This is a genomic window from Streptomyces toyocaensis (assembly GCF_000725125.1).
Classification (GTDB): domain Bacteria; phylum Actinomycetota; class Actinomycetes; order Streptomycetales; family Streptomycetaceae; genus Streptomyces; species Streptomyces toyocaensis.
Window position 1 is genome coordinate 55,771 of the sequence record NZ_JFCB01000006.1, and the last position, 114,580, is coordinate 170,350.

The 114,580-nt window shown below is 71.2% G+C and carries 102 protein-coding genes, 4 pseudogenes and 1 riboswitch (2 of these 107 running past the window's edge); of the genes and pseudogenes, 53 read left to right on the forward strand and 53 right to left on the reverse strand.

Going from position 1 to position 114,580, the window contains the following annotated elements:
• From BU52_RS09430 to ctaE, 6 genes are all read right to left on the reverse strand, one after another.
• A protein-coding gene (locus BU52_RS09430; RefSeq protein ID WP_051858070.1) for an aminotransferase class V-fold PLP-dependent enzyme crosses the window boundary here: on the reverse strand, positions 1–205 show its start. 1,121 nt of this gene lie to the left of the window's left edge; 205 of the gene's 1,326 nt are visible here — the first part of the coding sequence; its start codon is at positions 203–205; its stop codon lies off the left edge, out of view.
• Between the two features lie 160 nt (positions 206–365).
• Positions 366–482, reverse strand: a riboswitch (SAM riboswitch).
• Between the two features lie 80 nt (positions 483–562).
• Positions 563–1,627, reverse strand: coding sequence for an anthranilate phosphoribosyltransferase (gene trpD / locus BU52_RS09435; RefSeq protein ID WP_037931203.1), 1,065 nt, complete (start codon positions 1,625–1,627; stop codon positions 563–565).
• A gap of 152 nt (positions 1,628–1,779) precedes the next feature.
• Positions 1,780–3,417 carry a cytochrome bc1 complex cytochrome b subunit gene (qcrB, locus tag BU52_RS09440; RefSeq protein ID WP_037931204.1) on the reverse strand — a complete coding sequence of 546 codons (1,638 nt, stop codon included), beginning with the start codon at positions 3,415–3,417 and terminating at the stop codon, positions 1,780–1,782.
• Complete coding sequence (qcrA, locus tag BU52_RS09445; protein ID WP_037931206.1) at positions 3,414–4,472, reverse strand: cytochrome bc1 complex Rieske iron-sulfur subunit; 1,059 nt, start codon at positions 4,470–4,472, stop codon at positions 3,414–3,416. Before qcrA ends, qcrB begins: the two co-directional genes overlap by 4 nt.
• A complete protein-coding gene (gene qcrC, locus BU52_RS09450; RefSeq protein ID WP_037931208.1) occupies positions 4,469–5,281 on the reverse strand; it encodes a cytochrome bc1 complex diheme cytochrome c subunit in 813 nt (270 codons plus the stop codon). The genes qcrA and qcrC overlap by 4 nt, the downstream gene beginning before the upstream one ends.
• A gap of 78 nt (positions 5,282–5,359) precedes the next feature.
• Positions 5,360–5,971, reverse strand: coding sequence for an aa3-type cytochrome oxidase subunit III (gene ctaE / locus BU52_RS09455; protein ID WP_037931210.1), 612 nt, complete (start codon positions 5,969–5,971; stop codon positions 5,360–5,362).
• Positions 5,972–6,186: 215 nt separating this feature from the next.
• Here ctaE and BU52_RS09460 point away from each other — a divergent pair, with 215 nt between their 5' ends.
• Positions 6,187–6,588, forward strand: a complete 402-nt coding sequence (locus BU52_RS09460) for a response regulator (RefSeq protein WP_037931212.1) — start codon at positions 6,187–6,189, stop codon at positions 6,586–6,588.
• A gap of 80 nt (positions 6,589–6,668) precedes the next feature.
• On the opposite strand, the gene BU52_RS09465 is transcribed toward BU52_RS09460, so the two are convergent.
• The 4 genes from BU52_RS09465 to ctaC all read right to left on the reverse strand — a co-directional run bounded on the left by BU52_RS09465 (position 6,669) and on the right by ctaC (position 11,160).
• Positions 6,669–7,943 (reverse strand): L,D-transpeptidase, encoded by a 1,275-nt coding sequence (locus tag BU52_RS09465; protein WP_037931214.1) that lies wholly within the window; start codon positions 7,941–7,943, stop codon positions 6,669–6,671.
• Positions 7,944–8,072: 129 nt separating this feature from the next.
• Positions 8,073–8,471 (reverse strand): cytochrome c oxidase subunit 4, encoded by a 399-nt coding sequence (locus BU52_RS09470; protein ID WP_037931216.1) that lies wholly within the window; start codon positions 8,469–8,471, stop codon positions 8,073–8,075.
• Complete coding sequence (gene ctaD / locus BU52_RS09475) at positions 8,468–10,204, reverse strand: aa3-type cytochrome oxidase subunit I (RefSeq protein WP_037931219.1); 1,737 nt, start codon at positions 10,202–10,204, stop codon at positions 8,468–8,470. Before ctaD (BU52_RS09475) ends, BU52_RS09470 begins: the two co-directional genes overlap by 4 nt.
• On the reverse strand, positions 10,201–11,160 hold the full coding sequence (ctaC, locus tag BU52_RS09480) for an aa3-type cytochrome oxidase subunit II (RefSeq protein ID WP_037931221.1): 960 nt from the start codon (positions 11,158–11,160) through the stop codon (positions 10,201–10,203). The genes ctaD (BU52_RS09475) and ctaC overlap by 4 nt, the downstream gene beginning before the upstream one ends.
• Positions 11,161–11,436: 276 nt before the next feature.
• On the opposite strand from ctaC, the gene BU52_RS09485 reads away from it, so the two are divergent.
• Complete coding sequence (locus tag BU52_RS09485; protein WP_037931223.1) at positions 11,437–12,825, forward strand: cysteine desulfurase/sulfurtransferase TusA family protein; 1,389 nt, start codon at positions 11,437–11,439, stop codon at positions 12,823–12,825.
• An 83-nt stretch (positions 12,826–12,908) separates the two neighbouring features.
• Here BU52_RS09485 and BU52_RS09490 read toward each other — a convergent pair whose 3' ends face one another.
• Positions 12,909–13,883 (reverse strand): carbohydrate kinase family protein, encoded by a 975-nt coding sequence (locus BU52_RS09490; protein WP_037931225.1) that lies wholly within the window; start codon positions 13,881–13,883, stop codon positions 12,909–12,911.
• Positions 13,884–14,012: 129 nt separating this feature from the next.
• Here BU52_RS09490 and BU52_RS09495 point away from each other — a divergent pair, with 129 nt between their 5' ends.
• Together BU52_RS09495 and BU52_RS09500 are read left to right on the forward strand one after the other, a co-directional pair.
• A complete protein-coding gene (locus tag BU52_RS09495) occupies positions 14,013–14,222 on the forward strand; it encodes a hypothetical protein (protein ID WP_037931227.1) in 210 nt (69 codons plus the stop codon).
• Between the two features lie 143 nt (positions 14,223–14,365).
• Positions 14,366–16,195 carry an ICP22 family protein gene (locus tag BU52_RS09500; RefSeq protein ID WP_037931229.1) on the forward strand — a complete coding sequence of 610 codons (1,830 nt, stop codon included), beginning with the start codon at positions 14,366–14,368 and terminating at the stop codon, positions 16,193–16,195.
• Positions 16,196–16,279: 84 nt separating this feature from the next.
• On the opposite strand, the gene erpA is transcribed toward BU52_RS09500, so the two are convergent.
• Complete coding sequence (gene erpA / locus BU52_RS09505; protein WP_020939558.1) at positions 16,280–16,636, reverse strand: iron-sulfur cluster insertion protein ErpA; 357 nt, start codon at positions 16,634–16,636, stop codon at positions 16,280–16,282.
• Between the two features lie 285 nt (positions 16,637–16,921).
• Here erpA and nadA point away from each other — a divergent pair, with 285 nt between their 5' ends.
• The gene (gene nadA / locus BU52_RS09510; RefSeq protein ID WP_037931231.1) at positions 16,922–18,106 is read left to right on the forward strand and encodes a quinolinate synthase NadA; all 1,185 of its coding nucleotides are present in this window, start codon (positions 16,922–16,924) and stop codon (positions 18,104–18,106) included.
• A 78-nt stretch (positions 18,107–18,184) separates the two neighbouring features.
• Here the strand turns inward: nadA and BU52_RS09515 are convergent, their stop codons facing one another.
• The 5 genes from BU52_RS09515 to BU52_RS09535 form a co-directional block, all read right to left on the reverse strand.
• Positions 18,185–21,301 (reverse strand): efflux RND transporter permease subunit, encoded by a 3,117-nt coding sequence (locus BU52_RS09515; RefSeq protein ID WP_037931234.1) that lies wholly within the window; start codon positions 21,299–21,301, stop codon positions 18,185–18,187.
• 160 nt (positions 21,302–21,461) lie between these two features.
• Positions 21,462–22,148, reverse strand: coding sequence for a response regulator (locus BU52_RS09520; RefSeq protein WP_037931237.1), 687 nt, complete (start codon positions 22,146–22,148; stop codon positions 21,462–21,464).
• A 22-nt stretch (positions 22,149–22,170) separates the two neighbouring features.
• Entirely contained in the window at positions 22,171–23,397 is a 1,227-nt protein-coding gene (locus BU52_RS09525) for a sensor histidine kinase (protein ID WP_037931239.1), read from the reverse strand.
• 84 nt (positions 23,398–23,481) lie between these two features.
• Complete coding sequence (pspAA, locus tag BU52_RS09530; RefSeq protein ID WP_037931242.1) at positions 23,482–23,763, reverse strand: PspA-associated protein PspAA; 282 nt, start codon at positions 23,761–23,763, stop codon at positions 23,482–23,484.
• Between the two features lie 20 nt (positions 23,764–23,783).
• Complete coding sequence (locus BU52_RS09535; RefSeq protein ID WP_268747602.1) at positions 23,784–24,569, reverse strand: PspA/IM30 family protein; 786 nt, start codon at positions 24,567–24,569, stop codon at positions 23,784–23,786.
• Positions 24,570–24,797: 228 nt separating this feature from the next.
• Here BU52_RS09535 and BU52_RS09540 point away from each other — a divergent pair, with 228 nt between their 5' ends.
• Positions 24,798–25,475 carry a DUF3043 domain-containing protein gene (locus BU52_RS09540; protein WP_078903175.1) on the forward strand — a complete coding sequence of 226 codons (678 nt, stop codon included), beginning with the start codon at positions 24,798–24,800 and terminating at the stop codon, positions 25,473–25,475.
• A 74-nt stretch (positions 25,476–25,549) separates the two neighbouring features.
• Positions 25,550–26,218, forward strand: coding sequence for a methyltransferase domain-containing protein (locus tag BU52_RS09545; protein WP_037931248.1), 669 nt, complete (start codon positions 25,550–25,552; stop codon positions 26,216–26,218).
• Positions 26,219–26,275: 57 nt separating this feature from the next.
• On the opposite strand, the gene BU52_RS09550 is transcribed toward BU52_RS09545, so the two are convergent.
• Positions 26,276–26,503 carry a hypothetical protein gene (locus tag BU52_RS09550; RefSeq protein ID WP_037931251.1) on the reverse strand — a complete coding sequence of 76 codons (228 nt, stop codon included), beginning with the start codon at positions 26,501–26,503 and terminating at the stop codon, positions 26,276–26,278.
• Between the two features lie 116 nt (positions 26,504–26,619).
• Between BU52_RS09550 and BU52_RS09555 the strand changes: the two genes are divergently transcribed.
• Entirely contained in the window at positions 26,620–27,819 is a 1,200-nt protein-coding gene (locus BU52_RS09555) for a bifunctional adenosylcobinamide kinase/adenosylcobinamide-phosphate guanylyltransferase (RefSeq protein ID WP_037931255.1), read from the forward strand.
• A gap of 12 nt (positions 27,820–27,831) precedes the next feature.
• On the opposite strand, the gene BU52_RS09560 is transcribed toward BU52_RS09555, so the two are convergent.
• A complete protein-coding gene (locus BU52_RS09560; RefSeq protein ID WP_037931258.1) occupies positions 27,832–28,875 on the reverse strand; it encodes a class I SAM-dependent methyltransferase in 1,044 nt (347 codons plus the stop codon).
• Between the two features lie 223 nt (positions 28,876–29,098).
• Here BU52_RS09560 and cobT point away from each other — a divergent pair, with 223 nt between their 5' ends.
• Positions 29,099–30,166, forward strand: coding sequence for a nicotinate-nucleotide--dimethylbenzimidazole phosphoribosyltransferase (gene cobT, locus BU52_RS09565; protein ID WP_037931260.1), 1,068 nt, complete (start codon positions 29,099–29,101; stop codon positions 30,164–30,166).
• 163 nt (positions 30,167–30,329) lie between these two features.
• On the opposite strand, the gene BU52_RS09570 is transcribed toward cobT, so the two are convergent.
• Positions 30,330–31,088, reverse strand: coding sequence for a hypothetical protein (locus BU52_RS09570; protein WP_037931263.1), 759 nt, complete (start codon positions 31,086–31,088; stop codon positions 30,330–30,332).
• A gap of 162 nt (positions 31,089–31,250) precedes the next feature.
• Here BU52_RS09570 and BU52_RS09575 point away from each other — a divergent pair, with 162 nt between their 5' ends.
• A complete protein-coding gene (locus BU52_RS09575) occupies positions 31,251–32,006 on the forward strand; it encodes an adenosylcobinamide-GDP ribazoletransferase (RefSeq protein WP_037931563.1) in 756 nt (251 codons plus the stop codon).
• Positions 32,007–32,028: 22 nt separating this feature from the next.
• On the opposite strand, the gene BU52_RS09580 is transcribed toward BU52_RS09575, so the two are convergent.
• The 3 genes from BU52_RS09580 to BU52_RS09590 form a co-directional block, all read right to left on the reverse strand.
• Positions 32,029–32,370 carry a hypothetical protein gene (locus tag BU52_RS09580; protein ID WP_037931266.1) on the reverse strand — a complete coding sequence of 114 codons (342 nt, stop codon included), beginning with the start codon at positions 32,368–32,370 and terminating at the stop codon, positions 32,029–32,031.
• A 28-nt stretch (positions 32,371–32,398) separates the two neighbouring features.
• Positions 32,399–34,126, reverse strand: a complete 1,728-nt coding sequence (gene ctaD, locus BU52_RS09585; RefSeq protein ID WP_037931269.1) for an aa3-type cytochrome oxidase subunit I — start codon at positions 34,124–34,126, stop codon at positions 32,399–32,401.
• A 189-nt stretch (positions 34,127–34,315) separates the two neighbouring features.
• Complete coding sequence (locus tag BU52_RS09590; RefSeq protein WP_037931272.1) at positions 34,316–35,116, reverse strand: endo alpha-1,4 polygalactosaminidase; 801 nt, start codon at positions 35,114–35,116, stop codon at positions 34,316–34,318.
• Between the two features lie 303 nt (positions 35,117–35,419).
• Between BU52_RS09590 and BU52_RS09595 the strand changes: the two genes are divergently transcribed.
• The 7 genes and pseudogenes from BU52_RS09595 (at position 35,420) to BU52_RS09625 (ending at position 46,011) form a co-directional block, all read left to right on the forward strand.
• On the forward strand, positions 35,420–36,961 hold the full coding sequence (locus BU52_RS09595) for a leucyl aminopeptidase (RefSeq protein ID WP_037931275.1): 1,542 nt from the start codon (positions 35,420–35,422) through the stop codon (positions 36,959–36,961).
• A 228-nt stretch (positions 36,962–37,189) separates the two neighbouring features.
• Entirely contained in the window at positions 37,190–38,578 is a 1,389-nt protein-coding gene (gene lpdA, locus BU52_RS09600) for a dihydrolipoyl dehydrogenase (protein ID WP_037931278.1), read from the forward strand.
• 60 nt (positions 38,579–38,638) lie between these two features.
• A pseudogene (gene sucB, locus BU52_RS09605) lies at positions 38,639–40,467 on the forward strand (2-oxoglutarate dehydrogenase, E2 component, dihydrolipoamide succinyltransferase).
• 193 nt (positions 40,468–40,660) lie between these two features.
• On the forward strand, positions 40,661–41,284 hold the full coding sequence (locus BU52_RS09610) for a GntR family transcriptional regulator (RefSeq protein WP_037931281.1): 624 nt from the start codon (positions 40,661–40,663) through the stop codon (positions 41,282–41,284).
• 390 nt (positions 41,285–41,674) lie between these two features.
• Positions 41,675–44,377 carry a pyruvate dehydrogenase (acetyl-transferring), homodimeric type gene (gene aceE / locus BU52_RS09615; RefSeq protein ID WP_037931284.1) on the forward strand — a complete coding sequence of 901 codons (2,703 nt, stop codon included), beginning with the start codon at positions 41,675–41,677 and terminating at the stop codon, positions 44,375–44,377.
• 60 nt (positions 44,378–44,437) lie between these two features.
• Positions 44,438–45,412 (forward strand): helix-turn-helix transcriptional regulator, encoded by a 975-nt coding sequence (locus BU52_RS09620; RefSeq protein ID WP_037931287.1) that lies wholly within the window; start codon positions 44,438–44,440, stop codon positions 45,410–45,412.
• Between the two features lie 80 nt (positions 45,413–45,492).
• Positions 45,493–46,011: a DUF4240 domain-containing protein gene (locus tag BU52_RS09625; protein ID WP_037931566.1), complete on the forward strand. Its 519-nt coding sequence runs from the start codon at positions 45,493–45,495 to the stop codon at positions 46,009–46,011.
• Between the two features lie 27 nt (positions 46,012–46,038).
• On the opposite strand, the gene BU52_RS35605 is transcribed toward BU52_RS09625, so the two are convergent.
• Together BU52_RS35605 and BU52_RS09630 are read right to left on the reverse strand one after the other, a co-directional pair.
• Positions 46,039–46,215: a hypothetical protein gene (locus BU52_RS35605; protein WP_167343510.1), complete on the reverse strand. Its 177-nt coding sequence runs from the start codon at positions 46,213–46,215 to the stop codon at positions 46,039–46,041.
• Positions 46,212–47,132, reverse strand: a complete 921-nt coding sequence (locus tag BU52_RS09630; protein WP_235216296.1) for a peptidoglycan recognition protein family protein — start codon at positions 47,130–47,132, stop codon at positions 46,212–46,214. The genes BU52_RS35605 and BU52_RS09630 overlap by 4 nt, the downstream gene beginning before the upstream one ends.
• Before the next feature lie 197 nt (positions 47,133–47,329).
• Between BU52_RS09630 and BU52_RS09635 the strand changes: the two genes are divergently transcribed.
• On the forward strand, positions 47,330–48,514 hold the full coding sequence (locus tag BU52_RS09635) for a MarP family serine protease (RefSeq protein ID WP_037931290.1): 1,185 nt from the start codon (positions 47,330–47,332) through the stop codon (positions 48,512–48,514).
• 11 nt (positions 48,515–48,525) lie between these two features.
• Here the strand turns inward: BU52_RS09635 and BU52_RS09640 are convergent, their stop codons facing one another.
• Positions 48,526–49,017, reverse strand: a complete 492-nt coding sequence (locus BU52_RS09640; protein WP_037931293.1) for a GNAT family N-acetyltransferase — start codon at positions 49,015–49,017, stop codon at positions 48,526–48,528.
• A gap of 72 nt (positions 49,018–49,089) precedes the next feature.
• Here BU52_RS09640 and BU52_RS09645 point away from each other — a divergent pair, with 72 nt between their 5' ends.
• Both BU52_RS09645 and BU52_RS09650 read left to right on the forward strand, forming a co-directional pair.
• Positions 49,090–49,992: a TIGR01777 family oxidoreductase gene (locus tag BU52_RS09645; RefSeq protein ID WP_037931296.1), complete on the forward strand. Its 903-nt coding sequence runs from the start codon at positions 49,090–49,092 to the stop codon at positions 49,990–49,992.
• A gap of 230 nt (positions 49,993–50,222) precedes the next feature.
• Complete coding sequence (locus tag BU52_RS09650) at positions 50,223–51,635, forward strand: NAD(P)/FAD-dependent oxidoreductase (RefSeq protein WP_037931300.1); 1,413 nt, start codon at positions 50,223–50,225, stop codon at positions 51,633–51,635.
• A 328-nt stretch (positions 51,636–51,963) separates the two neighbouring features.
• Here the strand turns inward: BU52_RS09650 and BU52_RS09655 are convergent, their stop codons facing one another.
• Positions 51,964–53,427: a hypothetical protein gene (locus BU52_RS09655; RefSeq protein ID WP_037931304.1), complete on the reverse strand. Its 1,464-nt coding sequence runs from the start codon at positions 53,425–53,427 to the stop codon at positions 51,964–51,966.
• Positions 53,428–53,702: 275 nt separating this feature from the next.
• Here BU52_RS09655 and lipB point away from each other — a divergent pair, with 275 nt between their 5' ends.
• The 4 genes from lipB to BU52_RS09675 all read left to right on the forward strand — a co-directional run bounded on the left by lipB (position 53,703) and on the right by BU52_RS09675 (position 56,831).
• Positions 53,703–54,500 (forward strand): lipoyl(octanoyl) transferase LipB, encoded by a 798-nt coding sequence (lipB, locus tag BU52_RS09660; protein WP_037931306.1) that lies wholly within the window; start codon positions 53,703–53,705, stop codon positions 54,498–54,500.
• Positions 54,501–54,619: 119 nt separating this feature from the next.
• Positions 54,620–55,585 (forward strand): lipoyl synthase, encoded by a 966-nt coding sequence (gene lipA, locus BU52_RS09665; RefSeq protein WP_037931310.1) that lies wholly within the window; start codon positions 54,620–54,622, stop codon positions 55,583–55,585.
• Positions 55,586–55,865: 280 nt separating this feature from the next.
• Complete coding sequence (locus tag BU52_RS09670; RefSeq protein WP_037931313.1) at positions 55,866–56,066, forward strand: SCO2195 family GlnR-regulated protein; 201 nt, start codon at positions 55,866–55,868, stop codon at positions 56,064–56,066.
• A gap of 60 nt (positions 56,067–56,126) precedes the next feature.
• Positions 56,127–56,831, forward strand: a complete 705-nt coding sequence (locus BU52_RS09675; protein WP_037931316.1) for a DUF4191 domain-containing protein — start codon at positions 56,127–56,129, stop codon at positions 56,829–56,831.
• 132 nt (positions 56,832–56,963) lie between these two features.
• Here BU52_RS09675 and BU52_RS09680 read toward each other — a convergent pair whose 3' ends face one another.
• Positions 56,964–57,434 (reverse strand): RDD family protein, encoded by a 471-nt coding sequence (locus tag BU52_RS09680; RefSeq protein WP_037931319.1) that lies wholly within the window; start codon positions 57,432–57,434, stop codon positions 56,964–56,966.
• Positions 57,435–57,644: 210 nt separating this feature from the next.
• Between BU52_RS09680 and glnA the strand changes: the two genes are divergently transcribed.
• Positions 57,645–59,054, forward strand: a complete 1,410-nt coding sequence (glnA, locus tag BU52_RS09685) for a type I glutamate--ammonia ligase (protein ID WP_037931322.1) — start codon at positions 57,645–57,647, stop codon at positions 59,052–59,054.
• Between the two features lie 39 nt (positions 59,055–59,093).
• Here the strand turns inward: glnA and BU52_RS09690 are convergent, their stop codons facing one another.
• On the reverse strand, positions 59,094–60,176 hold the full coding sequence (locus BU52_RS09690; protein WP_051858073.1) for a tyrosine-type recombinase/integrase: 1,083 nt from the start codon (positions 60,174–60,176) through the stop codon (positions 59,094–59,096).
• On the reverse strand, positions 60,166–60,666 hold the full coding sequence (locus BU52_RS33380; protein ID WP_157847847.1) for a helix-turn-helix domain-containing protein: 501 nt from the start codon (positions 60,664–60,666) through the stop codon (positions 60,166–60,168). The genes BU52_RS09690 and BU52_RS33380 overlap by 11 nt, the downstream gene beginning before the upstream one ends.
• A gap of 108 nt (positions 60,667–60,774) precedes the next feature.
• Between BU52_RS33380 and BU52_RS33385 the strand changes: the two genes are divergently transcribed.
• Genes BU52_RS33385 through BU52_RS09720 form a run of 7 tightly spaced genes read left to right on the forward strand, consistent with a single transcriptional unit; the run spans position 60,775 to position 68,160 of the window.
• Positions 60,775–60,978, forward strand: a complete 204-nt coding sequence (locus BU52_RS33385; RefSeq protein WP_078903187.1) for a helix-turn-helix domain-containing protein — start codon at positions 60,775–60,777, stop codon at positions 60,976–60,978.
• Positions 60,975–61,973 carry a bifunctional DNA primase/polymerase gene (locus BU52_RS09695; RefSeq protein ID WP_235216297.1) on the forward strand — a complete coding sequence of 333 codons (999 nt, stop codon included), beginning with the start codon at positions 60,975–60,977 and terminating at the stop codon, positions 61,971–61,973. Before BU52_RS33385 ends, BU52_RS09695 begins: the two co-directional genes overlap by 4 nt.
• Complete coding sequence (locus BU52_RS09700; RefSeq protein ID WP_051858077.1) at positions 61,970–63,793, forward strand: hypothetical protein; 1,824 nt, start codon at positions 61,970–61,972, stop codon at positions 63,791–63,793. The genes BU52_RS09695 and BU52_RS09700 overlap by 4 nt, the downstream gene beginning before the upstream one ends.
• 8 nt (positions 63,794–63,801) lie before the next feature.
• Positions 63,802–64,104 (forward strand): hypothetical protein, encoded by a 303-nt coding sequence (locus BU52_RS09705; protein WP_037931328.1) that lies wholly within the window; start codon positions 63,802–63,804, stop codon positions 64,102–64,104.
• Complete coding sequence (locus BU52_RS09710; protein ID WP_051858079.1) at positions 64,097–66,874, forward strand: AAA family ATPase; 2,778 nt, start codon at positions 64,097–64,099, stop codon at positions 66,872–66,874. Before BU52_RS09705 ends, BU52_RS09710 begins: the two co-directional genes overlap by 8 nt.
• A gap of 26 nt (positions 66,875–66,900) precedes the next feature.
• On the forward strand, positions 66,901–67,179 hold the full coding sequence (locus BU52_RS34685) for a hypothetical protein (RefSeq protein ID WP_157847849.1): 279 nt from the start codon (positions 66,901–66,903) through the stop codon (positions 67,177–67,179).
• A 15-nt stretch (positions 67,180–67,194) separates the two neighbouring features.
• A complete protein-coding gene (locus tag BU52_RS09720) occupies positions 67,195–68,160 on the forward strand; it encodes a hypothetical protein (protein WP_037931333.1) in 966 nt (321 codons plus the stop codon).
• A gap of 328 nt (positions 68,161–68,488) precedes the next feature.
• On the opposite strand, the gene BU52_RS09725 is transcribed toward BU52_RS09720, so the two are convergent.
• Positions 68,489–68,722: a GntR family transcriptional regulator gene (locus tag BU52_RS09725; RefSeq protein WP_037931335.1), complete on the reverse strand. Its 234-nt coding sequence runs from the start codon at positions 68,720–68,722 to the stop codon at positions 68,489–68,491.
• Positions 68,723–68,892: 170 nt separating this feature from the next.
• On the opposite strand from BU52_RS09725, the gene BU52_RS09730 reads away from it, so the two are divergent.
• Positions 68,893–69,087: a hypothetical protein gene (locus BU52_RS09730; RefSeq protein ID WP_037931337.1), complete on the forward strand. Its 195-nt coding sequence runs from the start codon at positions 68,893–68,895 to the stop codon at positions 69,085–69,087.
• Positions 69,088–69,411: 324 nt separating this feature from the next.
• Here BU52_RS09730 and BU52_RS09735 read toward each other — a convergent pair whose 3' ends face one another.
• From BU52_RS09735 to BU52_RS36225, 8 genes are all read right to left on the reverse strand, one after another.
• On the reverse strand, positions 69,412–71,607 hold the full coding sequence (locus BU52_RS09735; protein WP_037931339.1) for an FtsK/SpoIIIE domain-containing protein: 2,196 nt from the start codon (positions 71,605–71,607) through the stop codon (positions 69,412–69,414).
• An 86-nt stretch (positions 71,608–71,693) separates the two neighbouring features.
• Complete coding sequence (locus BU52_RS09740) at positions 71,694–71,876, reverse strand: DUF6257 family protein (RefSeq protein WP_037931340.1); 183 nt, start codon at positions 71,874–71,876, stop codon at positions 71,694–71,696.
• Between the two features lie 2 nt (positions 71,877–71,878).
• On the reverse strand, positions 71,879–72,040 hold the full coding sequence (locus BU52_RS35230; RefSeq protein ID WP_157847851.1) for a hypothetical protein: 162 nt from the start codon (positions 72,038–72,040) through the stop codon (positions 71,879–71,881).
• A gap of 75 nt (positions 72,041–72,115) precedes the next feature.
• The gene (locus BU52_RS09745) at positions 72,116–72,448 is read right to left on the reverse strand and encodes a hypothetical protein (protein WP_157847853.1); all 333 of its coding nucleotides are present in this window, start codon (positions 72,446–72,448) and stop codon (positions 72,116–72,118) included.
• A gap of 117 nt (positions 72,449–72,565) precedes the next feature.
• The gene (locus tag BU52_RS09750) at positions 72,566–72,880 is read right to left on the reverse strand and encodes a hypothetical protein (RefSeq protein ID WP_037931343.1); all 315 of its coding nucleotides are present in this window, start codon (positions 72,878–72,880) and stop codon (positions 72,566–72,568) included.
• Positions 72,877–73,554: a hypothetical protein gene (locus BU52_RS32730; RefSeq protein ID WP_051858081.1), complete on the reverse strand. Its 678-nt coding sequence runs from the start codon at positions 73,552–73,554 to the stop codon at positions 72,877–72,879. Before BU52_RS32730 ends, BU52_RS09750 begins: the two co-directional genes overlap by 4 nt.
• Positions 73,551–73,955 (reverse strand): DUF6907 domain-containing protein, encoded by a 405-nt coding sequence (locus tag BU52_RS09760; protein WP_037931345.1) that lies wholly within the window; start codon positions 73,953–73,955, stop codon positions 73,551–73,553. The genes BU52_RS32730 and BU52_RS09760 overlap by 4 nt, the downstream gene beginning before the upstream one ends.
• Complete coding sequence (locus BU52_RS36225) at positions 73,952–74,725, reverse strand: hypothetical protein (RefSeq protein WP_235216298.1); 774 nt, start codon at positions 74,723–74,725, stop codon at positions 73,952–73,954. The genes BU52_RS09760 and BU52_RS36225 overlap by 4 nt, the downstream gene beginning before the upstream one ends.
• A gap of 199 nt (positions 74,726–74,924) precedes the next feature.
• On the opposite strand from BU52_RS36225, the gene BU52_RS09770 reads away from it, so the two are divergent.
• Both BU52_RS09770 and BU52_RS09775 read left to right on the forward strand, forming a co-directional pair.
• Positions 74,925–75,158, forward strand: coding sequence for a helix-turn-helix domain-containing protein (locus tag BU52_RS09770; protein WP_037931346.1), 234 nt, complete (start codon positions 74,925–74,927; stop codon positions 75,156–75,158).
• A 276-nt stretch (positions 75,159–75,434) separates the two neighbouring features.
• Positions 75,435–75,692 carry an SCO2583/SCO2584 N-terminal domain-containing protein gene (locus tag BU52_RS09775; protein WP_037931351.1) on the forward strand — a complete coding sequence of 86 codons (258 nt, stop codon included), beginning with the start codon at positions 75,435–75,437 and terminating at the stop codon, positions 75,690–75,692.
• Positions 75,693–75,767: 75 nt separating this feature from the next.
• Here the strand turns inward: BU52_RS09775 and BU52_RS09780 are convergent, their stop codons facing one another.
• Positions 75,768–76,082, reverse strand: a complete 315-nt coding sequence (locus tag BU52_RS09780) for a hypothetical protein (protein WP_037931582.1) — start codon at positions 76,080–76,082, stop codon at positions 75,768–75,770.
• A 231-nt stretch (positions 76,083–76,313) separates the two neighbouring features.
• On the opposite strand from BU52_RS09780, the gene BU52_RS09785 reads away from it, so the two are divergent.
• From BU52_RS09785 to BU52_RS09815, 7 genes are all read left to right on the forward strand, one after another.
• A complete protein-coding gene (locus tag BU52_RS09785; RefSeq protein WP_037931354.1) occupies positions 76,314–76,673 on the forward strand; it encodes an arsenate reductase family protein in 360 nt (119 codons plus the stop codon).
• Between the two features lie 119 nt (positions 76,674–76,792).
• Positions 76,793–77,473, forward strand: a complete 681-nt coding sequence (locus BU52_RS09790) for an RlpA-like double-psi beta-barrel domain-containing protein (protein ID WP_037931357.1) — start codon at positions 76,793–76,795, stop codon at positions 77,471–77,473.
• A gap of 268 nt (positions 77,474–77,741) precedes the next feature.
• Positions 77,742–78,770 carry a glutamine synthetase gene (gene glnII / locus BU52_RS09795; RefSeq protein ID WP_037931360.1) on the forward strand — a complete coding sequence of 343 codons (1,029 nt, stop codon included), beginning with the start codon at positions 77,742–77,744 and terminating at the stop codon, positions 78,768–78,770.
• Positions 78,771–78,971: 201 nt separating this feature from the next.
• Positions 78,972–79,979, forward strand: a complete 1,008-nt coding sequence (locus tag BU52_RS09800) for an NAD-dependent epimerase/dehydratase family protein (protein WP_037931363.1) — start codon at positions 78,972–78,974, stop codon at positions 79,977–79,979.
• A 70-nt stretch (positions 79,980–80,049) separates the two neighbouring features.
• Positions 80,050–81,336 (forward strand): sensor histidine kinase, encoded by a 1,287-nt coding sequence (locus tag BU52_RS09805; RefSeq protein ID WP_037931367.1) that lies wholly within the window; start codon positions 80,050–80,052, stop codon positions 81,334–81,336.
• Positions 81,321–81,974, forward strand: coding sequence for a response regulator (locus BU52_RS09810; RefSeq protein ID WP_037931370.1), 654 nt, complete (start codon positions 81,321–81,323; stop codon positions 81,972–81,974). The genes BU52_RS09805 and BU52_RS09810 overlap by 16 nt, the downstream gene beginning before the upstream one ends.
• 218 nt (positions 81,975–82,192) lie before the next feature.
• Positions 82,193–83,722, forward strand: coding sequence for a DUF1996 domain-containing protein (locus BU52_RS09815; protein WP_037931374.1), 1,530 nt, complete (start codon positions 82,193–82,195; stop codon positions 83,720–83,722).
• 67 nt (positions 83,723–83,789) lie between these two features.
• On the opposite strand, the gene BU52_RS09820 is transcribed toward BU52_RS09815, so the two are convergent.
• Positions 83,790–84,221 (reverse strand): hypothetical protein, encoded by a 432-nt coding sequence (locus tag BU52_RS09820; RefSeq protein WP_037931376.1) that lies wholly within the window; start codon positions 84,219–84,221, stop codon positions 83,790–83,792.
• 221 nt (positions 84,222–84,442) lie between these two features.
• Between BU52_RS09820 and BU52_RS09825 the strand changes: the two genes are divergently transcribed.
• A complete protein-coding gene (locus tag BU52_RS09825) occupies positions 84,443–86,407 on the forward strand; it encodes a hypothetical protein (RefSeq protein ID WP_037931380.1) in 1,965 nt (654 codons plus the stop codon).
• Positions 86,408–86,470: 63 nt separating this feature from the next.
• Positions 86,471–87,169 (forward strand): TetR/AcrR family transcriptional regulator, encoded by a 699-nt coding sequence (locus BU52_RS09830; protein WP_078903179.1) that lies wholly within the window; start codon positions 86,471–86,473, stop codon positions 87,167–87,169.
• On the opposite strand, the gene BU52_RS09835 is transcribed toward BU52_RS09830, so the two are convergent.
• The 7 genes from BU52_RS09835 to BU52_RS09865 form a co-directional block, all read right to left on the reverse strand.
• Positions 87,166–87,516, reverse strand: a complete 351-nt coding sequence (locus BU52_RS09835; protein WP_037931385.1) for a 5-carboxymethyl-2-hydroxymuconate Delta-isomerase — start codon at positions 87,514–87,516, stop codon at positions 87,166–87,168. The genes BU52_RS09830 and BU52_RS09835 overlap by 4 nt on opposite strands.
• A gap of 55 nt (positions 87,517–87,571) precedes the next feature.
• On the reverse strand, positions 87,572–92,983 hold the full coding sequence (gene pulA, locus BU52_RS09840; RefSeq protein WP_037931388.1) for a pullulanase-type alpha-1,6-glucosidase: 5,412 nt from the start codon (positions 92,981–92,983) through the stop codon (positions 87,572–87,574).
• Between the two features lie 203 nt (positions 92,984–93,186).
• Positions 93,187–94,560, reverse strand: coding sequence for an alpha-amylase (locus BU52_RS09845; protein ID WP_051858083.1), 1,374 nt, complete (start codon positions 94,558–94,560; stop codon positions 93,187–93,189).
• 165 nt (positions 94,561–94,725) lie between these two features.
• Positions 94,726–96,420 carry a glycoside hydrolase family 13 protein gene (locus BU52_RS09850; RefSeq protein WP_037931391.1) on the reverse strand — a complete coding sequence of 565 codons (1,695 nt, stop codon included), beginning with the start codon at positions 96,418–96,420 and terminating at the stop codon, positions 94,726–94,728.
• A gap of 145 nt (positions 96,421–96,565) precedes the next feature.
• Positions 96,566–97,483 (reverse strand): sugar ABC transporter permease, encoded by a 918-nt coding sequence (locus BU52_RS09855; RefSeq protein WP_037931394.1) that lies wholly within the window; start codon positions 97,481–97,483, stop codon positions 96,566–96,568.
• 13 nt (positions 97,484–97,496) lie between these two features.
• Positions 97,497–98,501, reverse strand: coding sequence for a carbohydrate ABC transporter permease (locus tag BU52_RS09860; RefSeq protein ID WP_037931397.1), 1,005 nt, complete (start codon positions 98,499–98,501; stop codon positions 97,497–97,499).
• Between the two features lie 97 nt (positions 98,502–98,598).
• On the reverse strand, positions 98,599–99,870 hold the full coding sequence (locus BU52_RS09865; protein ID WP_037931400.1) for an extracellular solute-binding protein: 1,272 nt from the start codon (positions 99,868–99,870) through the stop codon (positions 98,599–98,601).
• A gap of 420 nt (positions 99,871–100,290) precedes the next feature.
• Here BU52_RS09865 and BU52_RS09870 point away from each other — a divergent pair, with 420 nt between their 5' ends.
• Positions 100,291–101,325 carry a LacI family DNA-binding transcriptional regulator gene (locus BU52_RS09870; protein WP_037931402.1) on the forward strand — a complete coding sequence of 345 codons (1,035 nt, stop codon included), beginning with the start codon at positions 100,291–100,293 and terminating at the stop codon, positions 101,323–101,325.
• A gap of 131 nt (positions 101,326–101,456) precedes the next feature.
• The gene (locus BU52_RS09875; protein WP_037931405.1) at positions 101,457–102,350 is read left to right on the forward strand and encodes a phosphatase PAP2 family protein; all 894 of its coding nucleotides are present in this window, start codon (positions 101,457–101,459) and stop codon (positions 102,348–102,350) included.
• 2 nt (positions 102,351–102,352) lie between these two features.
• Here the strand turns inward: BU52_RS09875 and BU52_RS09880 are convergent, their stop codons facing one another.
• A complete protein-coding gene (locus tag BU52_RS09880; protein WP_037931408.1) occupies positions 102,353–105,355 on the reverse strand; it encodes a bifunctional [glutamine synthetase] adenylyltransferase/[glutamine synthetase]-adenylyl-L-tyrosine phosphorylase in 3,003 nt (1,000 codons plus the stop codon).
• Positions 105,356–105,511: 156 nt separating this feature from the next.
• Here BU52_RS09880 and BU52_RS09885 point away from each other — a divergent pair, with 156 nt between their 5' ends.
• The 4 genes from BU52_RS09885 to BU52_RS33395 all read left to right on the forward strand — a co-directional run bounded on the left by BU52_RS09885 (position 105,512) and on the right by BU52_RS33395 (position 107,761).
• Positions 105,512–106,021, forward strand: a complete 510-nt coding sequence (locus tag BU52_RS09885; protein ID WP_037931409.1) for a pyridoxamine 5'-phosphate oxidase family protein — start codon at positions 105,512–105,514, stop codon at positions 106,019–106,021.
• Positions 106,022–106,091: 70 nt separating this feature from the next.
• Positions 106,092–106,532 (forward strand): VOC family protein, encoded by a 441-nt coding sequence (locus BU52_RS09890; protein WP_037931412.1) that lies wholly within the window; start codon positions 106,092–106,094, stop codon positions 106,530–106,532.
• Between the two features lie 147 nt (positions 106,533–106,679).
• On the forward strand, positions 106,680–107,561 hold the full coding sequence (locus BU52_RS09895) for a helix-turn-helix domain-containing protein (RefSeq protein ID WP_037931415.1): 882 nt from the start codon (positions 106,680–106,682) through the stop codon (positions 107,559–107,561).
• Entirely contained in the window at positions 107,558–107,761 is a 204-nt protein-coding gene (locus tag BU52_RS33395; RefSeq protein ID WP_078903180.1) for a DUF397 domain-containing protein, read from the forward strand. Before BU52_RS09895 ends, BU52_RS33395 begins: the two co-directional genes overlap by 4 nt.
• A gap of 43 nt (positions 107,762–107,804) precedes the next feature.
• On the opposite strand, the gene BU52_RS09900 is transcribed toward BU52_RS33395, so the two are convergent.
• Positions 107,805–109,358, reverse strand: coding sequence for a pectate lyase family protein (locus BU52_RS09900; protein ID WP_037931419.1), 1,554 nt, complete (start codon positions 109,356–109,358; stop codon positions 107,805–107,807).
• Between the two features lie 305 nt (positions 109,359–109,663).
• Here BU52_RS09900 and BU52_RS09905 point away from each other — a divergent pair, with 305 nt between their 5' ends.
• Entirely contained in the window at positions 109,664–110,221 is a 558-nt protein-coding gene (locus BU52_RS09905) for a DinB family protein (protein WP_037931422.1), read from the forward strand.
• A gap of 247 nt (positions 110,222–110,468) precedes the next feature.
• Positions 110,469–111,227, forward strand: a complete 759-nt coding sequence (locus tag BU52_RS09910) for a hypothetical protein (protein ID WP_037931424.1) — start codon at positions 110,469–110,471, stop codon at positions 111,225–111,227.
• A gap of 21 nt (positions 111,228–111,248) precedes the next feature.
• On the opposite strand, the pseudogene BU52_RS37125 reads toward BU52_RS09910, so the two are convergent.
• The 3 genes and pseudogenes from BU52_RS37125 to BU52_RS09925 form a co-directional block, all read right to left on the reverse strand.
• Positions 111,249–111,335, reverse strand: a pseudogene (locus BU52_RS37125) (glutamine synthetase); the annotation flags it as partial.
• Positions 111,336–111,744: 409 nt separating this feature from the next.
• Positions 111,745–113,168: pseudogene (locus tag BU52_RS33400) on the reverse strand (IS1380 family transposase).
• A 183-nt stretch (positions 113,169–113,351) separates the two neighbouring features.
• Entirely contained in the window at positions 113,352–113,993 is a 642-nt protein-coding gene (locus BU52_RS09925) for a TMEM175 family protein (protein ID WP_078903181.1), read from the reverse strand.
• A 575-nt stretch (positions 113,994–114,568) separates the two neighbouring features.
• On the opposite strand from BU52_RS09925, the pseudogene BU52_RS09930 reads away from it, so the two are divergent.
• Positions 114,569–114,580, forward strand: a pseudogene (locus tag BU52_RS09930) (tyrosine-type recombinase/integrase); its annotated part runs 393 nt beyond the window's last position; the annotation flags it as partial.

Consider the following 114,580-nt stretch of genomic DNA (forward strand, 5'->3'; position numbering starts at 1 on the left):
CGGCACCCCGGTGGACGCTGCCGTAGTAGGGCGCGTAGGCCGCCACGTCGTCCCAGACGCGCTGGAGCGCGGGCGCGCTGGCGGCGTAGTCGAGGGCGGCGTAGGTGACCTCGCCCCCGGTGACGAGGGGGACGGTGACGTTCTGGCCCAGCACGGGCAGCGGGGCACGGACGGACAGGTCGGCGGCAACGGTGGAGACGGACATGGCGGAACTCCCGTGGGCAGGCGTGATCCTCGCGCGAGCGGACGGCGCTCAAGCGCGGAAGGAGAGGAAGAGGGGTGTGCGGAGGCGGGGCTCGGCAGCCCTAGCGCATTCGCTTGCTCACAGAAGGCTCCTCGACGACCAGGACCCCTGGCGTGCGAGGGGTCCGCGCTTGCCGTGCGCCTTGCTGCGCACGGCCTGGTCCTCACCCGGGGCACCCCGCCACGGACGGAGGGTTGCCGGACAGCCGGCCGGGGCCTGATGGCTGTCACTCATGACCTGAACAGAGAAAGTACGTGAAGTGATCGATGTCCCGCAACCCGTGTCCGGATCGCGGGACATCGCACCTGAGGCGGCCGGCTAGGCGTTGCTGACGGCCACCCAGCGCTCCAGGGCCCGCTTGGCGGCCCCCGAGTCGATCGCCTCCGCCGCCTTCGCCATCCCGGTACCGATCTGCTCGGTGAGCGGGCCGGAGCCCGGCTCCAGGGCCACCAGCGCCGCCGCCGAGTTCAGCAGCACCGCGTCCCGGACGGGGCCCCGTTCGCCGTCCAGCAGCCGCCGGGCGACCTCCGCGTTGTAGGAGGCGTCGGCGCCGCGCAGGGCCTCCACGGGCACCAGCTCGATGCCGACGTCGCGCGGGTCGAAGGTCTCCTCGTCGACCTTGCCGTCGCGGACCACCCACACCCTGGAGGTGGCGGTGGTCGTCAGCTCGTCCAGGCCGTCGTCGCCGCGGAACACCAGCGAGGAGTGACCGCGTGCGGCGAAGACCCCGGCCATGATGGGGGCCATCCGGGGGTCGGCGACCCCGACCGCCTGCGCCTTGACCCGTGCCGGGTTGGCCAGCGGGCCGAGGAAGTTGAACACCGTGCGGATGCCCAGCTGGCCGCGCGCGGCGGCGACGTGGCGCAGCGCCGGGTGGAACTTCACCGCGAAGCAGAAGGTGATCCCGGCCTCCTCGGCGACCTCGGCGACCCGTCGCGGGGTCAGCTCCAGATTGACGCCGAGCTTCTCCAGCACGTCGGAGGCACCGGACGCGGAGGAGGCGGCACGGTTGCCGTGCTTGACGACCTTCGCGCCGGTCCCGGCGACCACGATCGAGGACATCGTGGAGATGTTCACCGTCTTGGCGCCGTCGCCGCCGGTGCCGACGATGTCGACCGTCGCGCCCGGCACCTCGATCACATGGGCGTGGTCGTACAGCGCCCGGACGCAGCCGGTGATCTCCTCGACGGTCTCGCCCTTGGCCCGCAGGGAGACGGCGAACCCGGCGATCTGCGCGTCGGTCGCCTCGCCGCGCATGATCAGGTCCATCGCCCAGGCGGTGTCGTCGGCGGACAGGTCACGGCCGTCCAGCAGTCCGTTCAGCAGGGCGGGCCAGGAGCGGCCCGCCGCGATGTCGCCTCCAGCGGGGGTCACAGCGCTCATGGCCGCTCCTGATGGTCGTAGAAGAGTCCCGGGAGCCGGAAGGGTCCCGGGACTCACCCTATCCAGCTCCGGGGACGGCGAAGGGCCCCCGTCCGCAGAACGGACGGGGGCCCTTCGCCGTCGTGTGGCGACTGAGGTGAGGCGCTGGAGGATCAGTGGTGGCCGTGGCCGCTCGTGATCTCCTTGTACTCCTCGACGGTCGGCTTCGGAATCTGGGACTCCCCGCCGTAGTAACCCTTGCTGAGCTTGGCGCGCAGCTTCTCGGACATCTTCACCTTGCGCCGGACACCGTTCTCGTCGACCGCCGGGCCGATCTCGAACGGCTTGTACTGCTCGTGCGCGGTGAGGGTGTACAGCTGCTCCTGGCTGAGCGGCTCGTGGACCTCGACGAACTCACCGTGCGGCAGGCGCTTGATGATGCCCGCCTCACGGCCGTGCAGCACCTTGTCCCGGTCCCGGCGCTGAAGGCCGAGGCAGATCCGCTTGGTGACGATGAACGCCACGACCGGCGCGACGAAGAACGCGATCCGCACGAACCAGGTGATGGCGTTGATCGACAGGTGGAAGTGGGTGGCCCACAGGTCGTTGCCACCACCGACGAGGAGCACGAAGTACAGCGTGATCCAGGCGACGCCGAAGGCGGTGCGCGTCGGGGCGTTGCGCGGGCGGTCCAGGATGTGGTGCTCGCGCTTGTCGCCGGTGACCCAGGACTCGATGAACGGGTACACCGCGATGGCCACCAGGACCAGCGGGAAGATCAGCAGCGGGATGAACACGCCCAGGACGAGCGTGTGACCCCAGAAGTTGATCTCCCAGCCCGGCATGACACGGATCAGGCCCTCGGAGAAGCCCATGTACCAGTCGGGCTGGGCGCCGGTGGAGACCATGTCCGGCCGGTACGGGCCGAGCGCCCAGATCGGGTTGATCGTGGCGATCGCCGAGAGGGCCGCGAGCGCACCGAAGACCAGGAAGAAGAAGCCTCCGGCCTTGGCCATGTACACCGGCAGCAGCGGCATGCCCACGACGTTGTTGTTGGTCTTGCCGGGGCCCGCGAACTGCGTGTGCTTGTGGTAGAAGACCAGGATCAGGTGCGCCACCACGAGGCCGAGCATGATGCCCGGCAGCAGCAGGACGTGGATCGAGAAGAACCGGGCCACGAAGTCGTCGCCGGGGAACTCCCCGCCGAAGAGGAAGAACGAGATGTACGTGCCGACGATCGGCACGGACAGGATCGCGCCCTCCATGAAGCGGATACCGGTGCCGGAGAGCAGGTCGTCCGGGAGCGAGTAGCCGGTGAAACCGGTGAACATGCCCAGGACGAACAGCAGGAAGCCGAACAGCCAGTTGATCTCACGCGGCTTGCGGAACGCGCCGGTGAAGAACACGCGCATCATGTGCACGAACATGCCGGCCAGGAAGACCAGCGCGGCCCAGTGGTGGATCTGCCGGATCAGCAGACCGCCACGGACGTCGAAGCTGATGTCCAGCGTCGACTTGTAGGCCTCGCTCATCAGCTGGCCCTGCAGCGGCACGTACGAGCCGTGGTACTCCACCTCGTTCATCGACGGGTGGAAGAACAGCGTCAGGTACACACCCGTGAGGATGATGATGAGGAAGCTGTAGAGGCAGATCTCACCCAGCATGAACGACCAGTGGTCGGGGAAGATCTTGCGCATGTTGGCCTTGGCCAGGGAGTAGATCCCCAGCCGCCCGTCAGCCCAGTCGGCGACGCGCTCGCCGGCCGGTGCCTTCCCGCGTGAGCGGGACTCGGGGGTCGTTGTGGTACTCATCCGCGCTCCCAGAAGGCAGGACCGACGGGCTCGTCGAAGTCGCCGAGCGCTTCGAGGTAGCCCTCGTCGTTCACGCCGATGCGCAGCTGCGGCAGGGCGTGACCGGCGGGACCGAAGATGACCCGGGCACCGTCGGCGAGGTCGAAGGTGGACTGGTGACAGGGGCACAGCGCGTGATGCGTCTGCTGCTCGTACAGGGAGATCGGGCAGCCGACGTGGGTGCAGATCTTCGAGTACGCGAGGATGCCCTCGTGCGACCACTCGAGCGACTGCTTGTCCTTGATGTCGTCCGGCTGGATACGGACCAGCATCAGCGCGGCCTTGGCGATCTCCGTCTGGAAGCCGTGGTCGTGCTCCTCCAGGCCCTCGGGCTTGGCGAAGGTCAGCGAGCCCACGATGATGTCGGACGGCCGCATCGGCTCGTTCGTGTTCATGTTGACGAGCAGCTTGCCCTTGGACCACAGGGTGTGGCGCAGCTTGGTCCCGGGCAGCGGCCCGAGGTCGCGCAGCAGCACCACGCCGGAGAGCGGGAACAGGGCGAGCGCGCCGAACATCGTGTTGCGGATCAGCTTGCGACGGCCGAGCGCGGACTCCTTGGCACCCTGGCGGAAGTCGTCCATGACCTTCGCCCTGACCTCGGGGGAGGCCTCGATCGGGTGACGCTCGTCGGTGAGCTCGTGGTCCGACATCAGCGTGCGGGCCCAGTGGACCGCGCCGGCGCCGATGGCGAACAGGGCGACACCGAGGGTCATGCCGAGCGCGAAGTTCAGCGCGCTGATGTGACCGAGCGTGAAGATGTAGACCGACTTGTCGACCGGGATCGTCACGTACGAGACGATGAAGCCGACGGTGGCCAGCATCGACAGCGTGAACAGCAGGGCGACCGTGCGCTCGGACCGCTTGGCGGCCCGCTCGTCGATGTCCTGGATCCGGTGCTCGTGGGGCGGCAGGCCCGGGTCGGCGAACGGGTTCTTCTCGTCCGCCAGCTTCACGGCGCCGTGCGCGGTGTCCTGCGCTGCGGGCAGGTTCTCTTCGGGAATGTCTTGGCTACTCATGACTTCTTGGCCTTTGCGGTCCGAGCGGCGACCCAGACGGCGACCGCGACCAGCGCGCCCAGTCCGAAGACCCAGGCGAACAGACCCTCCGCGACCGGGCCGAGTCCGCCGAGCTCGAGGCCACCGGGGCTCTCGGTGTCGTCGCTGTTGACCGCGTTCAGGTACGCGATGACGTCCTTCTTGTTCTGCTCCGACAGCGTGCTGTCGGGGAACGAAGGCATGTTCTGCGGGCCGGTGAGCATGGCCTCGTAGATGTACTTGGGCGCGACGTCCTCGAGACTCGGGGCGTACTTGCCGTGGGTGAGCGCGCCGCCCTTGCCGGTGAAGTTGTGGCACTGCGCGCAGTTGTTGCGGAACAGTTCACCGCCCTTGGCGATGTCGGCGCCCTCGGGGCCGTACTGCTCCTCGGTGGGAATGGCCGGGCCGGCGCCCAGGGAGGCGATGTACGCCGCCAGCTGGTCGATCTCGGCCTGGGTGTAGACGGCCGGCTTCTTCGGGATCTGCGCGCCCTGCGAGGTGGCGGCCGGCATACGGCCGGTGCTCACCTGGAAGTCGACGGCGGCGGCGCCCACGCCGACCAGGCTCGGACCGTCGGAGGTGCCCTGACCGCCGGTGCCGTGGCAGCTGGCGCAGCCGACCGCGTAGAGCTTCTTGCCCTCCTCGATGGTGAGGGACTGGGCGGTTTCGTCGGCCTGCGCCTTGTCCGCGGGTGCGAACACGGCGTAGAGCCCCCCGGTGCATGCCAGCGCGAGGAGTAGGACGACGAGCGCCGCCAGCGGGTGGCGTCGTCGTGCGGAGAGCTTTTTCACGGATTACCCCGGTGTCAGGATCTTCTGCGTCGATGCTTCTGGTTGGTGCGCTGCTTCGAGCGCGCGGATGCGGTCCCGCTACTTGATCATGTAGATCGTTGCGAAGAGGCCGATCCAGACGACATCGACGAAGTGCCAGTAGTAGGACACGACGATGGCCGCGGTCGCCTGGTCATGGGTGAACCTCCGGGCCGCGTAGGTCCGGCCCAGGACCAGCAGGAAGGCGATGAGGCCGCCCGTCACGTGCAGGCCGTGGAAGCCGGTGGTCAGGTAGAACGCCGAGCCGTATGCGTCGGAGGAGAGGGACAGGCCCTCGTGCTTGACCAGCTCGGTGTACTCGAAGACCTGACCGCCGATGAAGACGGCGCCCATGATGAAGGTGACGATGAACCACATCCGGAGCTTCTTCACGTCACCGCGCTCGGCGGCGAAAACGCCGAGCTGGCAGGTGAGGGAGGAGAGCACCAGGATCGTGGTGTTCGTCGCCGAGAACGGGAAGTTCAGGGTGTCGGCCTTCTCCGACCAGAAGTCGGGTCCGGTCACCGATCGCAGGGTGAAGTACATCGCGAAGAGGGCCGCGAAGAACATCAGCTCGGAACTCAGCCAGATGATGGTTCCGACGCTGGTGAGGTTCGGCCGGTTGACCGACGGGTGCGCGTGCCCGGTATCTACTGTCGTTGCTGTCGCCACGCCGACATTATGTCGGTCGCTTATCCCGCCCTCACTCCCGGGGGTGCCGTTCGGTGTGTTCCCCCCTCCTGGACTGCCCGGATGGCCCACCGGACGCCTCTTCGAAGCCGTGTCCGAATCAGTGTTGACGGGCGGCCCGAGGGGGTAGCATCCGCGCCATCGGTACCCGAAGTTCCCGACTGAGCCGTGCCCTCTCTCTTACGCGTGGAGGAACAATGCAGGCGACCGCCACGGTGCTGGTCTACAGCGACGACGCCAACACCCGGGAGCAGGTGCGCCTCGCCACCGGGCGGCGGCCGGCCCCGGACGTGCCCGTAGTGGAGTTCGTGGAGTGCGCGACCCCCGCGGCCGTGATCACGGAGCTGGACCGGGGTGGCATCGACGTGTGCGTGCTGGACGGTGAGGCCGTGCCGATGGGGGGCATGGGGCTGTGCCGCCAGATCAAGGACGAGGTGTTCCGCTGCCCGCCGGTGCTGTTGCTGATCGGGCGGCCGCAGGACGCGTGGCTGGCGACGTGGAGCCGGGCCGAGTCCGCGGTGACCCTGCCGGTGGAGCCGGTCGAGTTCGCGGGGGCGCTGGCCGCCCTGCTGCGGCAGAAGCGTCTGCAGAGCGCCTAGCGGTCCGGTTCCTCCTGCCGCACGGCGGCTGCGGGGCCGTCGTGCCTGGTCGCGCAGTTCCCCGCGTCCCTTCCGGGGCGCTACACAGCCGTCGGCCGGAGGCGTGCCGTTTCCTGAGGGCTACGGGCGGCGTTGGTCGTCAGCGCGCTGCCCGCTCGCCACTTGTCCCAGTCCAGGTTCCAGTCGCCGAAGCCGTTGCCGAAGGGTTCCATCGTCTCACCGGCCGAGTTGACCACCTCGACGACGTCGCCCTGGCGGACGGTGTCGAAGAACCACTCGGCGTTGTCGGTGCTCATGCCCACACAGCCGTGGCTGACGTTGGCGTAGCCCTGGGAGCCGACCGACCACGGGGCGGCGTGCACGTACTCGCCGCTCCAGGTCACCCGGGTGGCGAACTGGACGTCCATGTCGTACGACTCCGCCGAGCCCTCGGCGATGCCGACGGTGCTGCTGCGCATGCGTACGAGGGGTTCCTTGGCCAGGACCACCTTGACGCCGTTGCGGGTCTCGAAGCCGGGCTTGCCGGTGGTGACGGGGATCTGCTTGATCTCCTCACCGTTCTTGAAGACGGTCAGCCGGTGCGTGGCCGCGTCGGTGAGGGCTATGACGCGGTCACCGGTGCGGATCGTCAGCGGCTTGGACGGACCGCCCCGGAGCCTGTCGTTCACCCTGACGCCCTCCAGGGCGCTGCGCACCCGGACGGTCGCGTGCGCGGGCCAGTAGTCCTTCGGGCGGTAGTGCAGCTTCTTGTCGTCCACCCAGTGCCAGGCGCCGCTCACGGCGGGCGTGGCGTCGACCTCGAGGGCGCGTTCCACGACGGCTCGCTGGGCCCGGTCCCTGACGGGTTCGTTGAGCTCGGCGGTGAGGGGCTGGCCGACGCCGTACGTGCCGGCCTCGGGGCCGAAGGTGACGGCCAGGCGCTTGGTGGTGGTGGGCCGGCCGGTGGTGAAGGTGAGGACCTTGCGGCCCGGGGCCCCGTCCTCGTTCTCGGTGCTCACCCGGACCGTGTACCGGGCGCCGGCGGCCAGCGGGGAGGTGCTGTGCCAGCGGCTGCCGTCGGCGGCCAGTTCGCCCGTCACGTGGCGCCCCGCGGCGTCGACGGCGGTGACGTCGGTGATCCGTCCGTCGGAGTCCTCGGCGACGACCTCCAGGGGCTTGTCGGGGTCGGCCTCCTTGCCCGCCTCGACGGCTCCGCCGAAGGAGATCTGGTCGCCCGCGTCGTACGGCTCGGCGGACAGCGGGTCGCCGTTGGAGCTGCAGCCGCCGACGCCCGCACCGAGGGCGACCACCAGCAGCGTGCAGCCGACGGCCCGGCTCCGGCGGCCGCCCGCGCCACGCAACTCTGTGTGTCTCATGGCCTCACGCTAGGAAGCCACGCCGCTACCGGCTCACTGGACGGTCCGAACGGGTGAAGGACCGGCGCAAAAGCGGGGGCCCGGACGCTCCTGACGGAGTGTCCGGGCCCCTGCGTGCCGTACCGCGTGCTACTGGGTGCGGTTCTCACCGCGGTAGTACTCGAAGACCCAGCCCCAGATGCCGATCAGGAGCAGCGGCGCCGAGAAGTACATCAGCCACCAGCCGACCGCGACGCCCAGGAAGGCCAGGGCACCACCCACGGCGAGGGACAGCGGCTGCCAGCTGTGCGGGCTGAAGAACCCGACCTCGCCGGCGTCGTCGGCGACGTCCGCCTCCTTGTTGTCCTGCGCGCCCACGTCGACCCGCCGGGCCGTGAAGCCCAGGTAGAAGCCGATCATGATGCTCAGGCCGAAGGCCAGGAAGAGGGCGGTGGTGCCGACCGGCTCCTTCGACCAGACGCCGTACACGACGGCGACGAGGAGGAAGAAGATGCTCAGCCACATGAACATCTTGCCCTGGATCTTCACTTGCCGGCCTCCTTGCCACCGGAGAGGGCCTTCTCACCGTGACCGGCGTTCTCGAGCTCGTCGAGTGCGGCGATCTCCGGGTGGTGAAGGTCGAACGCCGGGGATTCACTGCGGATCCGCGGCAGGGTGAGGAAGTTGTGCCGCGGGGGCGGGCAGGAGGTCGCCCACTCCAGGGAGCGGCCGTAGCCCCACGGGTCGTCGACGCGGACGGGCTTGCCGTACTTGGCGGTCTTCCAGATGTTGTAGAAGAACGGCAGGAGCGACATGCCGAGCAGGAACGAGGCGATCGTCGACACCGTGTTCAGGGCGGTGAAGCCGTCGGCCGCCAGGTAGTCCGCGTACCGGCGCGGCATGCCCTCGACACCCAGCCAGTGCTGGACGAGGAAGGTGCCGTGGAAGCCCACGAACAGCGTCCAGAAGGTGATCTTGCCGAGACGCTCGTCGAGCATCTTGCCGGTGAACTTCGGCCACCAGAAGTGGAAGCCGGCGAACATCGCGAACACCACCGTGCCGAAGACGACGTAGTGGAAGTGCGCCACCACGAAGTAGCTGTCGGAGACGTGGAAGTCCAGCGGCGGCGAGGCCAGGATGACGCCGGTCAGACCACCGAAGGTGAAGGTGATCAGGAAGCCCAGCGTCCAGAGCATCGGTGTCTCGAAGGAGAGACTGCCCTTCCACATGGTGCCGATCCAGTTGAAGAACTTCACACCGGTCGGTACCGCGATCAGGAAGGTCATGAAGGAGAAGAACGGCAGCAGCACGCCGCCCGTGACGTACATGTGGTGCGCCCACACCGTCACCGAGAGACCCGCGATCGCGATGGTCGCGCCGATCAGGCCCATGTAGCCGAACATCGGCTTGCGGGAGAAGACCGGGATGATCTCGGAGACGATGCCGAAGAACGGCAGCGCGATGATGTACACCTCGGGATGACCGAAGAACCAGAACAGGTGCTGCCACAGCAGCGCCCCGCCGTTGGCCGAGTCGAAGATGTGCGCCCCGAACTTGCGGTCCGCCTCCAGGGCGAACAGCGCCGCCGCCAGCACCGGGAAGGCGAGCAGGACCAGCACACCGGTCAGCAGCACGTTCCAGGTGAAGATCGGCATGCGGAACATCGTCATGCCCGGAGCGCGCATGCAGATGATCGTGGTGATGAAGTTGACCGAGCCGAGGATCGTGCCGAAGCCGGAGAACGCCAGGCCCATGATCCACATGTCGGCGCCGATGCCCGGCGAGCGGACCGCGTCCGACAGCGGGGAGTAGGCGAACCAGCCGAAGCCGGCGGCGCCGTCCGGGGTGAGGAAGCCGGCGACCGCGATCAGCGAGCCGAACAGGTAGAGCCAGTAGGCGAACATGTTCAGCCGCGGGAACGCCACGTCGGGCGCGCCGATCTGCAGTGGCATGATCCAGTTCGCGAAACCGGCGAACAGCGGCGTCGCGAACATCAGCAGCATGATCGTGCCGTGCATCGTGAACGCCTGGTTGAACTGCTCGTTCGACACGATCTGCAGACCCGGCCGGGCCAGCTCGGCGCGCATGACGAGCGCCATCACGCCACCGATGACGAAGAACACGAACGACGTCACCAGATACATGGTGCCGATCGTCTTGTGGTCCGTGGTCGTCAGCCACTTGACCACGACGCCGCCACGGTTCTGGCGCCGCACGGGCAGCTCGTCCTCGTAGTGGGACCCGGCTGCCTCGGCACCCTGAGGTTGATTGAGGATGCTCACAGGATGTTCGACTCCCGGTTCTTCTCAGGGCCCGTCTGTCCGATGCCGGCGGGCACGTAACCGGTCTGCCCCTTCTTCACGAGGTCCTTCAGGTGCTGCTCGTAGCGCTCGGGGGAGACGACCTTCACGTTGAACAGCATCCGGGAGTGGTCGACGCCGCAGAGCTCGGCGCACTTGCCGAGGAAGGTGCCCTCACGGTTGGGGGTCACCTCGAAGGCGTTGGTGTGGCCCGGGATGACGTCCTGCTTCATCAGGAACGGCACCACCCAGAAGGAGTGGATGACATCACGCGAGGTCAGCACGAAGCGGACCCGCTTGCCCTCGGGCAGCCACAGGGTGGGGCCCGGGTTGTTGGTCTGCGGGTTCCGGGTGCCCGGGACACCGCAGTCGTAGGCACCGCCGGCGTTCGCCGGGAAGGCGTCCTTGTAGCGGTCCGGAATCGCTTCCAGTTCCTTGGACTTCTTGGCGTCGCCCGTGGAACCGTCGACGTTCTCGACGTAGTTGAAGCACCAGCTCCACTGGAAGCCGACCACGTTGACCGTGACGTCGGGACTCTTCTCGAGCTTCAGCAGCTCGGATTCGTCGCGGGCGGTGAAATAGAAGAACACCGAGACGATGATGAGCGGAACCACCGTGTACAGCGCCTCGATGGGCATGTTGTACCGGGTCTGCGGAGGTACCTCCACCTTGGTGCGGCTGCGCCGGTGGAAGAATGCACTCCACAGGATCAGGCCCCACACCAGCACGCCGACGACGAGCGCGGCGGCCCAGGATCCCTGCCACAGGGAGAGGATCCGCGGAGCCTCTTCCGTGGTGGGGGTGGGCATACCAAGGCGGGGGAAGTCCTCCCATGTGCAACCGGTGGCGGTCGCCAGGACCAGGCCCGCGGTCAGTGCCTGCAGCAGCTTCCGCCGCATCGGGCGCCGCGGCGAGCGGTCGGAGCCGTTGGGACTCACGTAGCGCCTTCCCGAGAGTCTCGCCCGCGCGGATTGGCTGCGGCCTGCCTTCTCGCTGGTCGGTCGCCGCCCTGCGTCGGGCAGGGGTTTGGATGTTTATGCGGACCAAACCCTAGCCGACGCCCTCCGGGGGGTTGCGGGGAGGGGGGCCATACGCGCCGCGGGTTACACCGAGCGCCTCATGGGCCGGGGGGTAGGGGTCGTTCCGCGGCCGCGGCGGCGTCGTGCCTGGCCGTGCGGTTCCCCGCGCCCCTCGGGGGCGCTTAGCGTGGGGGTGTGTCCTACTTCGATGCCGCTTCCGCCGCTCCCCTTCATCCCGTTGCCCGTCAGGCGTTGACGGCCTCGCTCGACGAGGGATGGGCGGATCCCGCCCGCCTCTACCGGGAGGGGCGGCGGGCGCGGCTGCTGCTGGACGCGGCGCGGGAGGCCGCGGCGGAGGCGGTGGGGTGCCGGCCGGACGAGCTGGTGTTCACGCCCTCCGGCACCCGGGCGGTGCACTCCGGGATCGCGGGGGCGCTGGCCGGACGGCGGCGCGCCGGGCACCACCTGATCGTGTCAGCGGTCGAACACTCTTCTGTGCTCCATGCGGCGGAGGCTCACCACGCCGGCGGCGGGGCGGTCACCGAGGTCGCGGTGGACCGCACGGGCGCCGTGAGCCCGTCCGCGTACGCCGAGGCGCTGCGGCCGGACACCGCGCTGGCGTGTCTGCAGTCGGCCAACCACGAGGTGGGGACCGTGCAGCCGGTGGCCGAGGTGGCCGAGGCGTGCCGGGCGGCGGGGGTGCCGCTGCTGGTGGACGCGGCCCAGTCGCTGGGCTGGGGGCCGGTGGAGGGCGACTGGTCGCTGCTCGCGGCGAGCGCGCACAAGTGGGGCGGGCCGTCCGGCGCGGGACTGCTCGTCGTGCGCAAGGGGGTGCGGTTCGCGCCCCAGGGGCCGCGGGACGAACGGGAGTCGGGGCGGGCGGCCGGGTTCGAGAACCTGCCGGCGATCGTGGCCGCGGCGGCGTCCCTGCGGGCGGTGCGGGCGGAGGCTGCTCAGGAGTCGGTACGGCTGCGGGAGCTGACGGAGCGGATCCGTGCGCGGGTGCCGCGGCTGGTGCCGGACGTGGAGGTGGTCGGCGACCCGCGGCGGCGGCTGCCGGGGATCGTCACCTTCTCCTGTCTCTATGTCGACGGGGAGACCCTGCTGCACGAGCTGGACCGCACCGGATTCTCCGTGTCGTCCGGGTCGTCCTGCACGAGCAGCACGCTGACGCCGAGCCATGTGCTCAGGGCGATGGGGGTGCTCAGCGAGGGCAACATCCGGGTCTCGCTGCCGCCCGGCACGCGGGAGGAGGACGTCGAGCGCTTCCTGGCCGTCCTGCCGGAGGTGGTGGCCGGGGTGCGGGAGAAGCTCGGGGCGCCGGTGCCCGTCCGTGAGGTGGTGACACGGGAGCGGGACGAGGCCCTGGTCGTGGACGCGCTGGGCCGGCGCTGCCCGATCCCGGTGATCGAGCTGGCCAAGGTCATCGAGGACGTCCCGGTGGGCGGCACGGTCCGTGTCCTGGCCGACGACGAGGCGGCCCGCCTGGACATCCCGGCGTGGTGCGAGATGCGCGGCCAGGAGTACGTGGGCGAGGAACCGGCGGACCGGGGCTCGGTCTACGTGGTCCGCCGGACCGGCTGATCCGCTCGGGGGCGCGGGGCTGTGTCGATGTGCGACTCCGCCGCGTGGGCGCCACCAGCCCCCACGCACCCGAGGCGCGCCGCTCAGCTCAGGTGCGCGCGGACCTCTTCCGCCGCCTCGTCCCCGTACGCCTTGGTGAAGCGCTCCATGAAGTGGCCCCGGCGCAGCTGGTACTCCTGCGTGCCGACCGTCTCGATGACGAGCGTCGCCAGCATGCAGCCGACCTGCGCCGCCCGCTCCAGCGGAACGCCCCACGCCAGTCCCGAGAGGAAGCCCGCGCGGAAGGCGTCGCCCACGCCGGTCGGGTCGGCCTTGGTCTCCTCGTCGGGGCACCCGACCTCGATCGTCTCCTCGCCGGCCCGCTCGATGCGGACGCCGCGGGCGCCGAGGGTGGTGATGCGGTGGCCGACCCGGTCGAGGATCTCCGCGTCGCTCCAGCCGGTCTTCGTCTCGATGAGCCCCTTCTCGTACTCGTTGGAGAAGAGGTAGGTCGCCCCTTCCAGCAGTATCCGGATCTCCTCGCCGTTCATCCGGGCGATCTGCTGGGAGAAGTCGGCGGCGAACGGGATGCCGCGGGTGCGGCACTCCTCGGTGTGCCGGAGCATCGCCTCGGGGTCGTCGGCCCCGATGGAGACCAGGTCGAGGCCGCCCACGCGGTCGGCCACGGTCTTCAGCTCGATCAGGCGGGCCTCGCTCATCGCGCCCGTGTAGAAGGAGCCGATCTGGTTGTGGTCGGAGTCCGTGGTGCACACGAAACGGGCGGTGTGCAGCGTGTCGGAGATGCGGACGGAGTCGGTGTCGACGCCGTGCCGGTCCAGCCAGGCCCGGTACTCGTCGAAGTCGAAGCCGGCGGCCCCGACCAGGATCGGGCGGGTGCCGAGCTGGCCCATCCCGAAGGCGATGTTCGCCCCCACGCCACCCCGGCGCACGTCGAGATTGTCGACCAGGAAGGACAGCGAGACCGTGTGCAGCTGGTCCGCGACGAACTGGTCGGCGAAGCGACCGGGGAAGGTCATGAGGTGGTCGGTGGCGATGGAGCCGGTGACTGCGATGCGCACGGCGTGGATTCTCCTGAGGGAGGCGGGTTGACACTTCACGCTACCGGGTGGCAGCGGCCCGTAGAAGCAGCCAAAACTACCCGATAGTAGCTCTTTCTTCGTGACCTTCGTCGTGCATACGGTGCCGACATGATGAACATCAAGGTCCACTCCTCCGCCCCGGCCGACCTCGAGGGCGACCTGGCGTCGCTGCGCGGCGACTGCGCCCGGATGGTGCCCCACTGGACGGTCCCGGACCGGGCCGCCGCCCGGCCGGTCTCCCCGTCCCTGATCCACGGCGTGAAGGTGCCCGTGGCGTCCGCCCGGCTGCTGGACGCGATGTCCGACTACGGCGACTGAGCCGCCCCGGGGAACCGTGCGCTCCCCCGCTGCGTCCCATCGCCGTCCCCCGTCGGGGGGATGCGGGATACGACCCGTCAGCGGCCCCGGTGCGGCCGGGCATGGGTCTCCCGGGACAGTTGTGCGGCCGAAGGAGCGATGCGGTGACCACCGAGCGACCCGACAACGACGACGCCGAGGCGCGCGCCGCCGACGGCAGTACGCGCGACACGGGGGGCGCTTCGGACAGCGACGGAGAGACGGGCGCCCCGGGACGGCGGGACGGGGAGTCCCCGACTCCGGCGGCGGAGAAGCGGGAGCCCGCCACCCCGGAACAGCGGAAGCAGGAATCCGGCACTGCGGAACCGCGGGACCGGGAGCCCGCAGGACGGCAACCGCAGGACCGGGAGTCCGCCGGCGCGGAGCCGGACACGACGGAACCGGACGCCGGTGCCGAGGGGCCCGGGGAAGACGGGCCGGAGCCCGGCGGGGACGAGACCCTGGTCGCCGGACACCCGGCCGGCGGCCCCCGCTCCGGCGAGGAGCCCGCCGGGGGCCAGGCGCGGCGGCGTTCGCCCGCGCTGATCGCCTCCGTCGCCGCCGCGGTGCTGCTCGTCGGCGGTGGCGGGGCCTATCTGGCCGCCAGTACCGCCGGCGGCTCGGGGGGCGGCGGTACGGCACCGGGGGCGAACGGGGACGCCACTCCCCCGCCGCTCGTCCTCGACGGCCACTCGGAGGACGCCACGAACGGCATCGCCCCCGGCGAACCCAACCCCTACGGCGCCACCTACCGTGCCGACGGCCCCCTCCCGGGCGGTCCCGGCTCCGCGCCGGTGCACCGCTTCCGGGGCCAGGTCACCCGGCAGCAGGTGGTCACGCTGGCGGAGGCGCTGGGGCTGGAGGGGAAACCGGTCGCGGAGGGCGGGTCCTGGCGGATCGGCGGCCAGGACGGCTCCGGGCCCACCCTGCGGGTGGACCGGGAGGCTCCCGGCTCGTGGACGTACAGCCGGAGCACCCCGGGCACCGACAACTGCAAGGGCGCCACCTGCAAGCCCCCGTCCGGCGGCGGGGGTCCCGCGGTGAGCGAGGCCGCCGCGAAGAAGGCCGCGGCGCCCGTCCTGAAGGCCGCGGGGCAGGACGACGCGAAGCTCGACGCGAGCCAGATCATGGGCGGCAACCGCGTGGTGAACGCCGACCCGGAGGTCGGCGGGCTGCCGACGTACGGCTGGACGACCGGCGTGGTCGTCGGGGCCGGGGGCGAGGTGGTCGGCGGCAACGGCCGGCTCGCCGAGCCGGTGAAGGGGGACGTGTACCCCACGGTGAGCGCCGGCAGGGCGCTGGCCCTGATGAACGCGGCACCGGGAGCCGGGCGTGACGTCGGAATCGGCGGCTGCGCCAGTCCCGTACCCCTGGACGAGGAGCAGGGGGGCACCTCCTGCGGGACGCCGGGCATCTCTCCCGAGCAGGACACCCTGACGGTGCAGAAGGCGGTGTTCGGGCTGGCGGCGCACTCCGTGGACGGCCGGCCGGCGCTGGTGCCGTCCTGGCTGTTCGAGGTGGTGCCGCCGAACGCGCGGGGCACGCTCACCGTGACGCATCCGGCGGTGGACCCGCGGTACATCGCCTCCGCGGCACCGTCCGGGGAGGCCAGCCCCGCCCCCTCCGGGCCCGGTGACCGGCCGACCGCCGCCCCCTCCACCCGTGAGGCCGACGTCGAGGGCTACACCGCCGAGGGCGACGAGCTGACCGTGACCTTCACGGGCGGTGTGTGCGCCGACTACCGGGCGACGGCGAGCGAGAAGGGCGGCGAGGTGACGGTGCGGGTGACCGAGACGCCCTGGCCGGACAAGGTGTGCATCCTGATCGCCAAGCAGTACCAGCAGACAGTGCGGCTGGACGGGCCGCTCGGCGGCCGCGAGGTGGTGGACACGGACGGCGAGCCCGTGCCGCTGCGCAAGGACGGCGCCCGGCTGCCGGCCCCGCCCACCCGGTAGGACCGGGCGGAGACAGCACGAAGGCGGCGGCCCTGTCGGAGGGGCCGCCGCCTTCGTCCTGTGCTGTCCGGGAAAGACCCCGGCTCAGCTGAAGGAGTCGCCGCAGGCGCAGGAGCCGGTGGCGTTCGGGTTGTCGATCGTGAAGCCCTGCTTCTCGATGGTGTCGACGAAGTCGACGGTGGCGCCGCCCAGGTACGGAGCGCTCATGCGGTCGGTGACGACCTTCACACCGCCGAAGTCCTTCACCACGTCGCCGTCGAGCGAACGCTCGTCGAAGAAGAGCTGGTAGCGCAGGCCGGAGCAGCCACCGGGCTGGACGGCCACACGCAGGGCGAGGTCGTCACGGCCTTCCTGGTCGAGCAGGGCCTTGACCTTGGACGCGGCGGCGTCGGTCAGAACGATGCCGTCGGTGACGGTGGTGGTCTCGTCCGATACGGACATCTACATCTCTCCCGGGTTGTACGGAGACTGCTTGCCGACGGTTGCAACCGACGGGACCGCGGATTCATTCCGGGCCGGGCGTGTTCTTCCTCGCCTTCCCCCTCATGCTCGCACACGCCGTGCGGAGCGGAAACCGGCTCCCGCGGGGGGTTCCGGGAATGAACGGGCGCCCGCCGGGATTCACGTCACATGGACGCTATGGCCGTCGTCAAAGTGACGTGAACCGGTTATGATAGATAGCGTCATTTCGACGAGAAGTCGCCAGAAACAGAAAGGGTGCGTGCCGTGACCACCGCCCAGACCCGGGAGCTCGACGTACAGCCGACGCCCCTCGCCCTGTTGCTCCTCGGCCGTGAGGCCGACCCCAGGAGCGAGCGCGGCGTGGAGTGTCCCGGCGACCTCCCCTCGCCGTCCGACCCGGACCTGGTGGAGCGCGCCCGCGCCGCCAAGGAGAAGCTCGGGGACAAGGTCTTCGTGCTCGGCCACCACTACCAGCGCGACGAGGTCATCCAGTTCGCCGACGTCACGGGCGACTCCTTCAAGCTGGCCCGCGACGCCGCCGCGCGCCCGCAGGCCGAGTACATCGTCTTCTGCGGTGTGCACTTCATGGCCGAGTCGGCGGACATCCTCACCGGCGACGGGCAGAAGGTCGTCCTGCCCGACCTGGCGGCCGGCTGCTCCATGGCCGACATGGCCACCGCCGAGCAGGTCGCCGAGTGCTGGGACGTGCTGACCGAGGCCGGGGTGGCCGAGCAGGTCGTCCCCGTCTCGTACATGAACTCCTCCGCCGACATCAAGGCCTTCACCGGTAAGCACGGCGGCACCATCTGCACCTCCTCCAACGCCAGGCGGGCCCTCGACTGGGCCTTCGAACAGGGCGAGAAGGTCCTCTTCCTCCCCGACCAGCACCTGGGCCGCAACACGGCGGTACGGGACATGGGGATGTCCCTGGAGGACTGCGTCGTCTACAACCCGCACAAGCCGAACGGCGGGCTGACGGCCGACGAGCTGCGCGCGGCGAAGATGATCCTGTGGCGCGGTCACTGCTCGGTGCACGGCCGGTTCAGCCTCGACTCGGTCGACGACGTGCGCGAGCGCATCCCGGGTGTGAACGTGCTGGTGCACCCCGAGTGCAGGCACGAGGTCGTGGCCGCGGCGGACTACGTCGGCTCGACGGAGTACATCATCAAGACGCTGGAGGCGGCCCCGGCCGGCTCCAAGTGGGCCATCGGCACCGAGCTCAACCTCGTACGCCGGCTGGCGAACCGTTTCGCGTCCGAGGGCAAGGAGATCGTCTTCCTCGACAAGACGGTCTGCTTCTGCTCCACCATGAACCGCATCGACCTCCCCCACCTGGTGTGGGCACTGGAATCCCTCGCCGAGGGCAACCTGGTCAACCGCATCGAGGTGGACAAGGAGACGGAGGCGTTCGCGAAGCTGGCGCTGGAGCGGATGCTGGCGCTGCCGTAGGGCCGGCACGTGGAAGGGGCGCCCCGTGCGTGCACGGGGCGCCCCTCCGTCGTCACGAGCCAGGCGTACGGACGGTCGTCAGACCTGGGCCGGCTTCGGCCCCCGCGAAGGCTCCGGCCGCGCGGACCCGCCCTTCTTCGCCGCGCGCTTCTCCGCGCGGCGCTCCTTGCGCAGCTCCAGCATCGCGTAGAGCGTCGGCACGAGCAGCAGGGTCAGCAGCGTCGACGTGATCAGACCGCCGATCACCACCACGGCGAGCGGCTGGGCGATGAAGCCGCCCTCACCGGTGACGCCGAGCGCCATCGGCAGCAGGGCGAAGATCGTCGCCAGGGCCGTCATCAGGATCGGCCGCAGACGGTGGCGGCCGCCCTCCAGCACCGCCTCGACGACGCCGTGGCCCCGCTCGCGGTACTGGTTGATCAGGTCGATCAGCACGATCGCGTTGGTGACCACGATGCCGATGAGCATCAGCATGCCGATCATCGCCGGGACGCCCATCGGGGTACCGGTGACCAGCAGCAGGCCGATGGCGCCGGTCGCCGCGAACGGGATGGACACCAGCAGGATCAGCGGCTGGGCGAGCGACCGGAAGGTGCCGACCAGCAGCATGAAGACGAGCGCGATCGCGGCCAGCATGGCCAGGCCCAGGTTGGCGAACGCCTCGTCCTGGTCCTCGGAGACACCGCCGATCTCCGCCGTCGCGCCCGCCGGCAGCGTCAGCGAGCCGATCTTCGACTGGAGGTCCGCGCTCACCGCGCCCGTGTTGTCCCCGGTCGGCTTCGCGGTGACGGTGGCCGCGCGCTGACCGTCGATCCGGGTCATGGAGACGGGGCCGTCGACCACCTCGACCGTGGCGACGTCACTCAGCTTCACCGGGCCCAGACGCAGGTTCCTCAGCTCCTCCACGGTGGTGGCCGGCTGGGCCGAGCGGATGACGACGTCGCGCTCGGTGTCGTCGAGGACCGCCTTGGCGGCCGGGGTGCCGCGCACCGCCTGGGCGACGGCCGCGCCGAGGGTCCGGTCGTCGAACCCGGCCGCGGCCGCCTTGTCGTTGGCCTTCACGGAGACGCGGGGCACGCTCCGCGCCAGGTCGCTGCTGACGTCCGTGACGTCGTCCAGGGAGGCGACCGCGTCGCGCACCTGGTCCGCCGCCTTGCGCAGCACCTGGGCGTCGGCCGCCTTGACGACGACGCTCAGGTCCTGGCTGCCGAAGCCGTCACCGGCCGCGATCGTGGTGGTGCCGATGCCGTCGAGTTCGCCGAGGCCCTTCTCGATGCGGTCCTGCACGTCCTGCGCGGACGCGGAGTCCTCCAGCATCACCTGGTACATGGCCTGGTTGGTGTCGGTGCCGCCGCCGAAGGCCGCCATGAAGCCGGACGAGCCGACCGTCACCTGGTAGTCCTCGACGCCCTCGGTGGCGCCGAGCAGCTTCTCGACCTTCCGTGCCCGGGCGTCGGTCGCGGCCAGACTGGTGCCGGGCTCCAGCTCCTGACGGACGGTGAGGACCTGCTGCTCGCCCTGGTCGAAGAAGTTGGTCTTCAGCAGCGGCGCCATGGCGAAGGTGCCGATCAGGACGACGACCGCGATGGCCACGCTGGTGAGCCTGCGCCGGGTGGCGAAGCGCAGCACGGGGACGTAGAGGCGCTGGAGGCGGCTCCTGGCCTCCTTCTCCTCCGCGGTCCTGCGCGCCTCCTCGGCGTCCTCCGGGGTGCCCTTCGGGGCGCGCAGGAACCAGTACGACAGCACCGGGACGACCGTCAGCGACACCAGCAGGGACGCCAGCAGCGCCGCCGTGACGGTGAGGCTGAACGAGCCGAACAGCTCGCCCACCATGCCGCCGACCAGGCCGATCGGCAGGAACACGGCCACGGTGGTGAGCGTCGAGGACGTCACCGCGCCCGCCACCTCGCGCACCGCGTTCATGATCGCCGAGTGGCGTTCCTCTCCGTAGCCGAGATGCCGCTTGATGTTCTCCAGGACGACGATGGAGTCGTCCACGACCCGGCCGACGGCGATGGTCAGGGCGCCCAGCGTCAGCATGTTCAGCGACAGGTCGCGCGTCCACAGCACGATCAGCGCGAGGACCACGGACAGCGGGATGGACACGGCCGTGACCAGGGTGGAGCGGACCGACGCGAGGAAGACCAGGATCACCAGGACGGCGAAGAGCAGACCGAGCGCGCCCTCGGTGGTCAGGCCGTCGATGGCCTTGGCCACGGCCGGGCCCTGGTCGCTGACGACGGTCAGCGTGGCGCCGTCACCCAGGTCCTCGCGCAGGCCGGGAAGCTTGTCCTGGACGGCCTCGGAGATGGCGACCGCGCTGCCGTCGTGGTCCATGGTCGCCATCACGGCGAGGCTGGGCCTGCCGTTGGTGCGGGTGAGGGAGTCGGCCCTGGACTCCTCCTCCGTGACGGTGGCGACGTCGCCGAGGCGGACCGGCCTGCCCTTGCCCGGCTCGCCGGTGACCCTCAGATCCTCGATCTGCCGCAGCGAGGTGAACGCGCCGCCCACCTGGACGGTGCGGTTGGCGCCGCCCTCGTCGAACGAGCCGGCCGGCACGGTCGCCCCGCCCGCCTGGAGGGCCCCCGCCAGCGACTGCGCGGTGAGCCCCGCCTTCACCAGCTTCGCGGTGTCCGGGGTGACGGTGACCTGGAGGTCGCGTACGCCGTCCACCGTCACCTGGCCGACGCCGTCGATGTTCTCCAGCGCGGGCACCACGGTGCGGTCCAGCTCGTCGGCGAGCGCCTGCTGGTCCTTGCCGGAGGTGGCCGCGAGCACCACGGTCGGGATGTCGTCGGTGGAGCCGGCGACGACCTGCGGGTCGACGTCGTCCGGGAGGCGGGCGCCGGCCCGGTTGACGGCCTGCTGGACGTCGGCGACGAGCTGCTGGGTGTCGTTGCCGTAGTCGAAGGACGCCATGATCACGGCGTTGCCCTCGCTCGCCGTCGAGGTGACGCCGGAGATGCCGTCGACGGCCTCCAGGCCGTCCTCGATGGGTTCGACGACCTGCGACTCGACCACGTCCGGGGACGCGCCCTGGTACGGGGCGATCACGGACACCATGGGCAGTTCGATGGTCGGCAGAAGCTGCTGCTTGAGCTGGGGTATCGCGATCGCCCCGAAGACGAGCGCGATGATCGACATCAGTCCGATCAGCGCTCGTTGCGCGAGGCTGAATCTGGACAGCCAGGACATGGTCAGGGTCTCTTTTCCGTGGAGCGGCAGGAGTCCGGGAGCCGGGCGCGCGAGTGGGCGCCCGCTCTACACCCTGGTCCATCGATGAGGGCCGATCCCTAGACCCGAGGTCCAATTCCTCCTACGGCACGTACTCCCGCCGCAGTACGCCCCGTGCGGCTCACTCCACCCTTGGACGGACCAGCCCCGACTCGTAGGAAATGACCACCAGTTGGGCCCGGTCACGGGCACCCAGCTTGGCCATGGCGCGGTTGACGTGGGTCTTCACGGTCAGCGGGCTGACTTCGAGGCGTTCGGCGATCTCGTCGTTGGAGTGCCCGCCCGCCACCTGGACCAGGACCTCGCGCTCGCGCACCGTGAGCGACCCGAGCCGTTCGGCACGGGCCGGGTCCCGGCCGTCGTCGCCACCCGGTCCCTCCTGGGCGAGGAAGCGGGCGATCAGTCCCTTGGTGGCCATCGGGGACAGCAGCGCCTCCCCCTCGGCGGCGATCCGGATGGCGTTCAGCATCTCCTCGGGCTCGGAGCCCTTGCCGAGGAAGCCGGACGCGCCGGCCCGCAGCGACTGCACCACGTAGTCGTCGACCTCGAAGGTCGTCAGTATCACCACCCGGACCCCGGCGAGTTCGGGGTCCGCGCCGATCATGCGGGTGGCGGCGAGCCCGTCGGTGCCGGGCATCCGGATGTCCATGAGGACGACGTCGGCGCGCCGCTCCCGGGCCAGCCGGACCGCCTCCGCGCCGTCGGACGCCTCCCCCACCACCTCCATGTCCGGCTCGGAGTCGACGAGCACCCGGAAGGCGCTCCGCAGCAGCGCCTGGTCGTCGGCGAGCAGGACACGGATCGTCATACGGGCTCCAGCGGCGCGGTGGTCACGGGCGGCCGTCCCCGGCCGCGGACGTGTGGGTCTTGACGGGAAGGATCGCATGGACGCGGAAACCGCCGCCGTAACGGGGACCGGTGGTGAGGGTGCCCCGCAGGGCGGTGACGCGCTCGCGCATGCCGAGCAGTCCGTGCCCGCCGCCGGCGGGGGCCTGCTCGTGGCCCTCGCCGCTGCCGTCGTCGAGGACGGTGACCTCGATGTGGGGTCCGACGCGTACGACGCTGACCTCCGCCCGCGCCCTGGTGCCGGCGTGCTTCTGCACGTTGGTCAGGGCCTCCTGGACGATCCGGTAGGCGGCCAGGTCGACGGCGGCGGGGAGTTCGGTCCCCTGGTCCGTGCGGGCGACCTCGACGCGCAGTCCGGCGCTGCGGAACGTTCCCGCGAGCTCGTCGAGGCGGTCCAGGCCGGGCGCGGGCTCGGTGGGCGCCTCGGGGTCGCCGGACTGACGCAGCAGCCCGACGGTGGCGCGCAGCTCGCCCAGCGCGGAGCGGCTGGCCTCGCGGACGTGGGCGAGGGCCTCCTTGGCCTGGTCGGGCCGCCTGTCCATGACGTGGGCGGCGACTCCCGCCTGGACGTTGACCAGGGCGATGTGGTGGGCGACCACGTCGTGCAGGTCCCGGGCGATGCGCAGGCGTTCCTCGGCGACCCGGCGGCGGGCCTCCTCCTCACGGGTGCGCTCGGCCCGTTCGGCGCGCTCCCGGATCGCCTGCACGAAGGCGCGGCGGCTGCGGACCGCGTCCCCGGCGGTGGCGCCGATGCCGGTCCAGGCGAAGATCGCCAGGTTCTCCTGGGCGTACCAGGGCAGGGGGCCGACGGCCATCGCGGTGCCGGTGAGGACGGTCATGGTGAGCAGGCCGACCCGCCAGGTGGTGGGACGGTCGGTGGTCGAGGCGACGGTGTAGAGCGCGACGACGGCACACATGACCACGGGTGCGCGGGGGTCACCGGTGACGGACTCGGCCACGGAGGCGCCGCCGGCCAGCGCGAGCACCGTACGGGGGGCGCGGCGGCGGAAGACGAGCGCGGCGGCGCCGAGGGTCATGAGGACCAGGCTGAGCGGGTCGGGGATGCGCAGCTCCCAGTCGACGCCCTCGGGGCCGCGCGGTTCGACGAAGGAGCCGGCGACCATGCACACGAGGACGCCCGCGGCCAGGGCCGCGTCCATCGCGAAGGGGTGGGCCCGTGCCCGGCAGCGGGCGCGCGTCAGAGTGGTCACGGGAGTTCACGGTAACCGGGTGCACGCCCGCCGGGACCGTGTCCCCCGTCCCCCTCCGGCCCGGGCCGGTCCGACCGGCGCCGGTCAGCCGCCCGGGATGAGGCCGTCGTCGCTCAGCAGTTCCTTGACCTCCTCCAGGGTGGCGTCCGGAGACGGCAGGATCAGGTCGGAGGGCTCCAGGGAATCGTCCGGCAGGGGCTCGCCGAGTTCGTGGACCCTGGCCAGCAGCGCCTGCAAGGTCGCACGGAAGCCCGGCCCGTCGCCGTTCTCCATCTCGGCGAGCAGTTCCTCGTCCAGCTCGTTCAGTTCGGCGAGCCGGCTCTCGGCCAGCGTCACCTGCCCCTCCCCCATGATCCGTACGATCATGTCGCCCTCCTCGGCGTGGGCTACTGCTTGTCGAAGCGCGGGGTGTCCTGCGGCTGCTGCCGGGGCTGCTGCGACGCGTCGCCGCCCTCGATGGCCTGTCGGTCACCGGCGTCGCCTCCGGCCAGCTCGGCCTTCATCCGCTGCAGTTCCAGCTCCACATCCGTACCACCGGAGAGCCGGTCCAGCTCGGCCTGGATGTCGTCCTTGTGCATCCCGGACTGGTCGTCCAGGGCCCCGGAGGCGAGCAGTTCGTCGATCGCGCCGGCCCGCGCCTGGAGCTGGGCGGTCTTGTCCTCGGCACGCTGGATCGCCAGCCCGACGTCGCCCATCTCCTCGGAGATGCCGGAGAAGGCCTCGCCGATCCGGGTCTGCGCCTGGGCGGCGGTGTAGGTGGCCTTGATGGTCTCCTTCTTGGTGCGGAAGGCGTCCACCTTGGCCTGGAGGCGCTGGGCCGCCAGGGTGAGCTTCTCCTCCTCGCCCTGCAGCGTGGCGTGCTGCGTCTCCAGGTCCGTCACCTGCTGCTGGAGCGCGGCGCGGCGGGAGAGCGCCTCGCGCGCCAGGTCCTCACGGCCGAGCGCGAGCGCCTTGCGGCCCTGGTCCTCCAGCTTGCCCGACTGGGACTGGAGCTGGTTGAGCTGGAGCTCCAGCCGCTTGCGGGAGGTCGCCACGTCGGCGACGCCGCGACGGACCTTCTGGAGCAGCTCCAGCTGCTTCTGGTACGAGTAATCGAGGGTCTCGCGCGGGTCCTCGGCCCGGTCAAGGGCCTTGTTCGCCTTCGCGCGGAAGATCATCCCCATACGCTTCATGACACCGCTCATGGGCTTCGCGCGCCCCCTTCTGACCGACTCCAGCTCCAGCACCTGCGACAGAACCCACAGTACGGGCCCTGCGTCCATTACCGCACTGTTCGGGGACGGATGCGCTCATCCCCAAGGACGACTGAGTCCCCTTCCGATCCGGCGTAGGGAGTAGGTGGTCCCCGGGGCCGGCCGGCCGGCCCGCCCGGAGATCCGCGCAACGTCCCCTCTGTCCTTTTGGAGACGTCCGGTGTTGCCGGATCGTTCCCCACGGGGCTGGGGTCCAACCCCGGGCACCCCGTACCCTTGGGTTTTGTGTTCCGTAGCCGTGCCAAGGAAGAGAAGGCATCGGTCGCCGACAAGGCGACGGTGACCGACTCCAAGCAGACCCGTCACCCGGAGGCCCCCAAGGGCCGCCCCACACCCAAGCGCAGCGTGGCCCAGTCGCAGCGCCGCAGCGTGGCCAACACGTCGATGACGCGCAAGGAGGCCGCCAAGCGGCAGCGTGAGGAGCGCCGTGCCGCGCTGGAGCGCCAGCGCCAGGCGCTGGCCAGCGGCGACGAGCGCTATCTGCCCGCCCGTGACAAGGGGCCGGTGCGCCGGCTGGCGCGCGACTTCGTGGACTCGCGGTTCAACATCGCGGAGTACTTCCTGCCGATGGCCGTGGTCATCCTGGTCCTGAGCATGGTCCCGGTGCCCCAGCTGCAGAACGTCGCGCTGCTGCTGTGGCTGGTGGTCATCGTGATGATCGTGCTCGACTCGTTCGTCACCGGTTTCCGGCTGAAGAAGCGGCTGGCCGAGCGCTTCCCGGACGACAACCGGCGCGGCGCGGTGGCCTACGCCCTGATGCGCTCGCTCCAGATGCGCCGGCTGCGGCTGCCCAAGCCCCAGGTCAAGCGCGGGGAGCGGCCCTGAGCACCACGCCGTTCGCCGCCGGCGCGGCACCGGACCGGCTCGGCGGTCTGCGCGACGTCGTCCGGGAGGAGCTGGTGGCCCGCCAGCTGGAGGAGCAGATAGTCGGGCGCTTCCCCGTCGGACGGCGGCTGCGGGTGCTCGACGTGGGCATGGGCCGGGGTGCGCAGGCGCTCCGGCTGGTGCGGGCCGGTCACCACGTGACCGGCGTCGAACAGGACGCGGCGATGATCGCGACCGTGCGGGAGGCGCTCGCCGGGCAGCCGGAGGGCGTCCGGGAGCGGATGCGGATCATCGAGGGCCAGGCCGGGGACACCGGCGTGCACTTCCTCCCGGGCAGCTTCGACGTGGTGCTGTGTCATGGCGTGCTCATGGACGTGCAGGATCCGGACGCGCTGCTGGCCGGCGTGGCCAGGATGCTGGCGCCCGGCGGGCTCCTGTCCCTGCTGGTGCGCAACGACGACGCGCCGGCGATGCGGCCGGGCCTGTCCGGCGACTGGGCCGGGGCGCTGGCGGGCTTCCGCACGGCGGCGTACGGGCTGAAGCGGCTGACGTCGACCCTCGCGGGCATCGGGGCGCCGCTGCACACCTGGTACGGCGTGCGGGTCTTCACCGACACGGCGGCGGACGGCGAACCGCTCCCGGACGACCTGGACGCCCTGCTCGCGGTCGAGGAGCGCGCCGGCCGCACGGACCCCTACCGGGGGGTGGCGGCGCTGCTGCACCTGTGCGGGGTACGGGGCTGAGGGCCCCGCGCCCCTGAGGGACGCGGGGAACCGCGCGAGCGGCTGCCCCGGAGGGGCTCACGCCTCTTCCGCGGCCGCCTCCTGAGCGTGGAGGCTCATCGGGCCGTAGATCTCCGTGGTGTCCTCCAGCAGTCGTACCTGGTCGGCGCCGCCCTCCGCGAGGGCCTTCCAGTTCTCCCCGATCCAGGACTCGGCGTCCCCCTGTGTGGGGAACTCCTCCGGCGGCACCGCGGGCTCGACCTGCGTCCCGTCGGCCTTCTCGAACCGCCACGTCCATGCCGCCATGTACGCCTCCCATGGGTATGACCACACTGCACGACAGAAGCCGGATCCCGGTCCGGCTCCCGACCAAGAGCGTAGTCGGACGGGCAGCGCCTGTGGGGGCGGGTGAGAATCGGGGCGTGGAACTGACTCTGCTCGGCACCGGTGCCCCCGCGGGACTGCCCCGCCCCGACTGTCCCTGCGCCGCGTGCGCGTCCGCGCTCGGTGCGGACGCGCGGGCCGCCACCTCGGTGCTGGTGGACGGGGCGCTGCTGCTCGACCTCACGCCGGGCGCGGCGTTCGCGGCCGCCCGTGCCGGGCGTTCGCTGGGTGGCGTGCGCCAGGTGCTGCTGTCGCACCCGCACCACGGCCCCGCGGTCGAGGTGCCGGCCGGGGTGCCGCAGCCGGGACGGGTGCCGGACGGGCGGGAGCTGGCGCTGCTGACGGGCCATCGGGTGCGGGCCGTGGCGCTGGACGCGCCCGGTACCGGGTACGCGGTGACCGGCCCGGACGGGCAGCGGCTGCTGTACCTCCCGCCGGGCGGGGCGCCGGCCGGGCTGGAAGGGCCGGCCGAGTCGTACGCCATGGTGCTGCTGGACGTCGTGGGGCGTCCGGACGCGCTGGCGAGGCTGCGGGAGGTGGGCGCGGTCGGCCCGACCACGGATGTCGTCGCCGTCCACCTGGACCACGACGTGCCGCCGGGCGCGGAGTCGCGGCGCCGGCTCGCGGCGGCCGGGGCGCGTGCCGTGCCGGACGGGACCACGCTGGAGGTGGGCGCCTACGAGGACGTGCCCGACGTGCCGCGGCGGACGCTGGTGCTGGGCGGGGCCCGTTCGGGCAAGTCGGTGGAGGCCGAGCGGCGGCTGGAGTCGTTCCCGGAGGTGCTGTACGTGGCGACCGGCGGGTCGCGCAACGGGGACACCGAGTGGGCGGCGCGGGTGTCGGCGCACCAGGACCGCCGGCCGGGGTCGTGGCGGACCGTCGAGACGTGCGATCTGGTGCCGCTGCTGAAGGACGACGGGCCGCCGTTGCTGGTGGACTGCCTGTCGTTGTGGCTGACGGACGCGATGGACTCCGTGGGCGCGTGGGACGACGCGGAGTGGGCGGACGGCGGGGAGCGGGCGCTGCGGGGGCGGGTGCGGGCGCTGACGGACGCGGTGCGCGAGACCCGGCGGACGGTGGTCGCGGTGTCCAACGAGGTGGGTTCGGGCATCGTGCCCGCCACCGCGTCCGGCCGCCGGTACCGGGACGAACTGGGGCGGCTGAACGCGGCGTTCGCGCAGGAGTGCGAGCAGGTGCTGCTGGTGGTGGCGGGGCAGGCCGTCGTCCTGCGGGGGTGACGGGGGGGGCGGTCACGGCTTGCGCGCGATGATCCGGTAGGCGTTGGCGAACGGGGTGTGGCGCACCACGGGCGCCAGGGCCAGGTCGGTCAGCGCGGCGGCGGCCACGAGCGGGATGCCCGCGCGGAGCAGCACGGTGCGCAGGTGCCGCCGGAACGCGGACGGCGGGACGGCACGCCAGGGGGTGTCCGGGGCGGGGAGGGTCTGGGAGAGGGCGAGGGCGGTCAGTCCGGCCAGGTCGTGCGGCACGTGCGCGGCCCGGTGCCCGGCGGTGACGAGCGCGCAGCCGCGCTCCTCGAGTTCGGCCCGGAGGTTGCGCCGGGGCATCAGGTGCAGTCGGCGGGGCTGGTCGTAGGGCAGCCACCAGCGGCCGAACAGGGCGGCGAACACGCAGCGCGGGTCCAGGGTCTCGATGAGCAGGTGGCCGCCGGGCCGCAGGGCGTCGAGGGCCGCGTGGAGTTCCGCGCGGGGGTCCGTGGTGTGTTCCAGGTGGTGCAGCAGGCTGACCACGTCGTAGCGGCCGGCCAGCCCGGCCATGACCCGCGGGTCGGTCAGCGGACCGATGTGCGCCTCGTCGACACGGCCGAGCGCACGGGCCTTCTCGACGCGCGCGGTGAGGTCGGTCCCGTCGAAGGCGGTGTAGGGGAAGTACTCCCGCGCGGTCTGCGGGAAGTGGGCGAGTCCGGTGCCGACGTCCAGCCAGCTCTCCGGTTCCCCGAAAGGCAGCATCGCGCGGGCGGCCGCGCGGCGGCGGCGCCGTACGGCGTGCAGGGCGAGCACGCGTTCGGTGGCGGGGTCGCGGGGGGCGCCGCGCACGGCCCGCCGGTAGAAGGCGAGGCCCTCGGCCGTGAGGCGGGGGTTCTGGAAGGTGTGTCCGCAGTCCCGGCACTCGTCGACGGTGAACAGGCCGGGCCGGTGCCGGCGCAGGTCACCGGTTCTCAGCCGGTTGCGCAGCCGCGCGGAGCCGCACCAGGGGCAGTCCGCGCGGCGCGGCTCGTGGACCCGCTTGGAGCCGTGCGGGGCGGGGATCGCGGAGTCTGGGGTGGGCGCGGACATGGGCGGCTCCCGGCGTGAGGAGGGACGGCGCGGAGGTGGTGCGCGGGCGGGCGCGGGACAGGGCGGACCATCGGACGATGTCCGGCAATCAGAGCAAAACGTTACGTAGGGGATGGCCTTCCGGAGTGGACCGGCGCCGGGGTGGCGTGGTGGGGGTGAGACCGCGTGCGCGGGGCTGACCGGTGCCGCGTGGTGTTCGATCAGTGCCGGTACTGTTCGGCGAATGAGCTCGCTTGACATCGACGACTTCACCGATCTGATCGAGCGTCCGGACGGCGGGGTGCGCCGCGACGCCGAGGCGCACCGGGAGCGCCGGGCCGTGCCGCCCGGATCGCTGGGCCGTCTCGACGACCTGGGTGAGTGGCTGGCGGCGGCGCAGTCCGCGGTGCCGGTGCGGCCGATCGAGCGGCCGAAGGTGGTGCTCTTCGCGGGCGATCACGGGATCGCCGAGCTGGGTGTCTCCGCGCGGGTCGCGGGCAGCGCCGTGGAGCTGGTGCGGGAGGTGCTGGCGGGCGGCCGTCCGGTGTCCGTGCTGGCGCGGCGGCTCGGCGTGCCGGTGCGGGTGGTCGACATGGCCCTGGACTGCGATCCCGGGGCGCTGCCCGAGGACGTCGTACGGCACCGGGTGCGGCGGGGCAGCGGGCGCATCGACATCGAGGACGCGCTGAGCCCGCAGGAGGCCGAGGCGGCGTTCCGCGCGGGGATGGCCGTGGCCGACGAGGAGGCCGACTCCGGGACCGATCTGGTGGTGCTCGGTGACGTGAGCGTGGGCGGGACCACCGCGGCGGGCGTGCTGGTGGCCGCGCTGTGCGGGACGGACGCGTCGGTGGTGACCGGGCGCGGGGGGCTGGCGATCGACGACCTGGCGTGGATGCGCAAGTGCGCGGCGATCCGTGACGCGCTGCGGCGGGCGCGGCCGGTGCTGGGCGACCAGTTGCGGCTGCTGGCGACGGTGGGCGGGGCCGACCTGACCGCGATGACGGGGTTCCTGCTGCAGTCCGCGGTGCGGAAGACGCCGGTCGTGCTGGACGGGGTCGTGACGGCGGCGTGCGCGCTGGTGGCGCAGCGGGTGGCGTTCAGGTCGCCGGACTGGTGGCTGGCGGCGCATGCGAGCGGGGAGCCGGGGCAGGCGAAGGCGCTGGACCGGATGGCCCTGGAGCCGCTGCTGTCGCAGGGGGTCACCGTGGGGGAGGGCACGGGTGCGTTGCTGGCCCTTCCGTTGGTGCAGTCGGCCGCGGCGCTGGCGGCGGAGCTGCCGGAGCGTCCGGTGGAGCCTGCGAAGTCCGAGTGAGCGGGGGGCAGGCGGGGGCTCCGACTCCCACTCGCCCCCGCCGCCCCTTCCCGTCCCGTCCTCCAGGGGCGCTGCCCTTCGACCCGGACGTGCGGGCGGGTGGGGGTTGCTCGCGCGGTTCCCCGCGCCCCCGAGGGGCGGGCGTTGGCCGGCTGGGGGTTCGTCAGCCCCGGTCCAGGGGGCGGGGTGGGTCCGGTTTGCCGCCGATCCAGTCCTGGAAGGCCCGGCGGGGGCCGGACCACCGGCGGTCGTGGTGGTAGGCACGCAGGATGGACCTGGCCCGCGCCCGGGGCCGCCGCCGGTAGAAGCGCTTGGCCCAGGGCGACTCCGGCCGGGCCAGCCGCAGCGAGCCGGCCAGCGCCACGGCCGGGATGATCACTCCGAAGACGGCGATCCGCGCCTTGCCCTTGCTCAGCGCGATCAGCGAGAAGAGGAAGTTCACGGCGACACTCCCGGCGACGCCCGCGCGGTTCTGGAGTTCGTCCTCGGACAGGTCGTTCACACCGAACGGCGTGAAACCGGCCAGCAGCAGTCCGACCAGCGCGGCGGTGAGGACGACCATCTCCACGCTCTTGCGCCCGGCCTCGGTCCAGTAGACGTCGTCCAGGTGCAGGACGAGCGCGAACTCGTCCAGGACCAGTCCCGCGCCCATGCCGAAGATCACCGCGCTGATGGCCGAACCGAAGCCGTGCCGGCCGCTCGCCACCGCGCCGAAGCCGCCGGCCACGATGAGGATGACCCCGGGCACCACGTGGTGGATGTGCACCGAGCCGGCCGTGACGTTGCCGAACGGCCCTTTTCCTGCCCGGATCAGACGGGTGATCATCCGGGTGATCAGGAAGGTGAGGACGAAGGAGGCCAGCGCGAGGAGCAGCGGCAGCTTGCCCGGCTCGATGATGTTCCGGTCCAGCCAATGTCCCATATGGGCACTTTATCCACACCTGTAGCAGGCGCCTCGGTGACCGGACGGTGAGCCGGGTAACCTGCGCCGGTGCCCGCGCCTTCCTCCCCCGAGACCCCCGAGACCCCGGGGACCCCCGAGGTCCCCGCGTCCGTCGAGTCCCCCGCGTCCGCCGCCGACGGCCTGCGCTTCGCCCTCGGCACGCTCACCGTGCTCCCGGTCCGGATCACCCGCTGGGACCGGCCGGCCGCACGCGCCGGGATGCTGTGCGCACCCGTGGCCGGACTGGCGGTCGGCGCCGCGGCCGCGGCCGTGGGACTCCTGCTGCTGCTCCTCGGCGCGGGCACGCTGCTCGCCGCCGTCGCCACGGTCGCCGTCCCGGCCGTCCTGACCCGGGGTCTGCATCTCGACGGGCTCGCCGACACCGCGGACGGGCTCGGCAGCGCCAAGCCCGCCGAGGACGCACTGCGGATCATGAAGCAGTCGGACATCGGCCCGTTCGGCGTGCTCGCGCTGGTCCTCGTCCTGCTGGCCCAGGTGGCCGCGCTGGCGCAGGCGTACGGCGACGGCTGGGCGCGGGGCGCGTCGGCCGCCGTCGTGGCGGCGGTGGCGGCACGGCTCGCGCTCACCCTGGCCGCCCGGGCCGGTGTGCCGCCCGCCCGGCCGGAGGGGCTGGGCGCGGCGGTCGCGGGGACGGTACCGGTGGCGGGCGCGGTGGGCGCCGCGCTCGCGGTCGCCGGGCTCGCGGCGGCCGGCAGCGCGTTGCTGGGGGCGGAGGACGTCCTGCGTGCCGTGCTCGCGGTGGCGTCGGCCGTCGCCGCGGCCGAACTGCTGCTGCGGCACTGCGTGCGCCGTTTCGGCGGGGTGACCGGCGACGTGTTCGGCGGCCTCGCGGAGACCGCGGCGACGACCGCGCTCGTCGTGTCCTGCCTGGGCTGAGGACCGGCGCGGCAGCGGTCCGTCAGCACCGGGTGAGGACCGCGGCGAGCGCCGTGCCCGCGCCGCCCGCCACCGCCAGGAGCGCCAGTGCCACGCAGCGCGCCCGCAACCGCCGGTAGCGGGTCTCGTACTCGACGCGCAGCTCGGCCGCCCGTGCGCAGATCCGCTCCAGCGTGGCACGGGAGGCGGCGATCCGGTCGGCCCGGTACACGCGCTCCACCTCCTCGCGCTGCGCGGTCGTCAGCCAGGGCAGTTCCCCGGTGAACCGGTCGGCCCGGCGCCGGGCCTCCTCGACCTCGGCCGCCCACAGGAGGTGGCCCTCGAGCCGGTTCAGGCCGAGGGCGCTGTCCTGACGGGGATTCACACGCCCCTCCCGCTGCCGGGCCGTGCCCTCATCGCTGTTTGTCACCGGGGGCCACCGTCACGGAAGCCTGGGGGTGGTTCTCGAGGTCGTCCAGCGCGGCGATGTCCGGGTGGTGCAGGTCGAACGCCGGCGACTCGCTGCGGATCCGCGGCAGGGTGACGAAGTTGTGCCGCGGCGGCGGGCAGGAGGTCGCCCACTCCAGGGACCGGCCGTAGCCCCACGGGTCGTCGACACCGACCGGTGCGTGGTACCTGGCCGTCTTCCAGATGTTGTAGAAGAACGGCAGGAGCGACATGCCGAGCAGGAACGAGGCGATCGTCGACACCGTGTTCAGGGCGGTGAAGCCGTCGGCCGCCAGGTAGTCCGCGTACCGGCGCGGCATGCCCTCGGCACCCAGCCAGTGCTGGACGAGGAAGGTGCCGTGGAAGCCGGTGAACAGCGTCCAGAAGGTGATCTTGCCGAGCCGTTCGTCGAGCATCTTGCCGGTGAACTTCGGCCACCAGTAGTGGAAGCCGGCGAACATCGCGAACACCACCGTGCCGAACACGACGTAGTGGAAGTGCGCCACCACGAAGTACGAGTCCGTGACGTGGAAGTCCAGCGGCGGCGAGGCCAGCAGGACGCCGGTCAGACCGCCGAAGAGGAAGGTGACCAGGAAGCCCAGCGTCCAGAGCATGGGCGTCTCGAAGGACAGCGAACTCTTCCACATGGTGCCGATCCAGTTGAAGAACTTCACACCGGTCGGCACCGCGATCAGGAAGGACATGAACGAGAAGAACGGCAGCATGACCGCGCCGGTCGCGAACATGTGGTGCGCCCACACCGTCACCGACAGGCCCGTGATCGCGATGGTCGCGCCGACCAGGCCCATGTAGCCGAAGATCGGCTTGCGGGAGAAGACCGGGATGATCTCGGAGACGATGCCGAAGAACGGCAGCGCGATGATGTACACCTCGGGATGGCCGAAGAACCAGAACAGGTGCTGCCACAGCACCGGCCCGCCGTTGGCGGCGTTGTAGATCTGCGCGCCGAACCTGCGGTCGGCCTCCAGGGCGAACAGCGCCGCCGCCAGCACCGGGAAGGCGAGCAGGATCAGCACACCGGTCAGCAGCACGTTCCAGGTGAAGATCGGCATGCGGAACATCGTCATGCCCGGAGCGCGCATGCAGATGATCGTGGTGATGAAGTTGACCGCGCCCAGGATGGTGCCGAAGCCGGAGAACGCCAGGCCCATGATCCACAGGTCGCCGCCGAGACCCGGCGAGTAGTTGTCGGTCGACAGCGGGGTGTAGGCGAACCAGCCGAAGCCGGCCGCCCCGTTGGGGGTGAGGAAGCCGCTCACCGCGATCAGCGAGCCCAACAGGTACAGCCAGTAGGCGAACATGTTCAGCCGCGGGAACGCCACGTCGGGCGCGCCGATCTGCAGCGGCATGATCCAGTTCGCGAAACCGGCGAACAGCGGCGTCGCGAACATCAGCAGCATGATCACGCCGTGCATCGTGAAGGACTGGTTGTACTGCTCGTTCGAGATGATCTGCAGCCCCGGCCGGGCCAGCTCGGCGCGCATGACCAGCGCCAGGATCCCGCCCAGGACGAAGAACCCGAACGAGGTGCAGAGGTACAGGGTGCCGATCGTCTTGTGGTCCGTGGTCGTCAGCCACTTCACCACGACGTTGCCGGGGCGTCTGCGCCGTACGGGCAGCTCGTCCTCGTAGGTCTCCTCTTCGAGTGAGCCCACTGTGCTCTTGTCCGCCACGGTCCACGTCCTCCTACGGGCTCGGGGGGAGTTCCGAAGGCAGCATGACCGGACGACGACCCGCTGTGCCCGAAGCCGGGCGCCGTGGCGCGCTTTGCCACTCGGCATTCGGGTGACGCCGGACGTCCCGTCGTCGTGTCACCGGACGGAAACGGCCGGCCCGTCCCGGGGGACGTGACCGGTCCCGGCTCAGCAGGCCCGGCGCCAGGCGTCCAGTGCGTACCGCTTGAGCAGCGAACTCAGCTCCAGGCGCCGCGAGTCGGCACAGAAGCGGCCGGTGGGCAGCTCGTACTCGACGTGGAAGACGGCCTTGCCCGCGTCGACGAACGGCGTCAACCTGTCGCATTCACCGTACTGGGCACACTGTTCGTTGACGGCGAAGTCGAAGTCGCCGACCAGCTCCGGGATCTGGTCGAGGTCGTTCTTCAGCCCGACGGCCAGTCCCCGCTCGTGCGCGAGCCGGGCGACGAGGCGGTTGTAGCGGAGCTGGTCGCCGGCGGTGAGGGGGAACCCGGTGCGGTTGCGGTAGCCGTCCATGTTGTCGGGCTCCACGGCGTCGAAGCCCTTGTCGCGGCACATGTCGAGGCGCTCCGCCATGATCGGCTCCAGTACGTCGACACGGCGGATGTCGAGCCAGCGCTCGCCCTCCCAGCCGTTGCCCCGGCCGATCACGGACTCGGGGAAGTCGCCGGCGTCCGGGCGGAAGTCCTCCCAGGCGCCGGTGGACAGGTAGCAGATGACCTTGCGGCCGTCGCGGTGCAGCCGTGCGACCGTCTTCCCGGAGTGGTCGAATCCGTCGATGTCGTAGACCGGTACGTCGACGGAGGTGTCGAGCCGCCCGCTGAGCTGCCATTGCCAGCCGGTGCCCGGCCGGGGCTGCCAGCGCCCGCCGGGCGGTGCCTTCCCGTCCGGTTCTGGCGCGGTGGTGCAGGCCGCCGGCAGCAGGGCGGCCAGGGCGAGCAGCGTGACAAGCAGGGACGGTCGTCTCACCGGGCGTTCTCCAGGGGACAGGCGGCGGCGTGGCCGGCGCTCAGGGGCTTCAAGGATGATCGTGACGGCGGGGCGGCGCGGCAACGGGGTCCCGGACACGGCCACCGCGTCACCGGGAGGTGGACCCCCGCAGGAATGAGCGAACGCACGTACGCGCGTAGTCTCGTCCCGAGTGTTCGCCGCACCGGGGAAGGCCCCGGCGGGACCGCACCCGCACAGCGCCATTAGGGTCGGCTGCCGGGCCCGGTCGACCCACCTCTTTCGGCCACAGCAACTTCACATCGGAAGCGAGATTTCACCACCGTGACTGCTCTCACTCTCAGCACCGCCGCGGTCCCCGGTCTCCGGGCCGACGCGATCGTGATCGGTGTCGCCAAGGGCTCTGCCGCCAAGCCCTCGGGACCGGTCGTCGCGCCGGGCGCCGAGGCCGTTGACCAGGCGTACGACGGCAAGCTGGCCGGCGTCCTGGAGACTCTCGGCGCGTCCGGTGCCGAGGGCGAGGTGACGAAGCTCCCCGCGCCGGCCGGCTTCAAGGCGCCGCTCGTGGTGGCGGTGGGCCTCGGTGCCCAGCCCGGGAAGGACGCCGGATACGACGCCGAGGCGCTGCGCAAGGCGGCCGGTGTCGCCGCCCGCGCCCTCGCCGGTGCCACGAAGGCCGCGTTCGCCCTGCCCCTGACGGATGCCGCCGCCGCCGGCGCGGTCGCCGAGGGCGTGCTGCTCGGCGCGTACTCCTTCGACGTCTACAAGAACAACGGCGACTCCGCGAAGAACGGCGGGAACGGCAAGGCCCCGCTCGCCGAGGCCGCGCTGCTCGGCGGCAAGCCCCGCGACAAGGCGTACAAGGCCGCCGTCGAGCGCGCCACCGCCGTCGCCGAGGAGCTCAACCGCGCCCGCGACCTGATCAACACCCCGCCGAACGACCTCACCCCGGAGGCGTTCGCGGCCATCGCGCAGGCCGCGGCCAAGGAGCACGGCCTCAAGGTGCAGGTGCTCGACGAGAAGGCCCTCACCAAGGGCGGATACGGCGGCATCCTCGGGGTCGGCGCCGGGTCGGCCTCCGGGCCGCGCCTGGTGAAGCTGTCCTACACCTCGTCCAAGGCCAAGAAGCACCTCGCCCTGGTCGGCAAGGGCATCACCTACGACTCGGGCGGCATCTCGCTGAAGCCGGCCGGCCACAACGAGACGATGAAGTGCGACATGAGCGGTGCGGCCGCCGTGTTCGCCGCGGTCGTCGCCGCCGCCCGCCTGGGCCTGGAGGTCAACGTCACCGGCTGGCTGGCGCTGGCCGAGAACATGCCCTCGGGTTCGGCGACGCGCCCCGGTGACGTGCTGCGCATGTTCAGCGGCAAGACGGTCGAGGTGCTCAACACCGACGCCGAGGGCCGCCTGGTCCTCGCGGACGCGCTGTGGGCCGCCTCCCAGGAGAAGCCGGACGCGATCGTGGACGTCGCGACCCTGACCGGCGCGATGGTGCTGGCGCTGGGCAACCGCACGTTCGGGATCATGGCGAACGACGACGCGTTCCGCTCCGCGGTGCACGAGGTCGCCGAGGAGGCCGGCGAGCCGGCCTGGCAGATGCCACTGCCGGAACACCTGCGCAAGGGGATGGACTCGCCCACCGCCGACATCGCCAACATGGGGGAGCGGATGGGCGGCGGGCTGGTCGCCGGCCTGTTCCTGCGCGAGTTCGTCGGCGAGGGCATCACCTGGGCCCACCTCGACATCGCGGGCCCGGCCTTCAATGAGGGCGGCCCGTTCGGGTACACGCCCAAGGGCGGTACGGGTTCGGCGGTGCGCACGCTGGTCCGCCTGGCGGAGCGGGCGGCCGCCGGCGACCTGAGCTGACACTTCCTCACGGTGACGGGGCCTCGCACGCGGGTAGGGCGAGGCCCCGTCACCGGAAGTGGGACGTCTCACACCACGGCCCCGCGTCTCGTACGGCCCCGACAAGTGCGAGGATAGGGCTCGGCAGGACAGGGCCCCACCTAAGGGCCGAGAACAAAGAGCGGCCGGACACCAGCCGCCGACCGGTCACTGGAGACCGGCGTGGCGCACATGCATGGAGGACGTGACGTGGCGAACGACGCCAGCACCGTTTTCGACCTAGTGATCCTCGGCGGTGGCAGCGGTGGGTACGCCGCGGCCCTGCGCGGGGCTCAGCTGGGCCTGGACGTCGCCCTGATCGAGAAGGGCAAGGTCGGCGGTACCTGCCTGCACAACGGCTGCATCCCCACGAAGGCCCTGCTGCACGCGGGCGAGATCGCCGACCAGGCCCGCGAGAGCGAGCAGTTCGGTGTGAAGGCCACCTTCGAGGGCATCGACATGGCGGCCGTCCACAAGTACAAGGACGACGTGATCGCCGGCCTGTACAAGGGCCTGCAGGGGCTGATCGCCTCCCGCAAGGTCACCTACATCGAGGGCGAGGGCCGGCTGTCCTCGCCCACGTCCGTCGACGTGAACGGTCAGCGGGTCCAGGGCCGCCACGTGCTGCTGGCGACCGGCTCCGTGCCGAAGTCGCTGCCGGGCCTGGAGATCGACGGCGACCGCATCATCTCCTCCGACCACGCCCTGGTCCTGGACCGCGTGCCGAAGTCCGTGATCGTCCTGGGCGGCGGCGTCATCGGCGTCGAGTTCGCGTCCGCGTGGAAGTCCTTCGGTGCCGACGTCACCGTGATCGAGGGTCTGAAGCACCTCGTCCCGGTCGAGGACGAGAACAGCTCGAAGCTGCTCGAGCGCGCGTTCCGCAAGCGCGGCATCAAGTTCAACCTGGGCACCTTCTTCCAGAAGGCCGAGTACACCCAGGACGGTGTGAAGGTCACGCTGGCGGACGGCAAGGAGTTCGAGGCGGAGCTGCTGCTCGTCGCCGTCGGCCGCGGCCCGGTCTCCCAGGGCCTGGGCTACGAGGAGGCCGGCGTCGCCATGGACCGCGGCTACGTCCTGGTCGACGAGTACATGCGCACCAACGTCCCGACCGTCTCCGCCGTCGGTGACCTGGTCCCGACGCTCCAGCTCGCGCACGTCGGCTTCGCCGAGGGCATCCTGGTGGCGGAGCGTCTGGCGGGTCTGAAGACCGTCCCGATCGACTACGACGGTGTCCCGCGGGTGACGTACTGCCACCCGGAGGTCGCCTCCGTGGGCATCACCGAGGCCAAGGCCAAGGAGATCTACGGCGCGGACAAGGTCGTCGCCCTGAAGTACAACCTGGCGGGCAACGGAAAGAGCAAGATCCTCAAGACCGCGGGCGAGATCAAGCTCGTCCAGGTCAAGGACGGTGCGGTGGTCGGTGTCCACATGGTCGGCGACCGCATGGGCGAGCAGGTCGGCGAGGCCCAGCTGATCTACAACTGGGAGGCGCTGCCGGCCGAGGTGGCCCAGCTCGTCCATGCCCACCCGACGCAGAACGAGGCGATGGGCGAGGCCCACCTGGCGCTGGCCGGGAAGCCCCTCCACTCCCACGACTGACGCCTCGGTCACCGGACGCGACGACACAGACTTCCGCACTTCTAAGGAGCAACCGAAACCATGGCGGTTTCCGTAACCCTTCCGGCGCTCGGCGAGAGCGTCACCGAGGGCACTGTCACCCGCTGGCTGAAGGCCGAGGGCGAGCGCGTCGAGGCCGACGAGCCGCTGCTCGAGGTCTCCACCGACAAGGTCGACACCGAGATCCCCTCGCCGGCCTCCGGCGTGCTGTCCTCCATCAAGGTCGCCGAGGACGAGACGGTCGAGGTCGGCGCAGAGTTGGCCCTGATCGACGACGGCTCCGGCGCCCCCGAGGCCGCCCCGGCCCCCGCCGCCGAGCAGGCTCCGGCCGCCGAGCAGGCCGCACCGCCGGCTCCCGAGCCGCAGCCGCAGGCCGAGCCGTCCACCGAGCAGCCCGCCCCGGCTCCGGCGCCCAGCGCCGAGGCCGCGGCCGGCGGCGGCTCCGCGCAGGGCACGGACGTGGTCCTGCCCGCGCTCGGCGAGTCCGTCACCGAGGGCACCGTCACCCGCTGGCTGAAGTCGGTCGGTGACACCGTCGAGGCCGACGAGCCGCTGCTGGAGGTGTCGACGGACAAGGTCGACACCGAGATCCCGGCCCCCGCGTCCGGCACGCTGCTGGAGATCGTGGTCGGCGAGGACGAGACGGCCGAGGTCGGCGCCAAGCTCGCCGTGATCGGCGAGGCCGGGGCCGCTCCGGCCGCCGCCCCCGCCCGGCCGCTCCCGAGGCCCCGGCGCAGCCCGAGCCCACCCCGGCCCCGGCCCCGGCGCAGCCCGAGCCCGCCCCGGCTCCCGCTCCCACGCCGGCTCCGGCTCCGGCCCCGGCTCCGCAGCAGGCCGCTCCGGCTCCTGCCGCTCCCGCGCCCGCTCCGGCCGCTCCGGCTCCCGCCCAGCAGGCGCCCGCGGCCCCGGCTGCCGCTCCGGCCGCCGCCCAGGCCACGGACGAGGGTGCGTACGTCACCCCGCTGGTGCGCAAGCTCGCCGCCGAGAACGGCGTCGACCTGGCCACCGTCAAGGGCACCGGCGTCGGCGGCCGTATCCGCAAGCAGGACGTCATCGCCGCCGCCGAGGCCGCGAAGGCTCCGGCTCCGGCTCCGGCCGCCGCTGCCGCCGCGCCCGCCGCGAAGAAGGCCCCCGCCCTGGAGGCCTCCCCGCTGCGCGGTCAGACCGTGAAGATGCCGCGGATCCGCAAGGTCATCGGCGACAACATGGTCAAGGCCCTGCACGAGCAGGCCCAGCTGTCCTCGGTGGTCGAGGTCGACGTCACCCGCCTGATGAAGCTGCGCGCCCGCGCCAAGGACGCGTTCGCGGCACGTGAGGGCGTCAAGCTCTCCCCGATGCCGTTCTTCGTCAAGGCCGCGGCCCAGGCGCTGAAGGCCCACGCGCCGATCAACGCCAGGATCAACGAGGCCGAGGGGACCATCACCTACTTCGACACCGAGAACATCGGTATCGCGGTGGACTCCGAGAAGGGCCTGATGACCCCGGTCATCAAGAACGCCGGTGACCTCAACCTCGCCGGTATCGCCAAGGCCACGGCCGAGCTGGCGGGCAAGGTCCGCGGCAACAAGATCACCCCGGACGAGCTGTCCGGCGCGACCTTCACCATCAGCAACACCGGTTCGCGCGGCGCGCTGTTCGACACGATCATCGTGCCCCCGGGCCAGGTCGCGATCCTCGGCATCGGCGCCACGGTCAAGCGTCCGGCCGTCATCGAGACGGAGGAGGGCACGGTCATCGGCGTCCGCGACATGACCTACCTGACCCTCTCCTACGACCACCGCTTGGTGGACGGTGCCGACGCGGCCCGTTACCTGACGGCGGTCAAGGCGATCCTGGAGGCCGGCGAGTTCGAGGTCGAGCTCGGTCTGTAAGGCGTCTCCCCGCTTCACGTCGGTGCCCCCGCCCGGAGATCCCGGGTGGGGGCACCGACGTTTTTCCCGCGTGTAAGTCTCGTCTCACCTGCACGAAAGCACCCCTGCGTGCCCACCCCGCGGAGCGAACCCGCCGTATTGTCTAAGCGTCAAAGCCCCCCGGGGGCCCGCGGGCCCCGCTAAGGAGCCCCTCATGACCGCGCCCGTCGTCCACTCGCTGCGCGAACAGATCCGCGAGCACATCCTGGAAGGGATCATCAGCGGACGCTGGAAGCCGGGCGAGCGGATCGTGGAGCGGCGGATCGCGACGGAGCTGGAGGTCAGCCAGACGCCCGTGCGGGAGGCGCTGCGGGAGCTGGAGTCGCTGCGGCTGATCGAGTCCGCGCCGAACAAGGGCGTGCGGGTACGGAACCTGACGGCCGCCGACCTCGAGGAGAGCTACCCCGTCCGGGCCGGCCTGGAGGCGATCGCGGCGGAGCTGGCCGCGGACCGGCTGGCGGAGGACTGCTCGGCGCTGGAGCCGCACGTCGCCGCGCTGTACGAGGCGGACCGGCTGGCGGACGGGACGGGGCAGGTGCGGCACACGGTGGCGTTCCACCGGGAGCTGGTGCGGGCCGCGGGCAACTCGGTGCTGCTGCACACGTGGGAGGGGCTGGGGATCGAGGTGTTCACCGCGCTGTCGATACGGTGGCTGGGGACGGTGCAGCAGTCCTACGCGGAGGAGCACGAGGAACTGGTGGCCGCGTTCCGGCGGCGGGATCCGCGGATCGCGGAGCTGGTGAAGGCACATGTGCTGGGGTGCGCGCCGCGGGCGTAGGCGCGGGACTTCTTCGCCCCCACCGCCCCTTCCCTTCCCGTCCTGGGGCTCCGCCCCAGACCCCGTCGCGCAGTTCCCCGCGCCCCTGAGGGTGCGGGGAACTGCGCGACCAGCCATCCGCGGGTCCGCAGCCGCCACTCCGCCCAGGCACCCGTGCTCTTCCGCGCACACACCCCCTCACCTGCGCAAACACCCCGACTGGACAGTCACCCGGTGCCACTGCCGGAGGCACCCCGTGCCGACTTTCTCGAGATCGAGAGATTTTGCCGTCCAGGCTTTGATCGATCATCGATCAGGGGGTTATTGTCGCCACCGGGTTCCACCCGAGCCCTCCGCCCTGTCCTGCCAAAGACACAAGGGCACCCCCCTTCGACTGAGGAAGGCGGCGACATGACCGACCCCAACGCCATCCAGCCGAGCGAGCTCGACCAGCTCCCGGACCGCGACCCCGAGGAGACCGCCGAGTGGCAGGCCTCCCTGGACGCCGTCACCAAGGCGGCCGGGCCGCACCGTGCCGCGTACCTGATGCGCCGCACGCTGGAGCGCGCCGAGGGCGCCGGCATCGCGCTGCCGAAGCTCCTCGAGACGGACTACGTCAACACCATCCCCACCGCCGCCGAGCCCGCCGTGGACGGCGACGAGGCGCTGGAGCAGCGGATCGCCGCGTGGAACCGCTGGAACGCGGCCGCCATGGTGACCCGCGGCAGCAAGTACGGCGTCGGCGGCCACATCGCCACCTTCGCCTCCGCGGCCTGGCTGTACGAGACCGGCTTCAACCACTTCTTCCGCGGCAAGGAGGGTGACGGCTCCGGCGACCAGCTCTACATCCAGGGCCACGCCTCCCCCGGCATCTACGCCCGTGCCTTCCTCGACGGCCGGATCAGCGAGCAGCAGCTCGACAACTTCCGCCGTGAGGCCGGCGGCAACGGCCTGCCGTCCTACCCGCACCCGCGCCGGCTGCCCTGGCTGTGGGAGTTCCCCACCGTGTCGATGGGCCTCGGGCCGATCTCCGCGATCTACCAGGCGCGGTTCAACCGCTATCTGACCAGCCGCGGCATCAAGGACGTCTCCGACTCCCACGTGTGGGCGTTCCTCGGCGACGGCGAGATGGACGAGCCCGAGTCGACGACCGCGCTCACCCTCGCCTCCCGCGAGCAGCTGGACAACCTGACCTTCGTCATCAACTGCAACCTGCAGCGCCTCGACGGGCCGGTCCGCGCCAACTTCAAGATCGTGCAGGAGCTGGAGGCCCAGTTCCGCGGCGCCGGCTGGAACGTCGTCAAGACCCTGTGGGGCACCGCGTGGGACGAGCTGTTCCAGCTCGACACCACCGGCGCGCTGGTCCGCCGGCTGCGCGAGGTACCGGACGCGCAGGTGCAGACGTACCAGACGCGTGACGCCGCGTACATCCGCGAGGACTTCTTCGGCAAGGACCCGGCGCTCGCCGAGATGGCGAAGCTGCTGAGCGACGACAAGATCCTCGAGTGCTTCCACCTCTCGCGCGGCGGCCACGAGTCCCGCAAGGTCTACGCCGCGTACAAGGCCGCGCTCGCCCACAAGGGCGCGCCGACCGTGATCCTGGCGCAGACCGTCAAGGGCCACACCCTCGGTGAGGGCTTCGCCTCCAAGAACGCCAACCACCAGATGAAGAAGCTGACGGTGGACGAGTTCAAGGCGATGCGCGACCGGCTGGAGCTGCCGATCGCGGACTCCCGGTTCGTCGACGGCCAGGTCCCCTACGTCCACCCGGGCGCCGACTCCCCCGAGGTCCGTTACCTCCAGGAGCGCCGAGCCGCCCTCGGCGGCCCGGCCCCTGCCCGCCGCGTCCACCCGGTCGCGCCGCTGCCCCAGCCCGCCGACAAGGCGTTCGCCGCCTTCGACAAGGGCTCCGGCTCGCAGAACGTCGCCACCACGATGGCGTTCGTCCGCCTGGTCAAGGACCTGGTCCGCGACAAGGAGACCGGCAAGCGCTGGGTGCCGATCGTCCCCGACGAGGCGCGCACCTTCGGCATGGAGAGCCTCTTCCCGTCCCTCGGCATCTACTCGCCGATGGGCCAGACGTACGAGCCGGTCGACCGCGACCAGCTGATGTACTACAAGGAAGCCAAGAACGGCCAGATCTTCAACGAGGGCATCACCGAGGCCGGCGCCATGGCCGAGTTCGTCGCCGCCTCGACGTCGTACGCGACGCACGGCGAGACGATGATCCCGTTCTACATCTACTACTCGATGTTCGGCTGGCAGCGCACCGGCGACCAGATGTGGCAGCTCGGCGACCAGATGGGCCGCGGCTTCCTGGTCGGCGCCACGGCGGGCAGGACGACGCTGACGGGCGAGGGCCTGCAGCACGCGGACGGCCACTCCCCGGTCATCGCGGCGACCAACCCGGCGGCGCTGACCTACGACCCGGCGTTCGCGTACGAGATCGGTGTCATCGTCAAGGAGGGTCTGCGCCGGATGTTCGGCGAGGGCAAGCCGGGCGAGGACCAGGACGTCTTCTACTACCTGACCGTCTACAACGAGCCGCTGCCGCAGCCCGCCAAGCCGTCGGCCGCCGGCGTCGACGAGGGCATCGTCAAGGGCCTGTACCGCTTCAACACGGCGGAGTCCGCGGGCCTGACCCCGGTGGCGAACGCCCCGCGCATCCAGCTGCTCGGCTCCGGCACGGCCATCCACTGGGCGCTGACCGCGCAGCGGCTGCTCGCCGAGGAGTGGGGCGTGTCCGCCGACGTCTGGTCCGCCACCTCGTGGACCGAGCTGCGCCGGGACGCGATGGAGGCCGACGAGGCCCTGCTGCGCGGCGAGGAGCGGGTGCCGTTCGTCCGGCAGGCCCTGCAGGGCGCCGAGGGGCCGGTGCTGGCGGTCTCCGACTACATGCGCCAGGTCCCGGACCAGATCGCGCAGTGGGTCGAGCAGGACTACTCGTCGCTGGGCGCCGACGGCTTCGGTCTGTCGGACACCCGCGACGCGGCCCGCCGCCACTTCGGCGTCGACGCCGAGTCCATCGTCGTCGCGGCCCTGGCCCAGCTCGCCCGCCGCGGTGAGGTCCGGGCGAGCGCCGTGAAGGAAGCACGGGAGAAGTACGGCCTGTAGGACGATCCCGACGAGAGGCCCCCGCCGCACCCGGCGGGGGCCTCTTGCATGATGGGGCGCATGCGTGCTGCCCGGTTGATCAAGATGGTGCTGCTGCTCCAGTCCCGCCCCTCCATGACCGCCGCCGAGCTGGCCCGGGAACTGGAGGTGTCGGAGCGCACGGTCACCCGGGACGCGCAGGCGCTGTCGGAGGCCGGGGTGCCGGTGTACGCGGACCGGGGGCGGATCGGCGGGTACCGGCTGGTCGGCGGGTACCGGACGCGGCTGACGGGGCTGGCCCGCAGCGAGGCGGAGGCGCTGTTCCTGTCCGGGGTGCCGGGGGCGCTGCGCGAGATGGGACTGGAGGACGCGGCCTCGGCGGCCCGGCTGAAGGTGTCGGCCGCTCTGCTGCCCTCCCTCCGGGACGCCTCCCGCACGGCGGCGCAGCGTTTCCACCTCGACGCCCCCAACTGGTTCCGCGAGCCGACGACGCCCGAGCTGCTGCCGGCGGTCGCGGACGCGGTGTGGGACGACCGGCGGATCACCGCCCGCTACCGGCGCGGCGACGACGATGTCGCGCGGGAGCTGGAGCCGTACGGACTCGTGCTCAAGGCGGGCGTCTGGTACCTGTGCGCGCGGGTGGCCGGGGGCGGGGCCTTCCGGGTGTACCGGATCGACCGGTTCACGGCGGTGGAGACGGGTGAGGAGCGCTTCGGACGCGTGGCGGAGTTCGATCTGCCGGCGTTCTGGGAGGAGCGGGCGGAGCAGTTCGCCCGCTCGCTCCTGCGGGTGGAGATCGTGGTGCGGCTGTCGGCGCAGGGGGTGCGCCGGCTCCCGCACGCCGTGGATCCGCTGTCCGCGCGGGAGGCGCTGGCCCGGGCGGGCGAGCCGGACGGGGACGGCTGGGTGACGGTGACCCTGCCGGTGGAGTCCGAGGAGGTCGCCCATGCGCAGCTCACGGCGCTGGGCGCGGAGGTGGAGGTGCTGGAGCCGGGGTCCCTGCGGGAGCGGTTCGCGGCGGAGGCCGTGCGGCTTGCGGAGCTGTACGGGCGGTGAAGGGGGTGTCCCTTCCCGACCCCGAGGGCTTCGCCCTGCGGGTGCGTCGCGGTGCCGCAGGGCCGATGCTTGACCTCGTGATGGACGAGACGGAGTTCTGGGAGCTGGTGGACACCGCCCGGGAGGATGCCGAGGGCGACCCGGAGGAGCAGGCCGACCTGCTGGTGGAGCGGCTGGTACGACTCGACCCGGATGCCGTGCTGGACTTCGCCCGTCACTTCGAGTCCCGCTATCACCGCGCCTACCGCTGGGACCTGTGGGCCGCGGCCCACATCCTGCTGGGCGGGGCGGGCGACGACGCCTTCGACTACTTCCGGTGCTGGCTGATCGGCCAGGGCCGGGAGGTGTTCGAGGGCGCCCTGCACGATCCCGACGCGCTCGCCGACCTGCTGGACGACTTCGACGAGGAGATCGACGGCGACGGCGAGGAGCTCGGCTACGCGGCGGACGAGGCGTACGAGCAGCTCACCGGGACGGTGGCACCCGATCTGGGGCCGGCCCCGGCCCCTGCGGAGCCGGAGGGGACACCGCTCGACCTCGAGGACGAGGCGCTGCTCGCCGAACGCTGTCCGCGGCTCTGGGAGCGGTTCGGCACCTGAGCCGCGGACGGCGCGCGCACCCCGCGTTCACAGACGCCGGTGCGGGCTCGGTGTGTGACGCAGCGGGGCGGCGTTGGCCTGCATGAGGGCCGAGGCGGTGTGGCACGCCGGGCCCAGGACGACGGCTGCGGCGGCGCACAGCGCCGTCCAGGGGCGGCGCACGGCGTCCGCCCAGGTGGTACTTCGCTCAGGGGTGTCGCTCATGGGATCTGCTCTTCGTTCTGTGTGACGTGTCGCTTCAGGGCGTTCCGTGTGTCCTCGCGTGTGTCCTTCCGGGTGGCCTGCTGTGCGGTGTCGCGGCCCTGGAGGCGGGCCGCGAGGGTCCTGATGTCGGGGAGGCGGGCCTGCAGGGCGGCGCCCGGGCAGCTGGTCATGTAGCCGTCGCTGTGTCCGGCGATCGCGTGCAGGGTCGCGGTGGCGCCCGCCGCGTAGCGGCTGCCGCCGTTGCTGGAGACCAGCCGCACGTCGGCGCGCGGGTCGGTGCCGGAGGTGCCGAGCTTCCAGGCGGACAGCTCGGCGATCGCGTGCAGCATCCCTGGCGGTACGTGGACCCCCTCGGTGAAGGTCCCGAGGGCGGCGATGCCGGTGGTGCGGTGGTTGAAGCCCTGGGTGTGGGCGCCGGTGACGGGCCGGTCGGTACCGCCGGCGCGGCCCTCGTAGATCGTGCCGCAGCGGTCGACGACGAAGTTGTAGCCGAGGTCGTCCCAGTCGCGGCCGAGGGTCTGGCCCTCGTACAGGGCCTTGATGATGCCGGGCGCGTCGGCGCAGTCGTAGTCGTTGGGTGAGTCCGTGTGGTGCACGAAGACGGCGACGACCTCGTCGTCGTAGCGCGGGGGCGGCTGCTCGCGGGCGCCGTCGCCCAGCCAGGCCGAGCGGGGCACGATCGGGGGCCGGGGGGCCCGGAAGGCGGGCGTCTTCGGCGCGGCGGAGGCGGGGCCGGAGGACTCGGCGGCCCGCTCGACGCCGTAGGCGCACAGGACCAGGGCGACGGCGGCGGCCAGGCCCGGCAGACAGCCGAGGGCGACCGTGGCGGCTCTGGGCAGGCGCGGGGAGCCGGGCCCGCCGGGTATCCGGGGGGAGCGGCGCCGGCGCGCTCCGCGCTGTCGTCTCAGGACACGCATGGTCTCACTGTGAGTCCGATCGGCGGGGTCCGCGATATGTGCTGTGCCACCCGGTGGAACCATCGTCCTGGTCCGGGTCGTTTCCCCCAGTGCACGCGCGTACGGCGCTTCCCGGCGGCCGCTCGGCGCGTGGCTGATCACCGGGCCCCTCCGCCCCGTACTGAAGGGCCGGTGGTCCCGAGAGAAAGGCGGCGTGCGTGGACCTGCTCGACATCCTGCTGTTGCTGGTCGTCCTGGCCTACGCGGCGTCCGGTTACCGGCGCGGTCTGCTGGCCGGTTGTGTCTCGCTGGCCGGTTTCGTGGGCGGCGCGGTCGTCGGCGTGTGGATCCTGCCCTGGGTCATGGACCTGGTGACGCCGGGAACCACGCGGGCGACGGTGACGGCCGTGTTCACGGTGCTGCTGCCGGCGGTGGTGGGCCACGAGCTGGCGGGGCGGCTGGCGCTCCGGCTGCGCCGGGAGCTGGACCGTGGCCCGCTGAGGGTGGCGGACGGGGTCGGCGGGGCGGCGGCCAACTCGGTGGCGGTGCTGATCGTGGCGTGGGTGGTGGCGAGCGTGCTGGGCGCCTCCTCCTCCCCGCTGGTGACGTCGGCGATCCGGGACTCCCGGCTGCTCGGTGCGGTGCAGGACGCGATGCCGGACACCACCCCGGGCTGGTTCTCCCGGGCGACCTCGGCGCTGACGGAGGCGGGTTTCCCGCAGGTCTTCAACCCGTTCGAGACCGAGTCGACGGCCGAGGTCGCCGCGCCCACCGGTGACAGCGTCACCGCGGCCGCCACGCGTGCGGCGCAGCGCAGCACCGTGAAGGTGGAGGGCGTCGCGGGCAACCAGGGCCGCGAGGGCAGCGGCTTCGTGTACGCGCGGGAGCGCGTGATGACCAACGCGCACGTGGTGGCGGGCATCGACGAGCCGACCGTACGCGTGGGCGGGGTCGGGCGGACGTACGAGGCGCGGGTGGTGCTCTTCGACCCGCGGAAGGACGTGGCCGTGCTGTACGTGCCGGACCTACGGGCGCCGGTGCTGGAGTTCGACTCCGACGCCGGGCGCGGCGACTCGGCTGTCGTCGCGGGCTACCCGCAGGACGGCGACCTCAACCTCCAGGCGGCGACGGTCGCCGGCCGGGTGCAGGCCCGGGGGCAGAACATCTACAACGACGCGACGGTCACCCGCGAGATCTACTCGATCCGCTCGACCGTCCGCCCGGGGAACTCCGGCGGCCCACTGCTGACCACCGACGGCCGGGTGTACGGCGTGGTGTTCGCACGCTCCACGTCGGACGCCGAGACGGGGTACGTGCTGACGGCGGCCGAGGTGGCGCGGGAGGCCGAGCGCGCGGCGGACGCGGCGGTCCCGGTGGACACGGGGTCCCTGGTGACCTCGTAGGGCGGGGCCGGTCAGACCAGCGACTGCCCCATCAGGACGTCGTCGACGTAGGCGCCCCCGACGAAGAACTCCCCCGGCTGCACACCCTCCACCACGAAGCCCTCGGACTCGTACAGCGCGCGGGCGGCGGTGTTGTGCCCGAGCACGCGCAGGGTGATGCGGCGGGCGCCGCGCTCCCGGGCCTCCGCGACGGCGGCCCGCACCAGGGCCCGCCCCGCCCCGAGACGGCGTGCCTCCTCCGCGACCGCGAGTCCGTGGATCTGCCGGACATGGGCGTTGGAGGCGAGCCGGGAGGGAAAGCCGAGGCGGACGTAGCCCACGAGACGCCCCGCGTACTCGGCCACCCGGTGGTCCCCCGGCCCGGAACGCTCGCTGAAGAAGGGCGCGTACGGCGGCCGCGGCGGCGGGGTCACGGCGTGCAGGGGGGACCAGGTCTCACGGTCGAGACGGGCCAGTTCGTCCTCGTCGCCGGGACGGGCGATGCGTATGTACGGCTCGGGCATGCGGGCTACTGTACGGCCGGACCGCAGCGCTCCTTCCGTGATTTACGCGCGGTCGCGGGCAGGATGGACGCCATGGAACGTGCGCGAATCGCGGTGGCCGGGGCGTCGGGACTCATCGGGGGCGCCCTGGCGCGGTCGCTGACGGCGGACGGGCACACGGTCGTCCGGCTGGTGCGGCGAGCCCCCTCGTCCGCCGACGAGGTGCGGTGGGACCCGGAGCGGGGCTCCGTGGACACGGCGGGGCTCGCCGGGTGCGACGCCGTGGTGAATCTGGCGGGAGCCGGCGTCGGCGACCGGCGCTGGACGGACGAGTACAAGGCGCGGATCCGGTCCAGCCGGGTGGGGGGCACGACCGCGCTCGCCGAGGCCGTCGCGGGGCTGCCCGAGGACGTGCGGCCCCGGGTCTTCGTCAACGGCAGCGCGATCGGCTACTACGGCGACACCGGGGCGCGGGAGGTGGACGAGAGCGCGCCGCCCGGCGAGGGTTTCCTGCCGCAGGTGTGCGTGGAGTGGGAGGGCGCCGCCGCGCCGGCGCGGGAGGCGGGCGTGCGGACGGTGTTCGCGCGGACGGGGCTGGTGGTGGCGCGCGAGGGCGGGGCGTGGGCCAGGATGTTCCCGCTGTTCCGGGCCGGCCTGGGCGGGCGGATGGGCGACGGGCGCCAGTACTGGTCGTTCATCGCGCTGCACGACGAGGTCGCGGCGCTGCGTCATCTCCTCGACACCGGGGGGCTGTCCGGGCCGTTCAACCTGACGGCCCCGCATCCGCTGACCAACCGTGAGATCACCGAGGCGATGGGCCGCGTGCTGCACCGGCCGACGGTGTTCCCCGTGCCGGCGCCGGTGCTGCGGAGGGTGCTCGGGGAGATGGCGGGCGATGTGCTGGGCAGCGCCCGGGTGCTTCCGAAGCGGCTGCTGGATTCGGGCTTCCGGTTCGCCTTCCCCGGGATCGAGGGGGCGATCAGGGCGGCGCTGTGAGGGACCGTGCACATGCCTCCGACATGCGCGGACTTGAGCGCTCCCGACTCCCTGCGACCACATCATGCCCACCCGGTGTGCGTATGCGACCGTCGTGCGCCCGTGCACTGTCCATGCGCGACTGACCCGGTGACCGATCACGGCCCTAACCTCGAGCAGAACTCGGGTATCCCTGGGGCCTGTTGAGGGCATGACGTCTCCAGCGCCCGCGCAACCTCGAGGAGGGGCACGTGCTTGAGCCCACGTACCAGGCGGACGTCGTCGTCGTGGGAGCCGGGATCGCCGGACTCTCCGCGGCGCGACGACTGACCAGCGCAGGAGTCACCACCGTCGTCCTGGAGGCAGCCCCTGAGGTGGGCGGTCGCATGGCGACCGAGAAGGTCGACGGCTTCCGGCTCGACAGGATCGGGCGGTTGCTGTCCACGGCGCATCCGGAACTACGGCTGACGCCGGGTCTCGAAGGGCTCGCACTCCTGCCCTTCGACCCCGGCGTCCTGCTGCACAGCGACGGACGGCACCACCGCGCGGGCGTACAGCCGGGTGCGCGGGGCGCACGGGGGGCGCGCGGCGCGCGGGGCGCACTCCATGCGGTGCGCACCCTTGCGAGCGTCCCCCGGCCGGGGTCCGGACCCAGAAGGCCGGTGGCCGTGCCCGGACGGCAGGTGTCGGTGCCGCGCAGCCGCAGCGGCGCTCCGCTGGGCACGGCGGTCGACCAGGCCCGGCTGGGGGCCGCGCTGACCAGACTCGCGGGAACGCCTCTGGAACGGCTGCTGGCCCGTCCCGAACTGCCCGCCGCCGAGGCACTGGTGGCGCGGGGCCTGCCCGCCCGCACGGTCGACGGGTTCCTGCGCCCGCTGCTCGCCGCCCTGCTGTGCGACCCGGACCTCACCACGTCCAGCCGGTGCGCGGACCTGGCGCTGCACGCGTTCGCCAGCGGGCGGCTGTGTCTTCCGGAGGGCGGCGCGGAGGCGCTCCCCCAGCAGCTCGCACGGGCGCTGCCGCCGGGCACGGTGCACACGGGGGTGCGGGTCACCTCCGTGTCCACGACGTCGGTGACCACCGCGGAGCACGGGGAGTTCCGGTGCGGCGCGGTGCTGGTCGCGACCGGCGCGCGGGCCGCCGCCGAGCTGCTGCCGGGGCTGCGGGTGCCGGACTTCCATCCGGTGACGGTGGTGCACCACACCACCGACGAGCCCCCGGCGACCGGTGCGTCGCTGGTGCTGGACGCCGACCGGGGCGGGCCGGTCTCGCACACGGCGGTCGTCAGCCGGGTCGACCCGTCCCGTGCGCCGGCCGGCCGCACGCTGGTGACGTCCACGGTGCTGGGTGCGCCGGGGCCGGGGGTCGACACCGCCGTGCGCATGCATCTGGCACGGCTGTACGGGGTGCCGACCGCGCGCTGGGAGACGCTGGCCGTACGGCACACCGGGGAGGCGGTGCCCGCGATGCGGCCGCCGCTCGATCTGCGGCGGCCGGTGCGGTTGCTGGCGGGACTGTACGTGTGCGGCGACCACCGGGACAGCGGGACGGTCCCGGGCGCGCTCCGTTCGGCGGAGCGGGCCGCGGGCGCGCTCCTCACGGACCTGGGCATGAACCGTCCGCTCCACACGGCGGACCCGGTCCCGACGGCACGGGCGGCGTAGCCGGGCCCGCGGGCCCGGCGGCCCCGGCGTGGGTGTGGGCCCGGCGTGGGTGTGGGCCGGGAGGAGGCTGCGCAGCCCGGCGCTCACGGGGTGCCGTCGCGCCACCCTCCCCCACTCCCGGCATCGCTCGAGCGGGAGGTACCCCCATCGCCCCTGGGGGCACCTCCCAGGCCCTCAAGGCACTGGGGGAGGCACGACTGCCCGCGAGAGCGGCGCGGCCGGCCGCGGGAACGGCAGGCGGGCACGACTGCCCGCGGTGTACGCCCCTCCGCGCCGCCGCCGTGCGCCGCCTACGGCGCGACCCGCCCACCACCCGAAGGCACCGCGGTCAGGCGTACGTCGCGGTCCGGTCGCGGTAGGTGCGGACGGGGGCCGCGTCCCGGTAGGGCTCCAGTCTGCGTTCGAAGTCACGGACGTACTCCAGCGCCCGGACGGAGCGCATCTCCGCCGCCTGTGCGGCCGCCTCCGCGGCCAGCTGACAGGCCTGGTCGAGTTCGCCGAGCCCGAGACGGGCGGTGGCCAGCACCACCCGGCAGAACAGCCGGCTCCGCGCGTACCCGGGCGCCCGCAACTGCAGCGAGCGCTCCGCGTGCTGCGCGGCGGCCCGGAACTGCTGCAGGTCCCGGTGACAGTGCCCGAACTCGTCCGCGAGCTGCGCCTCGTCGAAGGAGCGCGCCCAGTACGGCACCTCGTCACCGTGCCGCGCGCCCTCCAGCGCGCGCTCCGCGCGCACCAGCGCCGCCGTACAGGCCCGCACCTCCCCGAGCACTCCGTGCCCGCGCGCCTCCGCGGCGTGCAGCAGCGCCTGCACCGCGGGTGGCACGGAGCCCCCCGCCCCCTGCTGGGCGACGCGCGCGAGCTGCACGGCCTCCCGTCCGTGGCCCAGGTAGACGGCCTGCCGGCTCATGGTGACCAGGACGTACGCCCCGTAGGGCCGGTCGCCCGCCGCCTGCGCGAGCCGCAGCGCCTGCACGAAGTAGCGCTGCGCGAGCCCGTGCGCGGCGATGTCGTACGACGTCCACCCCGCCAGCCGGGTCAGATCCGCGGTGGCGGCGAACAGCCGGCGCCCGGTCTGCTCGCCGTACGTGCCCCGCAGCATCGGCTCGCACTCGTGCTCCAGATAGCGCACCAGCGCCTGCCGGGCGTGCCCGCCCCCGTACGCGTCGTCGAGGGTGCGGAACAGCTCACCCACCGAGCGCAGCGCGGCGATGTCGCCCCCGGTGACCCGGTACCCGGGCCCTCGTTCGGCCGCGCCGCGCCGGCGGACCGCGCGTTCGGACGGCACCACGGACCGGGCCGGCGGACGGCCCTGGGCGGGCACCCGCGCCGGCGGGTCCGCACGGGCCACCTTGTCGTCGGGGCGCCCGATCAGCCAGTCCCGGCTCGGCACGACCAGCCCCGCCGAGGTGAAGGCGATCCTGCGCAACTCGGTGTGGCTGCCGGAGTCCTTGCGCCACAGCCCGCTGACGATGTCGACGGCCTCCTCCGGTGTGGCCGCGAACTCCAGGCCCGCGTAGACCGGCGCACAGGCGTCCAGGCCCAGGTCCTGTGCGGTCAGGCGGCGCCCGAGGCGCCGGGTGAAGACCTCGGCGATCAGCGCCGGCGTCGTCCCTCTCGGCTGCTGACCGCGCAGCCAGCGCGTCACGGATGTCTTGTCGTATCTCAGGTCGAGCCCGTGTTCGAGACCGAGCTGGTCCACGCGACGGGCGAGTCCCGCGTTGGAGAACCCCGCTTCTGCGATGAGCGCGGCGAGCTGTCGGTTGGCGGTGCGCTGCGCGGGTCGTTCCGTCATCTGCGGTGCGGTCTCCTGCCTTCCGGCTACTGAGGTGCCCGGATTGCCTGTGAGCAGCCCTTATGCCTCATGGACGGCGCGAATGTAGCGGAGAGTGAGCACCCGATCGCAGACTTCCCCCGCCATTCATCCGATCGTGTGAGGATTGACCGGGAAGCTGACGAGCGGGCGTCGCGCGCCTTCGGGCACGGCCGCCGATTCAGGGGCCGGCCGAACGGTCGTACAGTGGCGTGGGCGCGTTTCGCGCCTGACGACCTTCTAGGGAGGCGCTTGCCGTGAGTGAGTTGCGGTTCGTCCGGATGGGCTTCGGGGCCGATGCGGTCGACTATCAGGCGGCCTGGGACGAGCAGCGCCGGGTGCACGCGGCACGGTTCGCCGACGAGGTGCCCGACACCGTCATCCTGCTGGAGCACCCCCCGGTCTACACGGCGGGCCGGCGCACCGAGGCGAGCGAGCGTCCCCTCGACGGCACCCCGGTCATCGACGTGGACCGCGGCGGCAAGATCACCTGGCACGGCCCCGGCCAGCTGGTGGGCTACCCGATCCAGAAGCTGCCCCGCCCGGTGGACGTGGTCGCGCACGTGCGGCGCCTGGAGGAGGCCCTGATCCGCACCTGTGCGGAGTTCGGTCTGGAGACCACCCGGGTCGAGGGCCGCAGCGGCGTCTGGGTGCTCGGCGACCCGGTCGAGCAGCGCCCCGCGCTCGGCGGCCTCTCCCTCGACTTCGACCCCCGCCTGCACGACGACGAGTTCGACCCCCGCCTCAACGGCCCGGAGTACGCGCCCTCCAACGCGGGCCAGCGCCGCGAGGACCGCAAGATCGCGGCGATCGGCATCCGCGTGGCCAAGGGCGTCACGATGCACGGGTTCGCGCTGAACGTGAACCCGGACAACAAGTGGTTCGACAGGATCATCCCGTGCGGGATCCGCGACGCGGGCGTCGCCTCCCTGGCGAACGAGCTCGGCCGGGACGTCACGATCGACGAGGTGCTCCCCGTCGTGGAACGCCATCTGCGGGACATCCTCCAGAACGCGGAGCTGAAGCCGCGGGAGATCGAGCGAACTCCGGCATAGAAGCCGCCCGCCCGGCGTTGCACCGGGCTGCGCTCAGCAGGGCCACACCCTCGCCGGGCATTCACATCAACGGGCGTACGCTTGACCACGCCGAAGAATCAATCGCTAGGGAGCCGGTCGTGTCCGCAGTCGCACCCGACGGACGCAAGATGCTGCGCCTGGAGGTCCGCAACAGCCAGACCCCCATCGAGCGCAAGCCCGAGTGGATCAAGACCCGGGCGAAAATGGGCCCCGAGTACTCCAAGATGCAGAACCTCGTCAAGAGCGAGGGCCTGCACACGGTCTGCCAGGAAGCCGGCTGTCCGAACATCTACGAGTGCTGGGAGGACCGCGAGGCGACCTTCCTCATCGGCGGCGACCAGTGCACCCGGCGCTGCGACTTCTGCCAGATCGACACGGGCAAGCCCGAGGCCCTCGACCGTGACGAGCCGCGCCGCGTGGGCGAGTCGGTCGTCACCATGGACCTGAACTACGCCACCATCACCGGCGTCGCCCGCGACGACCTGGAGGACGGCGGCGCCTGGCTGTACGCCGAGACCGTGCGCCAGATCCACGCGCAGACCGCGAACCGCGAGGCGGGCCGCACCAAGGTCGAGCTGCTGGCCCCCGACTTCAACGCGGTCCCCGAGCAGCTCGCGGAGGTCTTCTCCTCCCGCCCCGAGGTCTTCGCGCACAACGTCGAGACCGTGCCCCGGATCTTCAAGCGGATCCGCCCCGGCTTCCGCTACGAGCGCTCCCTGAAGGTCATCACCGACGCCCGCGACCACGGCCTGGTCACCAAGTCCAACCTGATCCTCGGCATGGGTGAGACCCGCGAGGAGGTCAGCGAGGCGCTGAAGCAGCTGCACGACGCCGGCTGCGAACTGGTCACCATCACCCAGTACCTGCGGCCCTCCGTGCGCCACCACCCCGTGGAGCGCTGGGTGAAGCCGCACGAGTTCGTGGAGCTGAAGGAGGAGGCCGAGCAGATCGGCTTCTCCGGCGTGATGTCCGGCCCGCTGGTCCGCTCCTCGTACCGCGCCGGCCGCCTCTACCAGATGGCGATCGAGAAGCGAGGCTCCTACGTGGCCTCCCAGGCCGTCTGAGGCGGCCCGGGAGCGGCCCGGCGGACGCTGCCCGAAACACTTCCCGGCAGCGTGTGAATTCACGCACAAGGCCCTACCGGCCGGTAATGGCCGAGAGTACGCGGTCCCGACCGTCCTCGCAGATGAGGGCACAGGTCGGGACCGCGTCGGCGTTCCGATGCCTCCCGCGGAGGCTTCATGCCTGTTTGACCGCCCGGTCACGCCCTGGTAACACCAGTCAGTGAGCCTGGAATCACAGCACGCACACCTCCACCCGTCGGCATCGAGGGAGACCTCCACCATGCAGGCCGCGCCTGTCCGCGCCACCGCCATCCCGTCCTTCACCACCGCGCTGCGCGCCGTCGAGTCACTGCTGATGAGCGGGGGTCAGCGCACCGCCCGCCGCAACGCGTGGACCTCGGTGCTGGAGGACCGCCGTCGCGCCAAGGACCGGATCGAGACCCAGCGCGTCCTCGACCGGACCGTGACCACCCGTCTCTGACCGCTCCCACCCCCGGCACTGCCGTCGAGGGCGCTCCGGGGGGCACGTAGACTTCGTGCCATGGCGAGGAAGGAAACCGCAGCGGACGCTGCGAACCCCGGGCGACTGAAGCAGATCGCCCTGACCTACAAGATGACCCGCAGGGCCGACAAGAAGATCGGTCTTGTACTCGCGGCTGTCGGAATCGTCACCTTCGGTGTCTTCCTCGCGATCGGCTTCTTGATCGGGCACCCCATCTATCTCGGCATCCTGGGCTTCCTGCTCGCCTTCCTCGCGACGGCGATCGTGTTCGGGCGCCGGGCCGAGCGGGCGGCCTTCGGGCAGATGGAGGGACAGCCGGGCGCCGCCGCGGCCGTGCTCGACAACATCGGCCGGGGCTGGACGACGACCCCCGCGGTGGCGATGAACCGCAACCAGGACGTGGTGCACCGCGCTGTCGGCAAGGCCGGCATCGTCCTGATCGCCGAGGGCAACCCGAACCGGGTGAAGAGCCTGCTGGCCGCCGAGAAGAAGCGGATGAACCGCATCGTCGCGGACGTCCCGGTGCACGACCTGATCGTGGGCACCGGCGAGGGCCAGGTCGAGCTGAAGAAGCTGCGCACGACCATGCTCAAGCTCCCCCGCGTGCTCTCCGGCCCGCAGGTCACCGCGACCAACGACCGGCTGCGCGCCTTGGGCGACCTGATGAGCAACATGCCGCTTCCCAAGGGCCCGATGCCCAAGGGCATGAAGCTGCCGAAGGGCGGCGGACCGCGGGGCCGCTGAGCACCACCCGTTCCTCCACACCACGACGGGGCGCCGGAAGGGACTCCGGCGCCCCGTCGTCGTCTTCGTCGTCGTCTTTGTCTTCGTCTTCCGGCGGGAGCGGAGGCCGGCAGGGGCGGCCGGGAGCGTGGGTCAGATCCGCACCTCGACCGTGCGGGCCAGCCGGTCGTGCAGGCCGCGGCCGTCGCGGTCCCAGACGAGGGCGGGGACGGCGAGGCACAGCAGGGCCGAGCGCACCAGACCGCGCAGCGGCTCCACCCGGCCGGTGCCGAGGGCGACGACCCGCAGCCCGAAGAGGCGCTTGCCCGGGGTGAAGCCGACGGTGCCGACGGTCAGGACGCTCAGCACGAGGAAGACCAGCAGGGCCCAGTTGCCGGTCGCCTGTCCGTCGTAGCCGTCGGTGATCAGGCCGTATGCGATCAGCATGCACAGGCCCCAGTCCACGGCGAGGGCGCCGAGCCTGCGGCCGGGGCGTGCGATCGAGCCCGGCCCGCTCTCCGGCAGCCCCAGCTGCTCGCCCCGGTATCCGAACTCGGCACCGGCTTCCTCCAGGGCCGCACGCGGCCCGGACAGCCATGATCCGATTGCTTGCCTGTTGTCCACCCGTCCACGGTACTGCGCCCGGAAATGACCACAGGACGGCGGGGTGCATCGGGGCTACCGTGGGAGAGGGGCCGGTTAACTTGTGCGAAACAAATGGGTCACGCACGAGAAATGACCCGTCCCTAGGGTCGAGGGGAGCGTGTGCCACCCGCACCGGCCACACGAACGATCTACCACCCCGGCGGGACGGTCGGGAGTAGGAGGAGCTGGATGTTCCAGAACGCCGACGACGCCAAGAAGTACCTCGCGGACGAGGACGTCAAGTTCATCGACGTCCGGTTCTGCGACCTGCCGGGTGTGATGCAGCACGTCACGATCCCCGCCGAGGCGTTCGACCCGGACGAGGAGCTGGCGTTCGACGGATCGTCGATCCGCGGCTTCCAGGCCATCCACGAGTCCGACATGTCGCTGCGCGCGGACCTGTCGACCGCCCGGATCGACCCGTTCCGCCGCGACAAGACGCTGAACATCAACTTCTTCATCCACGACCCGATCACGGGCGAGCAGTACTCCCGCGACCCGCGCAACGTGGCCAGGAAGGCCGAGGCGTACCTGGCGTCCACCGGGATCGCGGACACCGCGTACTTCGGTCCCGAGGCCGAGTTCTACGTCTTCGACAGCGTGCGCTTCAAGACCTCCGAGAACGAGTCCTTCTACCACATCGACTCCGAGGCGGGCGCCTGGAACACCGGTGCGCTGGAGGACAACCGCGGTTACAAGGTCCGCTACAAGGGCGGCTACTTCCCGGTCCCGCCGGTCGACCACTTCGCCGACCTGCGCGCCGAGATGTCCCTGGAGCTGGCGAAGGCCGGGCTCAAGGTCGAGCGCCAGCACCACGAGGTGGGCACCGCCGGCCAGGCCGAGATCAACTACAGGTTCAACACCCTGCTCGCCGCCGCCGACGACCTGCAGCTCTTCAAGTACATCGTGAAGAACGTCGCCTGGCGCAACGGCAAGACCGCGACCTTCATGCCGAAGCCGATCTTCGGTGACAACGGCTCGGGCATGCACGTCCACCAGTCGCTGTGGACGGGCGGCGAGCCGCTCTTCTACGACGAGCAGGGCTACGCCGGCCTGTCGGACACCGCCCGCTACTACATCGGCGGCATCCTCAAGCACGCCCCGTCGCTGCTGGCCTTCACCAACCCGACGGTGAACTCCTACCACCGCCTGGTGCCGGGCTTCGAGGCTCCGGTGAACCTCGTGTACTCGCAGCGCAACCGCTCCGCCGCGATGCGCATCCCGATCACCGGCTCCAACCCGAAGGCCAAGCGCGTGGAGTTCCGCGCCCCGGACGCCTCCGGCAACCCGTACCTGGCCTTCTCGGCGCTGCTGCTGGCCGGCCTGGACGGCATCAAGAACAAGATCGAGCCGGCCGAGCCGATCGACAAGGACCTCTACGAGCTGGCTCCCGAGGAGCACGCGAACGTGGCCCAGGTCCCGACCTCCCTCGGCGCCGTCCTCGACCGCCTCGAGGCCGACCACGAGTTCCTCCTCCAGGGCGACGTCTTCACGCCGGACCTGATCGAGACGTGGATCGACTTCAAGCGCGAGAACGAGATCGCTCCGCTCCAGCTCCGCCCGCACCCGCACGAGTTCGAGCTCTACTTCGATGTCTAAGCCCTAACTAGGCCCTGAGCTGCCTGGACCCCCTGCGGACTATTCTTCAGTCCGCAGGGGGTCCGCAATTTTATTGATCATGGGGTCCATGACTCGCTCGACAGCGGCTCGCGTCGACTCATCCGAGTCGGGCCACAGGTGACTGTACGTGTCCAGGGTGGTCTTGGCGGAGGAGTGCCGAAGCCGGTGCTGCACCACCTTCACGTCACTGCCGCCCGCAATCAGCATCGAGGCGTAGAAGTGCCGGAGGTCGTGGAAGCGGAAACCGTCGGGCAGGCCGGCGACTTGCTTCCTGATCCGGCGCATGTGTCGCTCGACCTTCCACGGCCCCAGCTGGGCGCCGTCGTCGTCCGGCACCACCCATCCGTCGTCGCGGCCGTCGAGCAGCCGCTTCAGCTCGGCCACGAACGCATCGGGGATCGGCACCGCGGTCATGCTCATCTCTGTCTTCAGCGGCTCCGCCGGGTACTGCACCGCGGGCAGGATGACCCGTGCGTCGAGGTCGACGTCGCCGACCCGCAGGCCGCACACCTCCGCGACGCGCAGGCCGGCGAACGCCCCGAGCAGTAGCGCGGGCCGGTACTTCGGTTCGGCTGCTTCGTACAGCGCCCAGAACTGCGCCTCCGTCGCCACGTAGGCCCGCTGTTTCCCCGCCCCGGGCGTCGTGCGCCGACTGCACGGGTTGCTGGCGAGCTTGCGGGCTCCCACCGCATCGGTGAGGATCTGCGACAGGCGTGCGTGGAGCGCGAACCGGTAGGACTGTGACAGGCCTTCCCGCTTCAGCGCTGCCATCCAGCGCTTCACGGCCATCTCGTCGACCGCCAGCATCGGCAGCGGCCCGAACTCCTTACGGATCCGGGCTACGTGGACACGGGCCTGCCGTTCCGTCGACTCCCGGTGCGCGTAGCTCTCCAGCCAGGCATCGCACCACTGGTCAACCGTCATCTTCTGGCTCTTCGGGTCGACATAGCTCCCGGTGACCAGCGCGGCCGTCACCTCGTCGAGCCACCGCTCAGCGTCGACCTTCCGCGAGAAGTGCTTCGCGTGCTCCTTGCCAGCCAGGTCTCGATACCGGGCTCGCCACTTACCGTTCGGGCGCTTGGCGACGTTCTTACTCGCCATCAGCCTCGCGCGCCTTCCGTTCCTCCGCCGTCGCGACCGCCCGCCGGTACTCTGCCCGCCTCTCCTCCAGTTCCGTGGTGATACGCGCTTCCTCAGCCCGGGCCTTGTCGAGCGCCCGTTCGTATTCGTCGACCCGCTGTCGAGCGACAGCAGCGGCAGCAGCCATATCAGCCACGAGGGCAGCGGCGTTGGCCACGTCGACATCGTCAATCGGCACTGTGAGCAGGTCAGCGATCTGCAGCCCGAAGGCACGCGCCAGGCCCAGCATCTCGTTCACACGGATGGGGCGATCTGCGCCCTCAGTCTTGGCCACCGTGGTCTGCCGCCAGGAATACCCCTGGTCAGTCATGCGGGTGGCTAGCTCTTGTTGCGACCATCCGCGCGCCATGCGCAGGGCTTTGACCCTCCTGCCGACGACATGCTCCAGAGAGCCGAGAGCATCCCAGGCAGAGCGCGGATCGTCTTCCGTTGACTGCGTTTGATCCTTCACAGGGATAGACGGTAGTGCTTGCTGGGGTTGACCACAACCAATGCGGTGCTGTAGTCCTTACGGGGATAGCGCTCAATCCCCACGGAGGATCAAGTGAAGCGCAGTCCGATTGCGCCCGCGGCTGCGGGAACACCTCAGTACCTCACCACCGCCGAAGTCGCCGAGCGGTACCGCACGGCACCGAGCACCATCCGCTATTGGAAGCACATCGGGTACATCCCCGGCTCCGTGAAGCGAGGCCGGCGAACCCTCTACTCCGCTGCCGTGCTCGACGCATGGGACGCGGAGCAGACCGGGGGCGCCGCAGCATGAGCGACAAGAAGAACGCCCCCGCGGCAACGGGGGCGCAGAACGACCGGCAGAGCGGCGGGTCTCCCGCCACCGTAGCGCACAACCTGAGGGCGGTGCAGGAGCCCATGACGGCCGACTGGCACCGCGCCCTCGACAACGCCCTGCAAGCCGCCCAGCTCCACGGCTTCCACGTCATTCCGCTGACCGTGCGGAAGCTGCCCGCCATCCGCTCCCCCCACGACAAGGGGCACGGCTGCAAGGGCGAGTGCGGCCAGCTGGGGCACGGCATCCATGACGCCTCCAGCGACCCGGCCCGCATCCGTGCCATGTTCGAGACGGCACGCCACGCGACCGGCTACGGCATCGCCTGCGGCCGGCCGCCCCACCACCTGATCGGCCTCGACCTTGACCGGAAGAACGGCGTCAACGGGGTGTGGGAACTGCGGAAGCTGGCCGCGCAGCACGAAATCAGCGTGCCGCGGACCGTCATCATCAGCACGCCGACCGGCGGGTTCCACGCCTGGTGGACCGGCCCGGCCGACGTGAAGGTCCCCAACCGGGCCGGACACCTGGGGCCCGGCATCGACGTGCGCGGCTCGGGCGGATACCTGGTCGGCCCCGGCTCGCGCAGCGTCCGCGGCCTGTACGCCCTCGCCTCACCCGACGACGAGGTCGCCGTGCGCCCGGTGCCCACCAAGCTGCTGCAGCTCATGACGGCCGGGAAGGACCGGCCGGCCCGCCCGCCGATGACCGACGCCAAGCTGCACAGGACCGACGGCGGCCGACTCCTCGTCGGCCTGGTGCAGTTCGTTCTCAGCTCCGCGCAGGGGCAGCGAAACGACCGGCTGTTCTGGGCGTCGTGCAAGGCGTTCGAGCACGCGTCGGCCGGACGCCTCGACGCCGATGCCGCTGCAGCGGCACTCATGCGGGCCGCCGCCGTGGTGGGCCTGCCCGACAGCGAAGCCGCCGCGACCATCGGGTCCGCCCGCGGTGAAGTCCTGGGAGCCGCGAAGTGACCGACAGCAAGAGCCTTGCCCGCGAGATCGTCGAGAGCACGGGCACCGAGGTGGAGAAGGGGCGCGGCCCGTCGCAGGCGTCCCAGCTCGTCGCCCTCGCCCGCGAGCGCTACGACCTGTTCATGTCGGAGGACGGCCGCCCCTACGGGGTGAAGGCCGACGGCGCGAACATCGCGCTGCCGCTGCGGGGGAAGGCCGGCCTGCGCTCGCAGCTGGCGCGCATCTTCACCGACGAGCACGGCGGTTCGGTGCCCTCTCAGTCGGCACTCGCCGACGCGATGACCGTGCTGGAGGGCGTCGCCCAGGACGCCGACCCGCGCGTCCCCCACGTCCGCATCGGACGCCACGGCGACGGCATCGTCGTCGACCTGGGCGACGCGGACGGACGGTGCGTCATCATCCGCCCCGACGGGTGGGAGCGGGCCGCGCGCTCCCCCGTCCTGTTCCGCCGCTCGGGCGCCATGAAGCCGCTGCCCGCCCCGGTCCGCGACGGCGACGGCCTGGCCAGACTGCAGGCGTTGCTCAACACCGACGAGGAGGGTTTCCGGCTCCTCGTCGCGTGGCTCGTCGCCGCGTTCATCCCCGACCTGCCGCACCCGATCCTCACGTTCCGCGGGGAGCAGGGCACCGGCAAGTCGTACTCCGCGAAGATGGTCATCGGCATCGTCGACCCGTCCGGCGCACCGAAACGGACCGCGCCCCGGGACATCAAGTCGTGGGCGACGCAGGCCTTCAACTCCTGGGCGCTGTGCCTGGACAACGTCTCTGTCATCGCCGACTGGCTGTCCGACGCCCTGTGCCGCGCGGTCACCGGTGACGGCATCGTCGACCGCGCGCTCTACACCGACGACGACGTCGTCGTGCTGGAGTTCCGCCGCGTCCTGGCGATGACAACCATCGACGCCGGGGCGCTCGCGGGGGACCTTGCCGAGCGGCTGCTGACCATCGAGCTGCACACGATCCCGGACCGCCGGCGCCGCGAGGAAGCCGACTTGGATGCGGCCTACGCCGACGCGCACGCGTCGATCCTGGCGTCCCTGTTCGATCTGCTCGCCGACGTGCTGGCCATCCTGCCCGACGTGCAGCTGGAGGAGCGCCCGCGCATGGCGGACTTTGCGCGGGTCCTGGCCGCGGTCGACAAGGTGAACGGCTGGCACACCCTCGACAGCTACAAGGCCACGGCACGCGACGCCGTGGCCGACGTCCTCGACGGCGAGCCGTTCGCCCAGGCCGTCGTCGCGCTCGTCGACCGTGCCGGCGCCGACGGCCTCACCCTCACCGCCTCCGAACTGCTGGAGCGGGTCCCCACCCCGGACCGGCTCCCGAAGAAGTGGCCGAAGGACCCCACCCGCGCCGGCGGACAGCTCAAGCGGCTCGCCCCTGCACTGCGGACCATCGGCATCGAGGTCGACGACAGCAAGCGCGGGCCCAAGCCGAAGAAGCAGCGCCTGTACACGCTGACCGCATCAACAGAGAGAAGGTACGAAACAGCGTCCCCAGCGTCCCCCCACACCCCAGAAACCAGCGCTGACCTGCACGAACAGGGGGGACGCTACGAGGGGGACGCTAGCGTCCCCCCTCCCCCCAAGGGGGACGCTGGGAACGCTGAGGGGAACGCTGCGCTTTTCGTAGCGTCCCCCCACAGCACCGCCCTTGACCTGGGAGAACCCGCGAGGGGGGACGCTGGGACGCTGGGGGACGCTGAAATGCACCCTCTCTCTGGTGACCCTCACCCCAAGACGCCGTGCGCGCGCTGTTCCCGCCCTCAGTGGAACGCCCTGGGCTCCCCCCTCTGTCTCGACTGCCGCGACGCGGCGTAGGAGAAGCCATGACCAGACCCGACCCCCAGAGCAGCGCCCGCCCCGACCCGCGGGCGGTGCGGCAGGTGTCCGCGCTCGTCACCGCCTGGGTCGACGCGGCCCCCCGGCAACGGGAGGACGACCCCGCGGTGCTCGCCACCCTCGACGACGCCCTCGACAACGCGGTGCGCTGCCTGCCGATCCTCGCTGACCTGGTGAACACGCTGCTGTGCGACCTCTCCGACGTCTACGGGGTGCCCGCTTCCGCCCTGTGGCAGCGGCGGGCGCTCGCCGCTGCCGCCCTCTACGACGAAGGAGGCCCCCGTGGCTGAGCGCCTCACCTTCACCCTGGCCGGCCGCGACGAACTGAGCCGGGTACTGGACGGCACCGCCGACTCGGCGGACCGGCTCCGGCTCCGGCTCGCCGGCGTCACGGCCGACGCGGACGGGAACCTGCGCGACCTCCAGGGGCGCTTCCTCACCCTGGCTGACGCGCAGCGTCTGGTCGACGACTCCTCTGGCCAGGTTCGGCGCAGCATGGCGGACCTGTCGGACGCGTCCAGCAAGCTCGGCGACTCCCTCAAGGCCAACCTGATCAGCCTGCTGCCTGCGGCGATCCCGGCCGCCGCCGGGCTGGCGTCGTCGGCAGGCGTCCTCGCCGGGCAGCTCGGCGCCGTCGGCGTCGCGGCCGGTGCCTACGCGCTCGCCCTGGGCCCGCAGGTAGCCGCCATCGGTGAAGCGCTCGAAGCACAGGAGAAGTACGAGGACGCCGTAGCGGAGTCCGGCGCCACGTCGCAGGAAGCCATCAAGGCGCAGGTCGCCTACCAGCGCCAGCTGGAGAAGATGCCCCCGGCGACGCGGGAGGCCGCGGTCGCCGTCGGCATCCTGAAGGACAACTTCAAGGAGTGGTCCGACAGTCTCAGCGACGACGTGATGGGCCCGTTCACCAAGGGCGTCGCCGTCGCCAACGCGCTCCTCCCGAAGACGACCGGTCTGGTGAAGGGCGCGTCCGGCCAGTTCGACCGGCTCATCACCCTCGTCGGCGGCGCCATCAGCACGCCCGGCTTCGACGCGCTGAACAAGCGGTTCACCACGTTCGCCAACGACACGATGCGTGGCGCGGTCGACAACCTCACCGTGTTCCTGTCCAAGCTGGAGTCCGGCGAATACAGCGGTGGTGCCCTGCGCCAGTGGTGGGACTACGCGCAGCAGGCGGGCCCCCTCGTCGGGGACACGCTGGAGAACGTCGCCGACGCGCTCCTCAACGTCCTCGAAGCCGGGTCCGGCGTCGGCGTCGGCATGCTCGAGGTCATCAACGCCCTGTCCGGCATCGTGTCCGCGGTGCCACCTGAGGCCATCGCCGTGCTGCTGCAGCTGGCCATCGCCGTCAAGGCCGTGAAGCTCGCCGCGGCCGGCGGCGCCGCGATCAGCGCCGGGCTGGCGGCTCTCGGTGTGCAGATCGGCGCCATGCGCGCCGCAGCGACCGGGGCACCCGGCCCTCTCCTCGCCACCACCGCCGCTATCGGCGCGCTGTCCAAGGGCGCCAAGGTCGCCCTGGCCGGTACTGGCATCGGCCTTCTCGTCATCGCCCTGGCGGAACTGTCGCAGGCCGGGGAACCTGCCGCCCTGGACGTCGACAAGCTCACCACGTCGCTGGGGGAACTGGGGCGGACCGGCAAGGCGACCGGGTACGTGGCAGAGCAGTTCGGGAAGGACTTCGGGAAGCTGCGCGAGCAGCTGCAGAAGGTCATCGACCCGAGCGTGGCCGACAGCATCGACAACTGGGGTGCGTCCGTCACGGGCGGGTTCCTCGACGCCAGCGACTCCATGGAGGAGTTCACCCAGAGCGTCGACTCGATCGACGAGGGCCTGGCGAGTCTGGTGAGCAGTGGCAAGGCCGACCAGGCCGCGGCCGCGCTCACGGCCATGACCAAGGGCATGGACGCCGACGAGGTCGCCAGGTTCACCGGCGAACTCGACACGTACAAGGAGGCCCTCGCCGCGCAGGCCTTCGAGCAGAAGCTCGCGGCCGAGTCGATGGGGTTGTTCGGAGCCCAGGCGCTGGCCGTCCAGGAGAAGCTCGACGCGCAGAAGGCCAGCGCTGATGGGCTCGCTCAGTCCATCAACGCCCTGTCGAACGCTGCACTGGTCGCGCGCGGCGGTATCCGCGGCATGGAGGCCGCGATCGACGAGGCCGACGAGGCGTTCAAGAAGAACGGCCGCACGCTGGACGAGAACACCGAGAAGGGCCGCGCGAACAACGCGGCACTGGACCAGCTGGCGGCGGCCACGATCCAGGCCGCTGAGGGCGCCCTTGCGAACGGCGCGTCGTGGGAGACCGTCAACGGGATCTATGCGCGGGGCCGTGAGCAGCTGATCGCGAACGCGATGCAGATGGGCAAGACCCGGGGCGAGGCCAAGGCCCTCGCTGACCAGATCCTCAAGACCCCCAACAAGACGGCCAAGCTCAAGGGCGACATGCAGGACCTGCAGCGGAAGCTGGACGACGCGAAGGCCAAGCTGAAGCGGGTGCCCGACTCCAATAAGGCGAAGGTCCGCGCTGACATCAGCCAGCTGGAACGGCAGATCGCAGCGGCGCGCCGTCAGCTCAACGGCCTGGACGGGAAGACGGCCACCACCTACATCGTCAGCCACTACAAGATTCAGGGCGCGACCGGCGAGGCCCGGAACCTGAAGAAGCTCCGGCCAGGGTCGCGCGCGCAAGGCGGGCCCGTCCGCGGCTACGCGGACGGCGGCTCAGTCTCTAGATTCCCGGATGGCGGCCTGCTGGTGGGCCCGGGCACCAGCATGTCCGACTCGATCCCCGTGCTCGCGTCGGCAGGCGAGTACATCGTCAAGGCCGCGAGCGTGGCCCGGTACGGGCTCAAGTTCATGGACGCCCTCAACGCCGGCGCACTGCCGGTCGGCCGGTCCGCCAGTCCCGGCATGCCGGCTGCTCCGCCCAGCAGCAGCACGAGCAGCCACCCCGGCGTCACGAACAACTACACGTTCAACGCCCGGAAGTCCGTCATCGACGTCGACGACATGCGCCTCTTCGTGCGGCAGGAAGAGGCACGGCAACGCGTCGGCCGGCCCGCATGACCACCCGCACCCGACAGGAGACCCGCATGCCCACCACACGCGCCACACCCCGCTACGCCCCCGGCGCTGTCCTCAGCCTGGTCAGCCTCACCAAGACCTTCGAGGCGTTCGTCCGCACGGAGAAGGGCGGACCTGCCACCTTCTACCCCGTCGAAGCGTTCGCCACCGTCCTCGACCACTACAACGACCACGACGAGATCGTCAGCCGCCTGGAGCCCGTCATCCGCATCAAGGACAGGCTGCTGACCGTGACCGAATGCAAGGCCGTCCACGGCGACGACTGCATCCTCCGCTACAACGCGTGACAGGAGAACCAACCCATGAGTGCACCCCTCCCCGCCCACGTCACCGCCTCCATCACCAACCTCGTCGGGCTGATCCACAGCGGACGCACCATCAGCGACGACCACCTCACCCGCGCCCTCGAAGGGCTCGTGCAGGCGGGCATCAGCATCGCTGAGAGCCGCCAGGGCGCCAGCCACAACGCCGCGGTCATCCACCCCGGCCTCGAGGTCCGCGCCAGCGCGCACAAAGCCATCGACGACGACGACGCGCCGCTGCCCCCCAACGCGTGCGGGGCCGTCTTCACCCCGCCCCGGGCCGCCCGCTCTGACCCCCGCTATCAGGCGCCCTGCGCCCTCGACCGCGACCACCTCAAGCGCGACCCCCACAGCGCGCACCAGAACCGTAAGGGCGTCTCCTGGGGCACCAGGAGCGGCCGCCGCATGACCACGACCGAGAAGAGGAACACCGCCATGGCACCCACCAAGGAAGCTCTCAAGGCCCGCACCGAGCGGCTCGCCCGGCAGATGACGGTCCGCACCGTCCCGGGCGGTCGCGTCACCTCCCGGGACAGCCGAGGACCGGCAACCCCGCTCGACGCCGCACAGCGCGCCCTCGAACTGGCCAAGCCCCCGCAGTGGGGATGGACGCGCAGCGAACGGCGCGTCGTCCTGGAGCGCCTGGAGCAGACCGCTACCGCCCTGCTCCAGCACGCCCTGGACCACCGCGCCGGCGACCTGGCGCAGCGCCGGGAGATCGAGGGACTGCAGCGGGAGCTGGTGAACGTCCGCTCCGCTCTCGTCCCCGGATGCACCGTCGAGGTCCGCCAGGCCTCGCTCGACCGCTTCACGGCCGCCGTGCGTAGCCTGCTGACTCCGCTGCAGGACCAGGACCGCATCACCCGCAGCGTGGTCCGGCGGCTCAACGCCCAGGCCGAGGTGGCCGGCCGCCCCGCACCGCAGCCGGCCGCACACCCGTGGCTGGCTGACCGCAGCATCGCGTAGCCCAGCACCACGATGGCCCGGCCGATCTCCTCGGTCGGGCCATCGTGCGTCTCGTGCCTTGCCCGCGCGCCGCAGTCCTGGTGACACAGCGTCGTTTCGCTGCTCGATCCGAAGCGCGCAACGCGTTCGCGAGCCTCGCCGATCGCAGTCGACGGGGGAGAGTGGATCAAAAGTTCAGAAGGACACCGGGCGACCCAAAAGCCCTTCTCGCTCGGTTTTTTGCGCGGCCAATTTTCAAGATCTATTCGCGTGAACTCGGTTCGACCCCTTTAGCGACCGTCACCCTGCGTGATGTGACGTTGTGTGCCCGATTCGCGGTTGATCTTGGTCACTGATCGGGGGTCACGACGAACGACCCCTTGTTCGGGAGCGTCACGACCAGGCCGCGCTCCCGCAGCTCCTGCACTGCGCGCCGGGCGGTCCCCGGAGCGACCCCGTACTGCGCCCCCATGTCCCGCTCGTTCGGCAGTCGGGCGCCGTGTGGCAGTTGGCCGGCGCGGATCTCCGCCTCGACCTGGTCGGCGACGCGGACGTAGACGTAGACGAACGGGTCTTCGCTCATGGTCCGGAACGTATGGCCGTGCCGTGCACCTGGCACCCGTAGGTGGCGCTGTGTGGCCGTATGGGGTGCCCTGTGGTGGCATGTAGCGGTACGGTCCGACCAGCGGAAACGAGATGGCCCCCGCGCCGTGCGACCGGCCGGGGGCGTGGACGACTGGACTGGAGTCGACAGTGAACGAGACTACGCAGCACACGGCCACCGAGGGCAACCCCACGAGCTACGGCTTCTGCTCCTGGCACCAGCGGTTCGCCGGCGGCGTGCGGCTCATCGACGTCATCGAGCAGGGCAGCGGGGCGGGCGGCGCGCAGTACGCGTGCGGGCCGTGCCGTGAGCTCCACGGCCTGGTGCCGTTCGCGGACCGGTGAGCGGCGAGGAGCGGACGCCGGAGTGCACGTTGGGTGAGCACGTGATGTGCGGCGGTCCGCAGGAGATCCGGCGCCCGGGCGCCCCGAAGTGGGAGGTGCCGGTGCTGACGGTGCGCTGCGCCTGCTCCTGCCACGGCAGACACCGGTCCGGCCGCTGACGTTCAATCCCCCGTGCGTGGCGGCCGGCCCGGGCAGCGCGAAGGCCCCCGAGAACCAGTCTCGGGGGCCTTCGTCGTGCGCCCGCTGACACCCCTCTACGGGCGCTACCTTGCAGGTGGGGGCCCTCTACCAAGGTCACTACCGGGGTAGCGGGCCCCCTCTACATCAGGCGCCCTCGGCGACGGGCCCGGAGGGGTTGTTCCTAGCGGGGTCGGTAGAGGGGGTGGCCTCTACCCGCCGGGCTGACAGCAGGAGTTCCGCGGGCACCGCGGCCTCGAGGTCGGCCCGCCGGTACCCGGCCCGGTTCACCCCGGACACCTTCACCTGCTTGGTGGTGCGGTCGACGCCGGCGGCCTCCAGCTCGGCGGCCAGCTGCTCGGCGTCCCAGTCGCCGTACCGGTCTTCGTCGACGTTCACCAGGCGGTCGAGCAGGTCGACGGTGTGCATCCGGTCGGTGTGCCGCATGACGTCGAGGCAGTCCGACAGCACGGGGGCGATGGTGACGCCGGCCTGGTCGGCGGCCGCGGTGACGTCTCCGGCGGCGTCGCCGGTCAGCTGACCGTGCTTCGCCCGGAGGGCGCGGCCACGCTGGCACAGCTCGGAGAAGTCGGGCCCCGGCAGGAAGTCCGCCCGCACGGTCACGAACGAGGCCGGGCCGGTGACCAGGACGCCGGTACCGCGGTGATCCTCGGAGAGCACGGACGCGTCGGCGCCCTGGGCGGCCTTCCCCTTGCCCAGCACCATGTCGGAGGACGTCTGGTCGACGACCTGCGTGCAGTACCGCAGGGTGATGATCTCCCGCAGCTTCGTCGGCACGGAATCGGCGTCGGGCCGCTGGGAGGCGAAGTTGCAGATGAACCCGGCGGCCGGCCCGCGGCGGGCGATCCGGCACAGATCGTTGATGACCTGCTCGCGGTCGTCGCGCTCCATCGCGGTGAAGTACTCCTGCAACTCGTCGATGGTCACGAAGATGACCGGCAGGTTGTACCGCTCGACGATGCCCGGGGTCAGCTTCCCCTCTGGGCAGACGGAGACGGGAAGGCCGCGCAGCAGGACGAACCGGCGCTCCATCTCCGCAAGGAGTTCCTTCAGCATGCCCTTGAGGGCCTCGACGGCGTCGTCCTCGGCGCCCATGACGAGCCGGTGGGCGACGGCCTTCATGGGCATCCAGTCGGCGCCGCCCTTGCCGTCTGCGACGTAGTGGCGGACGTAGGGGTCGAGGAGCCCGGCGGCGGTCATGAGGCGCTGCGTGAACGTCTTGCCGCGCCGGGGCAGGCCGCCGAAGAACAGGGACTGCCACATGACGGGCACGGTGATGCGGTTGCCGCGGGCGTCCTGCCCGAACGGGATCGGCTCCCACACGCTGAACGTGTCGGCCTTGACCAGCGGCGACGGCACCGGAGCACCGAGGTAGGGGTCATCGTCGGCGACCCACAGCGAGACGCGGCCCGCGTTTCCGCCGGCCGCGGCCCGCACGCGGGCGGCGATCACCTGGATTTCGTCGACGCCCAGCTCTGCGGCGATCGCCGTGCGCTTGGCGAGGACGTCCGCGGCGGTCTTCCCGCCGCCCTTGGGCAGGTCGAAGATGACCGCCCAGCCGTTCCCGTCCCGTACTGGGCCCATCACGCAGGTGACGCGCGGCCCGTCGTCGTCGCCCTTGCCCTGCTTGAGCAGGCCGGCGGCGCGCAACGCGTCGTTGAGCTGCTGCGCGGACATGTCCACCCGCAGGGGCGGCGTCGGGTTGTCGAGCAGCTGCACGTCCTCCCCGCGACCGAGGTAGGCCAGGGGCAGCGTGGCCGCGGCGACCATCCCGAACTGCAGGGCAATGGGTGCGAGATACCAGCCGACCGCCGTAGCGGCGACGGCGGTAGCGGCGGCACCCCACCGCCAGCGGCGGGCGAGGGTGCGCTCCCGGTGCAGCAGCGCGTACCGCACGGCCAGGTCGACGTCATCGGGCTTGGCCTTCACCTGCGCGCGCAGGGCCTTCACGGCGGCGCTCTGGTCGTGCGCGGTCAGCGTCGGCCACAGGCCCCGCAGGGCGCGCCACAGGCCCTTGGTGGCCAGCCAGGCGGTACGCCACGCGTACTTGGGGACGCGCAGCAGGTGGTAGCGGGTGTGCCAGGCGCACAGCCTGCCCAGGGCTACGGCGTTCGCCTTCAGGGAGGCCGCCGACCGGGCCCACGCCGGGAGGATCGGCACGTCCGGCACGGTCAGCCAGTCGGCGAGTGGGTTGTCCGGGCGGTCGACGGCCTCGACCTCGGCCAGCTGCTCGTCGACGGCGGGCTCCGGGGCGAACTTCAACAGGGAGACCTGCGGCTTGTCGTGCCCGTTGACCACGGGCCGCGGCAGGAGGTCGGTCATGATGGGGCTTCCTTCTCTCTGCGGAGGGTTGGGAGGCCCGGGGACGGCGGACAGCTTGGCGGTTGAGCGCCGTCCCCGGGGCGTGGTCACTTGCCGTTCTTGCGCTTGCGGGCCTGGTTCTCGATGCGCTCGAACTTGCGCTTCAGGTCGGAGAGGTCGACGTTTCCGGTGCCGTCGTCGGCGATGCCGCGCTTGGCCATGCGGGCGATCAGCCCGGCCAGGCGGACCTTCTCGCCGGCGGTGAAGTCGCTCATGTTGAGGCCGTCCATGGTCACTTCCCCTTCCGGGCGTTGGCCTGGTGTTCGCGGCCCATCTGGGCGGCGCGAGTCGAGCTGTCGGTCTCCCAGCCGCGGGCGCCGCACGAGCACTCGTAGACGTACTTGCGGCCGCCCCGGGCGGGTTTCACGTTGATGTAGTGGCTGCTGCCGAACACGGAGCCTCCTTCGCGGGCCGGGGCTGTCCCGGCTCCCCTCACCGCCCGTGCGAGACGGGCGGATCGGGCAGCCAGTCAGGCGGCGGTGGGCTTGGGCATGGCCCGGCAGGTGGAGGCGTGCTGGTTGGCGTGGTCGCGGGCCTCCTCGCGCTCGTTGGGCAGGTAGTCGGTGTCGAAGGGCGAGCCGGGCGAGGGGCGGCCGGTGGTCTCGCAGCCGAGGCACTCCCAGCGGAAGCCTTCGACCGTGTGGAGCCCGTCGCCGATGTAGGGGCGGCCCTTGGCGAGGTAGCGGGTGCGGAAGGTGTGGGAGCGGAGTTCGACGGTGGCGCCGCCGACGGTGAGGAACCGCATGACGACGTCGCTGCTGGTCTGCGGGGCAGTCTCGGTGGTGTCCGTGGTCTCGGGCATGGCGGTGTCCTTTCGGCGGGTGAGGAAGGCGAGCATCTGCGTCCTCTCTCGGGTGGGCCGGGGCTGTCCCGGCTCCCCTTGGGCCCCGCCGGAGGGGCGGGACCCGCGGGCAGCCGGTCAGCGGCCCTTCCGCTGGAAGTCGGCCCACATGCCGCGCAGGACCAGGGCGAGGATCGCCACCGACACGGAGCCGATCGCCACCGCGACCGCGAACAGTGAGGCGACGAGCCCGCCGGCGATGCACACCCCGCCGACGACGAGCCACTTCCGCGCGTCGAACTCCTTCGGCGCCGGGTGCTGGTGCTGGCAGGCGGGCGGCTGCTGGGTGGCCTGCTGGGCGGCGAGGACGGCGGCCACGATCTGGGTGACGTCCGCGGTGTTCGCGGCGGCCTCGCGGGCGGCGGCCTCTGCCTTCTGAAGGGCGTCGCTCATGCCGGCACCTCGTCCTTCACCAGCGCCAGCCGGGCACTGTCACGCTCGCTGTCCAGCCGGGCGTACACCTGCTGTACGTAGGACCGGGACCGGGTGGCCACCTGTGCAGCCTCCGCCAGCGACAGGCCGTCCTTCCACGCCTGCAGGATCGCGGCCTTCGCCTCGTCGGCGTCCAGCCTGCGCGGCTCCGGGCGGGCCGGTACGTCCAGGGCGAACGGCTGCTGTCCACCACAGATGACGTGCAGCTCCGGCCGTGGGGGCTCCACGGGCGCGGGCGCCGGGGTGTCCACCTGAACAGGTGCCTGTACGGGCTCCGCAGCCTCCGGCACGGCCGGGGTGTCCGCCTCCGGCTCGTCGGTGCCGGTGATGGCGTGCAGCCTGTACAGCACGAGCGGCGCGATCGCGGAGACACCGACGACCAGCGGCACCGACACTTCGAGGAGTCCGGCCGTGACGAGGTGGGAGAGCGCGTTGACGACGATCATCGCGAGGACGGCGGCCAGGACGTCGCGGTGCTGCCGCATCGCGCGGACGGTCCACACGTCCAGGGCGCCGGGCACCGCCGCGGCCACCCACTGGTTGTAGCCCACCGCGCGCGCCAGTTCGTACTCGGCCGACGCGGTCGCGACGAGCGCGAAGGCGAGCGCGGCCCACTTGAGGTAGTCGCGGTTCACTGGCGCTCCCCCCTCAGGTGCGCCAGCTCGTCGAGGGCGCGGTCGATGCGGGCAGCGGCGGCGCGAAGGGCCCGGGTGAGGTTCCGGCCGTCCTTGACGGCGACGGTGGCGTCGACGTCGAGGTGGACGTGCAGCAGCGGGAGCGGCTCGGGGCGGATCTCGCCGTGCGGGGCCTGGGTGATGCGGGCCTCGAGGATCCGCTCGCGGCCGTACTGGGCAGTGACGACGTCCGCGGTGATGACGGGCCCGTCGTGGGTGACGTCGGCGAGGTACTCGACCAGGTCGTCGTCGTGGCCGATGCACCAAGCCGGTTCGGGCACGGTGACCTCACCGTGGTCGAGGGTGTCGAGAACGACGGTGCGGTCCCGGTAGCGCGGGGCCTGCTTGCGGGGCTCGCTCACCGCTGTCCCTCCAGCCAGGCGAAGGGGCGGAGGGTGGCGGCCGTCTTGAACACGCGGAGCGCCGCGCCCTCGGGGGCGTCGGGCAGCGGGAACACGCGGCCGTTGTTCAGCGAGGCCAGCAGCCGGGCCCCGTGGTGCTCGCACCCGGACGCGGCCCCGTGGCTGGCGTCGCGGACCGTGACGACGAGCGGACCGTCGCACGGCGTGGGGTCCTCGCGGTGCGCGGCCGGGCAGCGCGACGCCAGCGGCTCGACGGCGACGGCGCGGGCCAGGTGCTCCCGGGTCTCGCGCAGGGCGGCCGTGTACTGGTCGAAGGCGAGCAGCAGCTCGTCGACCTGGGCGAGGGAGAGGTCCGGCCACGCCCCGCCGGCGTAGACCGTGAGGAGCGGCTGCTCGCCCTCCCACTGGGTGAGCTGGAACGGGTTCAGCGGGTAGTCGGCGAACGAGACGTTCAGCCCGTGCTCGGGCCCGTGGTGGATGGGCTCGCGCGGGTCACCCCGGTCGCCGCAGTACTCGCCGGTGCACTGCCCGTCCAGGGCGGTGCAGACAGCGGGGTGCTCGCGCGGCGCCTCCGCCTCACCGTGCTCGGTGTTGATGCGCTCGGCGTCGGCGACGGTGATGTACCGGCGGGAACGGGTGACGTCCTCGTTCCAGGTGCTGGCGTCGGCGCTGACGATGCCCTCAAGCGGGTGCGGGGCCGCGGCCGTGGGCTGCGACGGGATGCCTGCGAGGCAGGCAGCCACGTGCCGGCCGATGGCAGACTGTGCCATAGCGGTCTCCTGTAGTAGCAGGTGATCCGTCAGGCCCCTTCACGGTGTTGGTAGCACCGGGTTGGGGCCGCCGTCGTTCTCGACGACACGACTCACCGTAGGGAACACGATGTTCCCTGTCAACGGCGTTGGGCCTAGTCATTCATCGCCAAGATATGTAACGTCATGTTCCATGATGCCGAGTGGAACACTATGTGCCATGGACAAGCGATCATTGGCCCAGCTCGCAGGCCGGTTCCGAGACGCCGAAGCGCGGACCGAGATCCTGCGGCAAGAGCTGGCCGTCGCCATCAGGCAGGCCGACACCGACGGGGTCGCGCAGAAGGACATCTGCGAGGCGACCGGCTACACCCGTCAGCAGGTGCGGCGGATCGTGAGGGCTGCGGACAGTGACGGCGAGCAGTCCGCAGACAGTCCGCAGGACGATCAATAACGTCTAGCATCACCCAACGCACACCAACGCATAAAACCGCTGGTCAACGGGGTACGCCCCCTCCGTCGCAGATGACGGAGGGGGCGTTTCAGTTCGAGCTCTACTTCGACGTGTGATCCCGGCGATGCACGTGTGACGCGTGAGTCGTACGGCGCCCCCGTCCCGGTCTCCCGGGGCGGGGGCGCCGGCGTGTGCGGGCTGTCCGGAATCCTTCCCTCTCGGCGCCCGGCGAGGGATCCTTGTACTGACACTGTTGTTCGAGAGAAGGTCACGGAGATGTCCGAAAGGGACGACGAGAAGCGGGAGTTCGACATCAAGTGGGCGGACGGGGCCGAGCTCAAGGAGCCGTCGGCCCGGGCCCGGATGCTCGCCGCCCGCTGGAAGGACAACCCGCCCGGACCGGTCCCGTTCCGCCCCGACCCGGAGCACGGGAGAGCGTCCGGCCGCTCGTCCTGGGTGTCGACGGCCGTCGTGCTCGGGTGTGTCGTCGCGGTGATCGTGCTGCTCGGGTACATCAACTTCCGGCCGTACTGACCGGGGACGCGCCCCTCGCCGCCGGGGGCGGCATGCGGCGCGAGAGCGGCGGCCGCCCCCGCGCCGGTGGTCCGTCTAGCGGCTGTAGCGCATGAACGCGCGCACCATGTGGCACGTGGTGTCCGACGGCGGGTGCACGCCGATCAGCGCCGCCGTGCTCCGTATCGTCTCGTCGCGGGCCTGGCGGGGCAGGTAGACGCCGGAGTCGAGCAGGGCGATGGCGAGCCGCATCGCCTTGAGCCGGCGGTTGTGCGTGACGTACCACTCGCGCGGGCGGCCCGGCGGCAGCGGCCGCTTCTCCACCGGGGCGCAGGGAAGATCGAGCGGCACGGGACGCTTCGCGGTGGACTGGGTGGGCAGGGGCTTCGGCTTCAGTGCGGCAGCGGGCACGGGCATCCTCCTGTCGCGGTCGGGGCGGCCCTCCGAGGTCCACGTCAACCTCGGCGACTCCCTCGAACACTACGCACAGTCTACTGCCCGGCACTGACATTCAGCAGACCTTCCCAGGCCAACAAATGCCCTGGTGAACAGGGTTTTTGGCGTTGCGTCACAGCACTCCCGCCAGGCACGAACGAGGTGGCGCGAAAATCGAACACCAGGTGACGGCGTACCGTGTGCGGCATGGAGATCTGGATCAACCCCGCCTGTTCCAAGTGCCGCAGCGCCCTCAGCCTGCTCGACGCCGAGGGCGCCGAGTACACCGTCCGCCGGTACCTGGAGGAGGTACCGGGCGAGGACGAGATCCGGGAGGTGCTGGAGCGGCTCGGGCTGGAGCCGTGGGACATCACCCGGACCCAGGAGGCCGTCGCGGCGGAACTGGGGCTGAAGGAGTGGGAGCGGGACGCCGGCACCCGGGACCGCTGGATCGCGGCCCTCGCCGCGCATCCCCGGCTGATCCAGCGGCCGATCATCACGGCGGACGACGGGACCGCGGTCGTGGCCCGCACGGAGGACGCCGTACGGGACGCCCTCTCCCGCTGACGACGCCGACGGCTCTGTGACGCGGGCCACAGCGGCGACCCGACCCGGGCGCTGAGCAACTCCGTTCGGTATCTCGTACATAGCGGCGTACGCCCCCCTACCTCTTCGAGGAGGCGCGCATGTCGCGCAGGAGAACTCTCGGTCCGAAGAAGAAGCTGGCGCTGTTGCTGAGCGCCGCCACGGTGGCGGGAGGCGGCGCCTTCGTCATGGCGACCACCTCGAACGCCGGAACGCCGCCGGCCACCACCAAGTCGGCGGCCGACTCCACCGTCTGCCAGGGGCTCGCCACCGCGCTCGGCAACAACGAGAGGTTCATCGAGGGCCAGCGCGCCGCCCCGGACGCGCAGTCCGAGGCGCGGATCGCCAACCGCGAGGCGGTCATCGCCCAGATCCGGCGTCAGCAGGAGGCCTCCGGGTGCACGGTTGGGGAGTCGGCTCAGGACTCCCGGACCGCGCAGCCGGAGCAGCCGGCGCCCTCCCAGCCGGCGCCCTCGCAGCCCGCCGGGAACGACCAGGGCGGGCAGGCGGGCGGTGACGGTGCCGCCGCCTCCGGCGAGCAGGTGTGCAACGGGTCCACCGTCACGCTCTCCGGCGAGGGCGGCGCCCCGGCGGCGTCCAGCAACCAGTTCCCGGCCGGTACGAAGCTGAAGGTCACCAACCTGGACAACGACAAGTCCACGACGGTGGAGGTCACCTCGGTGTCCGGCAGCTGCGTGCTGCTGAACAACGCCGCCTTCGAGCAGGTCCGCGAGGCCGGCAAGTTCCTGATCCGCCGCGCGGTGATCGAGAAGGTGGGGTGAGGCCCGGATTCCCGCGAGGGGCCCGCTGCTTCCGGCCGGGAGCGGCGGGCCCCTCGGCGTCCTCTCGCATACACCGCGCCCGCCTCCCCGCGCGCGCTCACCAAGTGGGGCGGCGCGCACCGGGGGTCCGGTAACACGGGGTTCACACGCGGGCAATGGCCGGGAAATCGCCTGTTGACAGGCTGCGTGGCATCGACGGCGGCGTCCCAGTGCCGCAGCGCCGCAGCACCCGCACCAGCGCCCAGATACACCCCGAAGGATGTGGACCGTGAGCTTCAAGGCCGAGTACATCTGGATCGACGGCACCGAGCCGACCGCCAAGCTGCGTTCCAAGACCAAGATCCTCGGCGACGACGCCAAGGGCGCGGACCTGCCGATCTGGGGCTTCGACGGGTCCTCCACCAACCAGGCCAAGGGGCACGCCTCCGATTGCGTCCTCAGCCCGGTCCTCGTCTGCCCGGACCCCCTCCGCGGCGGTGACGACGTTCTGGTCCTGTGCGAGGTGCTGAACACCGACATGACGCCGCACGAGTCCAACACGCGTGCCGCGCTGGCCGGGCTCGCCGAGAGGTTCGCCGCCCAGGAGCCGATCTTCGGCATCGAGCAGGAGTACACCTTCTTCCGGGACGGCCACCCCCTCGGCTTCCCCAAGGGCGGCTTCCCCGCCCCGCAGGGCGGCTACTACTGCGGGGTCGGCTCCGACGAGATCTTCGGCCGTGACGTCGTCGAGGCCCACCTGGACAACTGCCTGAAGGCGGGCCTGGGCATCTCCGGCATCAACGCCGAGGTCATGCCCGGCCAGTGGGAGTTCCAGGTCGGTCCGCTGGCCCCGCTGGAGGTCGCCGACCAGTTGTGGGTGGCCCGGTGGCTGCTCTACCGCACCGCCGAGGACTTCGATGTCGCCGCCACCCTCGACCCGAAGCCGGTCAAGGGCGACTGGAACGGCGCGGGCGCGCACACCAACTTCTCCACCAGGGCCATGCGCGAGGGCTACGACGCGATCATCACCGCGTGCGAGTCGCTCGGTGAGGGCTCCAAGCCGCTCGACCACGTCAAGAACTACGGCGCCGGCATCGACGACCGCCTCACCGGCCTGCACGAGACCGCTCCGTGGAACGAGTACTCCTACGGCGTCTCCGACCGCGGTGCCTCGGTGCGCATCCCGTGGCAGGTCGAGAAGGACGGCAAGGGCTACATCGAGGACCGCCGTCCGAACGCCAACGTCGACCCGTACGTGGTGACCCGGCTGCTGGTCGACACGTGCTGCACCGCACTGGAGAAGGCCGGCCAGGTCTGATCCGTACCGCAGTCCGTCACGAGGGGCGTCCGCCGTCGGGGTGGGCGCCCCTCGCGTGCCGGGTACCGGGACGCGATCCGCACGGTGCGCCGCGTGGGTTGCCCGTACGTCCCGCCGGCCGGGCGCCGAGCGCGCACCGCCCGGTCTGCCGACAGCAGATTGCCGTTCCCCCGCGCCGCCCGGGCGGGCAGAGTCGCCGGTATGAGACTTCTGTTGCTGGGTGGTACGGAGTTCGTGGGCCGGGCCGTCGCCGAGGCGGCCCTCGCGCGGGGCTGGGAGGTGACCGCCTTCCACCGGGGACGGCACGAGGCCCCGCCGGGGGTGCGGACGCTGCTGGGCGACCGCACCGCGCTCGACGGTCTGGCCGCGCTCGACGAGGATCCCGGGGAGTGGGACGTCGTCGTCGACACCTGGTCGGCCGCGCCCCGCGCGGTGCGGGACGCGGCACGGCTGCTGCGGGGCCGCGCCGGGCGGTACGTGTACGTGTCGAGCTGCTCGGTGTACGCGTGGGCGCCGCCCGCCGGCTACTCCGAGGAGGCTCCCGTGGTGGAGGGCGCTTCCGCGGACGCCGATCTCACGGACTACGCGCGGGACAAGCGGGGCGGCGAGCTGGCCGCCGTGGACGCCTTCGGCGCGGACCGGTCGCTGCTGGTGCGGGCGGGGCTGCTCATCGGTCCCTACGAGAACGTGGGCCGGCTGCCCTGGTGGCTGAACCGGATGGCGCGCGGCGGTCCCGTCCTCGCCCCGGGCCCACGTGACCTGCCCCTGCAGTACGTGGACGCCCGCGACCTCGCGGAGTGGGTCCTCGGCGCCGCCGAGCAGGGGCTGAGCGGGCCGTACAACCTCGTGTCCCCGCAGGGCCACGCCACGATGGGCGAACTCCTCGACGCCTGCGTCCGGGTGACCGGCGGCCCGGCCGAGCTGCGGTGGACCGCGCCGGAGGTGATCCTCGACGCGGGGATCGAACCGTGGACGCATCTGCCGGTGTGGGTGCCGCCGGACACCGACCTGCACGACGCGCTGCACTCGGCGGACGTCTCCCGGGCGGTGGCGACGGGACTGCGCTGCCGCCCGGTCGCCGAGACCGTGGCCGACACCTGGCGCTGGCTGACGGACCTCGGCGGTGCCGCGCCGCAGCGCCCGGACCGGACGGCCAAGGGGCTCGATCCGGAGGTGGAGGCGAAGGTGCTGGCGGGTCGGGGGGTGTAGGCAGCACCACCCCCCGGCCGGGGGGCCCGGCCCAGTGACCGCGCCGGGCCGCTCGGCCAGACTGACGTCCATGAACACCGAAACGAAGAGCGACGGCACCGCCTCCAGGGCACGGGGCATGGTGCGTGCCGCCGGACGGGGGCTCGTGCTGGCGGTCGTCTCACTGCCGCTGGCCGTGCTGTGCTTCTCCCTGTCCGCCGTGTCGATCGCCCTCATCCCCCTCGGGATCGGGCTGGTCACCACACCCTGGGTGCTGACCGGTGTGCGTGCCTTCGCCGACTGGCGCAGGGTGGTGTCGGCCACGTGGGGCGGGGTGCGCATCCCCCCGGCCTACCGGCCGGTCCCCGAGGACGCCAACCCCTGGACGCGCACCTTCGCCCTGCTCCGGGACCCGGCGGTCCGGCGGGACCTGCGGTGGCTGCCGGTGGACATGACGGCGGGCTTCGTGACGGCGCTGCTCCCGGCCGTGCTGGTGCTCTACCCGCTGGAGGGCCTCGCGCTGGCCGCCGGGCTGTGGCGGACCATGACCGGGGGCCCGTACGCCGAGTACGGGCCGTACTGGTACGGCTTCGTGCCGGTCGGCGACCAGACGTCCGCACTGGGCGCCGGAGCACTGGGCGCCGTCCTCCTGGTCCTCGCCCACCGCTACGCCGTGCCGGCCTTCCAGGTCCACTTCCGCCTCACCCGGGCCCTCCTCGGCTCCCCGCGGACCGAACTGGCCGAGCGCGTGCGGGTGCTGACCGAGACCCGGCGGGACGCCGTGGACACCTCCGCCGCCGAACTGCGGCGCATCGAGCGGGACCTGCACGACGGGGCGCAGGCCCGGCTGGTCGCCGTGGGTATGGACCTGGGGACGATCGAGACGCTGATCGAGAAGGACCCGGCGAAGGCGCGTGAGCTGCTGGCGCACGCCCGGCGGTCCTCCGCCGAGGCGCTGACCGAACTGCGGGAGCTGGTGCGGGGCATCCATCCGCCGGTGCTGGCCGAGCGCGGTCTGGGAGACGCCGTGCGGGCGCTGGCGCTGCGGCTGCCGGTGGTCACCGAGGTGAACGTGGAGCTGCCCGGGCGGGCGGAGGCGCCCGTGGAGTCGGCGGCGTACTTCGCGGTGAGCGAGGTCCTCACCAACGCGGTCAAGCACTCCGGAGCGGACCGGATCTGGGTCGATGTCCACCACACCGAGGGCCGTCTGCGGGTGACGGTCACCGACAACGGCAAGGGCGGCGCGGTCATCGGCGCCGGCTCGGGACTGACCGGGGTGGAGCGGCGACTGGGTACATTCGACGGCGTCCTGGCCGTCAGCAGTCCCGCGGGCGGCCCCACCATGGTCACCATGGAGATCCCTTGCGCGTTGTCCTAGCCGAAGACCTCTTCCTGCTGCGCGACGGACTCGTCCGGCTGCTCGAGGCGCACGACTTCGAGATCGCGGCGGCCGTGGAGTCCGGGCCGGAGCTGGCCCGGGCGCTCGCCGAGCACACACCCGATGTCGCCGTGGTCGACGTACGCCTGCCGCCGACGCACACCGACGAGGGGCTGCAGTGCGCGCTTCAGGCCCGCCGCGAGCGCCCGGGCCTGCCGGTGCTGGTGCTCTCGCAGCACGTGGAGCAGTTGTACGCCCGGGAGTTGCTGGCCGACGGCAGTGGCGGGGTGGGCTATCTGCTGAAGGACCGGGTGTTCGACGCGGGACAGTTCACGGACGCCGTACGACGGGTCGCGGCGGGCGGTACGGCGATGGACCCCCAGGTGATCCAGCAGCTGCTGGCGCGGCAGTCGGGCGACGACCGGCCACTGGCACGGCTGACGCCCCGGGAGCTGGAGGTGCTGGAGCTGATGGCGCAGGGGCGGACCAACGCGGCGATCGCGGCCCGGCTGGTGGTGACGGAACGGGCGATCGCCAAGCACACCGCGAACATCTTCGCCAAACTGGGGCTCGAGGTGTCGGACGACGACAACCGTCGCGTGCTGGCCGTCCTCGCGTATCTCGACCACGGCCGGTGAAACCGGACGCGTTCCTTCACCCCGGGTAGGTGATCGGCAACTTCCAGTATGCCAGGGCCTGTTGAGTCTCCTGTGGCCGTACTTACTTCTCGCCTCTTCACGGGACGGGTGAACACCCGTGGGGCGGCTCCCGTACTCAAGGGAGCCGCTTCACTCCTGTCGGGCCGCTCGAAGCCCCGCAATGGGATGCCCCCGTAAGGAAGGTCAAGAGGAGTTCCATGGGACGCAACACAAGAAAACGTCGTACGCCGCTGGCCACCAAGGTGATTGCCGGGGCGGCGGCCCTGGCGCTCGGTGGGGGCGGGCTGGTCTGGGCGAACTTCTACGCCTCGGCACACGAGAAGGACGGAGGCGACAACCGGACCCGTTCGGGGGGCGCGCGGATCGCCACGATCAGCTGCCCGGACGTCGGCCAGAAGCTGACGAGGGTGCCACGCAACGCCCGCAAGGGCGTCGCCAGGGAACTGGCGTCGCTGGACCGGCAGATCACGGAGGCCTACGCGCGCCTCGCGGAGACCCGCCAGGCCCAGGCGGGCGACGCGAGGTACGTCGACAACGCCATCCTCGGACCGCTGAGGTCCAAGCGGACGGCCACGCTGGACCGGATCGGCATCAACATCAACCGGGCGGGCGGCAAGGCACCGCGCGACCTCGGCCGGTTCGCCCCGTGCCAGGGCGTTCCCGTCGAACAGCCGGCGCCGGTCGACGGCGGCGGCCAGGACAACGGCGGCCAGGACCAGGGTGACGGCGGCCAGAACAACGGCGGCCAGGACCAGGGCGGCGGCCAGAACAACGGTCAGGGCAACGGCGGCCAGGCCGGCAACGGACCCGTGGGGGACGACTTCGTCGACATCGAGGACGTCCAGCCGAACTCCCGCGACCTGCCCAACGGTCTGGCGGCGAACGGTGACGGTGGTTCGACGGGCAGCTTCACCACCGTGTGCGGCACCAACGAGAACGGGCTGCGCAACTCGGACAACGTGATCGTGGCGCCCGGCGTGTCCAACGGTGCGAAGCACCAGCACGACTACGTCGGCAACCAGGCCAACACCGCGTTCGCGAGCGACCAGGACCTGGCGAACGGCGACACGTCGTGCCAGAACCAGGGCGACCGGTCGTCGTACTTCTGGCCGGTGCTGCGCATCCAGGACGGTACGCAGGACATCGACCAGGGCCGGCCGGGCGGCGGTCAGGACGGCAACGTGGGCAAGATCGTCGCACCCACCGCGGCGGAGCTGAAGTTCGTCGGCAACCGCACGAGCGACGTCGTCGCGATGCCGAGGGCCCTGCGCATCATCACCGGTGACGCCAAAGCCTTCACCAACGGCCTGAACAACGCCAACACCTCCTGGAGCTGCACCGGCTTCGAGGACCGGCAGGTCACGGACAAGTACCCGATCTGCCCCGAGGGCAGCGGCGTGGTCCGCACGACCAGCTTCCAGAGCTGCTGGGACGGCCAGAACGTCGACAGCGCCAACCACCGCACCCACGTCGACTTCGTCGAGGCGGACGGCACCTGCTCGAACGGTTTCCGGGCCATCCCCCAGCTCCAGGTCCGGCTGGTCTACGACAACATCCCGGCCCCCCGGATCGACAACGGGCAGCTCGTGAATCCGTACGCGGTGGACACCTTCCCGGAGCAGCTGCACAAGCCGATCACCGACCACAACGACTTCATCAACTTCTTCGACGAGGACCTGATGAACGAGATGGTCCAGTGCATCAACAGCGGGCAGGACTGCCAGTAGTCCTCATCCGGTGACGAAAGCCGGCGGTGGGAACTCCCACCGCCGGCTTTCGTCCGTTCCCGTGCGGTCAGCCGTGGTGGCCGCCACTGTTGTGGCTGCCGCCGGGGTTCATGTGCTCGGAACCCTCCTCCATCGTCCCGCCGAGCGTGCTCCGCAGTGCCGTCACCGTCCTCTCCTCGCCGACGGCGACCCACTTGCGGCCGACGAGGTAATAGCCGCCGTAGTCCTTCGCGCTGTTCAGCCACTCGCGCTGGCCGCGGTCGGTGGCGAAGGTGGCGAGGATGTACTTCTCCTTCCCCTTCTTGCAGATGGCCTGACGGATGGTGTCGGCGTCGGTCTGCAGGTTCGGCTCGCACCGGGCTTCGGCAGCGATGTGCTCCAGACTGCCGGTGGCGGTGGGTGGCACCTCGTCGCCGCCGGAGCCGCCGGTTCCGCAGCCCGCCGACGCCAGGGCCACCGCCGCGCAGGTCAGCGCGAGCATCGATCGGGTCAGCCTCATGTGTTCCTCCGGTCCATTCACGGCGCCTCGTGACGGCGGCACGCCGCACGGAGCCCCGGCACGGGGCCCTCACCCTTCGATACGGCCCCGGGACCCGCAGTGCTCAATGCCGGGGCGGCCGTGGGGAACGGGCGTGCGGCATGCCGACGCCCGGACTCGACGCGCCGCCGGCGCCTTGCCCTGCCAGGTGACCATCCACCGGTTCGCTCGTTCTGCTGAACGTGCAGTCACAGGATGCCGTCCCGCCCTCCGTGCGCTCCTCCTCCCCGGCCGGTCCGGGTGTGGACGTCGAGCAGGCGGAGGCCGCCCTCGTCGAGCACTATCCGCGGCTCGTCCGGCTCGCCTACCTGGTGCTGCCGTCCCACACCGGGCGGAGCAGGCGCGTGCTCACCGCGCACTCCCTGGTCCAGCGCGCGCTGCCCCGCGGCCGCTCCCCCGTGCCGGTCCTCCCCGCCCAGCCGGCCGGCCGTGCCGGGGACGCCGGCTACGCGCTGGTCCGGCTGCGGGTGGTGCGCACGGCGCTGGAGGCGGGCCGGCCGCTGGGGCGCGGTGGCCTGCCCAGGCGGTCGCAGTTGCCGCCGCTGCTCCCGCAGGTGTGGGGGCTGAAGCTGTTCCCGCGGCCGGGCGGCGCCGACGAGCTGGCGCTGGACCAGCGGCTGTCCGCCCTGTCGGGACCGGCACGGGCCGCCCACGCGCTGCGCGGCCTCGAGCGGCTCCCTGACGGGGACGTACGTGAGGTGCTCACCGCCGCGGGCGTCGCCGACGTGGACGCCGCGCTGGCCGCGGCGGACCGGATCCCCGACGCGTACCGGCTGCTCGACTCCCCCGAGTTCGACCCCTGTTCGCTCCAGGCCCGGCCGACGGACCTGCTGCGCCGCCGCCGGCGCCTGAGGGCCGCGCTCGTCGGCGGGACCGCGCTGGTGGTGTGCGGGACTCTGCTCGGGCTGCCGGGCGGCGGTTGGGGTCCCGACGGCGCCGCCGCTCCCCCGTACCCGCGCGACCCGGCCGCGCGGGCCGCGCTGGACCCGGGGAAGCTGACCCGGGTCTCCCCCGCCGCGTGGAAGACCTCGGCGCGCACCGACTTCTCGGTGTGGCCGGCGCGCGGCGGCCTCACCGGCGACCGGGCGCTGCTGCGCCGCGCCCTCACCGTCTGGGCGCGGCCCGGGGAGGGCGTCGAGGTGTCGGCGACCCCGGGCACCCCCTCCGGCGGCCCCGCGGGACCGCCCCAGCTGCTGTACGCGGGCACGGTCGACACCGCGCGGGTGGTGATCCTCCACGACGGTCTGCGCGTCGTCCGGTACGCCGAGCCGAGGGACGGCGACCGGGGCGCCGTGCTGGACTTCGCCCGGGCCGACGGTGCCGGGCGGGGCGGATCGAGCGCGGTGGTGCTGAGCCGGACCGACGGCAACGTCCGCTATCTGACGGCACCCTGGGTGCGTGAGGCGGGCGAGCGGGACCTGCTCGAGCCGGGTTCCGGCGCGACGGCCCTGGACCTCGCCGACGGGGTGACCCCGCCCCTGGCGGGTCCCGCGGCGCGGCGGGGGTCCTGCACCTCCTGGAACGTGCTGGAACTGACCGACGGCACCGGCACCCGGCTGGTGACCGACCTCGGCGAGCTGGTCCCGGCCCGCCTGACCACCGGGCGGCCCGGCGCGGTCACCGGGGCCGTCGGCGCGAAGGCGCTGCGCACCTGGGCGCCGTACGCCTGCTCGCTGGGCGCGCTGCGCTCGGCGGGGGTGCGGAGTGTGAACGCCTGGGCGTTCGCCGAGCAGCCGCTGCCCGGCGCGGGTGCAGCGGGCCGGGGGTCCACCCGCCCGCAGGGCGAGGCAGGGACGGCGCAGTGGGTGTGCACCCGCGCGGAGACCTGGCGGGGCGGCGGTGCCCGGGTGCTGGCGCAGTTCCACACGCCCGGCGCGCGGTTCGGGGCGGTGGCGGCGAAGGCCGAGGACGTGCCGGCCTGCGGGGAGCGGGAGCCGGGGGTGCTCGCCGGGGTGCTGTGGAAGTCCGCGGCGGGCACCTGGTACCTGCTGGCGGCCGGCAGCCGCGGCACGGTGTCGGTGCGCGCGACGGGCGGGGTCGAGGGGTCGGTCCGGGGGCGTCTGCTGACCCTGCGCGCGCGGCAGGGTGCCCGGGCGGACCTCAGGGGCAGACTGGAGGACGGGCGGTCGATCAGCGGGCTGCGATGACGGAGGAACACCGCGGGTTGGTCCGGACCGTGAGAGGCCGGAAACGATCGGTAAGGTGTTCGTATGACTACCGGGGTACGTCGCAGAATGGGAGTCGAGGAGCGGCGGCAGCAGTTGATCGGCGTTGCCCTCGAACTGTTCAGCCGACGCTCCCCCGACGAGGTCTCCATCGACGAGATAGCGTCCCGGGCGGGCATCTCGCGCCCCCTCGTCTATCACTACTTCCCGGGCAAACTCAGCCTGTACGAGGCGGCGTTGAGGCGCGCCTCGGAGGATCTCGCGTCCCGGTTCGTCGAGCCGCAGGAGGGCCCGCTGGGGTCCCGGCTGCGCCGGGTGATGGTCCGGTTCTTCGACTTCGTCGAGGAGCACGGCCCCGGTTTCGCCGCCCTGATGCGCGGCGGCCCGGCGGTCGGCTCGTCGACGACCAACGCGCTGGTCGACTCCGTACGGCAGGCCGCGTATGACCAGATGTTGTCGCACATGGGCGTGGTGGGTCCGGCACCGGCACGGCTGGAACTGGTCGTGCGCTCCTGGATCTCGCTCGTCGAGTCGACGGCGCTGATCTGGCTGGAGGGACGGCGGGTGCCGCGCGACGAGCTGGAGACCCAGCTGGTGCAGGACTTCGCCGCGCTCGCCGCCGTCGCCGCCGCGCGCGACGAGGAGCTGGCCACGCTGCTGCGCGGCCTGCTCGAGAAGGAGCCGGGCGACGGCCCGTTCACCGACCTGGCCACCCGGCTGATCTCACTGGCGTCCGGGTCCTAGAAGTCGGCCTTGCGGTAGGACGGGTCGAGGTCGCGGACCTCGGCGGAGACATGCGTCCGGTAGCCGTCCTCCGGTCCGACGAAGGCGCGCATGAGGTCCACCACGGCCTCGGTGAGCTGCGCCTTCGTCTCGTCGCTGCGCCCCGCGAGCAGACCGATCGTGACGTGCACGAGGGCGTGGCCGTCGGTGTCGGCGCCGACCGCCACGTCCTCCCCGCGCACGACCTGTGTCTTGCACGCCTCCGGCCGCGCGTCCGCCTTCTCGACGACCAGCGTGTGCAGCGCCGTCGCCAGCCCCTCCCAGTCGACGTCGTCGCGCCCGGTGCGGGCAACGAGGATCTGTGGCATGAGCCCTCCTGTTCCAGGTCAGAAGGGCTCACACTAGCCTCGGCTCCCCAGCGGGTCAGCCGGCCGCGGTGAACACGGCGACCGTGCGTGCCGGAACGGTGAACGTGCCGGTGTCCCGCGCGTAGGACGAGGTCTTCACGACCGCGTCCCCGCCCGCCGCCTGCACCGGGTGCAGCCGGTGAGCGGTCCCGGCCAGCGCGGTGACGCGCTGCTCCTGCTGGACGGGCGTGGCGTTGAAGACCACGACCAGGCCGTCGAGCCTCATGGTGATCACGCCGGGCGTCTCGTCCGTGCCGGACAGCGGGAAGGACAGCCGGGACTGCACCTGTCCCGCGGTGCCGAGGGAGAACGCCTTCTCCGTCGACCGGATCGTCAGCAGGTCCCGGTACGCGGCCGAGGTGCCCTGGATCTGGGGGCAGCCGACCTGCACCGCGCCGAGCAGGGGCTTGGCGTAGGACCACTTGTCCTTGTTGTCGGCGGCCGGCGGCAGGCCCCGGCCGAAGCCGTTGCCGTCCGCGCAGTTCCAGTGGATGGCGTTGAACCAGTCGCCGCTGTCGTAGGAGTTGCGGTCCAGGGACTTGGAGCGCAGCAGGTCGGTGCCCGCCTGGGAGAGGGCCGGGCCCTGCGAGAGGGTGGCCGTCGCCATGGCGAGGACCTGCATGCGCGCCCGGTCCGCGGCCGACGTGTCCTTCGGCAGCTTGAAGGCGAGCGCGTCGAACAGCGACTCGTTGTCGTGGGCGTCCGCGTAGGCGAGGGCGTCGCCGGGCGCGGCCGCGTATCCGGCGGGCGAGCCGTTGTAGTCGACCTGGGAGCCCTTGACCTCCTTGCCGCTGGTGTCGGTGAAGGTGTAGTCGGCGAGGTTGCCGCTCAGGCCCACCTTGATCAGGTCCTGGTAGTGCAGGAGGCGGGCCTTCTGCTCGGCCTCGGTCCCGTTGCTCTCCGAGGAGTTGGGGTCGGTGTAGAGACCGGACGCGAAGCCCTGCACACCGGGGTCCTCGTCGAAGGGGCCGCCGCCGCGCACGGCGTCGCGGGCCCGGTCGGAGAAGGTGGCGACACCGGTGCCGGCCATGTTCTTCTGCGTGGCCTGGACGAAGCGGGCGTCGTCGGCGATCTCGCCGAAGTTCCAGCCCTCGCCGTACAGGATGATCTTCTTGCCGTCGACGCCGTCCTTCGCGACGGTCAGCTCGTCGAGCGCCTTGCGGACCGCGAGGATGTTGGCCTTCGGATGGTGGCCCATGAGGTCGAAGCGGAAGCCGTCGACCTTGTACTGCTTGGCCCAGGTGACCACCGAGTCGACGACCAGCTTGCCCATCATGGCGTTCTCACTGGCCGTGTTGGCGCAGCAGGTGCTGTTGGCGACCGAGCCGTCGGCGAGGAGCCGCTGGTAGTAGCCCGGCACGACGCGGTCCAGGACGGAGGTCTTCGCCTGGCCGCTCGCCGCGGTGTGGTTGTAGACCACGTCCATGACGACCCGCAGGCCGTCCTCGTTGAGCGCCTTGACCATCTCGCGGAACTCGACCGTGCGGGCGGTGCCGTCCGGGTCGGTGGAGTAGGAGCCCTCGGGGACGGTGTAGTGGTACGGGTCGTAGCCCCAGTTGTAGGCGTCCTTGGCGGCGGCCTTCGCCACGCACTCCTGCTGCTTGTCGGAGTCGGCCGGGTAGGAGGCGAGGTCGCAGTCGACGGTCGCCTGGTCGGACGTCCGCTCGGGGATGGTGGCGATGTCGAACGCGGGCAGCAGGTGCACGTACGAGGTGCCGGCCCGCGCCAGCTCGCGCAGGTGCTTGCTGCCGTCGCTGTCCTTGTCGGTGAACGCCAGGTAGGTGCCCCGGTGGTCCGCCGTGCGGTCGGCCACGGAGAAGTCCCTCACGTGCAGTTCCTGGATCTGCGCGTCCTTCAGCGGCACGGCCTTCGGCTTGTCGAGGGACGACCAGCCCTCGGGGGCGAGGCCCCGGTCGCCGAGGTCGACGACGAGGCTGCGCTCGGAGTCCGTGGTCAGGGCCACCGAGTAGGGATCGGTGACCGTGTTGGTGGTGATCTCCTGAGTGCTCGGCGCCCAGACCTTGACCTGGTACCGGTAGGGCTTGCCCTTCCAGGAGCGGGGGCCGGTGACGGACCAGACGCCGGTGTCGCCGTCGCGGCGCATCCGGACGGTGCGGTCGCCGATCTCCAGCGCGACGTTCTGCGCGGTCGGCGCCCACACGGAGAGGGTGGGCCGGCCGTGGCGGAACACCGGGCCGAGCTCCGCCTTCGTGGCGCGGCCGGCGTAGAGATCGTCCAGGACGCCGGCGATCTGCACGCCGGTCGCGGCGAGCACGGCCCCGTTGGCGGCGCGCTGGGAGGCCACGACCTGGCCGCGCAGGGCCTCGCGCACCCGGTCCCGGTCACGCGGGTCGACGGACCAGGCGGTGCCGTCCCTCAGGTGCGGGAACGCCGCCTTCTGGGCGTCGGTGAGCGCCGACTTCGTCAGGCGCAGCCAGCGCGCGTCGCCGTTCCCCAGTGCCCCGTCCCGCACCGTGACCGAGCCGGTCCGGGAGGCGAGGAGCTGGGTGGAGGCGGCGGCCTCGGAGCCGTTCCACACCACGGTGTCGCGGTCGATCCAGACCGCCTTGGAGGTGGCCAGGTCGAGGGCGGCCGCGGAGCCGGCGGGCTGCGGCAGCAGGTACTTCTCCTGGCCGTTCAACAGCCACACCTCGTGCCCGACGGCCTTGAGGTCGAGCGACTGGTCGGACGGGAGGTCCTTCTCGTCGCCGTTGTGGATGATGTAGCTGAGGCTGGTGGCACCCTCGGTGAGCGGCACCTCGAAGACAGCGCCATAGGCATCAGTCTTCACCGGCTTCAGGGGGTTCGACCACTCGGTGGGATGCGCGGCACCGGTCCACACGTGCAGACCCCAGCCGTCGTAGTTCCCGTCGGCGCGCTTGTAGTGGAGCACCGCCTTGGTCGTGTCCTGCGCCGGGTACTCGGGCCGTTCGGTGGTGACGGTCTCCTTGCCCTGCTCGATCCAGATCTCACCGGTCCTCGTGAGGTCGATCGTGCGGTCGGTGGCGACGTCCTTGTTGCCTTCCTTGTCGATGACGAGGAAGCCGAGGTCGGACGCGCCCGGCTTGAGCTTGACGTACGCGAAGGCGCCGTAGGCGTCGCGGCCGGTGAAGGGGTGGCTGTCCGGCCACTCGGTGGCCTCGCCGTCCGCCAGGTCGCCCCAGGCGTACAGGCCCCAGTCGTCGTAGTTCCCGTCGGCGCGCTTGTAGTGGACGACCGCGTAGTCGCGGGAGGACGCGGTGGGCGGCTCCTCGACGGGCGGGGTGCCGGTGGTGGAGGCGGCCAGGGCGCTCGCGGTGCGGCCGGCCGAGTCGATCACGACGGCCTTGTAGCGCAGGGCGGTGCCGGCGGGGACGTCCTCGCCGATGGTGTGGGTGACCTTGTGGGGGGCGTGGTCGGCGGAGCCGAGCGTCCGCCACTTCCCGTTGCCGGTCTGGGCGGCGAAGACGACCCGGTTGAGCTGTCCGCCGGTGACGTCCGCGGTGAGTTCGACGGTGCCGGTGGCGCCGGCCTCGGGGGCCTGCAGGGTGATCGTGGGCTTCGCGGCGGGCTTGCCGAGCGGGCCGGAGGCCTTGAGGACGATCGCGCGGCCCGCCGGGACGGTGACGGTGATCTTCTTGTCGGCGTCGCTGGTGACGGTGGCGTCGGTGCCGTGGAGGCCCTTGAACGTCATCCCGGCGGAGCCGGTCGCGAAGGTGGCCTCCTTGGCCTCGCCTGCGTTGTTGAAGGCGACCACGTACTCGGTGGTGTCCTTGCCGGTGGCGGTGCGGGAGAAGGCGTAGACGCCCGCGCCGTCGGTCGCGTACCGCTCCTGCTGGATGCCGTCGGTGAGGGCCGGGTGGGCCTTGCGGAGCTCGGCGAGAGCCCTGATCTGACGGTAGAGCGGTGCCCGCGTGTCGTAGGTGTCCTGCGCGTGGGTGCGGTCGGAGCCGATCAGGTCGTCGTCGAGGTAGTCGGCCGTGCGGGACGCGAACAGGGTCTGACGGGCGTCCTTGTCGCCGCCGGCGCCGGTGAAGCCCTGCTCGTCGCCGTAGTAGACGACGGGGTTGCCGCGGCTGAGGAACATCAGCTCGTTGGCGAGCATGTCCTTCTTCAGCAGCTCGGCGTCGGACGCCTTCGGGTTGTCCTGCTTCAGGAACGTGCCGATGCGGCCCATGTCGTGGTTGCCGAGGAAGGTGACCTGCTCGTAGGCGTTGGCCCGGTCGGTCGTGTACTTGTGGTCGTCGCCGAAGACCGACGCCAGCTTCCGTGCGCTGCCACCCTGGGAGGCGTACTGGCGGGCCGCTTCCTGGAAGGGGAAGTCGAGCGTGGCGTCGAGGCGGCCCTCGGTGACGTAGGGGGCGGTGACGTCCGTGTCGGCGGAGTACACCTCGCCGAACATGAAGAAGTCGTCCCGGCCCCTCTTGGCCGCGTAGGAGTCGAGGGCGGTGGCCCACTGGGTCCAGAACTCCATGTTGACGTGCTTCACGGTGTCGATCCGGAAGCCGTCGATGTCGAAGTCCTTCACCCACCGCTGGTAGATCTTCTCCATGCCGCCGACGACCTCGGGACGCTCGGTCCACAGGTCGTCGAGGCCGGAGAAGTCGCCGTACTCGGCGGACTCGCCGGCGAACGTGGAGTCGCCCCGGTTGTGGTACATCTCCGGGTCGTTGAGCCAGGACGGGACCTTGGCCCGCTTCTTCGCGTCGGGCACCACCGGGGTGCGCGGGAAGGAGCCGGAGTCCACGCGCGGGAACCGGCGCGAGCCGTCGGCGTAGTCCGCGTCGTCGAAGGGCTCGCCGTTCTCGGTCAGGTACGGGAAGGCGCCCTTGGAGAGGTAACCGTAGGACTTCTCCTCGTAGTCGACGACGTCGGCGGTGTGGTTGGTGATGACGTCGAAGAAGACCTTCATGCCCTTGGCATGGGCCTTGTCGATGAGGTTCTCGAGGTCCTGGTTGGTGCCGAAGTGCGGGTCGACCTGGGTGAAGTCGGTGATCCAGTAACCGTGGTAGCCGGCCGAGGCGTCCTTGCCGGTGCCCTGCACGGGCTGGTTCTTGAAGATGGGCGCCATCCAGATGGCGGTGGTGCCGAGCCCCTTGATGTAGTCGAGCCTCTTCGTCAGGCCCTTGAGGTCGCCGCCCTGGTAGAACCCCTTGTCGGTGGGGTCGTACCCGGTGGTCAGGCGGGAACCGGTCAGTCCGCCGCGGTCGTTCTTCGTGTCGCCGTTGGCGAAACGGTCCGGCAGGACGAAGTAGAACTGCTCGCGGGTCAGGTCGTGCCGCGCCGGAGACGTGGCGAGCTTCGCGTCCGAGTCAGGCGCGGGCGGAGTGTCCGCGCGGGCGGCGAGCGGCTGCACGAGCGCTGCGGCGAGCGCGGCCACGGTGACCGCGGCGACGCGCCGGCCTCGTGCGGTGCGGCGCCCCGGGGGCGCGGGCCATCTGGGTATCAAGGCGTGAACTCCTTGCGCTTACGGCTCATTGGGTCCGACCCCACGCCACGGCGACGGCTTTTTCCGGCCACGCCACCGGGCTCCGGCCGAGACGCTATCGCCGTTGAAACCTTTACAGCAAGGGTTGTGAAAGTAACGGTAAGGAATTGCATCCCGGCCGTGGGCCGCGCCGCCCCGTGAACGGCGGCGCGGCCCAGGCCCGTTCAGCAGCCCGACTTGCCCGCGTACACCGCGAGGGCCGTGTTGCTGCCCAGCGTGGCGGTCAGCTGGCCCGAACTGTTCACCGTCACCGGCGTGTTGTTCTGCACGTTGCAGTACGTGCCCGCCGGGAGGGAGGTCTGGTAGGTGCGGGTCAGCGAGCCCGACTCGTGGTTGATGGCCACGAAGCCCTTGCTGCCCCGGCCGAAGGCGATCGCGTCGCCGCCGTTGTCCCACCAGTTGGTGACCGCCTGGCCCCGGGTCGCGTTGCGGAAGCCGACCATGGACCTGATCTCCCGCCAGTTGTGCTGGCACTTCCAGCCGCTCTGCCAGCAGGCGCTCACCTGGCCGCCGTTCGCCGGGCCCGCGTCGTGGTCGGTGAACTCGTAGCCGGAGTTGATGTCCGGGGCGCCGTACGGCCAGGCCAGCATGAAGACGTTGGCCAGCGTGTAGGTGGCGTTGTCCTTGTAGGACAGCGTGCTGCCGTTGCGCTCGGTGTCGTGGTTGTCGACGAAGACGCCGGAGACGGAGCTGTTCATGTAGCCCCAGCCCTCGCCGTAGTTCTTCAGGTAGGCGAGGTTCTCGTTGGTGAAGACCCGCTTGAGGTCGTAGGCGTAGCGGAACTCCTGGACGTCGCCGTTCCCGGTGTACTCGGTGGGCTGGACGGCTTCGCCGGCGCCGTAGATGACCTCCTGCTTCCAGTACACGGACGGGTTGGTCAGGCGGGACTTGATGTTGGCGAGGTCGGCGGCCGGCATGTGCTTGGCCGCGTCGATGCGGAACCCGTCCACACCGAGGGAGAGCAGGTCGTTCATGTACCCCGCGATGGTCCTGCGGACGTGGTCCTCGCCGGTGTCGAGGTCGGCGAGGCCGACCAGCTCGCAGTTCTGGACGTTCCAGCGGTCGCCGTAGTTGGTGATCTGCGCGGTGCAGTTGTCGAAGTCGTACGAGGAGTACAGGCCGGGGTAGTTGTACTTGGTGTACGACGATCCGCCGGTGCCGGTCCCGCTGCCCGCGGACATGTGGTTGATGACCGTGTCGGCGACGACCTTGACGCCTGCCGCGTGGCAGGTGTCGACCATGTTCTTGAACGCGGCGCGGTCGCCGAGGCGGCCGGCGATCTTGTAGCTCACCGGCTGGTAGGACGTCCACCACTGCGAGCCCTGTATGTGCTCGGCGGGCGGGGAGACCTGGACGTATCCGTATCCCGCGGGGCCGAGGGTGTTGGTGCACTCGCGTGCGACGGAGGCGAAGTTCCACTCGAAGAGGACGGCGGTCACGTCCCTGGTGCCGGGCGGGGAGGCCTCCGCACCGGTCGGGGTCATGACAATCGAGGCGGCCGCGAGGGCGACGGCCGCGGAGAGGGTTCTGCGTGCCATGTGGGGTTCCTTCTTCATCGAAGGGTGTGGGGATACCGCCGGAGTTGGTTGAAGCTTCTTGCAGAAAGCTTCAGCAACCTTGCGGCAACGCAGATGTTAGAGGCCCGCCACCCGAAAAGGCAGCGGGCCGTACCAACTTGAATGAAAAAAGTTGCGGGGCGGTCGTCAGCCCGTGGTCCACCACACGGTGGTGTCCGCCGGGACCTTCGCCTCGCCGGCCGTCTCCTCCACCTCACCGCTGGCGATCAGCACCCGCCCGTACGCCGGGGTGGTCACCGACTCCGCCGTGGTGTTGGCGACGCACACGAACTCCCCGCGCCGGAAGGCGAGGACGCCCTCGGGCGCCCGCAGCCATTCCACCGCGTCGCCCGCGCCCAGGTCGGCCCGCTCCCGGCGCACGGCGAGCGCGGACCGGTACAGCTCCAGGGTCGAGCCGGGGTCGCCGGTCTGCGCCTCGACGCTGAGCTCGGCCCAGTCCTCCGGCTGCGGCAGCCAGCTCCCTCCGTCACCGAAGCCGTACGACGAGCCCGCGCGGGTCCACGGGATCGGCACCCGGCAGCCGTCGCGGAAGCCGTCCTGGCCCGCGCCCCGGAAGTACGCCGGGTCCTGGCGCACCTCGTCCGGCAGGTCCACGACGTCCGGCAGACCGAGTTCCTCGCCCTGGTAGACGTACGCCGAACCGGGCAGCGCCAGCATCAGCAGCGACGCCGCACGGGCGCGCCGCAGCCCCAGCTCACGGTCCCCGGCCAGTCGGATCTGGGTGCCGAGGCCCGCCGGGTTGGCGAAGCGGGTGGCGTGCCGGGTGACGTCGTGGTTGGACAGCACCCAGGTGGCCGGGGCGCCGACCGGGCGCATGGCGTCCAGGGTGCGGTCGACGACCGTGCGCAGCTCCTCGGCGTCCCAGTGGGTGCCCAGGTACTGGAAGTTGAACGCCTGGTGCAGCTCGTCGGGGCGCACGTAGTTGGCGGTGCGCTCGACGGTCGGGGTCCACGCCTCGGCGACGAAGATACGCTCGCCCGAGTACTCGTCGAGGATGAGCCGCCACTGCCGGTAGATGTCGTGCACGCCGTCCTGGTCGAAGAACGGCATGACATCGTTGCCCAGCAGCTTCAGCTGCTCGTGGGATCCAAGGTCCGGCAGGCCTTTCGCCTTCACCATGCCGTGGGCGACGTCGATACGGAAGCCGTCCACGCCCATGTCCAGCCAGAACCGCAGGATGGAGCGGAACTCGTCGCCGACCGCCGGGTGCTCCCAGTTGAAGTCGGGCTGCTCGGGCGCGAAGAGGTGCAGGTACCACTCGCCGGGCGTACCGTCGGGCTCGGTGACCCGGGTCCAGGCGGGCCCGCCGAAGATCGACTCCCAGTCGTTGGGCGGCAGCTCGCCGTTCTCGCCCTTGCCGGGACGGAAGTGGTAGCGGTCCCGCGAGGGCGAGCCGGGGCCCTCGGCGAGGGCCCGCTTGAACCACTCGTGCTGGTCGGAGGAGTGGTTGGGCACGAGGTCGACGATGATCCTGAGACCCAGTGCGTGGGCGTCGCGGATCAGCGCGTCCGCGTCGAGCAGGGTGCCGAACATGGGATCGACGGCACGGTAGTCGGCGACGTCGTAGCCGGCGTCGGCCTGCGGCGAGGCGTAGAAGGGGCTGAGCCACACGGCGTCCACACCGAGGTCGCGCAGGTACGGCAGACGGGAGCGGATGCCTTCCAGGTCGCCCATGCCGTCGCCGTTGCTGTCGGCGAAGCTGCGCGGGTACACCTGGTAGATCACCGCGTCCCGCCACCAGTCACGGCGGCGGGCGACGGTGGCGACGGCCGCGTCGGTCGTGGGGGTCGGGGCCGGGGCGGCGGAGGGCTGCTGGCTCATGTCGTCCTTGATACGAGTGCGGTCGGGAGACGAGTGGGGGTGACGGCGGAGGAACGAGGCGGCCGCGGTGACAGCGGGGTCGGATGGGCACCGCGGCCGCCTACCCGCGCGAGTCAGGCGCGCGGGAGTCGTACCACGAAGGGGGTCAGCCCTTCGTGCCGCCGGCGGTGAGGCCGGTGACCAGGTTCTTCTGCACCAGGTAGAAGAACGCGGAGACCGGTATCGCGATCAGGACCGCGGTGGCGGCCATCAGGTTGCGCTGTGCGTCGTGCTCGCTGACGAAGCTCTGCAGACCGACGGCGAGCGTGTACTTCTCGTCGTCGAGCATGAACGTCGTGGCGAAGGCGACCTCGCCGAACGCCGTGATGAAGCTGTAGAACGCGGCGACCGCCAGCCCGGGTTTGGCGAGCGGCAGGATCAGCCGCGCGAACGTGCCGAAGGGGGTCAGCCCGTCGACGCGTCCGGCCTCGTCGATCTCGAAGGGGATGGTGTCGAAGTAGCCCTTCATCAGCCAGGCGCAGTACGGCACCGCCGTCGAGCAGTAGACGAGGATGAGTCCAAGGTAGCTGTCGATGAGCTGCAGATCCGAGAGGATCTGGTACATCGGGACCATCAGGACGGCCACCGGGAACATCTGGGTGACCAGCAGCACCCACATGAACTTCTTGTAGCCCGGGAAGCGCATGCGGGAGACGGCGTAGCCGGTGGTGGCGGCGACCAGCACGCCGATGACCGTGGTGCCGAGCGACACGATCAGCGAGCTCTTCAGCCAGTCGAAGAAGTTCGTGTTCTGCAGCACGAACGCGTAGTTGTCGAGCGTCATCTTTCCCCAGATGCCGCCGGGACGCAGATAGTCGTCCTTGTCGGGGCCGAGGGACAGGAAAAGCAGCCAGGCGACCGGGAACAGGGCGATCAGGCTGGCCACGACCAGGATGCCGTGCGAGGTGAGGCGGGCCAGGGGGCTGCTCTCCCCGCGCCGGGGGGCCTTGCGGGGCGACGCCTTCCGACGCTCGTCGGCAGGACGGTCCGCCGGAGCAGGGGTGGTGACGGTGGAGGTGCTCATGGGGACTCCTGCCTCAGATCGCGAGCTGCTGCTCATTGCGGTTCAGCCAGCGGCGGTAGAAGGAGGTGAAGACGATCAGGATGGCCAGCAGGAGCATGCCGTAGGCGGCGGACTCGGCGAACTCGCGCGGCTGCTGTCCGAAGCCGAGCTGGTAGGCCCAGGTCACGAGGATCTGTGCGTCCGGGGCCGTGTTGCCGAACAGCAGGAAGATGATCGCGAACTGGTTGAAGGTCCAGATGACGCCGAGCAGGATCACGGTGGAGCTGACCGAGCGCAGACCGGGCAGGGTGACGTGCCGGAAGCGCTGCCAGGCACTGGCTCCGTCCATCTCGGCCGCCTCGTACAGGCTGGCGTCGATCGACTGCAGCCCGCCGAGCAGGGAGATCATCATGAACGGCACACCGCACCAGGTGTTGACCACGATGGCGGCGACGCGCTGCCAGAACGAGTCCTCCAGCCACGCCGGGGTCGGCAGGCCGAGGAAGTCCAGGCCGGAGTTGATGATGCCGGCGTCGGCGAGCATGAAGCGCCAGCCGAAGACGGTGACGAAGGTCGGCACCGCCCACGGCAGGATCAGGACGAGCCGGTAGAGGGTGCGGCCGCGCAGCTTCTGGTTGAGCAGCAGGGCGAGGCCCAGGCCGATGCCGTAGTGCAGGGCGACACAGGCCGCCGTCCACACGATCGTCCAGAGGAAGTGCGACCAGAAGCGGTCGTAGGCCGTCTCGCCCCACAGGATGTCGGCGTAGTTGTCGATGCCGATGAACTTGTAGGTGGCCTCGATCTCGTTGACGCCGATGGTGCGGGCCGAGTTCAGGCTGTCCGCGTCGGTGAGCGTCAGGTAGAAGCCGTACGCCAGCGGGTACAGCACGATGACGCCGAGCACGAGGGCCACCGGCGCGATCATGGCGTAGGCGTACCAGTGCTTCTGGTAGGCGTGCTTCAAACGCTGGCCCGGCCCGGGGCTGGGCGCGCGGTCACCGCGGCGCTTGCCGGTCGCGCGGTCGATGGCGACTGTCATGGTTCGGCACCTTCTGGATGATCAAGGAGTACGGCACACAGGCCGGTGGCCGCCGGACCCTCCCTCGCGGGAAGCGGGTCCGGCGGCCACACCGGCATTACTTGCTGAAGTCCGGCACCAGCTTGACGATCGCGGCCTCCGCGTCGCCCAGGCCCTTGTCCAGGGACTCCTTGCCGCTCGCGATCTGCGGCAGCTCGTCGTCCATCGGGACCCACAGCGAGCTGTACTCGGGCAGCGCCGGGCGCGGCTGGGCGGCCGAGAGGACCGTCTGGTAGCCGGCGACGCCCGGGTCGGCCTTGACCTTGTCGGTGTAGGCGTCGTCGCGCGTGGGCAGCGTGGAGTTCTTCAGCGCGATGGTCTCCTGCGCCTTGGCCGAGGTCATGAACTTCACGAACTTCAGCGCGGCCTCCTGCTTGTCCTTCGTGGAACCGGCGTAGACCGAGAGGTTGTGGCCACCGGTCGGGGCGCCCGCCTTGCCGGCGGAGCCGGCCGGGACGGTGGCGATGCCGAGGTTGTTCTTGTCCTTGAAGGCGGTGCCCTTGTAGAAGTTGGTGATCTCCCACGGGCCCTGGATGATCGAGGCGACCTTGCCGTTGACGAACGCGTCCTGGATGTGGGCGTAGGCGTCGGCGGTCACGTCGGCCTTGTGCAGGCCCTTGCCCTCGAAGAGGCTCAGCCAGGTGCCGTAGGCCTTCTCGGCCGCGGGCGACTTCACGGTGATCTTCTTGGCGTCGGCGTCGACCATGTCGGTGCCCTCGCCGTACAGGAACGGCTGGGCGTAGTAGCCGGCCGTGGAGCCCCAGTAGCCGTCGACGCCGGTCTTGTCCTTGATGGTGGCGGCGGCCTTCTTCAGGTCGTCCCAGGTCTTGGGGGCCTCGACGCCGGCCTTCTCGAACAGCGCCTTGTTGTAGACGAAGGCGAGGGTGTCCGTGGTGAAGGGGACGCCGTAGGTCTTGCCCTCGTACTTGGCCTGCTCGAGCAGGTTGGACTTGAACTTGTCCTGCTCGGCGAGGGCCTCGGTGCCGTCCAGCGGCAGGAAGAAGCCCTTCTTGGCGAAGGCGGGGGTCCAGCCGACCTCGGAGCGCAGCACGTCGGGGGCACCCTTGGAACCGGCGGCGGTGTCGAACTTGTTCTGCGCCTGGTCGAAGGGGACGTTGACGAACTTGACCTTGATGTCCTTGTTGGCGGCCTCGAACTCCTTGACCAGGGCCTGGTACGTCGGCGCCTCGTTGGTCGCGTTGGAGGTGTCCCACCAGGTGATGGTGACCGGGCCGCCGGCCTTGTCGCCGCTGTCGCTGTCGCCGCCGCAGGCCGTCGCCGCGAGGGCGAGGGACGCCACCAGAGCGCTGGCCGCTATGCCACGCCGCATGAGGTTCTCCTTGAGGGTTAAGCCCGTGAGTGCGGTCCGGCCCCGTCTGCCGTCCCGCTGACTTGCCGACCGCGCCGTTGCCGCCGCCGGGCGACGTGAACGTAACAGCGATGGAACCGTGGCGAAAGACCTTGCAGAAAAGTTTTGCAAGCGACGTGGAGAGTTATGCGCCCGTGACCTGTTCTCGACCATCACGCGACCTGGATTTCCGCCCGTACGGCAGGGGTTCGGACTGTTGTGCAAGACTCTGCAAGCACTTGCCATCCGTTGCCGCCGGGGGAATCATCCCTTGCGGACCGGACGCCGACCACGACGTGAGGGATCGCGATGACCCAGCAGCCCGCAGCGGGCCGTTCGACGGCGCGCACCAGGCGTCCCATCGGTGTGCACAGGGAGAAGCGGCAGATACAGTCCGGTCCTGTGACCACACGGCTTGCTGACATCGCTGCTCAGGCGGGGGTGAGCGAGGCGACCGTCAGCCGGGTCCTGAACGGGAAGCCGGGCGTCGCCGCCACCACCCGCCAGTCCGTGCTCGCCGCCCTCGACGTACTGGGCTACGAGCGCCCGGTCCGGCTGCGGCAGCGCAGCGCGGGCCTGGTCGGGCTGATCACTCCCGAGCTGGAGAACCCGATCTTCCCCGCGCTGGCGCAGGTGATCGGGCAGGCGCTGACCCGCCAGGGCTACACCCCGGTGCTCGCCACCCAGACCCCGGGCGGTTCGACGGAGGACGAGCTGACGGAGATGCTCGTGGACCGCGGGGTGGCCGGCATCATCTACGTCTCAGGACTGCACGCCGACACCACCGCCGACATGCAGCGCTACGAGCGCCTGCGGGCGCAGGGCGTGCCGTTCGTGCTCGTCGACGGTTTCTCGCCGAAGGTGCAGGCGCCGTTCATCTCGCCCGACGACCGGGCCGCCATGGCGCTCGCGGTCACCCACCTCGCGTCCCTCGGCCACACCCGGATCGGGCTGGCGCTCGGGCCGAAACGATTCGTGCCGGTGCAGCGCAAGATCGAGGGCTTCGTGCGAGCCGTGCAGGAACAGCTGGGGCTGAGCGCCGAGACGGCCGAGACGGAGCTGATCCAGCACTCGCTGTACACCCTGGAGGGCGGGCAGGCCGCCGCCGCCGCGCTGATGGACCGGGGCTGCACGGCGGTGGTGTGCGCGAGCGACATGATGGCGCTGGGCGCGATACGGGCGGCCCGGCAGCGCGGTCTGGACGTGCCGAAGGACATCTCGGTGGTCGGCTTCGACGACTCCCCGCTGATCGCCTTCACCGACCCGCCGCTGACCACCGTCCGCAAGCCGGTGCCGGCGATGGGCCAGGCGGCGGTGCGCACCCTGCTCGAGGAGATCGGCGGAACGCCCGCGCCGCACAGCGAGTTCGTGTTCATGCCGGAACTGGTGGTGCGCGGTTCGACCGCTTCTGCCCCCGGGGACCGGAATCGTCCCTAGGGCGGAGGAAACCGCCTCCGGCGCACTGCCACGGGAGGAGGGCGCCCGCCTTTTCCCGCAGGAGGGGATGCGGGTCAGGCCCGACTGAGGGATGATCCGAGGGGGACGTCTTTTCTGGCAGACTCTTGTCCATGGGTGACCCGACCGTGACCACGCTGGATGGCCGTGCCGAGGCCGCAGCGCAGCCCGTCGCGGACGAGACGACGGGACGGTGGCCCCTGCCCCGTCGCCGCACCCCGCGCCGGCCGCGGTTGTGGTTCGAGATCCTGCTGATCGCGGTGAGCTACTGGACGTACTCCCTGATCCGCAACGCCGTCCCCGAGCAGCGGTCCGAGGCCCTGCGCAACGCCGACTGGATCTGGCAGCTCGAGCAGCAACTCGGTCTGGCGTTCGAGGAGTCCGTCAACCACGCCGTGAACTCGGTGACCTGGCTCGTCGTCGGCATGAACTACTACTACGCCACCCTGCACTTCGTGGTGACGCTGGGTGTCCTGGTGTGGCTCTACCGTAGTCATCCCGGCCGGTACGCGGCGACCAGACTGGTGCTGTTCACCACCACCGGCATCGCCCTGGTCGGCTACTACCTGTACCCGCTCGCCCCGCCCCGGCTGATGAACGGCCAGGACTTCGTCGACACCGTGATGGTGCACCAGACCTGGGGCTCCATGGCCTCCGGCGACCTGAAGAACATGTCCAACCAGTACGCCGCGATGCCCTCGATGCACATCGGCTGGTCGGTGTGGTGCGGTCTGACGATCTTCGCGCTGGCCACCGTCCCGTGGGTGCGGGTGCTCGGCCTGGTCTACCCGGCGGCCACACTGGTGGTCATCGTCGCCACCGCCAACCACTTCTGGCTGGACGCGGTGGGCGGCGTCATCTGCCTGGCCGTCGGCTACGGCATCGCACTGGCCTGGTACGGCCGGCAGCCCTACGCCCTGCCGAGGCGGGTGCCGGAGCCGGAGGAGCGGGCCCGGGAAGCGGAGGAGAGAGCCCCGGAGCCCATCGTGCTGCCCAAGCAGGGGTAGCCTTACAGCCCCCCGTAGAACAGCTCCTCCACCACGCCCCGCGCCCGTCGTGCCGTGCGCCGGTACGCGTCGAGCATGTCGCCCGCGTGGCCGGGGCCGTAGCCCAGGTAACGGCCGACGGCGGCCAGCTCGCGGGGCACCGTGGGGAAGGTGTCCCCCGCGCGGCCGCGGACCAGCATCACCGCGTTGCGCACACGGGTGGCCAGCACCCAGGCCTCGTCGAGGATGCCGGCGTCCTCCTCGGAGATCAGCCCGGCCGCGCGGGCGGCGGCCAGCGCCTCCCGTGTGCGGGTCGTGCGCAGGCCCGGCTCCCCGGCACCGTGCCGCAGCTGGAGCAGCTGCACGGTCCACTCCACGTCCGACAGCCCGCCCGGGCCGAGTTTGGCGTGCAGCTTGGGGTCGGCGCCGCGCGGCAGCCGTTCGGACTCCATGCGGGCCTTCAGCCGGCGGATCTCCCGTACGGCCTCCTCGCCGAGCCCGTCGGCCGGGTAGCGCAGCGGGTCGATCAGCTCGGTGAAGCGGCGCCCGAGGTCCTCGTCCCCGGCGACGTGCTCGGCGCGCAGCAGCGCGTGCCGCTCCCACACCAGCGACCAGCGGCGGTAGTACGCCTCGTACGACGTGAGGGTGCGCACCAGCGGGCCCGACTTGCCCTCGGGGCGCAGGTCGGCGTCGATGAGCAGCGGCGGGTCGGCGCTGGGGATCTGGAGCAGCCTGCGCATCTCCGAGACGACCTTGTTCGCCGCCTGCGACGCCTCCCGTTCGTCCACGCCCTCGCGCGGCTCGTGCACGAACAAGACGTCCGCGTCGGAGCCGTAACCCAGCTCGTGCCCGCCGAAGCGGCCCATGCCGATGATCGCGAAGCGGGTGGGGAGCGTGTCCCCCCAGCCCTCCCGGACCACCGCGCGGAGCGTGCCGGCGAGGGTGGCGGCGGTCAGGTCGGACACCGCGCCGCCCACCAGGTCCACGAGGGCCCCCTGGTCGGCCTCGGCGGGCTGGGACTCGGTGCCGTAGGAGCCGACGATGTCGGCGGCACAGGTGCGGAACAGCTCGCGGCGGCGCACGCCGCGGGCGGCCGTGACGCCCTGGACGGCGTTGTCGGCGCGGCGGACGGCGGCGAGGACCTCCTGCTCCAGGGAGGAGCGGGAACGGGGGGTGAGTCCCCCGCCGTCGCCGTCGCCGAGCAGCGCCACCGCCTCGGGGGCGCGCATCAGCAGGTCGGGGGCGAGCCGGCCGGCGGACAGCACCCGGGCCAGGTTCTCGGCGGCGGCGCCCTCGTCGCGCAGCAGCCGCAGGTACCAGGGGGTCTTGCCGAGCGCGTCGGAGACCTTGCGGAAGTTGAGCAGGCCGGCGTCCGGGTCGGCGGAGTCCGCGAACCAGCCGAGCAGCACGGGCAGCAGTGTGCGCTGGATGGCGGCCTTCCGGGTGACGCCGGAGGCCAGCGCCTCCAGGTGGCGCAGCGCGGCGGCCGGGTCGGCGTAGCCGAGGGCCACCATGCGCTCCCGCGCCGCCTCGGCGCTGAGCCGGGCCTCGCCGGGGGCGAGCGCGGCGACGGCGTCGAGCAGCGGCCGGTAGAACAGCTTCTCGTGCAGCCGCCGTACGACGGAGGCGTGCCGCTTCCACTCGCGGGTCAGGGTGGTGACCGGTTCGGTGCGCAGGCCGAGGGAACGGCCCAGGCGGCGCAGGTCGTTCTCGTCCTCGGGGACGAGGTGGGTGCGGCGCAGCCGGTAGAGCTGGATGCGGTGCTCCAGCGAGCGCAGGAAGCGGTAGGCGTCGTCGAGCTGGGCGGCGTCCGCGCGGCCGACGTAGCCGCCGGCGGCGAGGGCCTTCAGCGCGTCGAGGGTGGTGCCGCTGCGCAGGGAGGCGTCGGAGCGGCCGTGCACGAGCTGAAGGAGCTGCACGGCGAACTCCACGTCCCGCAGTCCGCCGGGGCCGAGCTTGAGCTGGCGGTCGATCTCGGCGGCGGGGATGTTCTCCACCACCCGGCGGCGCATCTTCTGCACGTCGGCGACGAAGTTCTCCCGCTCGGCGGCCTGCCACACCAGCGGCTGGAGCGCGGCGACGTACTCCTCGCCGAGCGCCGGGTCACCGGCGACCGGGCGGGCCTTGAGCAGCGCCTGGAACTCCCAGGTCTTGGCCCAGCGCTGGTAGTAGGCGAGGTGGGAGGCGAGGGTGCGCACCAGCGGCCCGTTGCGCCCCTCCGGGCGCAGATTGGCGTCGACGGGCCAGATGGAGCCCTCGACGGTGGTCTCGGAGCAGATCCGCATCATGTGCGAGGCGAGCCGGGTCGCGGCGCGCAGTGCCTTGTCCTCGTCGGCCCCGCCGGCCGCCTCGCCGACGAAGATGACGTCGACGTCGGAGACGTAGTTCAGCTCGTGTCCCCCGCACTTGCCCATCGCGATCACCGCGAGCCGGCACAGCGCGGCGTCCTCGGGCGCGGCGGCCTGGGCGAGGGCGAGGGCGGCGCGCAGGGTGGCGGTGGCGAGGTCGGCGAGCTCGGCGGCGGTCTCGGCGACCTCGATGGTGCCGCAGACGTCACGGGCGGCGATGGACAGCAGACAGCGCCGGTAGGCGACGCGGAGCGAGACCGGGTCGTCGGCGCCCGCGAGGCCGCGCTCGAACTCCTCGACGCCACGGTGCAGGTCGCGCGGCTCGTACGTGACGAGGGCCTGCCAGTCCTTCGGGTGGCGGGCGAGGTGTTCGGCGAGCGCGGCGGACGCGCCGAGCACCCCGAGAAGCCGGTCCCGCAGCGGCTTGGCCGCTATCAGGGTGTCCAGCAGCTCCTGGCGGGCGGTGGCACCGTCCTGCGCCTCCAGCAGCCGGACGAGTCCGAGCAGCGCGAGGTCGGGGTCGGCGGCCTGGCCGAGGGCGTCGAGCAGGACGGGATCGTTGCGCACGGGCGCCAGCCCTGCGCTGTCCAGCAGCCGCTCGGCGGCGGACGGATCGGTGAAGCCGTGCCGCAGCAGCCGCGTGAAGATACTGCTCCTGCGCCCCGGCGCCGACGTCATCCCCGGCCTCCCTCGTGCCTCGGATACGGGTCGTTCGGCCCTGAGCCTATTCGCAGCGGGCGCGGACGGCCCCGGGGAGCGGTCCGCGATGAGTTCCGGCGCCGGACGGGGTCTGATGGAGGAGCGCACACCCGGCCCGTCCGCGAGGGAGATCTCATGACCGACACCCCACAGACCCGTCTCGACCCCCGCTACAGCGACCCGGAGGCCGGCTCGCCGCCCTGGCCCGAGGTGCGGCGGCTGATCAACGAGGCGGAACTGTTCTGGATCTCCACGGTCCGCCCCGACGGCCGCCCCCACGTCACCCCGCTCCCGGCCGTGTGGTCGGCGGACGCGCTGCACTTCTGCACCGGGCCGGACGAGCGCAAGGCCCGCAACCTGGCCGAGAACCCGCACGTCGTGCTGACCACCGGCACCAACACCTGGAACAAGGGCTACGACGTGGTGGTCGAGGGCGAGGCGGTACGGGTCGCCGACGACGCGCGGCTGCGTGAGCTGGCAGCGGCGTGGGAGGAGAAGTACGGCAGTTTCTGGCACTTCGAGGTCGGCGACGGGCACTTCCACCACGGTCCGGGACGGGCCGTGGTGTTCTCGGTGGCGCCGCGCACCGTCTTCGGCTTCGGTAAGGGAGAGCCGTTCAGCCAGACGAGGTGGCGGTTCGCCTGACGCCGGGCCGGCACGTGTACGAAGGAACACGCAGGAACCCGCAACCCCTGAGCCAAGGAGCCCCCATCTCATGTTCATGACCCTCGAAGTGATCCCGCTGCCGGTGAGCGACATCGACCGGGCGAGGGACTTCTACCGGGACAAGGTCGGCTTCCACGTCGACATCGACGAGGAGGTGATGCCGGGCATGCGCCTGGTCCAGCTCACCCCGCCGGGTTCCGGCTGCTCGATCGCGCTCGGCGACACCTTCTGGGAGGCGACCCCGGGACCCACCCCGTCCCCCGGCTCCTACCAGGGGCTCCAGCTCGTCGTCGCCGACATCAAGGAGGCCCACGCTGACCTGGTCGCGCGGGGCCTAGACGTCTCCGAGCCGGTCCAGTACTCGGAGGCCGACGGCGCCACCTTCATGTACTTCACGGACCCGGACGGCAACGGCTGGGCGGTACAGGAGTACCGGAAGCGCGCGACGGAACCGCTGCACCGGCTGCTGACGGAGCAGGCGGGGGGCTGAGAGGCGGCACGGCAGGGGTACCGCACCGAGGCAGCGGATCGGCGTCACTCGTTGGCGTGCAGCGAGGGTCGTTCTCGTCGCTCGGCCTCGCCGGTCCACCTACCGTCGGGCACGTCGCGATACGACGCGTGCGGTGGAGGGGTGCGGATGTCGGTGGACGGTGAGGCGGTGCGCCTCGCGGACGAGGCTCAGGCGGACGAACCGGGGTGGGAGGTCGACCCGGACGACGAGTGGGGGGTGGCCGTGGTCACCACGGTGGGGCGGCAGTTGAAGCTGCGCCGGGAGGCCGCGGGGATGCGCGCCTCCGACTTCGCGGCGGCGGTGAAGTACGGGGAGGACCTCGTCTACAAGGTCGAGGGCGGGAAGCGGATTCCCCGGCCCGAGTACCTGGAGAAGGCGGACGAGGTCCTGGGGGCGGGCGGGCTGATCGCCGCGATGAAGGAGGACGTGGCCAAGGTCCGGTATCCGAAGAGGGTCCGGGAACTCGCCAAGCTGGAGTCCCAGGCCGTGGAGATCGGCCTGTACAGCAACCACAACGTCCACGGACTGTTGCAGACCGAGGACCACATGCGTGCGCTGTTCGACGTCTGGCTCCCCGCCCATACGGAGGAGGAGACGGAACGCATGGTGGCCGCCCGGCTGGCCCGGCGGTCGGTCTTCGAGAGGTCACCGGCGCCGATGCTGAGCTTCGTCCAGGAGGAAGTGACGCTCCGGCGTCCGGTCGGGAGCACAATGGTGTGGCGTCGGCAGCTCGAACGCCTGCTGGAACTGGGGAAGTTGCGGCATGTGTCGATTCAGGTGATGCCGACCGAGGTCGAGGACCACTTCGGGACGGGCGGGCTGATCGAGGTGCTGAAGTTCGCGGACGGCACCGCAGTGGGGCGCTCCGACGGGGCCTTCGCCGGTCGGCCGGTGACCGATCCGAGGCAGTTGAGAATCCTCGAACTGCGTTATGGCATGATCCGCGCCCAGGCCCTCACGCCCCGGGAATCGCGGGCCTTCATCGAGCAGATGCTTGGAGAGTCATGACCCACACTTCTGACCGGGACGCCCCGACGCTGCCGTGGTTCCGGAGCAGTTACAGCAGCAGCGGGGACGGAAACGACTGCGTGGAGGTCGCGATAGCCCCCGGTTCCGTCCACGTCCGTGATTCCAAGGCGCCCGACGGCCCCCGGCTCACCGTCACGTCCGCCGCATGGAGCCGCTTCGTGTCGCACAGCGCCCGCTGAGGCCGGGGGCCGGGGGCCGCCGCGAGGACGGCCCCCGGGTGTGTCAGCTCGCGTATGTCTCGAACTCGGCGACCTTCGGGGTGCCGGACGTGCCGGTGATCTCGAAGGTGATCTTCTTCAGGGATGTCGGGGCGAAGCTGATGACGCCCGCACCGCTGCCGGAGGCGAGGACCGCGCCGGTGTCGTGGTTGATGACGCGGTAGGAGCGGATCGCGCCCGTGGCGCCCGACGCCTCGCGGATGTTGATCTTGGACACCGTGGTGGCCGTGCCCCACTTGACCGATACGGAGCCCGTCGCGCCGGACGGCGACCAGTACGTGCTCATGTCGCCGTCACGGACGTTCCCGTAGCTCGTGCCGTCGGCCTTGGAGGAACCGTCGGCGCCCGCGCCGAGGCTGAGGTTGGTGCCGGTGGGCGGGTCGGTCGGGTCCGGGTCGGTGGGGTCGGGGTCCGGGTCCGTCGGGCCGGGGTCGGTCGGGTCCGGGTTCTGCGGGGTGCAGCTGCCGTCGGAGACCTTCAGCCCCTTGTTGGCGCCGGCCGTCTGACTCACCACGCCCGGCACGCAGGTGGCCGCGTCGAGGGTGTACGCGTACGGGATGCTCACCGACGTGTTCGACGTCGGGTTCGGGCCTGCCGGGTTGTTGTCGCCGCTGCGCGAGGACCAGGTCACGTTGTCGAAGACGTTGCCGCTGACCTGCCAGTAGCCGGCCGCGTCGGTGTAGAAGGTGCCGAGGACGTCCTTCGAGTCCTCGAAGTAGTTGTTGTCCACCTTCGCGCGGGCGCCGGCGCGGGAGTTGATGCCGGACTCGTTCAGGCTCCTGTAGTGGTTGTTGTAGATGTGCGCGATGCCGCCGCGCAGGAGGGGCGCGCGGGAGTCGATGTTCTCGTACAGGTTGTGGTGGAAGGTGACGTAGCCGTTCGAGGTGTCGCTCTCGCTGGAGCCGATCAGGCCCCCGCGGCCCGAGTTGCGCAGGGTGCTGTAGGACAGGGTCACGTACTGGGTGTTGTCCTTCATGTCGAAGAGGCCGTCGAAGCCCTCCGACTCCCCGCCGGACGCCTCCAGGGTGACGTGGTCGACCCAGACGTTGCGGACACCGCTCTCCATGCCGATGGCGTCTCCGCCGTTCGACGTGGGCGAGCCGGACTTCTTGACGTTCCGGACGGTCACGTTCTGGATGATGATGTTCCTGGACTCCCGGATGTGGATGCCCAGTTGGTCGAAGACGGCGCCGCTGCCGACGCCGACGATCGTGACGTTGCTGATCTGCTTCAGCTCGATCACGCCGGCCGCGGTGTTGCAGCTGCCGCCGGACACCTTGGCGGTGTTGCCGTGGTTGATGGTGCCCTCGACCTGGATGGTGATCGGGGTGGAGCTGCTGGCGCGGCTGCACAGGGCCTGGTGGATCGCGGTGCCGGTGGTGGCGCGGACCGTCTGGCCGCCCGCACCGCCGGTGGTCCCGCCGTTCTGGGTCGCGTAGCCGGTGACGCCGCCGGTGGCCGCGGACGCGGTGGAGGTGGACAGGGCCACGCCGGTCGCGGCCGCGAGGGCGCCCGTGGCCAGTAAAGCGGAGAGTCGCACGGCGACTGATCGTCTCATTGTCGTCTCGCCTTTCGTGCTCCGAGTTACGCCGGATGGGTGTAGTCATGGGCATGACAGTAAGACCGATGGGAGAGGGCGGAGTGGGCCGGGCCCGTCGGCGAGAAAGCGCTTTCTTTTGGTCTGCCGTCGACACTAGGGGCACGCCTGAGCGACTGGCAAGGTTCCGTGCAGTTACGGAACGAAGCCCTCCGCTTCAGCGCGGCACCCGCTCACTGCCTCCGGGACGTTCTAGGACAGGATCTGACCTCGTTGCCTCCTAGCGTGGTCCTCGACCGACGGAAGAACCCCGAAAGGCGGAGACCATGACTGTCGACGAGCAGGCAACCCAGGCACCGACCGGGACCCCGGCCCCCACCGGCGAGCGCGCCGACCTGCTGGACGTGCTGGCCAAGCACCGTCACTTCCTGCGCTTCACCACCCGCGACCTCACGGACGAGCAGGCCGGCCTGCGGACCACCGCCAGCGAGCTCTGCCTGGGCGGACTGATCAAGCACGTCACCTCGGTCGAGCGGAACTGGGTCGACTTCATCCTGAACGGCCCCTCCGCGATGGGGGACTTCACCGCCATGACCGAGGCGGACTGGGCGCGCCGGGCCGACGAGTTCCGGATGCTGCCCGGTGACACGCTGGCCGGCGTACTGGCCGAGTACGACGAGGTGGCCCGCCGCACCAACGACCTGGTCGCCACCCTGCCCGACCTGGGCGCCGCGTGGCCGCTGCCGAAGGCCCCGTGGTTCGAGGCCGAGACGCAGTGGTCGGCCCGCAGGGTGTTGATGCACATCGCCGCCGAGACCGCCCAGCACGCCGGTCACGCCGACATCATCCGTGAGTCGCTGGACGGCGCGAAGAGCATGGGCTGACCTGAGGACACCCGCTGACGGAGCCGAGGTCCACGACCACCGGTCCCGTCAGCGGTACGCGGGCCGCCCTCCCACGCCCGGGGCGGGCAAGGCGCGGAGTTCCAAGTCCTGCGAGATGCAGTACAACCACTCACAGGCCTCATTGATCAAACAACTGGATCCAAGGGCACATCGCGCCCCCACACGCGTAGGCCTCCCGCGTTCGTCCGTCCTGCCGCCACACGGCACCAGACTTTCTGAGGTCTCATTGAAGCTCCGCCGCGCTTTCCTCACAGCCGCTGTCATCGCGCCGCTCGCCCTGCTGTCGACCCCGGCAGCATCCGCGCCCCAGGAGGAGACGCCGACCACGTCGACGAGCGGTCCGGAAGGCGCCTCGGCCGGGACCGGCTCCGAGCCCTGCGTCGACAAGAAGGGCAGAGGCACGGCCTTGCTCAACGACGATCTGCGGAGCGAAACATCGGACCTTCGCTTCAGCGTGGTCGCCGGCGGAGGCTGGGAGACGTTCACGTTCAACGTACGGAACCGCAGCGACCACGAGATCACCGACATCAAGCCGCTGATCGGCGCCGGCATCATGGGCAAGGACCACAAGGACTACTCCCGCCACATCACCGTGCAGGTGCTCGACAAGGCCACCGGAACGTGGACCACGCTCACTCACCCCACGGGCAAGGCCAGCACCCTCACCGCATTCTCACTGGGTCCCGGCCAGTCGTTCTCTCACCAGCTGCGGCTCCGCGTCAGCAGCGAAGTGCCGCAAGCGGTCGGCCACGTCACGGGTGAGGCCGAGTACGCGGACAACCACGGCTGCTGGCAGGCCGATGACCCCTCCGAATCGATCACCTTCTTCGAGATCTCCCCCGCCGGCGCCGCCTCCGACAGCCTCGCCGACACCGGATCCAGCCCCGCGTTGTCGGTGGTCGGCCTCGTCGGCGGTACCGCCGCCGTGGCCGGCGCCGGCGCGGTGTTCGCCGTACGCCGACGCAAGACCACGACGGAGGCGTGACACCGCCACACCGACCTGCCGCTACAGCACCGGCAGGTTCTTCCGCAGCTCGAAGGCCGTGACCTCGGAGCGGTACTCCTCCCACTCCTGCTTCTTGTTGCGCAGGAAGTGGTGAAGCGCGGAGGTGACCTCAGGTGAGCCACGTTGCTGCAGCGCTGGCTCTCTGCCGAGGGGCCGTTGGTGGTCGTCGTTGGTCGCCCTGGGCCGCCATTCGACGGCCCACAGACGGCCCGAGCTCTGGAGCACGGCCGTCTCACAACAAGCCCAGGAGCGCCTGCTGTCGGGGGACACCCGAGGCAAAGCAGCGTCAGCGCACGGCTGACACATTCCATGCTGGGGCGGCGAGATGTCAGTGGTCGCCACTAGCCTCGCCGTTTCGGTTGGGATGAGGCGGCGTCGACGATCAGCAGCTCTGGGGTGGTCGACGCGATTTCGGTGCTTGGGCAGGGCTGAGTCCCGGCGCGGTGGTCGGGTTCTCCAAGGTCTATCGGGTCGTGGGCGGACGAGGGGCTGCCGGTCAGCCGCCAGGTCGGGGCAGTGCGGCAAGGCGGTGGAAAGCCGTGGCCAGTTCGTTCCTCCAGGGCCAGGTCACCGATATCCGCAAGCGTAGGCGTCGACCGCCGCGAGTGAGGCGGGCGGCGACGTGCAGCAGCCGGTAGCGGAGCTTCTTCGGCTCGACAGTGGCGAGTTCGCCGTCCAGCAGCAGGACACGGGTCCAGGCCAGCAGATCGATTGCCGCGAGGCTGAGTTCGAGCCAGACAGTGTTGATGTCGAAGTCGCGGGAGGGGAAGCGGCCGAAGCCGGTGCTCTTGCCGCACCGGATGTGGTCCTCGACGGTGGCATGCCCGCGGTGGCGGACCTCCAGGAACTGGGCGGAACCACCACCGCAGGATGGGGTGTCGGTGAGGAACACCTGATGCCGCAGGCCCTCGTCCTGGTCGAACAGGGACAGCTGGGCACCGGGGTGCGGCCGCTCTCGGCGCACGATGACGCGGGTGCCGGCCGGGTAGCCGGTCAGGTCGACCATGCCGGTCAGCTCGGTGACCTCGGCGCCACCACGCAGAGTCCCGTCCTGGTCCAGAGCGGGATGCCATGGACGGTCGGGTATGGCCCGGACAGCGTGGCGGACCGGCTCGGTGACCGCGTATCCGACCGAGAAGAAGGTACGGATTCCTCGTTTCCCACGTCGCGGACGTGGGCACGGAAGGCTTTCGCGGATCCGGCGCTGTCGGTGCGGATCAGGATGTCGGTGCCGTGCCGGTGGGCGTCGGGGATCTGCGCGAGTGCCTGGTCGAGCACCGTGATGTGGTCGGCGGCGGTGTTGGCGCCGGCGTTCCCGGGCCGCAGCCGGCCGGACAGCGCCTCGCCCGTGTTGGCCAGGAATCACAGCAGCGGGTGAAAGCCGAAGCCGCCCTTATAGGTGGGTGCGGCCTGCTCTTTCTCGGAGTGGCAGGTGACCAGCGTGGCGTCGAGGTCCAGGACCAGCCCGGGCAGAATGCGTCCCGCGGCCCGGACTGTGGGAATGCCCTCGCCTTGCTCGGCGGCTTGCAGCCAGGCCACTTCCCGGGCCTGGGCACGGGCCGAGCGCAGAGAAGACAGTGTCCTCCCATCGATGTCGGCGAGCAGTCGCCAGGCCGTCGGTGTCGAGGCGACGGGGCCGAACACCTCTGCTTGGTCGCGCAGTACTGCCAGATCCGCAGTGGCCTCGCCGCCGTCGGCGAGCATCACCGCCAGATCGGTGGCGATCCGGCCCGGATCATGCCCGGTCCCGCGCGGCCGGAGCGGCCTGAGCGCGGTGGAGTACGCGGCGGTGAGCCCGGTGGCATCAGCGAGATCAGCCAGCAACCGTGACCCGGCATGACCGACTACCCCCGAACCATCGGCACTGACCTGGACCCTGGGACGCAACCCGATAGCCTGCACGTAGAAAGTGCCCTCCACCTGAACCGACAGAACCCCTGAGCAAGGTTCATCGTTCCAGGTAACGCAGATCAGGCCCTGTTGCTATTTCAGTTCGTTCCCCAGAAATTCCCCACTAATCAAACGGTAGTGCCCTCGCCGAGTGTGTCCCTACTGACGCCCTCCGCGCGGGCAGACACGATTTACCGACCACGAGGAGTCTGATCAGGCCTCGCTTGGCCGATGGCGGATGGCGCTGAAGGGGATGAGGATGAACAGGGCGAGCGCGAGGTAGCCGACAACGGCGGCAAGGGGTAGGAACAGGCCCAAGAGGATCATCACGACGTACAGGCCAAGAGTCGGTGTCAGCCGCTTGGTGAGCGTCTTCACGTCCTCGTCGGCCATGTCGGGCTTCACCAGGTGTCCGCGGACCGCGTAGCGCCACGTGACCGAGACCATCAGGATTGCCAGCAACAGGTTGATCCCGTACACGGTGGCGGCGACGCGCTCCGCATCCGCCTCGTGGATGTACTCCGCTAGCAGTTTGGTGGGGAAGGGCAGGAACGACACCACCAGCAGCAGCAGCAGGTTCAGCCGGATCAGCACCGAGTCCGCATGATCGAGGTACTCGGTGATCACGGTGTGGGCGAACCAGACTGCTCCAATGGTTGCGAAACTCACGAAGTAGGCCAGGTAGGAAGGCCATTGGTCGCCCAGCGCGCTGAGTAGATCGTCCCCGGATCCAGCGGGGACGGCGATCTCGAGGATGAGCAGGGTGATCGCGATAGCGAACACCCCGTCGCTGAAGGCATTCATCCGCCCGGTCCGGTATCCGGGAGCGCGGTTAGTGTCCTTGGGCTCAGTCATGTGGGGACATTACCGCTGGTGAGGGGGCCGCCTCTGGCGGGAACCCTCTCTCCTCAGGATGTCGTCCGCCAAAGCACTCACATGCCTCTGTCAGTACGGCATCGCGTGACCGCTCTTGCCGCAACAGGGACACGCCCAGTCAGACGGCGCGCAGCCGTGCTGTCCCGACAGGTGGGGCCATCACGTCGGCCGCTCTCGTGGGCTGAGTCTTTCGGCCGAGATAACCGGCCGTGACATTGGTGTCGGCGTGACCCAACTCGTTGGCAATCTCGGTAAGGGGACAGTCAGCCTCATCCATCATGACGCCACGGTGCGCCGGAAGGAGTACGCGGCGGTGAGCCCGGTGGCATCAGCGAGATCAGCCAGCAACCGTGCCCCGGCATGACCGACTACCCCCGAACCATCGGCACTGACCTGGACCCTGGGACGCAACCCGATAGCCTGCACGTAGAAAGTGCCCTCCACCTGGACCGACAGAACCCCTCAGCAAGGTTCATCGTTCCAGGTCAGGAAGGCACTTTCGCGTTTCCGCCCCACAGCCAGCCGTCCCCAAGTGAAACGGCGAGGTTAAGCAGCACATGAAGGCG

Coding starts and splice junctions, on each gene's coding strand:
- trpD (WP_037931203.1), bottom strand. CDS start 1,627: ATGAGCGCTGTGACCCCCGCTGGAGGCGACATCGCGGCGGGCCGCTCC.
- qcrB (WP_037931204.1), bottom strand. CDS start 3,417: ATGAGTACCACAACGACCCCCGAGTCCCGCTCACGCGGGAAGGCACCG.
- qcrA (WP_037931206.1), bottom strand. CDS start 4,472: ATGAGTAGCCAAGACATTCCCGAAGAGAACCTGCCCGCAGCGCAGGAC.
- BU52_RS09460 (WP_037931212.1), top strand. CDS start 6,187: ATGCAGGCGACCGCCACGGTGCTGGTCTACAGCGACGACGCCAACACC.
- BU52_RS09465 (WP_037931214.1), bottom strand. CDS start 7,943: ATGAGACACACAGAGTTGCGTGGCGCGGGCGGCCGCCGGAGCCGGGCC.
- BU52_RS09495 (WP_037931227.1), top strand. CDS start 14,013: ATGATGAACATCAAGGTCCACTCCTCCGCCCCGGCCGACCTCGAGGGC.
- erpA (WP_020939558.1), bottom strand. CDS start 16,636: ATGTCCGTATCGGACGAGACCACCACCGTCACCGACGGCATCGTTCTG.
- BU52_RS09515 (WP_037931234.1), bottom strand. CDS start 21,301: ATGTCCTGGCTGTCCAGATTCAGCCTCGCGCAACGAGCGCTGATCGGA.
- BU52_RS09520 (WP_037931237.1), bottom strand. CDS start 22,148: ATGACGATCCGTGTCCTGCTCGCCGACGACCAGGCGCTGCTGCGGAGC.
- pspAA (WP_037931242.1), bottom strand. CDS start 23,763: ATGATCGTACGGATCATGGGGGAGGGGCAGGTGACGCTGGCCGAGAGC.
- BU52_RS09535 (WP_268747602.1), bottom strand. CDS start 24,569: ATGAAGCGTATGGGGATGATCTTCCGCGCGAAGGCGAACAAGGCCCTT.
- BU52_RS09550 (WP_037931251.1), bottom strand. CDS start 26,503: ATGGCGGCATGGACGTGGCGGTTCGAGAAGGCCGACGGGACGCAGGTC.
- BU52_RS09560 (WP_037931258.1), bottom strand. CDS start 28,875: ATGTCCGCGCCCACCCCAGACTCCGCGATCCCCGCCCCGCACGGCTCC.
- cobT (WP_037931260.1), top strand. CDS start 29,099: ATGAGCTCGCTTGACATCGACGACTTCACCGATCTGATCGAGCGTCCG.
- BU52_RS09570 (WP_037931263.1), bottom strand. CDS start 31,088: ATGGGACATTGGCTGGACCGGAACATCATCGAGCCGGGCAAGCTGCCG.
- BU52_RS09610 (WP_037931281.1), top strand. CDS start 40,661: ATGACCGCGCCCGTCGTCCACTCGCTGCGCGAACAGATCCGCGAGCAC.
- aceE (WP_037931284.1), top strand. CDS start 41,675: ATGACCGACCCCAACGCCATCCAGCCGAGCGAGCTCGACCAGCTCCCG.
- BU52_RS09620 (WP_037931287.1), top strand. CDS start 44,438: ATGCGTGCTGCCCGGTTGATCAAGATGGTGCTGCTGCTCCAGTCCCGC.
- BU52_RS09625 (WP_037931566.1), top strand. CDS start 45,493: ATGGACGAGACGGAGTTCTGGGAGCTGGTGGACACCGCCCGGGAGGAT.
- BU52_RS35605 (WP_167343510.1), bottom strand. CDS start 46,215: ATGAGCGACACCCCTGAGCGAAGTACCACCTGGGCGGACGCCGTGCGC.
- BU52_RS09630 (WP_235216296.1), bottom strand. CDS start 47,132: ATGCGTGTCCTGAGACGACAGCGCGGAGCGCGCCGGCGCCGCTCCCCC.
- BU52_RS09640 (WP_037931293.1), bottom strand. CDS start 49,017: ATGCCCGAGCCGTACATACGCATCGCCCGTCCCGGCGACGAGGACGAA.
- BU52_RS09645 (WP_037931296.1), top strand. CDS start 49,090: ATGGAACGTGCGCGAATCGCGGTGGCCGGGGCGTCGGGACTCATCGGG.
- BU52_RS09655 (WP_037931304.1), bottom strand. CDS start 53,427: ATGACGGAACGACCCGCGCAGCGCACCGCCAACCGACAGCTCGCCGCG.
- BU52_RS09670 (WP_037931313.1), top strand. CDS start 55,866: ATGCAGGCCGCGCCTGTCCGCGCCACCGCCATCCCGTCCTTCACCACC.
- BU52_RS09675 (WP_037931316.1), top strand. CDS start 56,127: ATGGCGAGGAAGGAAACCGCAGCGGACGCTGCGAACCCCGGGCGACTG.
- glnA (WP_037931322.1), top strand. CDS start 57,645: ATGTTCCAGAACGCCGACGACGCCAAGAAGTACCTCGCGGACGAGGAC.
- BU52_RS09690 (WP_051858073.1), bottom strand. CDS start 60,176: ATGGCGAGTAAGAACGTCGCCAAGCGCCCGAACGGTAAGTGGCGAGCC.
- BU52_RS09695 (WP_235216297.1), top strand. CDS start 60,975: ATGAGCGACAAGAAGAACGCCCCCGCGGCAACGGGGGCGCAGAACGAC.
- BU52_RS09705 (WP_037931328.1), top strand. CDS start 63,802: ATGACCAGACCCGACCCCCAGAGCAGCGCCCGCCCCGACCCGCGGGCG.
- BU52_RS34685 (WP_157847849.1), top strand. CDS start 66,901: ATGCCCACCACACGCGCCACACCCCGCTACGCCCCCGGCGCTGTCCTC.
- BU52_RS09720 (WP_037931333.1), top strand. CDS start 67,195: ATGAGTGCACCCCTCCCCGCCCACGTCACCGCCTCCATCACCAACCTC.
- BU52_RS09725 (WP_037931335.1), bottom strand. CDS start 68,722: ATGAGCGAAGACCCGTTCGTCTACGTCTACGTCCGCGTCGCCGACCAG.
- BU52_RS09735 (WP_037931339.1), bottom strand. CDS start 71,607: ATGACCGACCTCCTGCCGCGGCCCGTGGTCAACGGGCACGACAAGCCG.
- BU52_RS09740 (WP_037931340.1), bottom strand. CDS start 71,876: ATGGACGGCCTCAACATGAGCGACTTCACCGCCGGCGAGAAGGTCCGC.
- BU52_RS09745 (WP_157847853.1), bottom strand. CDS start 72,448: ATGCCCGAGACCACGGACACCACCGAGACTGCCCCGCAGACCAGCAGC.
- BU52_RS09750 (WP_037931343.1), bottom strand. CDS start 72,880: ATGAGCGACGCCCTTCAGAAGGCAGAGGCCGCCGCCCGCGAGGCCGCC.
- BU52_RS36225 (WP_235216298.1), bottom strand. CDS start 74,725: ATGGCACAGTCTGCCATCGGCCGGCACGTGGCTGCCTGCCTCGCAGGC.
- BU52_RS09770 (WP_037931346.1), top strand. CDS start 74,925: ATGGACAAGCGATCATTGGCCCAGCTCGCAGGCCGGTTCCGAGACGCC.
- BU52_RS09775 (WP_037931351.1), top strand. CDS start 75,435: ATGTCCGAAAGGGACGACGAGAAGCGGGAGTTCGACATCAAGTGGGCG.
- BU52_RS09785 (WP_037931354.1), top strand. CDS start 76,314: ATGGAGATCTGGATCAACCCCGCCTGTTCCAAGTGCCGCAGCGCCCTC.
- BU52_RS09790 (WP_037931357.1), top strand. CDS start 76,793: ATGTCGCGCAGGAGAACTCTCGGTCCGAAGAAGAAGCTGGCGCTGTTG.
- BU52_RS09800 (WP_037931363.1), top strand. CDS start 78,972: ATGAGACTTCTGTTGCTGGGTGGTACGGAGTTCGTGGGCCGGGCCGTC.
- BU52_RS09805 (WP_037931367.1), top strand. CDS start 80,050: ATGAACACCGAAACGAAGAGCGACGGCACCGCCTCCAGGGCACGGGGC.
- BU52_RS09815 (WP_037931374.1), top strand. CDS start 82,193: ATGGGACGCAACACAAGAAAACGTCGTACGCCGCTGGCCACCAAGGTG.
- BU52_RS09820 (WP_037931376.1), bottom strand. CDS start 84,221: ATGAGGCTGACCCGATCGATGCTCGCGCTGACCTGCGCGGCGGTGGCC.
- BU52_RS09830 (WP_078903179.1), top strand. CDS start 86,471: ATGACTACCGGGGTACGTCGCAGAATGGGAGTCGAGGAGCGGCGGCAG.
- BU52_RS09835 (WP_037931385.1), bottom strand. CDS start 87,516: ATGCCACAGATCCTCGTTGCCCGCACCGGGCGCGACGACGTCGACTGG.
- BU52_RS09845 (WP_051858083.1), bottom strand. CDS start 94,560: ATGGCACGCAGAACCCTCTCCGCGGCCGTCGCCCTCGCGGCCGCCTCG.
- BU52_RS09850 (WP_037931391.1), bottom strand. CDS start 96,420: ATGAGCCAGCAGCCCTCCGCCGCCCCGGCCCCGACCCCCACGACCGAC.
- BU52_RS09855 (WP_037931394.1), bottom strand. CDS start 97,483: ATGAGCACCTCCACCGTCACCACCCCTGCTCCGGCGGACCGTCCTGCC.
- BU52_RS09860 (WP_037931397.1), bottom strand. CDS start 98,501: ATGACAGTCGCCATCGACCGCGCGACCGGCAAGCGCCGCGGTGACCGC.
- BU52_RS09865 (WP_037931400.1), bottom strand. CDS start 99,870: ATGCGGCGTGGCATAGCGGCCAGCGCTCTGGTGGCGTCCCTCGCCCTC.
- BU52_RS09875 (WP_037931405.1), top strand. CDS start 101,457: ATGGGTGACCCGACCGTGACCACGCTGGATGGCCGTGCCGAGGCCGCA.
- BU52_RS09880 (WP_037931408.1), bottom strand. CDS start 105,355: ATGACGTCGGCGCCGGGGCGCAGGAGCAGTATCTTCACGCGGCTGCTG.
- BU52_RS09885 (WP_037931409.1), top strand. CDS start 105,512: ATGACCGACACCCCACAGACCCGTCTCGACCCCCGCTACAGCGACCCG.
- BU52_RS09890 (WP_037931412.1), top strand. CDS start 106,092: ATGTTCATGACCCTCGAAGTGATCCCGCTGCCGGTGAGCGACATCGAC.
- BU52_RS09895 (WP_037931415.1), top strand. CDS start 106,680: ATGTCGGTGGACGGTGAGGCGGTGCGCCTCGCGGACGAGGCTCAGGCG.
- BU52_RS33395 (WP_078903180.1), top strand. CDS start 107,558: ATGACCCACACTTCTGACCGGGACGCCCCGACGCTGCCGTGGTTCCGG.
- BU52_RS09900 (WP_037931419.1), bottom strand. CDS start 109,358: ATGAGACGATCAGTCGCCGTGCGACTCTCCGCTTTACTGGCCACGGGC.
- BU52_RS09905 (WP_037931422.1), top strand. CDS start 109,664: ATGACTGTCGACGAGCAGGCAACCCAGGCACCGACCGGGACCCCGGCC.
- BU52_RS09925 (WP_078903181.1), bottom strand. CDS start 113,993: ATGACTGAGCCCAAGGACACTAACCGCGCTCCCGGATACCGGACCGGG.